Source organism: Nonomuraea sp. NPDC059007 (assembly GCF_042740555.1).
Lineage (GTDB): Bacteria > Actinomycetota > Actinomycetes > Streptosporangiales > Streptosporangiaceae > Nonomuraea.
In genome coordinates this window covers 261,009-372,830 of sequence record NZ_JBHYJD010000008.1, presented here as the reverse complement: position 1 = coordinate 372,830, position 111,822 = coordinate 261,009, and the positions used below count along the sequence as shown (strand labels likewise).

104 protein-coding genes, 2 pseudogenes and 1 riboswitch (1 of these 107 cut by a window edge) are annotated in these 111,822 nt (G+C 72.3%); of the genes and pseudogenes, 59 read left to right on the top strand and 47 right to left on the bottom strand.

Annotation, left to right across the window (positions count from 1 at the left end; all coding sequences use genetic code 11):
* The 4 genes in view from ACFWY5_RS16405 to ACFWY5_RS16390 are tightly spaced (each overlapping or abutting the next) and all read left to right on the top strand, a layout consistent with a single transcriptional unit that may run on beyond the window.
* Positions 1-3,293: the 3' portion of a hypothetical protein gene (locus tag ACFWY5_RS16405; protein ID WP_379632651.1), read on the top strand. 1,192 nt of this gene lie to the left of the window's left edge; only the last 3,293 of its 4,485 coding nucleotides appear in the window; its start codon lies off the left edge, out of view; its stop codon occupies positions 3,291-3,293.
* Positions 3,290-4,372: an AAA family ATPase gene (locus ACFWY5_RS16400; RefSeq protein ID WP_379632649.1), complete on the top strand. Its 1,083-nt coding sequence runs from the start codon at positions 3,290-3,292 to the stop codon at positions 4,370-4,372. Before ACFWY5_RS16405 ends, ACFWY5_RS16400 begins: the two co-directional genes overlap by 4 nt.
* A complete protein-coding gene (locus tag ACFWY5_RS16395) occupies positions 4,369-7,833 on the top strand; it encodes a DUF5682 family protein (RefSeq protein WP_379632647.1) in 3,465 nt (1,154 codons plus the stop codon). Before ACFWY5_RS16400 ends, ACFWY5_RS16395 begins: the two co-directional genes overlap by 4 nt.
* Positions 7,830-9,512: a hypothetical protein gene (locus ACFWY5_RS16390; protein WP_379632645.1), complete on the top strand. Its 1,683-nt coding sequence runs from the start codon at positions 7,830-7,832 to the stop codon at positions 9,510-9,512. Before ACFWY5_RS16395 ends, ACFWY5_RS16390 begins: the two co-directional genes overlap by 4 nt.
* Here ACFWY5_RS16390 and ACFWY5_RS16385 read toward each other — a convergent pair.
* The 4 genes from ACFWY5_RS16385 to ACFWY5_RS16370 form a co-directional block, all read right to left on the bottom strand.
* A complete protein-coding gene (locus tag ACFWY5_RS16385; protein ID WP_379623219.1) occupies positions 9,509-10,240 on the bottom strand; it encodes a DNA polymerase beta superfamily protein in 732 nt (243 codons plus the stop codon). The two genes, ACFWY5_RS16390 and ACFWY5_RS16385, sit on opposite strands and share 4 nt — an antisense overlap.
* Positions 10,237-10,875: a DNA polymerase beta superfamily protein gene (locus tag ACFWY5_RS16380; protein WP_379623220.1), complete on the bottom strand. Its 639-nt coding sequence runs from the start codon at positions 10,873-10,875 to the stop codon at positions 10,237-10,239. Before ACFWY5_RS16380 ends, ACFWY5_RS16385 begins: the two co-directional genes overlap by 4 nt.
* A complete protein-coding gene (locus tag ACFWY5_RS16375; protein WP_379632642.1) occupies positions 10,872-13,397 on the bottom strand; it encodes an MXAN_6230/SCO0854 family RING domain-containing protein in 2,526 nt (841 codons plus the stop codon). Before ACFWY5_RS16375 ends, ACFWY5_RS16380 begins: the two co-directional genes overlap by 4 nt.
* 353 nt (positions 13,398-13,750) lie before the next feature.
* Positions 13,751-13,984, bottom strand: a complete 234-nt coding sequence (locus ACFWY5_RS16370; protein ID WP_379632640.1) for a DivIVA domain-containing protein — start codon at positions 13,982-13,984, stop codon at positions 13,751-13,753.
* 240 nt (positions 13,985-14,224) lie between these two features.
* On the opposite strand from ACFWY5_RS16370, the gene ACFWY5_RS16365 reads away from it, so the two are divergent.
* Both ACFWY5_RS16365 and ACFWY5_RS16360 read left to right on the top strand, forming a co-directional pair.
* The gene (locus ACFWY5_RS16365; protein ID WP_379632639.1) at positions 14,225-16,078 is read left to right on the top strand and encodes a propionyl-CoA synthetase; all 1,854 of its coding nucleotides are present in this window, start codon (positions 14,225-14,227) and stop codon (positions 16,076-16,078) included.
* A gap of 169 nt (positions 16,079-16,247) precedes the next feature.
* Positions 16,248-17,135 (top strand): DMT family transporter, encoded by an 888-nt coding sequence (locus tag ACFWY5_RS16360; protein WP_379632636.1) that lies wholly within the window; start codon positions 16,248-16,250, stop codon positions 17,133-17,135.
* A gap of 47 nt (positions 17,136-17,182) precedes the next feature.
* Here ACFWY5_RS16360 and ACFWY5_RS16355 read toward each other — a convergent pair whose 3' ends face one another.
* The 3 genes from ACFWY5_RS16355 to ACFWY5_RS16345 form a co-directional block, all read right to left on the bottom strand.
* Positions 17,183-17,962 carry an SDR family NAD(P)-dependent oxidoreductase gene (locus ACFWY5_RS16355; protein ID WP_379623230.1) on the bottom strand — a complete coding sequence of 260 codons (780 nt, stop codon included), beginning with the start codon at positions 17,960-17,962 and terminating at the stop codon, positions 17,183-17,185.
* A gap of 81 nt (positions 17,963-18,043) precedes the next feature.
* On the bottom strand, positions 18,044-19,213 hold the full coding sequence (locus ACFWY5_RS16350) for a sensor histidine kinase (protein WP_379623232.1): 1,170 nt from the start codon (positions 19,211-19,213) through the stop codon (positions 18,044-18,046).
* Positions 19,210-19,866 carry a response regulator transcription factor gene (locus ACFWY5_RS16345; protein ID WP_184963320.1) on the bottom strand — a complete coding sequence of 219 codons (657 nt, stop codon included), beginning with the start codon at positions 19,864-19,866 and terminating at the stop codon, positions 19,210-19,212. Before ACFWY5_RS16345 ends, ACFWY5_RS16350 begins: the two co-directional genes overlap by 4 nt.
* A 112-nt stretch (positions 19,867-19,978) precedes the next feature.
* Here ACFWY5_RS16345 and ACFWY5_RS16340 point away from each other — a divergent pair, with 112 nt between their 5' ends.
* The 4 genes from ACFWY5_RS16340 to ACFWY5_RS16325 are packed head-to-tail and all read left to right on the top strand — an operon-like array spanning position 19,979 to position 24,287.
* Positions 19,979-21,394 carry a hypothetical protein gene (locus ACFWY5_RS16340; protein ID WP_379632634.1) on the top strand — a complete coding sequence of 472 codons (1,416 nt, stop codon included), beginning with the start codon at positions 19,979-19,981 and terminating at the stop codon, positions 21,392-21,394.
* Positions 21,395-21,448: 54 nt separating this feature from the next.
* A complete protein-coding gene (locus tag ACFWY5_RS16335) occupies positions 21,449-22,330 on the top strand; it encodes a hypothetical protein (protein WP_379623236.1) in 882 nt (293 codons plus the stop codon).
* Positions 22,331-22,363: 33 nt separating this feature from the next.
* Positions 22,364-23,272 carry a hypothetical protein gene (locus tag ACFWY5_RS16330; RefSeq protein ID WP_379632632.1) on the top strand — a complete coding sequence of 303 codons (909 nt, stop codon included), beginning with the start codon at positions 22,364-22,366 and terminating at the stop codon, positions 23,270-23,272.
* 4 nt (positions 23,273-23,276) lie between these two features.
* Positions 23,277-24,287 carry a hypothetical protein gene (locus tag ACFWY5_RS16325; RefSeq protein ID WP_379632630.1) on the top strand — a complete coding sequence of 337 codons (1,011 nt, stop codon included), beginning with the start codon at positions 23,277-23,279 and terminating at the stop codon, positions 24,285-24,287.
* A gap of 4 nt (positions 24,288-24,291) precedes the next feature.
* On the opposite strand, the gene ACFWY5_RS16320 is transcribed toward ACFWY5_RS16325, so the two are convergent.
* Both ACFWY5_RS16320 and ACFWY5_RS16315 read right to left on the bottom strand, forming a co-directional pair.
* Positions 24,292-25,431, bottom strand: a complete 1,140-nt coding sequence (locus ACFWY5_RS16320) for a glycosyltransferase (RefSeq protein ID WP_379623242.1) — start codon at positions 25,429-25,431, stop codon at positions 24,292-24,294.
* Between the two features lie 4 nt (positions 25,432-25,435).
* Positions 25,436-26,251: a formylglycine-generating enzyme family protein gene (locus ACFWY5_RS16315; RefSeq protein ID WP_379632659.1), complete on the bottom strand. Its 816-nt coding sequence runs from the start codon at positions 26,249-26,251 to the stop codon at positions 25,436-25,438.
* 214 nt (positions 26,252-26,465) lie between these two features.
* On the opposite strand from ACFWY5_RS16315, the gene ACFWY5_RS16310 reads away from it, so the two are divergent.
* Both ACFWY5_RS16310 and ACFWY5_RS16305 read left to right on the top strand, forming a co-directional pair.
* Positions 26,466-27,413, top strand: a complete 948-nt coding sequence (locus tag ACFWY5_RS16310) for a Ppx/GppA family phosphatase (protein ID WP_379623246.1) — start codon at positions 26,466-26,468, stop codon at positions 27,411-27,413.
* Between the two features lie 38 nt (positions 27,414-27,451).
* Complete coding sequence (locus tag ACFWY5_RS16305; protein WP_379623248.1) at positions 27,452-27,574, top strand: hypothetical protein; 123 nt, start codon at positions 27,452-27,454, stop codon at positions 27,572-27,574.
* A 4-nt stretch (positions 27,575-27,578) separates the two neighbouring features.
* Here the strand turns inward: ACFWY5_RS16305 and ACFWY5_RS16300 are convergent, their stop codons facing one another.
* Positions 27,579-28,001 (bottom strand): ATP-binding protein, encoded by a 423-nt coding sequence (locus ACFWY5_RS16300; RefSeq protein WP_379623250.1) that lies wholly within the window; start codon positions 27,999-28,001, stop codon positions 27,579-27,581.
* Positions 28,002-28,039: 38 nt separating this feature from the next.
* Positions 28,040-28,585, bottom strand: a complete 546-nt coding sequence (locus ACFWY5_RS16295) for a TetR/AcrR family transcriptional regulator (protein WP_379623252.1) — start codon at positions 28,583-28,585, stop codon at positions 28,040-28,042.
* 88 nt (positions 28,586-28,673) lie between these two features.
* Between ACFWY5_RS16295 and ACFWY5_RS16290 the strand changes: the two genes are divergently transcribed.
* Entirely contained in the window at positions 28,674-30,230 is a 1,557-nt protein-coding gene (locus tag ACFWY5_RS16290) for an MDR family MFS transporter (RefSeq protein ID WP_379632628.1), read from the top strand.
* On the opposite strand, the gene ACFWY5_RS16285 is transcribed toward ACFWY5_RS16290, so the two are convergent.
* Positions 30,217-30,531 carry an STAS domain-containing protein gene (locus tag ACFWY5_RS16285; RefSeq protein WP_379623256.1) on the bottom strand — a complete coding sequence of 105 codons (315 nt, stop codon included), beginning with the start codon at positions 30,529-30,531 and terminating at the stop codon, positions 30,217-30,219. The genes ACFWY5_RS16290 and ACFWY5_RS16285 overlap by 14 nt on opposite strands.
* 66 nt (positions 30,532-30,597) lie before the next feature.
* Between ACFWY5_RS16285 and ACFWY5_RS16280 the strand changes: the two genes are divergently transcribed.
* Positions 30,598-31,533, top strand: a complete 936-nt coding sequence (locus ACFWY5_RS16280) for a GNAT family N-acetyltransferase (RefSeq protein WP_379623258.1) — start codon at positions 30,598-30,600, stop codon at positions 31,531-31,533.
* An 8-nt stretch (positions 31,534-31,541) separates the two neighbouring features.
* Here ACFWY5_RS16280 and ACFWY5_RS16275 read toward each other — a convergent pair whose 3' ends face one another.
* From ACFWY5_RS16275 to ACFWY5_RS16260, 4 genes are read right to left on the bottom strand one after another with little or no spacing between them, the layout of a single operon-like run.
* On the bottom strand, positions 31,542-32,819 hold the full coding sequence (locus tag ACFWY5_RS16275) for an AAA family ATPase (RefSeq protein ID WP_379623260.1): 1,278 nt from the start codon (positions 32,817-32,819) through the stop codon (positions 31,542-31,544).
* Positions 32,816-34,243, bottom strand: coding sequence for a hypothetical protein (locus ACFWY5_RS16270; RefSeq protein ID WP_379623262.1), 1,428 nt, complete (start codon positions 34,241-34,243; stop codon positions 32,816-32,818). Before ACFWY5_RS16270 ends, ACFWY5_RS16275 begins: the two co-directional genes overlap by 4 nt.
* Complete coding sequence (locus ACFWY5_RS16265) at positions 34,240-35,340, bottom strand: hypothetical protein (RefSeq protein WP_379623264.1); 1,101 nt, start codon at positions 35,338-35,340, stop codon at positions 34,240-34,242. The genes ACFWY5_RS16270 and ACFWY5_RS16265 overlap by 4 nt, the downstream gene beginning before the upstream one ends.
* Positions 35,337-36,140, bottom strand: a complete 804-nt coding sequence (locus ACFWY5_RS16260; RefSeq protein WP_379632626.1) for a hypothetical protein — start codon at positions 36,138-36,140, stop codon at positions 35,337-35,339. The genes ACFWY5_RS16265 and ACFWY5_RS16260 overlap by 4 nt, the downstream gene beginning before the upstream one ends.
* Before the next feature lie 110 nt (positions 36,141-36,250).
* Between ACFWY5_RS16260 and ACFWY5_RS16255 the strand changes: the two genes are divergently transcribed.
* On the top strand, positions 36,251-37,960 hold the full coding sequence (locus ACFWY5_RS16255; RefSeq protein WP_379632624.1) for a glycoside hydrolase family 3 protein: 1,710 nt from the start codon (positions 36,251-36,253) through the stop codon (positions 37,958-37,960).
* Here ACFWY5_RS16255 and ACFWY5_RS16250 read toward each other — a convergent pair whose 3' ends face one another.
* Positions 37,961-38,635, bottom strand: a complete 675-nt coding sequence (locus ACFWY5_RS16250) for a class I SAM-dependent methyltransferase (RefSeq protein ID WP_379623270.1) — start codon at positions 38,633-38,635, stop codon at positions 37,961-37,963.
* An 80-nt stretch (positions 38,636-38,715) separates the two neighbouring features.
* On the opposite strand from ACFWY5_RS16250, the gene ACFWY5_RS16245 reads away from it, so the two are divergent.
* Together ACFWY5_RS16245 and ACFWY5_RS16240 are read left to right on the top strand one after the other, a co-directional pair.
* A complete protein-coding gene (locus ACFWY5_RS16245; protein WP_379623272.1) occupies positions 38,716-39,135 on the top strand; it encodes a hypothetical protein in 420 nt (139 codons plus the stop codon).
* Positions 39,132-39,755: a TetR/AcrR family transcriptional regulator gene (locus ACFWY5_RS16240; protein WP_379623274.1), complete on the top strand. Its 624-nt coding sequence runs from the start codon at positions 39,132-39,134 to the stop codon at positions 39,753-39,755. Before ACFWY5_RS16245 ends, ACFWY5_RS16240 begins: the two co-directional genes overlap by 4 nt.
* 227 nt (positions 39,756-39,982) lie before the next feature.
* Here ACFWY5_RS16240 and ACFWY5_RS16235 read toward each other — a convergent pair whose 3' ends face one another.
* Together ACFWY5_RS16235 and ACFWY5_RS16230 are read right to left on the bottom strand one after the other, a co-directional pair.
* Positions 39,983-40,972, bottom strand: a complete 990-nt coding sequence (locus tag ACFWY5_RS16235) for a phosphotransferase family protein (RefSeq protein ID WP_379632622.1) — start codon at positions 40,970-40,972, stop codon at positions 39,983-39,985.
* Positions 40,969-42,150: an acyl-CoA dehydrogenase family protein gene (locus ACFWY5_RS16230; RefSeq protein WP_379632620.1), complete on the bottom strand. Its 1,182-nt coding sequence runs from the start codon at positions 42,148-42,150 to the stop codon at positions 40,969-40,971. The genes ACFWY5_RS16235 and ACFWY5_RS16230 overlap by 4 nt, the downstream gene beginning before the upstream one ends.
* 86 nt (positions 42,151-42,236) lie before the next feature.
* Between ACFWY5_RS16230 and ACFWY5_RS16225 the strand changes: the two genes are divergently transcribed.
* Positions 42,237-42,575 carry a DUF6285 domain-containing protein gene (locus tag ACFWY5_RS16225; RefSeq protein ID WP_379632618.1) on the top strand — a complete coding sequence of 113 codons (339 nt, stop codon included), beginning with the start codon at positions 42,237-42,239 and terminating at the stop codon, positions 42,573-42,575.
* A gap of 156 nt (positions 42,576-42,731) precedes the next feature.
* Here the strand turns inward: ACFWY5_RS16225 and mctP are convergent, their stop codons facing one another.
* The 4 genes from mctP to ACFWY5_RS16205 form a co-directional block, all read right to left on the bottom strand.
* The gene (mctP, locus tag ACFWY5_RS16220; protein WP_379632616.1) at positions 42,732-44,342 is read right to left on the bottom strand and encodes a monocarboxylate uptake permease MctP; all 1,611 of its coding nucleotides are present in this window, start codon (positions 44,340-44,342) and stop codon (positions 42,732-42,734) included.
* On the bottom strand, positions 44,339-44,539 hold the full coding sequence (locus tag ACFWY5_RS16215) for a DUF3311 domain-containing protein (RefSeq protein ID WP_379623284.1): 201 nt from the start codon (positions 44,537-44,539) through the stop codon (positions 44,339-44,341). The genes mctP and ACFWY5_RS16215 overlap by 4 nt, the downstream gene beginning before the upstream one ends.
* A gap of 217 nt (positions 44,540-44,756) precedes the next feature.
* Positions 44,757-45,368 carry a carboxymuconolactone decarboxylase family protein gene (locus tag ACFWY5_RS16210; RefSeq protein ID WP_379632614.1) on the bottom strand — a complete coding sequence of 204 codons (612 nt, stop codon included), beginning with the start codon at positions 45,366-45,368 and terminating at the stop codon, positions 44,757-44,759.
* Entirely contained in the window at positions 45,368-45,916 is a 549-nt protein-coding gene (locus ACFWY5_RS16205; protein ID WP_379632612.1) for a VOC family protein, read from the bottom strand. Before ACFWY5_RS16205 ends, ACFWY5_RS16210 begins: the two co-directional genes overlap by 1 nt.
* Before the next feature lie 80 nt (positions 45,917-45,996).
* Between ACFWY5_RS16205 and ACFWY5_RS16200 the strand changes: the two genes are divergently transcribed.
* Entirely contained in the window at positions 45,997-46,893 is an 897-nt protein-coding gene (locus ACFWY5_RS16200; protein ID WP_379632610.1) for an SDR family oxidoreductase, read from the top strand.
* Here the strand turns inward: ACFWY5_RS16200 and ACFWY5_RS16195 are convergent.
* The 3 genes from ACFWY5_RS16195 to ACFWY5_RS16185 all read right to left on the bottom strand — a co-directional run bounded on the left by ACFWY5_RS16195 (position 46,890) and on the right by ACFWY5_RS16185 (position 50,399).
* Positions 46,890-47,837 carry a helix-turn-helix transcriptional regulator gene (locus ACFWY5_RS16195; RefSeq protein WP_379623292.1) on the bottom strand — a complete coding sequence of 316 codons (948 nt, stop codon included), beginning with the start codon at positions 47,835-47,837 and terminating at the stop codon, positions 46,890-46,892. The genes ACFWY5_RS16200 and ACFWY5_RS16195 overlap by 4 nt on opposite strands.
* A 9-nt stretch (positions 47,838-47,846) precedes the next feature.
* Entirely contained in the window at positions 47,847-49,382 is a 1,536-nt protein-coding gene (locus tag ACFWY5_RS16190; RefSeq protein WP_379632608.1) for a CocE/NonD family hydrolase, read from the bottom strand.
* 141 nt (positions 49,383-49,523) lie between these two features.
* The gene (locus tag ACFWY5_RS16185) at positions 49,524-50,399 is read right to left on the bottom strand and encodes a DUF4394 domain-containing protein (protein ID WP_379632606.1); all 876 of its coding nucleotides are present in this window, start codon (positions 50,397-50,399) and stop codon (positions 49,524-49,526) included.
* A 109-nt stretch (positions 50,400-50,508) separates the two neighbouring features.
* Between ACFWY5_RS16185 and ACFWY5_RS16180 the strand changes: the two genes are divergently transcribed.
* On the top strand, positions 50,509-51,273 hold the full coding sequence (locus tag ACFWY5_RS16180; protein WP_379632604.1) for an SGNH/GDSL hydrolase family protein: 765 nt from the start codon (positions 50,509-50,511) through the stop codon (positions 51,271-51,273).
* On the opposite strand, the gene ACFWY5_RS16175 is transcribed toward ACFWY5_RS16180, so the two are convergent.
* Complete coding sequence (locus ACFWY5_RS16175) at positions 51,270-54,770, bottom strand: S8 family serine peptidase (RefSeq protein WP_379632602.1); 3,501 nt, start codon at positions 54,768-54,770, stop codon at positions 51,270-51,272. The genes ACFWY5_RS16180 and ACFWY5_RS16175 overlap by 4 nt on opposite strands.
* A 60-nt stretch (positions 54,771-54,830) precedes the next feature.
* Entirely contained in the window at positions 54,831-56,273 is a 1,443-nt protein-coding gene (locus ACFWY5_RS16170; RefSeq protein WP_379623182.1) for a glycosyltransferase family 39 protein, read from the bottom strand.
* A gap of 274 nt (positions 56,274-56,547) precedes the next feature.
* Between ACFWY5_RS16170 and ACFWY5_RS16165 the strand changes: the two genes are divergently transcribed.
* Both ACFWY5_RS16165 and ACFWY5_RS16160 read left to right on the top strand, forming a co-directional pair.
* Positions 56,548-58,674: an anthranilate synthase component I gene (locus tag ACFWY5_RS16165; RefSeq protein WP_379623180.1), complete on the top strand. Its 2,127-nt coding sequence runs from the start codon at positions 56,548-56,550 to the stop codon at positions 58,672-58,674.
* 294 nt (positions 58,675-58,968) lie between these two features.
* Complete coding sequence (locus ACFWY5_RS16160; protein WP_379632600.1) at positions 58,969-60,114, top strand: amidohydrolase family protein; 1,146 nt, start codon at positions 58,969-58,971, stop codon at positions 60,112-60,114.
* Between the two features lie 202 nt (positions 60,115-60,316).
* On the opposite strand, the gene ACFWY5_RS16155 is transcribed toward ACFWY5_RS16160, so the two are convergent.
* Both ACFWY5_RS16155 and ACFWY5_RS16150 read right to left on the bottom strand, forming a co-directional pair.
* A complete protein-coding gene (locus ACFWY5_RS16155; protein ID WP_379632598.1) occupies positions 60,317-60,769 on the bottom strand; it encodes a MarR family winged helix-turn-helix transcriptional regulator in 453 nt (150 codons plus the stop codon).
* A gap of 13 nt (positions 60,770-60,782) precedes the next feature.
* Positions 60,783-61,133 carry a DoxX family protein gene (locus ACFWY5_RS16150; protein ID WP_379632596.1) on the bottom strand — a complete coding sequence of 117 codons (351 nt, stop codon included), beginning with the start codon at positions 61,131-61,133 and terminating at the stop codon, positions 60,783-60,785.
* Positions 61,134-61,430: 297 nt separating this feature from the next.
* Between ACFWY5_RS16150 and ACFWY5_RS16145 the strand changes: the two genes are divergently transcribed.
* From ACFWY5_RS16145 to ACFWY5_RS16135, 3 genes are all read left to right on the top strand, one after another.
* Complete coding sequence (locus ACFWY5_RS16145) at positions 61,431-64,082, top strand: M4 family metallopeptidase (protein ID WP_379632594.1); 2,652 nt, start codon at positions 61,431-61,433, stop codon at positions 64,080-64,082.
* A 115-nt stretch (positions 64,083-64,197) separates the two neighbouring features.
* Complete coding sequence (gene thyX, locus ACFWY5_RS16140) at positions 64,198-64,980, top strand: FAD-dependent thymidylate synthase (protein ID WP_379623170.1); 783 nt, start codon at positions 64,198-64,200, stop codon at positions 64,978-64,980.
* 61 nt (positions 64,981-65,041) lie between these two features.
* Positions 65,042-66,136, top strand: a complete 1,095-nt coding sequence (locus ACFWY5_RS16135; protein WP_379623168.1) for a serine hydrolase domain-containing protein — start codon at positions 65,042-65,044, stop codon at positions 66,134-66,136.
* Between the two features lie 37 nt (positions 66,137-66,173).
* On the opposite strand, the gene ACFWY5_RS16130 is transcribed toward ACFWY5_RS16135, so the two are convergent.
* Positions 66,174-66,479: a hypothetical protein gene (locus ACFWY5_RS16130; protein ID WP_379623166.1), complete on the bottom strand. Its 306-nt coding sequence runs from the start codon at positions 66,477-66,479 to the stop codon at positions 66,174-66,176.
* 3 nt (positions 66,480-66,482) lie between these two features.
* Positions 66,483-67,562: a WD40/YVTN/BNR-like repeat-containing protein gene (locus tag ACFWY5_RS16125; RefSeq protein WP_379623164.1), complete on the bottom strand. Its 1,080-nt coding sequence runs from the start codon at positions 67,560-67,562 to the stop codon at positions 66,483-66,485.
* Between the two features lie 166 nt (positions 67,563-67,728).
* Here ACFWY5_RS16125 and ACFWY5_RS16120 point away from each other — a divergent pair, with 166 nt between their 5' ends.
* Complete coding sequence (locus ACFWY5_RS16120) at positions 67,729-68,505, top strand: helix-turn-helix domain-containing protein (protein ID WP_379632592.1); 777 nt, start codon at positions 67,729-67,731, stop codon at positions 68,503-68,505.
* 4 nt (positions 68,506-68,509) lie between these two features.
* On the opposite strand, the gene ACFWY5_RS16115 is transcribed toward ACFWY5_RS16120, so the two are convergent.
* Positions 68,510-69,628, bottom strand: coding sequence for a globin domain-containing protein (locus tag ACFWY5_RS16115; RefSeq protein ID WP_379623160.1), 1,119 nt, complete (start codon positions 69,626-69,628; stop codon positions 68,510-68,512).
* A 500-nt stretch (positions 69,629-70,128) separates the two neighbouring features.
* Here ACFWY5_RS16115 and ACFWY5_RS16110 point away from each other — a divergent pair, with 500 nt between their 5' ends.
* Entirely contained in the window at positions 70,129-70,749 is a 621-nt protein-coding gene (locus tag ACFWY5_RS16110; RefSeq protein WP_379632590.1) for a TetR/AcrR family transcriptional regulator, read from the top strand.
* Between the two features lie 67 nt (positions 70,750-70,816).
* Positions 70,817-71,047: pseudogene (locus ACFWY5_RS16105) on the top strand (FAD-dependent monooxygenase); the annotation flags it as partial.
* Here ACFWY5_RS16105 and ACFWY5_RS16100 read toward each other — a convergent pair.
* Complete coding sequence (locus ACFWY5_RS16100; protein ID WP_379632588.1) at positions 70,960-71,214, bottom strand: hypothetical protein; 255 nt, start codon at positions 71,212-71,214, stop codon at positions 70,960-70,962. The pseudogene ACFWY5_RS16105 and the gene ACFWY5_RS16100 sit on opposite strands and share 88 nt — an antisense overlap.
* 47 nt (positions 71,215-71,261) lie before the next feature.
* On the opposite strand from ACFWY5_RS16100, the gene ACFWY5_RS16095 reads away from it, so the two are divergent.
* Entirely contained in the window at positions 71,262-71,435 is a 174-nt protein-coding gene (locus ACFWY5_RS16095) for a hypothetical protein (protein WP_379632586.1), read from the top strand.
* Positions 71,436-71,466: 31 nt separating this feature from the next.
* Here the strand turns inward: ACFWY5_RS16095 and ACFWY5_RS16090 are convergent, their stop codons facing one another.
* Both ACFWY5_RS16090 and ACFWY5_RS16085 read right to left on the bottom strand, forming a co-directional pair.
* Positions 71,467-73,434, bottom strand: coding sequence for an ABC1 kinase family protein (locus tag ACFWY5_RS16090; protein ID WP_379632584.1), 1,968 nt, complete (start codon positions 73,432-73,434; stop codon positions 71,467-71,469).
* A gap of 2 nt (positions 73,435-73,436) precedes the next feature.
* The gene (locus ACFWY5_RS16085; protein ID WP_379623152.1) at positions 73,437-74,060 is read right to left on the bottom strand and encodes a PadR family transcriptional regulator; all 624 of its coding nucleotides are present in this window, start codon (positions 74,058-74,060) and stop codon (positions 73,437-73,439) included.
* A 347-nt stretch (positions 74,061-74,407) separates the two neighbouring features.
* On the opposite strand from ACFWY5_RS16085, the gene ACFWY5_RS16080 reads away from it, so the two are divergent.
* The 6 genes from ACFWY5_RS16080 (at position 74,408) to ACFWY5_RS16055 (ending at position 79,666) form a co-directional block, all read left to right on the top strand.
* Positions 74,408-75,865, top strand: coding sequence for an ATP-binding protein (locus tag ACFWY5_RS16080; protein ID WP_379632582.1), 1,458 nt, complete (start codon positions 74,408-74,410; stop codon positions 75,863-75,865).
* Positions 75,866-75,930: 65 nt separating this feature from the next.
* A complete protein-coding gene (locus ACFWY5_RS16075; RefSeq protein WP_379632580.1) occupies positions 75,931-76,335 on the top strand; it encodes a roadblock/LC7 domain-containing protein in 405 nt (134 codons plus the stop codon).
* Complete coding sequence (locus ACFWY5_RS16070) at positions 76,332-76,694, top strand: DUF742 domain-containing protein (RefSeq protein WP_379632578.1); 363 nt, start codon at positions 76,332-76,334, stop codon at positions 76,692-76,694. Before ACFWY5_RS16075 ends, ACFWY5_RS16070 begins: the two co-directional genes overlap by 4 nt.
* On the top strand, positions 76,672-77,298 hold the full coding sequence (locus ACFWY5_RS16065; protein WP_379623144.1) for an ATP/GTP-binding protein: 627 nt from the start codon (positions 76,672-76,674) through the stop codon (positions 77,296-77,298). Before ACFWY5_RS16070 ends, ACFWY5_RS16065 begins: the two co-directional genes overlap by 23 nt.
* A complete protein-coding gene (locus ACFWY5_RS16060; protein ID WP_379632575.1) occupies positions 77,295-78,461 on the top strand; it encodes a cytochrome P450 in 1,167 nt (388 codons plus the stop codon). Before ACFWY5_RS16065 ends, ACFWY5_RS16060 begins: the two co-directional genes overlap by 4 nt.
* Positions 78,461-79,666, top strand: a complete 1,206-nt coding sequence (locus ACFWY5_RS16055) for a cytochrome P450 (protein WP_379623140.1) — start codon at positions 78,461-78,463, stop codon at positions 79,664-79,666. Before ACFWY5_RS16060 ends, ACFWY5_RS16055 begins: the two co-directional genes overlap by 1 nt.
* On the opposite strand, the gene ACFWY5_RS16050 is transcribed toward ACFWY5_RS16055, so the two are convergent.
* The gene (locus ACFWY5_RS16050) at positions 79,663-80,145 is read right to left on the bottom strand and encodes a nuclear transport factor 2 family protein (protein ID WP_379632573.1); all 483 of its coding nucleotides are present in this window, start codon (positions 80,143-80,145) and stop codon (positions 79,663-79,665) included. The two genes, ACFWY5_RS16055 and ACFWY5_RS16050, sit on opposite strands and share 4 nt — an antisense overlap.
* A gap of 86 nt (positions 80,146-80,231) precedes the next feature.
* On the opposite strand from ACFWY5_RS16050, the gene ACFWY5_RS16045 reads away from it, so the two are divergent.
* From ACFWY5_RS16045 to ACFWY5_RS16030, 4 genes are all read left to right on the top strand, one after another.
* Positions 80,232-81,128, top strand: coding sequence for a LysR family transcriptional regulator (locus ACFWY5_RS16045; RefSeq protein ID WP_379632571.1), 897 nt, complete (start codon positions 80,232-80,234; stop codon positions 81,126-81,128).
* 129 nt (positions 81,129-81,257) lie between these two features.
* A complete protein-coding gene (locus ACFWY5_RS16040; RefSeq protein ID WP_379623134.1) occupies positions 81,258-81,941 on the top strand; it encodes a gamma-glutamyl-gamma-aminobutyrate hydrolase family protein in 684 nt (227 codons plus the stop codon).
* A 10-nt stretch (positions 81,942-81,951) separates the two neighbouring features.
* The gene (locus ACFWY5_RS16035) at positions 81,952-82,872 is read left to right on the top strand and encodes an alpha/beta hydrolase (protein WP_379632569.1); all 921 of its coding nucleotides are present in this window, start codon (positions 81,952-81,954) and stop codon (positions 82,870-82,872) included.
* Entirely contained in the window at positions 82,869-83,651 is a 783-nt protein-coding gene (locus ACFWY5_RS16030; protein WP_379623130.1) for an enoyl-CoA hydratase/isomerase family protein, read from the top strand. Before ACFWY5_RS16035 ends, ACFWY5_RS16030 begins: the two co-directional genes overlap by 4 nt.
* A 41-nt stretch (positions 83,652-83,692) precedes the next feature.
* Here the strand turns inward: ACFWY5_RS16030 and ACFWY5_RS16025 are convergent, their stop codons facing one another.
* Entirely contained in the window at positions 83,693-84,874 is a 1,182-nt protein-coding gene (locus ACFWY5_RS16025) for an acyl-CoA dehydrogenase family protein (RefSeq protein ID WP_379632567.1), read from the bottom strand.
* Positions 84,875-84,951: 77 nt separating this feature from the next.
* Complete coding sequence (locus ACFWY5_RS16020; RefSeq protein WP_379623126.1) at positions 84,952-85,542, bottom strand: class I SAM-dependent methyltransferase; 591 nt, start codon at positions 85,540-85,542, stop codon at positions 84,952-84,954.
* Positions 85,543-85,671: 129 nt separating this feature from the next.
* On the opposite strand from ACFWY5_RS16020, the gene ACFWY5_RS16015 reads away from it, so the two are divergent.
* Together ACFWY5_RS16015 and ACFWY5_RS16010 are read left to right on the top strand one after the other, a co-directional pair.
* Entirely contained in the window at positions 85,672-87,282 is a 1,611-nt protein-coding gene (locus ACFWY5_RS16015; RefSeq protein WP_379623124.1) for a histidine kinase, read from the top strand.
* Positions 87,279-87,956, top strand: coding sequence for a response regulator (locus ACFWY5_RS16010; RefSeq protein ID WP_379623122.1), 678 nt, complete (start codon positions 87,279-87,281; stop codon positions 87,954-87,956). Before ACFWY5_RS16015 ends, ACFWY5_RS16010 begins: the two co-directional genes overlap by 4 nt.
* On the opposite strand, the gene ACFWY5_RS16005 is transcribed toward ACFWY5_RS16010, so the two are convergent.
* Both ACFWY5_RS16005 and ACFWY5_RS16000 read right to left on the bottom strand, forming a co-directional pair.
* Positions 87,937-89,379 carry a glycerate kinase gene (locus ACFWY5_RS16005; protein WP_379632566.1) on the bottom strand — a complete coding sequence of 481 codons (1,443 nt, stop codon included), beginning with the start codon at positions 89,377-89,379 and terminating at the stop codon, positions 87,937-87,939. The genes ACFWY5_RS16010 and ACFWY5_RS16005 overlap by 20 nt on opposite strands.
* Before the next feature lie 9 nt (positions 89,380-89,388).
* Positions 89,389-90,786: an SLC13 family permease gene (locus ACFWY5_RS16000; RefSeq protein ID WP_379623118.1), complete on the bottom strand. Its 1,398-nt coding sequence runs from the start codon at positions 90,784-90,786 to the stop codon at positions 89,389-89,391.
* 81 nt (positions 90,787-90,867) lie between these two features.
* Here ACFWY5_RS16000 and ACFWY5_RS15995 point away from each other — a divergent pair, with 81 nt between their 5' ends.
* From ACFWY5_RS15995 to ACFWY5_RS15950, 10 genes are all read left to right on the top strand, one after another.
* Positions 90,868-91,455 carry a phosphoribosylanthranilate isomerase gene (locus ACFWY5_RS15995; RefSeq protein ID WP_379623116.1) on the top strand — a complete coding sequence of 196 codons (588 nt, stop codon included), beginning with the start codon at positions 90,868-90,870 and terminating at the stop codon, positions 91,453-91,455.
* 156 nt (positions 91,456-91,611) lie between these two features.
* Positions 91,612-92,193: a CDP-alcohol phosphatidyltransferase family protein gene (locus tag ACFWY5_RS15990; protein ID WP_184963195.1), complete on the top strand. Its 582-nt coding sequence runs from the start codon at positions 91,612-91,614 to the stop codon at positions 92,191-92,193.
* Between the two features lie 4 nt (positions 92,194-92,197).
* Positions 92,198-94,705, top strand: coding sequence for a sugar phosphate nucleotidyltransferase (locus tag ACFWY5_RS15985; protein WP_379623114.1), 2,508 nt, complete (start codon positions 92,198-92,200; stop codon positions 94,703-94,705).
* Positions 94,706-95,043: 338 nt separating this feature from the next.
* Positions 95,044-95,556: an FHA domain-containing protein gene (locus tag ACFWY5_RS15980; RefSeq protein ID WP_379623112.1), complete on the top strand. Its 513-nt coding sequence runs from the start codon at positions 95,044-95,046 to the stop codon at positions 95,554-95,556.
* Positions 95,553-96,206 (top strand): MerR family transcriptional regulator, encoded by a 654-nt coding sequence (locus ACFWY5_RS15975; RefSeq protein ID WP_379623110.1) that lies wholly within the window; start codon positions 95,553-95,555, stop codon positions 96,204-96,206. The genes ACFWY5_RS15980 and ACFWY5_RS15975 overlap by 4 nt, the downstream gene beginning before the upstream one ends.
* An 86-nt stretch (positions 96,207-96,292) precedes the next feature.
* Positions 96,293-96,763, top strand: a complete 471-nt coding sequence (locus ACFWY5_RS15970; protein ID WP_090771501.1) for a bifunctional nuclease family protein — start codon at positions 96,293-96,295, stop codon at positions 96,761-96,763.
* 147 nt (positions 96,764-96,910) lie between these two features.
* Complete coding sequence (locus ACFWY5_RS15965) at positions 96,911-97,528, top strand: MerR family transcriptional regulator (RefSeq protein WP_379623108.1); 618 nt, start codon at positions 96,911-96,913, stop codon at positions 97,526-97,528.
* Between the two features lie 59 nt (positions 97,529-97,587).
* Positions 97,588-97,682, top strand: a riboswitch (glycine riboswitch).
* 152 nt (positions 97,683-97,834) lie between these two features.
* Positions 97,835-100,663 (top strand): aminomethyl-transferring glycine dehydrogenase, encoded by a 2,829-nt coding sequence (gene gcvP / locus ACFWY5_RS15960; protein ID WP_379632564.1) that lies wholly within the window; start codon positions 97,835-97,837, stop codon positions 100,661-100,663.
* A gap of 192 nt (positions 100,664-100,855) precedes the next feature.
* Positions 100,856-102,013: an esterase-like activity of phytase family protein gene (locus ACFWY5_RS15955; protein ID WP_379632561.1), complete on the top strand. Its 1,158-nt coding sequence runs from the start codon at positions 100,856-100,858 to the stop codon at positions 102,011-102,013.
* Positions 102,014-102,184: 171 nt separating this feature from the next.
* Positions 102,185-102,982, top strand: a complete 798-nt coding sequence (locus ACFWY5_RS15950; RefSeq protein ID WP_379632559.1) for a tetratricopeptide repeat protein — start codon at positions 102,185-102,187, stop codon at positions 102,980-102,982.
* 128 nt (positions 102,983-103,110) lie between these two features.
* Here ACFWY5_RS15950 and ACFWY5_RS15945 read toward each other — a convergent pair whose 3' ends face one another.
* Positions 103,111-103,461: a hypothetical protein gene (locus tag ACFWY5_RS15945; RefSeq protein ID WP_379623100.1), complete on the bottom strand. Its 351-nt coding sequence runs from the start codon at positions 103,459-103,461 to the stop codon at positions 103,111-103,113.
* Positions 103,462-103,544: 83 nt separating this feature from the next.
* Here ACFWY5_RS15945 and ACFWY5_RS15940 point away from each other — a divergent pair, with 83 nt between their 5' ends.
* Entirely contained in the window at positions 103,545-104,135 is a 591-nt protein-coding gene (locus ACFWY5_RS15940) for an alpha/beta family hydrolase (RefSeq protein ID WP_379623098.1), read from the top strand.
* Position 104,136: 1 nt separating this feature from the next.
* Here the strand turns inward: ACFWY5_RS15940 and ACFWY5_RS15935 are convergent, their stop codons facing one another.
* Positions 104,137-104,328 (bottom strand): DUF5999 family protein, encoded by a 192-nt coding sequence (locus ACFWY5_RS15935; protein ID WP_184963175.1) that lies wholly within the window; start codon positions 104,326-104,328, stop codon positions 104,137-104,139.
* A gap of 212 nt (positions 104,329-104,540) precedes the next feature.
* Positions 104,541-105,101, bottom strand: coding sequence for a TetR/AcrR family transcriptional regulator C-terminal domain-containing protein (locus ACFWY5_RS15930; protein WP_379623095.1), 561 nt, complete (start codon positions 105,099-105,101; stop codon positions 104,541-104,543).
* Positions 105,102-105,207: 106 nt separating this feature from the next.
* Between ACFWY5_RS15930 and ACFWY5_RS15925 the strand changes: the two genes are divergently transcribed.
* Positions 105,208-105,606, top strand: a complete 399-nt coding sequence (locus tag ACFWY5_RS15925) for a hypothetical protein (RefSeq protein WP_379623093.1) — start codon at positions 105,208-105,210, stop codon at positions 105,604-105,606.
* Positions 105,607-105,640: 34 nt separating this feature from the next.
* Here the strand turns inward: ACFWY5_RS15925 and ACFWY5_RS15920 are convergent, their stop codons facing one another.
* Positions 105,641-106,705 (bottom strand): P1 family peptidase, encoded by a 1,065-nt coding sequence (locus ACFWY5_RS15920; protein WP_379623091.1) that lies wholly within the window; start codon positions 106,703-106,705, stop codon positions 105,641-105,643.
* Positions 106,706-106,850: 145 nt separating this feature from the next.
* Between ACFWY5_RS15920 and ACFWY5_RS15915 the strand changes: the two genes are divergently transcribed.
* Positions 106,851-107,657: an HAD family hydrolase gene (locus tag ACFWY5_RS15915; RefSeq protein WP_379623188.1), complete on the top strand. Its 807-nt coding sequence runs from the start codon at positions 106,851-106,853 to the stop codon at positions 107,655-107,657.
* Here ACFWY5_RS15915 and ACFWY5_RS15910 read toward each other — a convergent pair.
* On the bottom strand, positions 107,654-108,346 hold the full coding sequence (locus ACFWY5_RS15910; protein ID WP_379632556.1) for an alpha/beta fold hydrolase: 693 nt from the start codon (positions 108,344-108,346) through the stop codon (positions 107,654-107,656). The genes ACFWY5_RS15915 and ACFWY5_RS15910 overlap by 4 nt on opposite strands.
* A gap of 156 nt (positions 108,347-108,502) precedes the next feature.
* On the opposite strand from ACFWY5_RS15910, the gene ACFWY5_RS15905 reads away from it, so the two are divergent.
* From ACFWY5_RS15905 to ACFWY5_RS15895, 3 genes are read left to right on the top strand one after another with little or no spacing between them, the layout of a single operon-like run.
* The gene (locus ACFWY5_RS15905; protein ID WP_379632554.1) at positions 108,503-109,660 is read left to right on the top strand and encodes a sensor histidine kinase; all 1,158 of its coding nucleotides are present in this window, start codon (positions 108,503-108,505) and stop codon (positions 109,658-109,660) included.
* Entirely contained in the window at positions 109,657-110,352 is a 696-nt protein-coding gene (locus tag ACFWY5_RS15900) for a response regulator (RefSeq protein WP_379623085.1), read from the top strand. The genes ACFWY5_RS15905 and ACFWY5_RS15900 overlap by 4 nt, the downstream gene beginning before the upstream one ends.
* Positions 110,353-110,394: 42 nt before the next feature.
* The gene (locus ACFWY5_RS15895) at positions 110,395-111,099 is read left to right on the top strand and encodes an FkbM family methyltransferase (RefSeq protein WP_379623083.1); all 705 of its coding nucleotides are present in this window, start codon (positions 110,395-110,397) and stop codon (positions 111,097-111,099) included.
* Here ACFWY5_RS15895 and ACFWY5_RS15890 read toward each other — a convergent pair.
* Positions 111,080-111,322, bottom strand: coding sequence for a response regulator transcription factor (locus ACFWY5_RS15890; protein ID WP_379632552.1), 243 nt, complete (start codon positions 111,320-111,322; stop codon positions 111,080-111,082). The genes ACFWY5_RS15895 and ACFWY5_RS15890 overlap by 20 nt on opposite strands.
* Here ACFWY5_RS15890 and ACFWY5_RS15885 point away from each other — a divergent pair.
* Together ACFWY5_RS15885 and ACFWY5_RS15880 are read left to right on the top strand one after the other, a co-directional pair.
* A complete protein-coding gene (locus ACFWY5_RS15885; RefSeq protein ID WP_379632550.1) occupies positions 111,284-111,535 on the top strand; it encodes a hypothetical protein in 252 nt (83 codons plus the stop codon). The genes ACFWY5_RS15890 and ACFWY5_RS15885 overlap by 39 nt on opposite strands.
* 72 nt (positions 111,536-111,607) lie before the next feature.
* A pseudogene (locus ACFWY5_RS15880) lies at positions 111,608-111,822 on the top strand (serine/threonine protein kinase); the annotation flags it as partial.

Below are 111,822 nucleotides of genomic sequence, written 5' to 3'. Positions count from 1 at the left end.
ACGGGCGGGTCCGCGACCTGGCCGCCGTCGCCGCCGACCCGCGCTTCGCGCCCCTGCTGGAGCAGGCCGTGGGCAACCACCGCGAGGTCGAGGAACTGATCGAGATCCCGGTGCTGCGGCCGATGGTCCACGCCTGGCTGCTCGACAGGACCCGGCGGGCGGCTTCCGGCGGGCTGCTGGACGCGCGCTCCGCGCTCGACGCCCTGGAGAACGCGCTCACCGGTCCCGTGCTGGCCGCCTTCGACGGGCTGCGCGAGGCGATCGAGGGCGTCGACTTCGCGGTGCCGCTGTGCCGTACGCTGCGGGCGGGCGTCTACGACGAGCTGGGCTGGGAGGCGTTCGACGCCGCCCTGGAAGAGCTCGGCGACGACGCGCGCGTCAGCGCGAGCTGGCCCGTGCTCACCGTCTTCACCGCCGCCAAGGCGATCGCCCTCGGACCGGGCGGCCGGGTCGCCGAGCACGACCTGCGGGTGCCCGCCGGCACGCCCCACCTCGACGTCCTCTACGCCGGCGGCGCCTTCCGCGTCGCCTGGGGCACCAACGAGTCGCGCTCGTTCTACTGGTCGTCGGCGCCCTCGGAGATCCACGAGAAGGACGGCTGGCACTACTTCCACGAGCACCGGGCCGGGCTCGGCTACGCCTTCCTCACTCCCTCGGGCGGGCGCGTCACCGGCCGCAAGGCCCTGCACCCCGGCGACCGGCGGCCCGAACTCGACGAGACCGGCCGCATGTTCTCCGACGGCGCCACGTTCTGGATCCAGCCCGACGCGTGGCGGCCGGTGCTGCGCGAGCTCGACCCGGCCGCGGGACAGCTCGGGCGGGCCAGCCTGCCGGCGTTCCTGGAGGACGCGCCGCCGCCGCCCGATGCGCGGTGGCAACTGGACGGCTGCTCGCTGGCCCCGCTGCCCGAGGGCCTGGAGCGTACGCCGCTCGGCGCCGCGGACGGCATGATCGGCTTCCGCGTCCACTCGGCGGGCGGCCACTACACCTACGCGCGCGCCGACGGCCGCGGCGGCAGCGCGAAGCTGACGGCCACGCCCTGGGGACTGCTCGACCTGCCCGGACGCACCGAGCCCCTGCTGCTCACCGGCACCGGTACCACGGTCGTCCTCACCGAGGCCGACGGGACGCTCCATTGGGACGTCACCACCGGCCGCGACCGGTGGAGCACCGCCAAGGGCAGTTCGGACGGCACCGCCCTGGTGCCGTTCCAGGCGTTCTGGCACCATCTGGCGCCGCGCGATCCCGGCGGCTCCGCCGTACTGCGGGATCTGACGGAGGCCGGCGCGCGGGCGCTCATGGACGGCGGCGCGCCACCCGTCACGCACGAGCGGCTGCGGCGCGGCGTGGCCGGGCTGGTGCGGCAGGCGAACGAACTGGCCACCCGCCGCGACGAACTGCTCATCAGCGCGGGCGCCACCGCCGGGCTCGTCCCCGGCCTCGACGAGGAGGAGCTCGCCAAGGCGCTGGCCGACCTGGTCAACGCCCAGGGCATGCTCACCTACCAGGCCGGGCGGCAGATCGCCTTCACGGTCGCGTTCCTGTCCGGCGAGGTCCCGCCCGAGGCGGTCAAGGGCGGCATGCCCGGCAGCTTCCAGGACTGGACCGACCTGATCGGCCGCCTCGGCGGCCTGGCCGTGCGCGCGATCTCGCCCGCCACGCCCGCGCCGCGCAGGGCCGCGATCCTCGCCCTGCTGGAGCTGTGGTCGGGTTCGCGGCTGGCCGAGCCCGGCCTGCGCCGCGGCGTCGCCGACGTGGCCGGCCCCACCGGCCACCTGTCCGCCGAAGGCGCCCACCTCACGCTCGACCTCACCCCCGACTACTCGGGCATCTACCAGGCGCGGCGCCGCAGGTTCATCGAGTACGGCACCGCCCCCCGCGCCGGCGAGGTGCTGGACGTCTCGGCCGAGCTGCCCACCGGCTGGGCCACGCCGCGCACGCTCGCCGCCTTCGTCGACCGGCTGCGGACGCAGGGCCCCGCCGCGCACGATCCCGAGGCCGTCGAGCTCCTGTGCGCCGAGACCGGTCTCGGCCGGCCCGCCGCCGCGCTGCTGCTGGCCGGGCTGCCCGGCCTGGACAGCTGGGGCCGCGACTTCCTCGACGCCGAGAGCCGTGAGGTACTCGGGCTGAAGCCCGCCGAGGCCGTCATCGCCCGCGACGAGCTCAAGGCGCTCACCCGGCAAGAACGGCGTGACCTGCTCGACGAAGCCGTCCCCGCCGACCCCTGGGACCAGAAGGCGCTCGCGCGCGGCCTCGCCGACGCGTGGACCGCCCGCTTCGGTCGCCGGACGCGGGTGCCGGAGGACGCCGTGACCGCCGCCAGGACCCTGCCGCTGCGGCTGCCCGCGGTCATGGCGCTCGGCGCGCTGACCGACCCGTCCTCGGTCGCCGAGCTGAACCGGGACCACGACACCTGGCTGGCCGGGAACCGCTACCACGAGGTGGTCGAGCCCGTCGCCCTGAACGACCTGCTCGCCGACCTCGTGCTGGCGCTGCCGTGGGCGTATGCCACGCTGCCGGGCGGCCATCCCGCCCGCGCGGGCCTGCCGGCCGCCCTCGACCTGGTACGGCGCCGCCTGAACCACCCGGGGCTGCTCCTGCGCGGCGGCCCGATGGAGGCGGAGGGTTTCACCGGCGAGCCGTACCGGGGAAAGCTGGACGAGGAGGTCGCGGCCGTCGACGACGGCCTGACCATCGTCGTCACCCACGGCCGGACGTTCTTCCGCCCCGCCCTTCTCGGCGGCGACGCCCGCTCCCGGCTGCAGCTGTCGCTGGAGACGCCCTGGGACACCACGACGCCGGCGGCCCGGATCGTCGCGCTGCTGCGCTCGGACGGCTACACCCGGATGGCCGAACGGGCCCTGCTGCTGGAGGCGGGCCGCTGGGAGGCCGATCCCAGAGCGAGCGCACCGGGCGTGCTCGCCGCGGCGGCCGACGAGCTCGGCCTGGACGAGGACGCCGCCGTGCTCTACCTGCAACTGCTCACGCTCCTCGAACCCACCGACCGCAACGTCCGCACCTGGAACGACTGGACGCCCGCCCGCCACAAGAAGGCCGCCGCCGTCCTGTCGGAACGCGGGCTGGTCATGGCCGCCAAGCGCGAACGCGCGGGCCGCGGGTTCTTCCTGCCCGGCGGCTGGACCAAGGGCAAGGCGCCCGATCTGCCCGCCGAGACGTGGAAGCTGGAGGCGCTGTATCCGCTCACGCTCGGCCGCCGCCTGCCGGAGACGTCGCTGCCCGAGCTGTTCGAGCGGGCGTGGCGGCGCGTGCGCGAGGGGGAGGGCCCCCGATGAGCCTTCAGGCGCAGGTCGAGCCCGCCGAGGTCCGCCACGCGGAGGAGCTGGAGCAACTGGCCGCCCGCCCCGGTCCCCGCCCGCCCGGCTGGCGGCTGACGCCCTCGGCCGTCGTGGACTTCGTCATGGGCGACGGCCGGCGGGTCGCGCGCAAGTTCGTCGGCGAGCGGGCGCTGGTCGAGCGGGCCGTGGTCACGCTCGCCGGAGAACGCGGCCTGCTGCTCGTCGGCGAACCGGGCACCGCCAAGTCGATGCTGTCGGAACTGCTGGCCGCCGCCGTCAGCGGCGCCAGCGAGCGGGTCGTCCAGGGCACCGCGGGCACCACCGAGGAACACCTGCGCTACGGCTGGAACTACCGCCTGCTGCTGGCGGAAGGGGTCAGCGGGCAGGCGCTCGTGCCCTCCCCGATCCTGGCCGCGATGCGCGCGGGAGCCGTGGCGAGGGTCGAGGAGATCACCCGCTGCCTGCCCGAGGTGCAGGACGCGCTGGTGTCGGTGCTGTCCGAGCGCCGCATGGCCGTGCCCGAGCTCGCCGCCACCGAGTACGCCGCCCAGGGCTTCAACGTGATCGCCACCGCGAACCTGCGCGACCGGGGCGTCTCCGAGATGAGCGCGGCCCTGAAGCGGCGCTTCAACTTCGAGGTCGTGCCGCCCATCGGGACCCTCGCCGACGAGGTCGCCCTCGTCCGCACCCAGGCCACCGCCGCCCTCGCCCGCGCCGGGGCCACGCTGGAGGTCGACGACGCGGTCATGGAGGCGCTGGTGACGACCTTCCGCGACCTGCGGCTCGGCACCGCGGAGGAGGGCTGGCCGGTGGAGCGGCCGGCCGCGGTGATGAGCACCGCCGAGGCGGTGGCGGTCGCCGGGTCGATGGGACTGCAGGCCGCCTACCTGCCCGTTCCCGACCCGCTTTCGTTGCTGCCCGGGTATCTGCTGGGCGTCGTGCGCAAGGACGATCCTGACGATCAGGGCAAGCTGCTGGCGTACTGGGACACGACGGTGCGGCGGCGGGCCGAGAGCGGGCCGCGGTTGTGGCGGCGGCTGTACGAGCTGCGCGACGCGCTGTCCGGTGGGTCGTGAAAGAACTCGAGGAGCTGGCCGGGGGGCGGGCGCCTTACCTGATCGGGGTCCGTCACCATTCGCCGGTGCTGGCGGCGGCCATGCCGTACCTGCTGGAGGCGGCGCGGCCGCGGGCGGTGCTGGTCGAGCTGCCCGGGGAACTGCAGGAGTGGCTGGGCTGGCTCGGCTCGCCCGCCACCACGGCGCCCGTGGCGCTGGCCGTCGCCTCGCAGGAGGGGGAACGGCTGGGTTTCTACCCGTTCGCTGACTTCTCGCCGGAACTGGCCGCGGTGCGGTGGGCGGTCGGGCGCGGGGTGCCGGTGCACGCCATCGACCTGCTCACCGAGCTGCCCGGCGACAGCCCGGCAGGGGAGCTGGTGCCCGCCCTGATGCGGCGGATGGACGTGGACGACCACGAGGAGCTGTGGGACCGCCTCGTGGAGACGCCCTCCCACGGGGCCGAACCCGGGAGGATCCGCCGCGCCGCCCTGGCCGTCGGCTGGGCCCTGCGGCAGGACGCCGGCACGATCTCCGAGCGGGATCTGGCGAGGGAGGCGTGGATGCGGCGCCGTATCGCCGACATCGGGCCGGAGGGCGCGGCGGTGGTCGTCGGCGCCTTCCACGCCCCCGCGCTGACCGCCCCCGCCGCCGCCGTTCCCGAGACCGTGCGGGAGGAGGTGGTGACCGCGCTCGTTCCCTACGGCTTCGAGCTGCTGGACTCGCGCTCCGGCTACCCCGCCGGCATCAAGGACCCGGAATGGCGCCAGGCCGTCTACCTGGCCGAGGGCGACCCCGCCGCCGTCGAGCGGGCCGCCGCGGAGACGATCGCCCGGATCTGCGCGGAACTGCGGCGCGACGGCCACGTGGCGGGCGTCCCCGACGCCAAGGCCGCGTACGGCATGGCCCGCGACCTGGCCGCCCTCCGCGACCTGCCCGCCCCCGGACGCCGCGAGCTGGTCGAAGCCCTCCAGAGCACGCTGGCCCAAGGCGAACCCCTGGGCCGCGCCCGCGCCGTGGCCCGAGCCGCCGAACGGGTCCTCATCGGCGCCCGCCGCGGCCAGATCGACCCCGCGGCCCCCCGCTCCGGCCTGCTCACCCACGTCGAGGAGCTCGTCGCCGGCCTGGGGCTGCCGGGACCCGGGCAGCCGGAGGCCGTCCTGCGCCTCGACCCCCACCGCTCGCCCCTCGACCAGCGCCGCCACCTGGCGCTCAGCCGCCTGTCCGCGCTGGACGTCGGCTACGCGGAGGAACGCCCCATGACCGGCGTCGGCGGCGCCGACACCCTGGGCCGTTCGTGGACCGTACGCTGGCGGCCCCTGACAGAGGCGACGCTGGAGCGCGCCGCCGTCTACGGCACCACCCTCGCCCCCGCCGCCGAGGGCCGCCTGCGCCGCGCCGCCCTGACCGAACGCCTCCCCGGCGTCCTGGAGAAGGCCGCCGCATGCGGCCTGCCGGAGCTGACCGCCGAGCTGCTGGGCCGTCTCGGCACGGAGTTCGTCCCCGTGGCCGGACCCGCTGACCTGGTGGCCTGCCACCGCCTCCTCTGCCGCCTCGCCGCCCTCCCCACGCCGCCGCCCGGCTGCCGGGAGGCGGCCGAACTCGTCCTGACCGCGGCCGTCGCCTCCGTCGAAGGCCTGTCCGGGATGACGCGTCACGAGGAGGCGGCGCTGCTGGGCGAACTGGTCCGGCTCGCACCCGCCCGGGGCCGCCTGACGTGGGTGTTGCGCCGCATGGCCGCCGACGGCACCCCTCTGGCCCAGGGCGCCGCCGCCGCGGCCCTGCTCGTCGCGGGCGCGGACACCCCCGCCTCGCTGTCGGTACGCCTCGCCACCTGGGCCGAATCCGCCTCCCCTGAGCCACCACCGGCCCCGCGCCCGCCCGTAGACCAGGCGCCCTACCCGCCCGCTGACCGGTCGCCCCTTCCGCCCGCTGACCGGCCATCCCGCTCGCCCGCCGAGACCGGGGCCGGGGCGGTCGGGGCGGTCGGGGCGGTCGAGGGGGTGGCCGGGGCCGGGGTGATGGCGGCGGGGCGGGTGGCCGGGGTGGTGCTGGTGGCGGGGGCGATGCTGGAGGCGTCGGCCGAGCTGCTGGCGCCGCTGGCCGAACGGGTCGAGATCTGGGACGACGCCGGGTTCCTCGCCCGGCTGCCCGCGCTCCGTGACGGGTTCGAGGCGTTGTCTCCCGCCTCCCGCCAGCGCCTGCTCGACAGCCTCGGGCTGGACGCCGACCTGACCCTCCACGCCCCGGCCGGGGAACTCGCCGCCTGGGCCGCGGCCGACGAGGCGGGGCGGCTGGCCGTACTGGAGCTGGATCCCGCGGCCCTGGACGGCGCGGACGGCGAGGCCGCGGACGGCGCGCGCCCCGTGGTGGTCGCGCGGGACGGGGAGGGGGACGCGCGGCGGATCGGGCGCGCCGACCGGTGGCGGATGGTGCTGGGGCGTGCGGCCGACCGGCTGGACCCCGCGGCCAGGGCGGTCGCGCGGGCGCTGGACGACCTGTACGGGGCGGGAACGGGAGAGGGGGCCGGCGCGGGTGGGGACGGGCGGCCGTATCCCTCCGCCCGGGAGTGGGTGGAGGAGCTGGAGGCGCTGTTCGGGGCCCGGGTACGCGAGGAGGTCGTGGGACGGGCGGCGGCGCGCGGGCGCGTGGACGCGCTCCTGGCCCTGGACCCGGAGCGGGTCAGCGCGGACGTCGGCCTGCTCGAAGGCATGCTGGCCCTGGCCGGGGCGCTTCCCGAGGCGCGGCTGGCCAGGTTGCGCCCGCTGGTGGCGCGGATGGTGGCCGAGCTGACCGAGAAGCTGGCCCGGCGCATGCGGCCCGCGCTCACCGGCCTGACCACGCCGCGGCCCACCTCGCGGCCGGGCGGCCCCATCGACCTGCGCCGTACCCTGCGGCGCAACCTCCACACCGCCCGGCTCACCGAACGCGGGCCGGAGGTCGTGGTGGAGCGGCCGGTGTTCAGGACCCGGGCCCGGCGTGGCGCCGACTGGCACCTGCACCTGTGCGTGGACGTGTCGGGCTCCATGGAACGCTCGACCATCTACGCCGCGCTGGCCGCCGCCGTGCTGCACGGGGTTCCGGCGTTGAGCGTACGCTTCATCACGTTCTCCACCGAGGTCGCGGACCTGTCCGACCGGGTGGCCGACCCGCTGTCGCTGCTGCTGGAGGTGTCCGTGGGCGGCGGCACCGACATCGGCACGGCCCTGCGCTACACCCGCGAACGCCTCACCGTCCCCCGCCGCAGCATCGTCGCCGTGGTGAGCGACTTCGACGAGGGGGTGTCGGTGGGCCGCCTGCTGGCCGAGGTACGCGCGCTGGCCGGCACCGGAGCCCACACCCTCGGCCTGGCCGCCCTGGACGACCAGGGCAAACCCATCTACAACCGAGCCGTCGCCGAGCAGGTGGCGGCCGCCGGGATGCCGGTGGCGGCGCTGTCCCCGTCCGAACTGGCCGGCTGGATCGCCGAGAGGGTGCGCGGATGAGGCCTCAGGTGATGCCCGCGGTCCTGGCCGACGCCCTCGCCGCCGCCCCCGCCCGCGTCACCAGGCGCCTGGACGCCGCGCCGGGCGCGGCGGAGGACTGGCAGTGGCAGCCCGAGGGCGCCGAACTGCACGTCAGCACCGGCCAGGAGACGGTACGGCTGCCGCTCGCGGGCGTGCTCACCGACCTCGCCCAGATCACCTGCACCTGCCTGCTCACCCCACGCTGCCTGCACGCCCTCTCGGTCCTCAGCGCCCTGCCCCTGGCCGGCACGTCCCCGGCACAGAGCGAGGAGCCCGACCCCGGCACCTCGTCGTCCCAGAGCGACGAGCCCGGCTCCGGCATTCCGCCGTCCCAGGGCGTCGAGCGCCCCGGCGCCCCGCCGGAGCCGAGCCCTTCGGAGCGCGGCCGAGCGCGTCCGCCGGGCGGCGGACCGGCCGCGATGGCGTGGGAGGCCGGGGCCGAGGTGCTCGCCGCCGGAGTGGCGCACGCGGGCGCGGCGGCCAGGGAACGGCTGCTGCGGGCGGCCCACGCCTGTGCCGAGGCGAGCCTGTACGACCTGGCCCGGCCGGCCACCGCCGTGGCCCAGGGCGTTCACGACGTGCGGGCCAAGCGGCCGGAGTTCGAGCTGGCAGGCTACGCGCGGGACCTGGCCGAACTGCTCGGCACGGCCTGGCGGGACACCGGACCGGGCGGCCAGAGCGCCAGGCGCCGCTACGAGGCGCTGCCGCCGATGATCCTCCAGGGGTTGTTCAGCGAGCCCGTCGTCACGGCCTCCGGCTACGCGGGCGTGGTGACCTGGCTGGCCGACGAGGCGGGACGGTTGTTCAGCGTCGCCGACGTCGCGCCGGGCGGCGTGGAGCGGGTGGGAGCCGCCTACCGGGGGGCGGTCCGTTTCGGCGGGCTGGCGCTGTCGCCCGAACGGCTGGGCCGCAGCCGCGTCTTCGCGCAGAACGCCGCCGCCAGCGCCGACGGCAGGCTGAGCAGTACGAAGGAGACCAAGGCCGCGATCCATGGCGAATGCGCATGGACCGGCCTCCTGTGGACGGAACCCCCGGCCGGCCAGCTGGCCAGGGCGCTGCGCGGCGAGCGCGACGGCCTGATGTTCCTGCGGGCCGAACTGGCGGGCCGCGACCTGCGCACCGGCGCGGGCACCCTGACCGCCGTCGGCGCCACTCCCGACGCCGAAGCCAACCTCCGCAAACTCGCCCAGCGCCAGGAGCGCGACGTCATCGTCCGTGTCGTGCCCGACCAGCCGGGCGTGGTCACCGTCCTGGCCGCAGACCGGCACGACCTGCCCTTCGCCGACCTGCCCGGCCCGTCGGGCCCGCCGCTCCCGCCCAAGCCCGGCGGGCGCGCCACCCCCCTCACCCCGCTCCACCGCGTCCTGCACCGGATGGCCATGGGCGGACGGGCGACCGCGGGCCCCGCGGCGGCCGCCACGATCGCCGCCACCGCCGCCCGCCTGCGCCGCGATCAGCTGCCCACCGCCGCCGCCCTCCTGGAGCGCCTGGCCCGCCAGGCCGCCGCCGTCCGGCGTACCGTGACGGGCGAGTCGCTGCCGGAACCGCCCGGCGAACTGGCCCGCGCCTGGTCGGCCGCCATGACCTACGCCGGCCGGGCCGAGGAGGAACTCACCCTCCGCCTCTGGCGAGCGGCGACCGAGCCGGGGCCCGGTTAGGCGAGGCGGTGGCGGATCACCAGGTCGTTCAGGGCGTCGTGGGCGGTGGCGGCCTCGGGAAGGGAGGAGGCGGCCTGGGCCTCCCGCAGGGCCGCGGTCATCCGGGCCACGTCCGCCGCCACACCGTCGATCACCGGCGCCGCCCCGTGCTCGGCCTCCCGCTTCGCCTCCACCAGCTCCGGCAGGTACGCCGGGCCGTACCCGGACAGCAGGGTGAGGTCGGCCACCAGCTCGCCCGTGCGCATCAGATGGGTGCCGGTCGCCAGCACCCGGAACGTGTACAGCAGCGGCTTGAGCTCGCCGGTCTTGTCGAACAGGCGCCACTGGGTACGGGCGAAGCCGAGATAGTGGTGGGCGTGGTGGCGGGTCAGGCAGCCGGGCGCGAGCGCGGTCAGCTCCGCGTGCGCCGGCGAGGTGGCCACGACCAGCGGCGACAGCAACTGCTCCAGCACGTAGCCGTTGCGGTTGAGCAGCAGCCGGCAGAACTTGGCCAGGTCGTGCGTCACCAGGTCCACCTCGACCGACTCGCGCGTCCAGGTGCGGTCGAGCGTCTCCGGGCCGGTGCGCAGGCCGACGACCTCGCGCAGCGGCAGCACGTGCGCGCCGCGCAGGTCCACGTCGGAGTCGCGTGAGGGGAAGCCGTACAGGTGCGCGCCGCTCACGGTCGCGAACACCAGCGGGTACGGCTGCTCGCCCGGGATCTCGGGCAGCCAGCCGGGCAGGTTCACAGGTGGGTCCTTCTGACGTCCAGCAGGAACGCCTCGACGGCGGCGCGGTCCGGAGCCGCCGGCAGGACGCTCACCGCGGACTCCAGCTCGGCCGCCAGGCCCGCCCGCCACGCGGCCACCTCCTCCCAGGAGACCTCACCGCGCTTGACGGCCAGCAGCCGCTCGCGCTCCGGGCCGGCGTCGATCTCGAGGTCGCCGTGCCGGACGAGATGAAGGCCGCAGCGCATGAGACGGATCATGTGCATGGCCTGCTTCCACTTGGGCGCGGCCGGGTTCAGGCGGCGGAACTGGGCGTCGGCGTACCCGCAGAAGGTCTGGCGGGCACGCTCGGACAGGAACGCGCGGCGCAGCCCGAGCAGCCGCTCGCCGAGCGGGGTGCTCAGCTCGACCAGCGGCGACCACAGGCACTCCAGCACGGTCGGGTTGGCCTCCAGGGCCAGGCGGCAGAAGCGCTCCACCTCCCAGGAGAACTGCTCGGGCAGCGGCCCGTCCCGATGGGTGGGCGGCTTGTCCAGACGCCAGAACGCCTGCGTCGGCGCCACGAACACGCCCCTGCGGTCGGTGTCGGAGGCGTCGGTGTCCAGGCCGTAGGCGCGCGAGCCCACGACGACGGACAGGATCAGGTCGTCGTTCACGGCGCCAGCCCGCTCAGCAGGTCGGCGGCCTCCAGGCGGCGTCCGCCGCAGCGGTCCGGGTATAGGGCGTAGACGCCGGCGTCGGCGGGCAGGTCGACGTCACCGCGGACCAGCATCGCGAGCTCGGCGCCGTCCGGGCGGACCTCGGGCGCGCCGGCGCGGGCGGACAGTCGGGCGGCGAAGGAGGCGACCGGCTCGCCGGGGCGGCGCTCGTAACGGACGACCACGCCGTCGCGGCGGCGCACCAGCACCTCCTGGGCGCGTCCAGCCGCGTGCCAGCACGCCAGCTCCCACATGGTCACCCGCTCCTCGAACGCCTCGCCCAGCGCCCGGCCGAGCGCCGCCAGTTCGTCGCCGCTGCCGGCCACCTGATGACCGTATCCGGCGGCCGACAGGTTGAGGTCCGCCCACACCGAGGTACGCGACCACAGGTCGGCCACCAGCGGGACCAGGATCTTCGCCGGCCCGGACAGGTCGAAGCGCTGCCGCACCGCCAGCGGGTCGAACAACGCCTCCTCCGGCTGCCGCATGAACCCGGCGAAGCCGCGTACCAGCTCGTCGAAGGGCACGTCGTTGTAGCTGAACACGACCGGCACCAGGTACCGCCCGCGCAGCGCCCGCACGTCCACGTCGATGAACTCCGACGCGCCGAGCGGCTCCGGCGCCGAGGTCAGGTCGCCCGAGTGCGTCAGCGCCTTGCCCAGCCGCAGGTTCGTGTAGTCGCACAGGCCGGCGAAGCGCCAGCTCTCGTCGAAGACCGCCACCGACAGGTCGAGGTCGACGCGGGTTCCCGGCGGCTCCGCCCAGTGCAGGAAGAAACGCAGCCGGGCGTCGTCCGGGATCGGCTGCCTGCTGCCGCGCGTCAGCCGTACCAGCGCCTTGGACGCGGTGCGCTCCGACGTCGGCGCGACCAGGTCGGCCAACGTCTCGTCCAGCAGCGCGCGGCGCACCCCGGGCAGCGCGGACGCGCGCCGCAGGAGCTCGGCCGTGAGCACGTCCTCGGCGCCGAGCACCACCTCGTCGGCCAGCGGCGGCCGCTCGTCGGGCAGCGTCCAGAAGCGCGCGGTGCCGCCCCTCGGCAGGAACAACCGGCGGCCTCCCGGAGCCGCCCGCAGCTGCCCGAGCGCGGACACGAGCACGCCCGGCGCCACCCGCCGCACCGCGTCCTGAAGCACCGTCCCGGGACCCAGCAGCGTCTCCGGCGACAGCCGCAGCATCTGCGACAGGCGGCGCACCAGCTCACCCGGCCGCGCGGCGAGCAGCCCGGCCGCCTCCTCATACCGCTTGGCCGCCAGCGCCGGCTCCACCCGCCCGTTGAACGTCGTCGCCCGCAGCCGCCCCGCGCGCACCCGCACGGCTTCGGGGTGGCCCGCCGCCCGCGCCAGCAGGGCCCGCCCGAACGCCGTCCCGCCGTCGAGCGCCGTCCCGCGCAGCGCCGCGAACGCCATCGCCGCCACCGGGAACCTGCGCGCGTGCTCGTGCGGGTGCAGCACCTCGCCCATCCGCACCCACAGCCGGGCGTGCCGCCGCAGATCCTCCAGCAGGTACGGCACCGCCATCCGATCCAGGCAGCCCAGCACGACCCGCCGCATCCCCCTGCCCAGCGCCAGGCGCTCGGGCGCGATGCGCAGCCCGGGATCGCCGCCCATCAGCTCGAACAGCAGCCGCAGCACGTCGGTGGCGGTCTCCAGGCGCGCCTCCAGCAGGCCGGTGGCGCCGTGCCGGGCGGCCACGGCCAGGGCCACCGCCCTGGTCTCCTTGACCGGGATCGCCTCCGGCAGCCAGGCCGCCGACTCGGGCCAGCACGCCTCCAGCAGGGTGCGCAGCTCCGCCCGCTCGTGCGGGGGCATGGGAGTGCGCCGTTCCAGGAGGGAACCGGTCAGCTCACGGGCGGCGGCCTGCGGGTCCTCGCACAATCCCAGCACCGCGACCGGCCTGGTGAGAGTGGTGCGCGGAGCCGTACGGGCCGATCCGGCCGGACGCAGGAACGGATCGTCGGGCGCGATCCGCCGGTGGCAGATGGGGCAGGCGCTGAAGTCGGAGCCGTCCCAGCACAGGCGGCACACGAGGTGCGCGCACGGCGAGACGGGATGGACGGTCCCGCGCTCTCCGCACAGCACGCACGGCTGCTCGGCCGCCTGGGTGAGCAGGCTGAACACGCGGCGCACGTAGAAGTCCCGCGTGTCCTGAGGCACGCTGTCCGGAAATTTCCGGAAGAGCGGGATGTGTTCCGCACCCGCGCCCACCTCGTTCCGCGCCCAGTGCAGCACCCTGCGGCCGACCTTCGCCAGTTCTGCCGCGTCCAGCCCGCACAGCGCGTCCCGCAGCGGCCCCGACAGCAGGAACCCGAGCTGCACCAGCTCGGCCTCCAGCGCCGCGACCCCGCCGGGAACGTCCGCCGCGACCAGCCGCATCCCCTTGCGCAGCTTGCCCACCGGCGGCACCGCCCGCGGGTCGGCCAGCATGGGCGCGAGGGCGACCAGCCGCCGTGCGCGCAGCAGTACCTCGGCGATCGCGTGCACTCCTGGCCTCCCCCTGAAGACGCGTGCGGGAGGCCGTGCCGGGCACGGCCTCCCGGGGCGGAGAGCGGGCACGCTGTTCATAAGAAGTGATGAGAAGGAAGCACACCCTGAGCCGCCCAGGCGCCACACGCTACCCGGATGACCACGGCCATGTCCTCCCCATATTCGCGGGTCCGGCTGGGACGAGGTCACGGACGCCGGGAAGGAGCCGGCCCCTGTCCATGCGCGACGGGCTGCTGGCGGGGGTGGGAGCCGGGGATGCGGGCGGTGTCGGCCCAGGTGGCCCCAGCCTGCAGTGCGTGGTGGGCGTTGGTGGGATGCCGCATGGTACGCGCGACGCGCTTTCGGTGTTGTCAGGAGAGGCGGGTGAGCACGTCTCGTAGGGCCTCGTCCACCTGGCGGCGGTGGTAGCCGCGCAGGGCGATGCGGAGTTCGGTGGCGCGGATCTCGTCGGGGGTGACGCGTTCGGCGTCCGAGGCGGTGCCGTCCAGCGTCTTGTTGATCCGGGTGAACAAGTCATTGACGGTGCTTGCTTTGTAGCCCCGTAAAACCACGTCGAAGGTGTACATGGCGATCAAGTGTGGCATGCCCGCCTCATCTGACGCCTGTCGCAGTTCTCACCACTTAGGGGGCTCAGGGGCGAGGCCGTTGCGGTGCTTTGGGTGCGCGCCCGAGGGGCGTGGAAGGCGTGGAGGGCGGCTGGGGGCGGCGGGGGGTGGGTGGGGTGGCGGAGCCGTAAGAGATCGAGGGCTTGTGGGGGGAACGCGAGCGCAAAACGGCGGCCGGGAGGGTTGATTGGGTGGTGGCGGGGCTGGTGGGATCGGGGGGTGGGTTTCGATGAGGTGTATCGGTGGAGCATTGAGCGGCCCGAGCGGTTCTGGGCCGAGGCGGCGCGGGGGATCGAGTGGGACGTGGAGCCTGCGCGGGTCTATGTCGATGGGCGGTGGTTCGGGGATGGGTGGCTGAACACGTGCCACAACGCGCTTGACCGGCACGTCGCCGCCGGACGGGGGGAGCAGGCGGCGCTCATCTACGACAGTCCGGTCACCGGGGCCAAGCGGACCTATACCTACCTTGAGCTGCTGGATGAGGTGGCGCGGACGGCGGGGATGCTGGCCGGGCTCGGGGTCGGGCGCGGGGACACCGTGGTGATCTACATGCCCATGGTGCCCGAGGCCGTCGTCGCCATGCTGGCCTGCGCCCGGCTGGGGGCGGTGCACTCGGTGGTGTTCGGCGGGTTCGCGGCGCCTGAGCTGGCGGTGCGGATCGACCATGCGCGGCCCAAGGTGGTGATGTCGGCCTCGTGCGGGATTGAGCCGTCCCGCCTGGTGGAGTACAAGCCGCTGCTCGATGCCGCACTCGATCAGGCTGAGCATCGGCCCGATCACTGTGTGATCCTGCGGCGACCGCAGTGCCGCGCGGAGCTGGAACCGGGGCGTGATCTTGACTGGGCCGAGGTGGTCAGCGCCGCCGTGCCCACCGGTTGTGTCAGTGTGCGGGCCACCGATCCGCTCTACGTTCTCTACACCTCGGGCACCACCGGTGTCCCCAAGGGCGTCGTGCGCGACAACGGCGGGCACGCGGTCGCGCTGCACTGGAGCATGAGCGCCGTCTACGGCGTCGCGCCGGGCGAGGTCTTCTGGGCGGCCTCCGACGTGGGATGGGTGGTCGGGCACTCCTACATCGTGTACGCGCCGCTGCTGGCCGGCTGCACGACCATCCTCTACGAGGGCAAACCGGTCGGAACCCCGGATCCCGGGGCGTTCTGGCGGGTGGTGGCCGAGCATGGGGTGCGCGTGCTGTTCACGGCGCCGACGGCGATCCGGGCCATCAAGAAGGAGGACCCGGCGGGGGAGCAGGCCGCCAAAACCGATCTGTCCGGCCTGCGGCATCTCTTCCTGGCCGGGGAACGCCTCGACCCCGACACCTACCACTGGGCCACCGGCCTGCTCGGCATCCCCGTCATCGACCACTGGTGGCAGACCGAGACTGGCTGGCCCATCGCCGCCAACTGCGTCGGCATCGAACAGCTCCCCCTCAAGCCCGGCTCGCCCACCAAGCCGGTCCCCGGATACGACGTGCGCATCCTGGACTCCGCCGGCGCCGACTGCCCGCCCGGCACGGAAGGCGCCGTCGCGATCCGCCTGCCGTTGCCGCCCGGCTGCCTGCCGACGCTGTACAAGGACGACCGGCGCTTCACCGAGTCGTACCTGACCCGCTACCCCGGCCACTACCTGACCGGCGACGGCGGCTACATCGACGCCGACGGTTACCTCTACGTCATGGGCCGCATCGACGACGTCATCAACGTGGCCGGGCACCGCCTGTCCACCGGCGCCATGGAAGAAGTCATCGCGGCCCACCCCGACGTGGCCGAATGCGCGGTGATCGGCGTCGACGACCCGTTGAAGGGCCAGCTGCCCATGGGGTTCGTCGTCCTGAAGGCCGGTGCCGACCGTGACCCCGCCGATCTCGAACGCGAACTCGTCACCATGATCCGCGACCGCATCGGCCCCGTCGCCGCCTTCCGCCGCGCCCTGGTGGTCACCCGCCTCCCGAAGACCCGCTCGGGCAAGATCCTCCGGGCGACCATGCGCGACATCGCCGCCGGACGGCCGTACCGCACTCCCTCCACCATCGAGGACCCCACCGCCCTCCAGGAGATCACCGACGCCCTGTAACCCCCGCCTGTGCCGCCCTCGACCCGTGTGTCTTGGGAGCAACGCTTCGGGCGCGGAGCCGTGGGGCTGCGGCGGCGTGGGGTTGTGGGGCCGCGAGAGTGTCGGGGGTGCTGGGGTGGGTGGGGATAGTTTGATGAAGGGTTAAATGTCGTGGCCCTAGGGTCGGGGTATGGAGCACAGCGTTGAGGTGAGGACCGACCGGCGGGCGTTGGCGGCGGTCGGGGTGACCGTGGTGTTGTGGGCGTCGGCGTTCGTGGCGATTCGGGCCGCCGTACAGGATTATTCGCCCGGCGCGCTCGCCCTCGGACGGTTGCTGGCCGGATCGCTCGCCCTTGGTGTGATCCTGCTGGTGCGCCGCGAAGGGCTGCCCTCGCGTAAGGCCTGGCCCGGGATCGTGGTGTCGGGGGTGTTGTGGTTCGGGGTGTACATGGTGGCCCTGAACTGGGGTGAGCAGCAGGTCGACGCCGGTACCGCTTCCATGGTGCTGGGGATCGGGCCGGTGCTGATGGCGTTGCTCGGCGGGTGGGTGCTCAAGGAGGGCTTCCCGGGGCGGCTGCTGGCGGGGCTGGCGGTGTCGTTCGCGGGCGCGGTCGTGGTCGGGGTGTCGATGTCGGAGGGCGGGGCGTCGTCGGTGCTGGGGGTCGGGCTGTGCGTGCTGGCCGCGGTGTCGTGGGCGGTGGCGATCATGGCGCAGAAACCGGCGCTGAAGTACGCCTCGGCGCTCCAGGTGACGACGTACGGGTGCGTCGTGGGCACGATCGCCTGTCTGCCCTTCGCGGGGCAACTGGTCACCGAGGCGGCGCGGGCCCCGCTGTCGGCCACGCTCAACCTGGTGTACCTGGGCGTCTTCCCGACCGCCGTCGCCTTCACCACCTGGGCCTACGCCCTCGCCAGGACGACGGCGGGCAAGATGGGCGCCACCACGTACGCGGTCCCGGCGCTGGTCGTGGCCATGGCGTGGGTGGCCCTGGGTGAGGTGCCGGGGTGGCTGACGTTCGCCGGCGGCCTCCTGTGCCTGGCCGGCGTCGCCGTCACCCGCTCCAGAGCCGGCCGCTGACAAGATCGACGATCCGCGCGGAGAAAGCCCTGAGAGCGGAAGGCCTCCTAACGGCGTGCTCCGGTCTTGGTCGCCAGCAGGCGGGTCAGGGTGGGTGAGGCCCAGGCGGCCCCCAGCATGAGGCGCATCATCACCGGCAACGACGTACGGCCCCGCCCCCGGCGCACCGCGTTGACCAGGGCGCGCGCCACCTGCTCAGGACTGACGGTCGGGATGATGCCGGCGATGCCCGGGATGCGCTCCTCCGAGCCGGGGTTGTTGGCGAAGTAGTCGCTGGAGACCTTGCCGGGGATGATTTCGGTCACCCCCACCCCGGTGCCGTGCAGGTCGGCGCGGAGGGCGGCGACCAGGCCGCGCAGTCCCCACCGGGCCGCGGTGTAGCCGAACGCGCCGGGCCAGGCGATGCGGGAGGCGGGGGAGTTGACGACGACGATGCGGCCGCTGCCCCGCCGTACCATGTCATGGGCGAAGGCGGCGCTCACGTAGCCGGCGGCGAGGAACGGCACCGCGGCCAGCTCCCTGAACTGCTCCGGCGAGGTCTCGTCGGCGAACAGCCACAGCCCGGCGCCCGCGTTGTTCACGATGACGTCGGGCACGCCGACCGTGGCCTTCACGTGCTCGGCCATGGCGGTGACGGCGGCCGGATCGCCCAGGTCCGCGGGGAAGACGTGTGACTTGCCCAGCTCCGTGGCCAGCGCGTGGAGCTTGACCTCGTTCCTGGAGGTCAGGACCAGCCTGGCCCCGGCGCGGGCGAACTCCCTGGCGGTCTCCGCCCCGATGCCCGACGACGCGCCCGTCACCAGTACGACCTTGCCCCGCAGTTCCACCGCATCTCCCGAAAAATCGCCCAATATGTACCAATATGGACCAATATCGCGCCAGGGTATCGGTCATCCGAAAACCCGGCGTCACCCGGAGGCGTGGTCCAGCGGCAGCTCGACGGTGATCGTCAGCCCGCCCTCTTCCCGGGGCCGCGCGGTGACGGTCCCCCCGTGGGCCTCCGCGATCACGCGCACGATCGACAGTCCCAGCCCGCTGCCCCGATCGGACCGCAGCCGGTCCCCGTGCAGCCGCCGGAACGGCTCGAAGATGGCCTCCAGCTCGTACGGCGGCACCGGCAGCCCGGTGTTGGCCACCACCAGCTCCACCTGCTCGGCCCGGCCCCGCGTCGTCACCCACACCTCGCCCTGCGGGTGGTTGTGGCGGACCGCGTTCTCCACGAGGTTCTGCACGAGCCGCTCGACCAGCACCGCCTCGCCGCTGGTCGGCGCCGCGTCCAGCAGCCGGTGGATGCTCACCTCGGCCTTGGCGGCCTCGACGGCCACCTGGTCGAGCACGTGCTCGGCCACGTCCATCAGGTCGAACGGCCGCCGGTCCAGCAGCGCCCGCTCGCCCTCGGCCAGCGCGAGCAACCCGTCGATGAGCCGCTCGTGCCGGGTGTTGACCAGCAGCAGCGACTCGCCGAGCCGCTTGACGTCTTCGGTGGCGTCGGGACGGCGCACGGCCACGTCGACGAGGGTCCTGTTGATGGTCAGCGGGGTGCGCAGCTCGTGGGAGGCGTTGGCGACGAAGCGCCGCTGGCCGTCGAAGGAGCGGGCCAGGCGGCCGAGCATGGTGTCGAAGGTCCCGGCCAGTTCGGCGACCTCGTCGCGCGGGCCCTCGTAGCCGATGCGCTCGGTGAAGTCGTGGCTCTGGGCGACGCGGCGGGCGTTCTCGGCCATCGCCTTCACCGGGCGCACCGCCCAGGAGGCGGCCCGCCAGCCGACCAGGAACGCCAGGCCGGTCCCCGCGGCCACGGAGGCCAGGCCGATCAGGCGGAGGTTGGCGAGCGTGTCGCGCCGGTAGACCGCCTGGATCTGCATCGCCCGGATGCGGGCGATCTCGTAGGTGTCGGAGAAGCGGGGGTACTCGCCGTAGCCGTACTGCGGGACGTTGACCGCGATGTGGGTCGGCGTCATGAGGCCGGTGCGGTAGGCGAGGCTGTGCTGCACGACGAAGTAGACGGCGGCCAGCACGACGGCGCCCAGCACCAGGAACACCGCCGCGCAGGCGAGGGAGAAGCGCAGGCGCACGCTCATGGGATGCGGTACCCCGCTCCCGGCACGGTCTCGATGACCTGCGGCTCGCCGAGCTTCTTGCGCAGCTTCATCATCGTGGTCCGCACGGTGTTGGTGAACGGGTCGATGTGCTCGTCCCACACCTTCTCCAGCAGGTCCTCGGCCGACACGACGGCGCCCTTGGCCCGGAGCAGCTCGGCCAGGACGCCGAACTCCTTGCGCGCCAGCGGCACGTACCGTCCGTCGCGGAAGACCTGGCGGTGCGCCCAGTCGAGCCGCACGCCCGCGCGGTCCAGCATGGGCGGGTCGGCGGGACGGGCCCGGCGGCCCAGGGCGTGCACCCTCGCCACCAGTTCCTCGAACGCGAACGGCTTCGGCAGGTAGTCGTCGGCCCCCAGCGACAGCCCCGCCACCCGCGCCCGGATGTCGCTCGCGGCCGTGAGCATGAGGACGCGCACCAGCGCCCCGTCGGCGACGACCCGCTTGCACACCTCGTCCCCGTGCACGAGCGGCAGGTCACGGTCGAGGACGAGCACGTCGTAGGCGTTCACCGACAGGCGCTCCAGCGCCGACTCCCCGTCGTAGGCGACGTCCACGGCCAGCGCCTCGGCGCGCAGCCCCTCCGCGATCGAGTCGGCGAGCATGCGCTCGTCCTCGGCGATCAGCACTCGCACTCTTCCCCCAAACGATCTTAAACTCCCGTAAGTCTGGTGATTGTCACATAACCTCCGCGTAACCAGATCGCGTGACGCCGAGGCTACATCCGGGGCGGTGGGCTACCCGCCCGTGACCACCCTGACTTCGACGCACCGGTTGTTCCTGGCCGTTCTCTCTCTGGCCGCGGCGCTGCGCGTGCTCGTCACGCTGGCCTACGACACCGCCCAGCTGTACTGGTACGACTCCTTCACCTACCTCGGCACAGCTCTCCACATGCGCCCGCAGGGTGCCTTCCACCCGGCCGGGTACTCGTGGTTCCTGTGGTTGCTGCGCCCCTTCCACAGCGTCGACCTGGTCGCCGCCGTCCAGCACACCATGGGCCTCGGCATCGCCACGATGATCTACCTGCTCCTGCGCCGCCGCGGCCTGCCCGGCTGGGCCGCGACGCTCGCCGCCGTGCCCGTCCTGTTCGACACCGGGTTCCTGCGCCTGGAGCACGCCGTGCTCTCCGACCTTCAGGTGATCTTCCTGACGATCGGCGCGATCACCGTCCTGCTGTGGCGCGAGCGCGTGGCGCCCGGCGCCGCCGCCGCGGCCGGCCTCATGCTCGCCCTGGCCGGGCTGACCCGCACGGCCGCCGTCCCCCTGATCGGGCTGGCGCTGCTCTTCCTCCTCGTACGGCGGACGCCATGGCGCACCACCGCAGCCATGGCCGCGGTCGCCCTGGTGCCCCTGGTGCTGTACGCCGGTTGGTACGCCCAGCACCACGGCCGCTTCGCCCTCAGCGGCTCCGACGGCGTGGCCCTGTGGGCCAGGACGATGACCTTCGCCGACTGCGCCAGGATCCGCCCGCCGGCCGACCTGGCCCCGCTCTGCCCGAACACCGTCCGCCTGGACGCCGCCTCCGAGTACGTCTGGGATCCCGGCGCCTCCCTGAACCTGCTCGGCGACCGCTTCGCCCACAACGACCGGGCCCGCCGCTTCGCCGTCGCCGCGATCACCGCCCAGCCCCTCGACTATCTCCGCGAGGTCGCCAAGGACACCTCGCTGGCCTTCGCCCGGACGCCGATCGCGCACCCGAAACGGGTCTCGGTACCCGACGGCGCCTTCCCCACCGGCGTCTGGAGCCTGCCCGACCACCCCCTCGTCGCTCAGGCCCGCGCCGCCTACGACCCCGGCATCCGCGCCCAGCGCTCCGTCGAACCCTTCGCCGGCCTCCTGGCCCGCTACCGCTGGCCCTGGCTCCTGCACGGCGGCCCCTTCTTCGCCGTGATCCTGCTGGCGGGCCTGTCCGGCGTGGCCCGCCTGCGCCGCCCGGCGCGCCACGCGGTCGTGGACGGCGCGCGGGCCGCGGCCGCCGCCCGCTCCGCCGGTGACGCGCTACTGCCGTGGGCGGCGCCCGTCTTCCTGCTGGTGGCGCCGGTCGCCGCGCTCGACTTCGACCACCGCTACGTGCTCCCCGCCATCCCGCTGGCCTGCGTCGCGGCGGCGCTGGCACTGAACGGCCTGCGTCGCTCCCTGCCAAAGGGCGGGAAATCGCCGTAGTATCCGGGCAAAACCAGCATTTGGGGGCGCCAGTTGCCGGTACAGCCTGTGAGTGTGGTCATCGACCCAGCGGTCTCCGCCGAGACGGCCGGACTCCTCCGTGCGAACGCTCACCTGCTGGCCAGGATCCGCTTAGGCTGGCGGCCCGAGCCCGTGGCGCGGGACCGCCCCCGCAGAAACCCGTCGAGCCTGCTCCTGCTGCTGGCCACGCCGCCCATGATCGCGCTGGTGGCCGTGCTGCTGGAGTCGCGCGTGGCCCCGGCGGGGTTCGTGGTGCTGGGCGCGTTCGTGGTGCTGGTCCTGGTCAGGATGGCCGCCATCAACGAGAGCCCGCCGGACGGCAGGGTCCACGAGCGGATCGTCTTCGAGCAGGCCCGCTTGAACGAGGGCCGCTACCTGCTGCCCGAGGACTTCGACACCGAGGCGCGGGCGATCCTGGCCCGCGCGCAAGAGGCCATCGGCACCGTCCTGCGCTCCCACGTCAACGCCGAGGGCCTGCTCGACGACATCCGCAACGCCGTCATGCTGCCCGCCCAGGAGTGGGAGATCGCCCGCCTGCTGGCCAAGCTCTCGTCACTGCGCACCGAGCACCGGGCGCTGCTCGGCCGGGGGGTGGCGCCGGAGGTGGCCGAGGTGGTCGCGCCGCTGGAACGTGCCCTCGACTCCAGCGAGGCCGCCGTCCTGGCGCGCGTCGAGGCCCTGGAGGGGTACGCCGGCCACGTGGCCGAGGCCGAGGCCGCCTACCATGCCCGCGGCCAGATCGAGGAGCTCAGGGCCAGGCTGCCCCGCTACGAGGAACTGCTGGCCGAGTCGGGGGCGGACGCGCTGGCCGTACCCGAGATAGAACGGCTCGCCGAGGACGCCGGTCACCTCGAACGGGCCTTACGGCGGAGCGTGACTTCCGCACACGAGGCGTTTCGCCATCTCGAAGGCTGACATTAGGACAGAACGTTACATAGGATCATTTGCGTGTCCGGGCGTCAGGCGAAAGTGGTTGTCGATCCAACCGTTCCCGACCAGGCGGCGGAGCTGTTACGGCAGCACCGCAAGCTTCTCGTCCGCATGCGCGGTGGCTGGGCGCCGCCGCACAAACGGCGCAGCGTGGCGGCGCGCATCACCTACAAGATCATTCTGATCGCGATGGCGTCCTCGGCGACCGTGGCCGCGCTGGCCTTCTTCCGCGCCGCGCACTACACCACGTTCGCGTTCATCATGACCGGCGTCTCCTTCCTCATCCTGGCCTCCCTGCTCAAGCCCAACCCGGACGCCGAGGTGGAGAAGCAGCTCGACTCCGAGCTCGACGTCTACGAGTGCGCCCGGCAGTACCAGGGCCGGTTCGTGCTGCGCGAGGACCTCGACGAGGCGGCCAGGGCGCTCATGCTGCGCGCGCACTGCGCGATCGACACCGTCACCGAGTCGCGGGTCAACGCCGAGGGGCTGCTGGACGGCGCGCGTAACGCGATCATGCTGCCCGCGCAGGAGTGGGAGATCGCCCGGCTGCTGGCCAAGTTGTCGGGGCTGCGTTCGGAGCACCGCGAGGTGATGTCCGAAGGCGTCACCCCGGAGGTGCTCGCGGTCTCCGAGCCGCTGGCCAGAGTGCTGGAGGGCAGCGAGCGGGCGGTGACCGAGCGCGTCGAGGCGCTGGAACGCTACGCCGGGCACGTGCGCGACGCCGAGCGCGCCTTCCGCGCCCGCAGCCAGATCGAACGGCTGACCGCCAAGCTGCCCCGCTACGAGGAACTGCTGGCCGAGTCGGGCGCCGACGGGCAGGCGGTGCCCGAGCTGACCGAGCTCGCCGATGACGCCGGCCGGCTGGAGCAGGCCCTGCGCGACAGTGTCAGCTCGGCGCACGAGGCGTTCCGGCATCTGGAAAGATAAGCCGATGGCCGATGTCATCGTAGATCCCGACGTGCCGGACCATCACGCTCATCTGTTACGGCGCCACGGGCCACTGCTGGCCAGGATCCGCCGCGGATGGGCGCCACCACGACGGACCGACGCGAGCCCGGCCCACAAGCAGAAGATGCAGCTCGGCCTGGCGGCGGCGCTCTCCATCGTGCTGGTCATCACCGTCATCAACTCCGGCTTCGACGGCTTCGGGTTCCTGCTCGGCGTCGTCACCGTGATCATCTTCATGACCGCGATCCTCCGGCGCGACATCGACCCCGCGGAAGACGAGCGCGAGGCCACCCTGCGGGAGGTCTACGAGCAGGCCCGCAGGCACGAAGGCCGCTTCATCCTCCTCGGCGACCTCGACGAGTCCTCCCAGCGGCTGCTGGGCAGGGCCGGCCGGGCGATCCAGGCCGTGCTCGCCTCCCGGGTCAACGCCGAGGGCCTGCTCGACGACGTGCGCAACGGGGTCATGCTGCCGGCCGAGGAATGGGAGATCGCCCGGCTCCTGGCCAAGCTTTCCTCCTTACGCGTCCAGCACCACAGGACGATCTCGACCGGTCTCGCGCCCGAGGTGGAGGCGGTCGCCGCGCCGCTGGCCAGAGCGCTCGACAGCAGCGAGGCGGCCGTCGTGGCCCGAGTGGAGGCGCTGGAACGCTACGCCAACCACGTGGCCGAGGCCGAGCGGGCCTTCCACGCCCACCACCAGATCGAGGAACTGCGGGGGCGGCTGCCCGAGTACGAGGAACTGGTGGCCGAGTCGGGGGCGGACGGCTTCGCCGTACCGGAGCTCGATCGGCTGGCGGACGACGCGGACCGGCTGGAGCAGGCGCTGAGGCGGAGCGTGCGCTCCGCCCACGAGGCCTTCCGCCACCTCGACCCGCACGACCGGCAGGAGGACCCCAGAAGCATCGGCCCCGGCGACACCCCGCACCTGGGCACCGGGCCGGGCGATCCTCGCGAGAGGGACACCAGATCCGGCGACACCTGGCCGGGCGGCTGAGGGCTCAGCCCCTGCCGGAGCCCGCGGCGGCCTGCAGCAGCACGTCGGCCAGCGCGTCGGCGGCGTCCACGCGGCCGAGCTTGCGTGCCGCCTCCGCCATCGCCGCCCGCAGCGCCGGGTCGGCCAGCATCGGCATCAGCTCCGCCAGCAGCATCTCGGCCGTCGGCCGCGGCTCGAGCAGCGCCCGCGCCGCCCCGGACGAGGCCAGGTAGGAGGCGTTCTTGCGCTGCTCGTCGCCGCCGGTCGGGATGAGCGGGACCAGGACCGACGGCTTGCCCACGGCGGTCAGCTCCGAGACCGTCCCCGCGCCGCTGCGCGCCACCACCACGTCGGCGGCGGCGAACAGGTCGGGCAGTTCCGCGCCCACGTAGGGCACGGGGTGGTAGCGGTCGGCCAGCCCGGGAGGCAGCGGCACGGCCCGCATGTGCTCGATCCACGCCGGGCCGCACTGGTGCACGATCTGCGCGTGCCGCAGCAGCACCGGCAGGCTCTCGGAGATCAGCGTGTTGATCTGCTTGCTGCCCTGGGCGCCGCCGGTCACGTAGATGAGCGGCACCTCGAAGGTGAGCCCGAAGTGGTCGTAGGCGGCGGCCCGGTCGCCGCGCAGCAGTTCGGGGCGGATCGGGTTGCCGGTCACGACCGCCTTGGTACGCGCGGACGCGGGCAGGTACTCCAGCGACGACTCGTGCGACAGCGCGATGCGGGTGGCCAGCCGGGACAGGATGCGGTTGGCCAGGCCCACCACGGTCGTCTGCTCGTGCATGACCAGCGGGCGGCGGATCAGCTTGGCCGCCACCCCGATCGGCACCGCGACGTAGCCGCCGGTCGACAGCACCACGTCGGGCAGGTACTTGGCGGCGTGCCCGACCGCCTGCGCGACGCCCACGGGGATGCGGAAGACGTCGGCGATGTTGGTGCCCAGCTCGCGCAGGTTGGGACGGCGGCGCAGCTTGCCCGTCGTGATCGCCTTGAACGGGATGCCGTGCTCGGCGGTGATCCTGGCCTCCAGGCCGTTCGCGGTGCCCACCCAGAGCACGTCGTGCGGCAACTGCCGCCGTTGCACCGCGGCCAGGGTGGTGAGGGCCGGGTACGTGTGACCGCCGGTGCCGCCGCCGGTGATCAGGAGTCGCAGGGTTCGTGCCATGCGATCAGAGTATTGCCGCACAGCGGAAACCGGTGTGCCCAGTCGAGGAGTCCGGCGTGTTCATCGTGCGCGCGGCGACCCGGTAGCGGTTGCAGTAGGAGTCGTGGCACATGTACGAACCCCCGCGAATGACCTTAGCGTCGCCGGCCTCCGGACCTGTGGGATTTTCCGCGAAATCCCGCCATGAGGTGCCCCACCAGTCGGCCGTCCACTCCCAGACGTTGCCGGAGACGTTGTAGAGCCCGTAACCGTTCGGCTGGAAGGACTTCACCGGCACGGTGCCTTTGCTGGGCGCACTGGGGAAGGGCCCCTCCCAGATGTTGCACCGGCGGCGTCCCTTGGGCGCGAGCTCGTCCCCCCACGGGTACTTCGCCCGTTCCAGCCCGCCGCGTGCCGCCTTCTCCCATTCGGCCTCGGTCGGCAGCCGCTTGCCGGCCCAGGTGGCGTAGGCGTGGGCGTCGTTCCACGACACGTGCACGACCGGATGGTTCTGCCGGTCGCCCACCGTCGACCCGGGGCCCTCCGGCGTCCGCCAGGCGGCCCCCTCGACACCCGCCCACCAGGGCGCCTGCGGCACCGAGGCGTCCATGATCCCGCCGGTGGCGAAGGGCCGGAACACGAACGACCACCCTATGGCCTCCGCCTCGGTGACGTACCCGGTCTCCTTCACGAACGTCGCGAACTGCGCGTTGGTCACACACGCCGGGTCGATGAGGAAGGCGTCGAGCCGCACCTCCCGCACGGGCCCCTCGCCGTCGCCCGGCCGCCCGTCGGCGTCGTCGCCGCCCATCAGGAACGCCCCGCCCGGCACCCGCGCCATCCCGCGCGGCGCCTGCCGCCTGGGCGTCACCTCCACCTGGTACGGCACCGCCTCAGCATCCCTGCTGGGCCCGCAGCACGACTCCACCTGCACCCCTTCGCCCGTCCCGGTTTCCTAGGCAGGGTAGCCCCCGCGTATGCCCGCATATCATCCGATCCCCGCGAGCAGACCCTCCGCTTCGCCGCAAGGCCCGTGGACCGGTAGCGTTCCTGCCATGCGACTCGGCGTTCTGGACATCGGCTCCAATACCGTCCATCTCCTCGTCGTGGACGCCCACCGCGGCGCGCGTCCCATCCCCGCCTACTCCCACAAGGAGGAGCTGCGCCTGTCGGAGCACCTGGAGAAGGGCAACACGCTCTCCTCCAAGGGCGTCGAACGGCTCGGCGCCTTCGTCGAGGAAGCGCTCCAGATCGCCGAGGACAAGGGCGTGGAGGACTTCCTGGCCTTCGCCACCTCCGCCGTCCGCGACGCCGCCAACGGCGAGCAGGTGCTCTCCGAGATCGACGCCCGCTGCGGCGTCGACATCCAGACGCTCACCGGCCAGGACGAGGCGAGGCTCACGTTCCTCGCCGTGCGCCGCTGGTTCGGCTGGTCGTCGGGCCGGCTGCTCGCCTTCGACATCGGCGGCGGCTCCCTGGAGCTGGCCGCGGGCGTGGACGAGGAGCCGGACGTGGCCGTCTCGCTCCCGCTGGGCGCCGGGCGGCTGACCCGCGACTGGTTCACCGCCGACCCGCCGCCCGTCGCCGAGGTGCGCAAGCTCCGCAGGCACGTACGCGCCGAGATCGCCCGCACGGTCGGCGACATCGTCCGCTACGGCCAGCCCGACCGCGCCGTGGCCACCTCCAAGACGTTCAAGCAGCTGGCCAGGCTGGCCGGCGGCGCCCCCTCCAGCGACGGCCCGTACGTCTCGCGCTCGCTGACCAGGGAGGCGCTGGCCGACTGGACGGTCAAGCTCACCACGATGGACGCCGCCACCCGCCGTCAGCTGCCGGGCGTCTCGGAGGGCCGGGCGATGCAGCTGGCCGCGGGCGCCATCGTGGCCGACGCCACCATGGACCTGTTCGAGGTGGAGCGCCTGGAGGTCTGCCCGTGGGCGCTGCGCGAGGGCGTCATCCTGCGCCGCCTCGACCTTCTCCCCAGCCGTGTGGTGCGCACCACATAAACGCATATCTTGCGCTAAATCGGGCAGGGCATGGTGCCATGTTGACGATGCTCGGCATGGCCGCCTCCCTGACGATCACCCTCCTGCTGTGCTTCCTGGCCGTTCTGCTCATCTCGGCGCTCACCCTCGTCGTCCTCGGCGTGCTGGCCAGACCCCGCTGAACGGTCAGAGGGACAGGCCGGCGGCGCCGGCCTCGAAACGCAGCCGCTTCTCCAGCGACACGACCGCGCCGTTCTCGCGCCGGTTGGTGAAACGCACGTCATCGGCCAGCGCGCGCATGATGAGCAGCCCCCGCCCGCTCTCCGCGCTCTCCTTGGGCTCGCGGACCTGGTGGGGGTCGAAGCCGCCGCCGGTGTCCACGACCCTGATCACGCACAGGTCGTCGTGGACGCCGGCGGTCACCATGTACTCGTCGCTCGGCGCGGCGTGCCGTACGACGTTGGTGCACGCCTCGCTCAGCATGAGCTCGATGTCGTCCCTGACCTGGGGGACGACGCCGAGCGATCGGAGGGTGCCGTCGAACATCTGGCGGATGAGCGGCACGCTCGCGGCATCCCTGGGCAGTCTCAGCGCGATGGTCGCCTCCATGGGCGCACCATGCCCGAAACCCCGCTGGTTATGCGTCCCTAAGACTCCAGCAGGCTGATCGCGACCTCCAGGGTCGCCTTCCTGCGCTCCTCCGGGCCGGCGTCCACGTCCTGGGTCAGCCACATGCCCGCGTGCAGGCTGAAGATCGCCAGCGTGCGCCTGATCCTCGTGGTCAGCGGGTCACCGGGCTCGACGAGCTCGGCGACCACCTCCAGCATCTTCTCCCGCATCCGCAGGATCTTCGGGTGGTCGCGCAGGGCCGTCTGGTTGCGTTCGAGGAAGCGCGCCAGCCCGGCCTGGCGCGGCTGGTCGAGGCTCTCGGCGTAGCGCACGATGAGCTCGCGCCGGGTCTCGGGCGTGCGGGGTTGCGCCCGCAGCCACTCCAGCAGTTCCTCGACCTCGGCGACACGGTCGTCGGCGAGGCTCGCGACGATGTCGTCCTTCGTCTTGAAGTGGTAGTAGAGCGCGGCCTTGGTGACGCCGAGCTCCTCGGCGATCTCCCGCAGGGAGGTCGCCTCGTAGCCCTGCTCGGTGAAGAGCCTGAGGGCGATCTGCTGGATCCGCGATCGGGTGTCTTCCCGCAATGTGCACCTATTTCGAGGGATGGGTACGTAGTCTAGTCTAAGCTTGCCGGTCGGCAAGTAAGTAAGATCCAAAACCGGGGGTGTAATCGTGGAAAGACGGCGCGAAGTCATGGTCGTCCTCCCTGGCCTGATGCTCGCGATGGTCCTGGCGATGCTCGACAACATGATCGTGGGTACGGCGATGCCGCGCATCGTCGGCGAGCTGGGCGGCGTCACCCATCTGTCCTGGGTCGTCACCGCCTACGTGCTGGGCACCACCGTCTCCACCCCGATCTGGGGGAAGATCGGGGACCTGTACGGACGCAAGACCATCTTCATGGTCTCCATCGTCATCTTCATGATCGGTTCGGTGCTGTGCGGCATGGCCGGATCGGAGCTGCTCGGCGGCCCCGAGGGCGGCATGATGGAGCTCATCGCCTTCCGCGCGATCCAGGGCCTGGGCGCCGGCGGCCTCATGGTCAACGTCATGGCCATCATCGGCGATCTCGTCCCGCCCCGCGAGCGCGGCCAGTACCAGGGCATCACCGCGGGCGTCATGTCACTGGCGATGATCGCCGGCCCGCTGGTCGGCGGCTTCATCACCGACCACCTCGACTGGCGCTGGGCCTTCTACGTGAACCTGCCCGTCGGCGGCCTCGCCCTCGCCTGGCTCGCGGTCAAGCTCAAGCTCCCCAAGCACGTCAACCAGGTGCGCATCGACTGGCTGGGCGCGATCCTGCTGTCGATCAGCATCACCGCGATGGTGCTCGTCACCGCCTGGGGCGGCGGCCAGTACGCCTGGAACTCCCCGCAGATCCTCGGCCTGGGCGCGCTGGCCGTCGTGACGCTGGCCGCGTTCATCCCGATCGAGCGCCGCGCCGCCGAGCCGATCATGCCGCTGCAGCTCTTCCGCAACCGCAACTTCACGCTGATCTCGGCCATCGGCTTCCTGCTGGGCTTCGCGATGTTCGGCGCGATCAACTTCCTGCCGCTCTACCAGCAGACCGTCCAGGGCGCCTCGGCCACCAACTCCGGCCTGCTCCTGCTGCCGATGATGGGCGCCGCGATGGTCGTCTCGATCTTCGTGGGCAAGGCCATCACCGCCACCGGCAAGTACAAGCTCTACCCGATCCTCGGCGGCGCCGGCATGGCGCTGGGCATGTGGCTGCTCTCGCTCATGGGCGTGCTCACCCCGGAATGGCAGACCGGCCTGTTCATCGGCGTGCTCGGTGTCGGCATGGGCTTCCTCATGCAGACCACGATGCTCATCGCCCAGAACAGCGTCGAGCAGCGCGACCTCGGCGTCGCCTCCAGCACCTCGACGTTCTTCCGCTCCATCGGCGGCTCGTTCGGCGTCTCGGTGTTCGGCGCGATCTTCAACAACCACCTGCTGTCCGGGATGACCGAGCGCCTCGGGGCGGAGGAGGGCGCGCGCCTGGCGGGTGGCGGGGGCCGCCTGGACCCGGCGACGCTGGCCGCCATGGCGCCGGCTCAGCGCGCCGGAGTGCTGGAGTCGCTGGCCGGGGCCACCTCCAACATCTTCTGGTGGGCCATCCCGTTCGCGGTCGTCGTACCGCTGCTGGCGCTGTTCATCAAGGAGATCCCGCTGCGCGGCGGCGCGCCCGAGCCCGCGCAGGAGCCCGAGGAGTCGCTCAAGGGAGCCTGAACAGCTGGTCGAGCGCGGTCACCTTGAGCAGCCGGCGCAGGTGCGGGCTGACCGCGACCAGCCGCAGCGCCGCGCCCTCCGACTCGGCCTGCTGGTGGAGCCGGACGAGCGCGGCCAGGCCGGAGGAGTCGATGAAGGAGATCCCGGCCAGGTCCAGGTCGAGACGGTGGTAGCCGGGCTCGAACACCAGCCCGGAGAGTTTTGCCGCAGTGTCGAAGGCGAGGTCGCCGGTCAGTGAGAGCCTGACGGTGCCCGGCGCGGGAGTGGCGACCTCGACGCGCAGCGGGGTCTTGTCGAGCACGCCCCCAGCCTACGACGAGGGAAAAATCGGAGGCGGAAAACCCGATAGATCGGGACAATATCCTGCATGAACACCCATCGGATCCGGCGCCCGCAGATCGAGGACGCCGCCGCCATCCACGACCTCGTCTCCGCCTGCGACCTGGCGGTGCTCGGCCGCGTCGACACCACGCTCGACGACATCGCCGACGAGCTGGTCGAGCCCGAGTTCGACCGCGACACCGACGGCTGGCTGGCGGAGGACTCCGATGGGCGCCCGGTCGGCTGGGCCTGGGCCTGCCGCAAGGGCGACAGCGACAACGTCGACGTGGAGGTCCTGGTACGGCCAGGCACCGAAGGCCTGTCCGCGGGCCTGTGGGCGCTGGTGCTCGGCAGGGCCAAGGAGATCGCCGCCGAGCTCGGCCACGGCGGCGCCACTGTCGACATCGGCGTCTACCGCGCCGACGAGGCCAAGCGGGCCGAGGCCGGCGCGAAGGGCTTCCAACCCGCCACCAGCTTCCACCGCATGCGCGTCGACTTCACCGCCCCGCCCGCGGCCCCGGAACCGCTGCCCGGCCTCACCCTGCACACCGGCGAGGACGAGGAGGTACGCCGCCAGGCCCACCTCGTCCACCAGGAAGGCTTCGCCGACCACTTCGGCTTCATCAAGGTCGGCTACGACGCCTGGTACCAGCGGCGCGAGGCCCAGAGCGTCAACGACTGGTCACAGCTCATCGTGGCCAGGATGGACGGCGAGCCCGCCGCCATGCTCCACGCCAACAACGCCTTCGTCCCCGACGAGGACTGCGGCTACGTCGGCACGCTCGCCACCCTGCCCGCCTACCGGGGCCGCGGCCTGGGCCGCCACCTGCTGCTCCAGGCGTTCGCCGCCGACGCCGCCCGGGGCAGGAAGGGCACCATCCTGCACGTCGACTCCAACAACACCACCCCGGCGCTCGGTCTCTACACCTCGGCCGGCATGAGCCCGGTCATGGTCATCGACGTGTGGCGCCGCCGGATCTGAGAACGCCGTCAGGCCCTGACCCGGTGCGCGGCCAGATGCTCCAGCACCGACTGGTTGGCCTCCCACCCGTCGGGGAACTTCACCGGCACGCCCAGCTGCACCGGCTCGGCCGACGGGTGGGCGTCCAGGAGTTCGGCGATGCCCGCCCGCGCCACCACCACGCACGCGTGCCGATGCCGTGAGGCCAGTACGCACAGCCGTCCCGACTCCAGGTGGAAGGCGGTCGCGTCACGCCGCCCCGACAGCGGGTGCAGCACGATCGTCACGTCGTACTCGCGGCCCTGCAGCCGGTTGGCGGTGTCCACGGTGATCTCCGGCGGCAGCCCCGCGTTCCTGATCGCCGCCACCTGGTCGCGGTGGGCCGCGCCGACCGCGATGCGCTCGGCCGTCACCGGCCGCTCGCCCTGCTCCGAGCTCGCCACCGCGCCCCGCTGCAGCAGCCGCGCCGCCAGCAGCGCCACCGCCCGCACGGCCTCGCCGTCGGTACGGACCGTGTGCCGGTCCGGCAGCTCCAGCAGCGACCACCCCGAGCGCGCCGCCTCCTCAAGCGCCCGGTCGTGCACGGTCCCGAGCCCGCCGGTGCTCAGCTCCAGCCGGCGCTCACCGGGGCCCGTGCCCGAGGTGAAGCCGGTGAACGGATAGAAGGCCCGCGAGACCACCGGCGCCGCCGAGGCCGGCAGCCGCCACGAGACCGGCAGCCGGTGCACCGGCAGGTCGCCGTTGTGGCGCAGCAGGACCGACACCGCGCTCTGCAGCGGATCCCATGACAGCCCCGACCAGCGGTCGGCCTCCACGATCGAGAACGGGTCGAGCTGGCCGGGATCGCCCACGAACAACGCCCGCTCGAACAGCCCGGCGATGCGCAGCAGCTTGTCCGAGCGCATCTGGTACGCCTCGTCCACGATCGCCCACGGCCAGGTGCGCCCGGAGATCCACGCCCATTTGTCGGAGGTGGCCAGGACGATGTCCGGGTCGCCCAGGTCCTGGATGCGGGTGCCGACGGTGACGCCGGGAAGTTCCAGCAGCCGGCGCGGCGCCACGTACCCGCCGGCCGACAGCCGCCCCACGGTCAGATCGGGGTGCTTGTCGCTGATGCGGGTGACCAGGTCGTCGACCTGCTCGTTGGTCTGCGCCACGATCATCAGCGGCTCGCCGGTCGCCGCGATGTGCGCCGCGGCCCGCACGACGAGCGTCGACTTGCCCGCGCCGGGCGGGGAGTCGACCACCACGCCGCGGTGCTTGGGCAGGTCGGCCAGGACGTTCCTGATGACCTCCTCGGGGCTCACTCCCACGCCTCCCTGGCGTCGTCGTCGTTCGGCACGTACTCCAGCGGCGGGCCGCCGTGCGTCCACGGGGTCGCCTCGGGCTCGGGCAGCGTCGCGGCGCCCTGGAAGTCGTCGGTCAGCGTGGTGTAGCAGACCCGCTCGCCGACCTCGGGGACCGAGCCGGGGGCGGGCGCCTTGCCCCGGCCCATCCCCTTGGTGATCTTCAGGGTGACCAGGCCGCCGGCCGCCTCGACCAGCTCGGCGCCCTGGCCCTTGCGCTGCGGGGTGCCGAGGGCGCTGCCGGGCGGCAGCCGTACCGGATCGTCGGTCTTGACCACCACGAGCGGGCGCAGCTTGCGCGAGCGGCCCTCGCCCTCGCAGTGGTCCGGCTCGGTCTGCACCACCTCGCCGGCGAACGCCTCGCCCGACAGCCGGTGGTCGGCCATGATCAGCGGGTCGTCGTAGGCGCGCTGCACGTCGTAGGAGGCCTGGGCGCGCTCCATGCGCGACAGGCGGGAGGCGGCGGCGACCGCGCCGTCGCGGCGGGCCTGCGGCGGGCCGCCCTCGGCGAGCTGGGTGGCGAAGCCGCTGTAGGAGCCGCGGTCCAGCTCCCACCGCTGCGCCACGCTCGCGCCCTCGGGCAGCGCCCGCAGCAGGTCGAGCGCCTGCCACATCAGCCGCCACGTGGGCTCCAGCTGGGTGCGCAGCGCCTCGGTGATGCGCTCGGCCGAGCCGTTCTCGATCGCGGGCGCGAGCACCTCGGAGTCGAAGCCGGGGTCGGTGGCGGGCCCGGCGGGCGGCCAGACCAGCGGGTCCTCGGCCTCGTCGGAGGGGCGCCCCTCGACCCACGCCATCAGGGCGGCCAGGTTGGCGTCCTCCAGCGCGCTCTGCCCGCTGGCCCAGTGGCGCCCCAGCTCCTCGGTCACGGCCAGCGTCAGCGACGAGCCCGGGTAGGCGGCGCGCTCGGCCAGATAGGTCAGCCAGCGGCCCAGCAGCGGCACGCCCTCCGGCACCGGGTACGGGCCGTCGGTGCGGCGAAAGCGGGTCGAACGGCCCAGCAGCGCGGTGAACGCCACGCCCACGCGGTTGGGCAGCAGCACCTGCGGCGCGTCGAGCGCGCGCTCGTAGGGGTCGGCGTTCTTGCGCTCGACCGTCTCGGTGTCGGCCAGGAAGCTCTCCAGGTACGGCAGCAGCAGCCCGGCCAGCTCCGCGGTGAAGGCGAAGCGCAGGTCGCGGTTGCGCGGCTGGGCCACCACGAGCAACTGGGGCGCCTGCCGGTCGGTGCCGAACATGGCGGCCAGGGGCGCGGCGGCCTCGCCGGACAGCTTCAGCGGGATGAACACCATCGGCCGCTCGGACAGATGGCAGTGCCGTACGGTCGCGATCGGCTGCGCCCGGCCCTCCTGCAGGGCGCGCAGCTTGGCCAGGCTCGTCAGGAGACTCATGCGAGGCAGTCCTGGCGCAGCCGCTCGGCGCCGCGCAGCAGGCGGGCGATCTCCTCCTGCCCCTCGCGCGGGGCCCGGGTGCCGTCGGCCAGGCCGAGCGCCTCCTCGACGCTGGCCACGCCGCCCAGTTCGTCGCGGACGTTGCGGCCCAGCAGGTCGGAGGCGCCCTCCTCGCGGGCCTCGTCCCGGCAGAAGAAGCACAGGTCGCAGGTGGACAGGCAGTCGGGCGCGTAGCGGGCGGCGACCCCGCGCAGCGCGTCGGCCAGGTCTGCGGCGCGGCGCAAAGGCAGGCCGTCCTCGCCCGGCTCCAGGTCGAAGGTGAGCTCCTCCGGCAGTTCCTCCAGCAGCCGGTCGAGCGTGGTCATCCTGGTCAGCTGCCTGCGCAGCACCGCGAGCTGCCTGCGCACGTCCACCAGCTTCGCGACCGGGCGGTTGGCGAAGTTCTCCGGGCAGACCAGGACCACGTCGTGGGAGACGGCCAGCGGGTCGTGGCCGAGCTCCTCCAGCATCGTGCGCAGCGCCAGCACGTACACGGCCGCCTGCCGCGCGGCCGCCGCCACCGCGGCCGGGTCGGCCTGGCCGTCCACGATCGCGAACGACTTGATCTCCACGACGTGGAAGCGGCCCTCCAGCTGGAAGGCGACCACGTCCGGCTCCAGATAGGCGGTGTGGCCGGCGATGTCCAGGCTCAGCAGCGGGTGGTCGTAGAGCGTGCCCGCGTCGTGCTCGCCCCTGGCCGCCCGGTCGAACAGCGCGCGGGTGTGGGCGTGACGCAGGTGCGCGCCCACGTTCTCCACGTCGTGGTAGGCGACCTCGGCGATCGGCAACTCCAGCAGTTCGCGCAGCATACGCAGCAGCTCGGCGCAGCCGTCGGACTTGACCAGCGCCTCGAACTGGTTGCCGCGGGTGATCGCGAACGGCGACTGCCCGAACGGCGCGGGAAAGCCCAGATGCCGCGCGGCCGCGTCCTTGTCCACCCCCGCGCCGTCCATGAGCGCCCGGCGCGCGCAACCCGGATTCGCGGCCAGCGCCGCGATGGCCCGGGCGTCGTGCGGCTTCGGCGGTGTCGTCCCCCGCAGCGCGTCGATCCGTCTCACGCCGTGATCCCTTCCTTGCCGAGGGCGCCGACGTTGGCGGCGCTCAGGAGCGCGGCGCCGAACAGCCGCGCGGGGTCGTCCAGTTGCTCGCGCGCGCGGGCCGCCAGCCCGGCCCGGTCGCGCGTGTCCCGATCCAGGTGTACGGCCAGCTCCTCCAGCGCCATCTCGGCCACGCGGCCGGGATCGACGTCCTTGCCCAGCTCGACCAGTTCGCCGCCGGGGATGTTGCGCCCCATCCTGGCCACCAGGCGCAGCGACTCCGGTGACGGGCCCGCGCTGCGCTGGACGTGCAGGGCCACCGCCGCCGCGCAGGTCAGGAAGTCGACCCTCGGGCTCAGCGGGCCCACCACCCGCCGCTCCAGCGGCCAGGTGCTCAGCGTGAGCAGGCCGCGGGCGGGGGAGAGGCGGTCGGTCAGGGCGGCGCACAGATAGTACGGCCGGCCGTACGGGCTGGAGCGGAAGGAACGTTCCTCGTCGCGGCGGATGCTGGTGAGCTGCGCGGAACGCAGCCCGCCGGAGAAGAACGCCTCGCTGACGGCCACGATCAGCCGGGGCTGGGCGGGGGCGCCGAGCGCGTCGAGCGCCTGGTGCACCCGTTCGCGCACGGTCGTGGTGCCGGCCCGCTTGCCGCCCGGGGTCTGGACGGGGGAGCTGACCAGGGAGTCCCAGGTGCGTTCCGCGGCGCGCAGGTCGGCGCGCAGGGCCCGGGCGGTGACCGCGTCACGGGCGCGCATGGCACGGCGCACCCCGGCGCGGAGCTCGTCGATGCGCCTCTCCAGCTGGTCCAGCCGGTCACTCATGGCGCGAGGGTAGCAGGAGTTCCAGTATTTCCCAGTAATTTCGGCACGCGGCGGCGTGGCGCATGGCGCGAACCTCTGGTAGAGAAAGTGATGATACGTATAATCACGCCATGACCTACCAGGACCCCTCACTCCCCACCGCGGCTCGGGTCGACGACCTCGTGGCCAGGATGACCCTGCCGGAGAAGGCGGGGCTGCTGTTCCACACCATCGCCTGGTTCGCGCCGCCGCCGGGGGCCGAGACCGCCGAGAGCATGATCGACGGCAGGCACATGAACCACTTCAACGTGCTCGGCGGCGGCTCGCCGCGCGAGATGGCCGAGTGGCACAACGCGCTGCAGGAGCGGGCCGCCGCCACCCGGCTGGGCATCCCGGTGACGCTCTCCACCGACCCGCGCCACTCCTTCTCCGGCAACCCGGGCGCGTCGATGATGGCCGGGGCGTTCTCGCAGTGGCCGGAGCCGCCGGGGCTGGCGGCGATCGGCTCCGCGGAGCTGGTCCGGAAATTCGCCGACATGGCGCGGCAGGAGTACCTGGCCGTCGGCATCCGCGTCGCCCTCCACCCCCAGATCGACCTGGTCACCGAGCCCCGCTGGTCACGCGCCAACGGCACCTTCGGCCAGGACGCCGAGCTCACCTCCCGCCTCGTGCGCGCCTACATCCTCGGCTTCCAGGGCGAGCGCCTCGGCCCCGGCAGCGTCGCCTGCATGACCAAGCACTTCCCCGGCGGCGGGCCGCAGAAGGACGGCGAGGACCCCCACTTCGCCCACGGCCGCGAGCAGGTCTACCCCGGCGGCCGGTTCGAGCACCACCTGAAGCCCTTCGAGGCCGCCTTCGCCGCCGGAACCTCGCAGATCATGCCCTACTACGGCATGCCTGTCGGCACCGAGCACGAGGAGGTCGGCTTCGGCTTCAACAAGGGCGTCATCACCGGCCTGCTGCGCGAGCGCTACGCCTTCGACGGCATCGTCTGCACCGACTGGGGCCTGATCACCGACGCCTTCATCATGGGCCAGGAGATGCCCGCCCGCGCCTGGGGCGTGGAGCACCTCACCCCCGCCGAGCGCGTGCTGAAGGCGATCGAGGCCGGCGTCGACCAGTTCGGCGGCGAGGCCTGCCCGGACCTGATCACCGAACTGGTCGAGGCCGGGCGGATCAGTATGGAACGGCTGGACGTGTCGGTGCGGCGGGTGCTGCGGGAGAAGTTCACGCTCGGGCTGTTCGACGCGCCCTTCGCCGACCCTGACGTGGCCGAGGAGGTCGTCGGGCGGGCCGACTTCGCGCGGGCCGGGTTCGAGGCGCAGACGGCCTCGCTCACCCTGCTGAAGAACGGCCCGCTGCCGCTGGCCGAGGGCGTGCGCCTGTACGTGGAGGGCGTCGACGCCGACCTGGCCGCCGGTTACGGCAAGGTCGTCGCCACGCCGGAGGAGGCCGACGTGGCCGTGGTACGGCTGGCCGCGCCGTACGAGCCGCGGCCGGGCGCCTTCGAGGCCTTCTTCCACTCCGGCAGCCTCGCCTTCCCCGCCGCCGAGATCGACCGGATCACCCGTATGCAGCGCACGGTGCCCACCGTCGTGGACGTCTACCTGGAGCGGCCCGCGGTCTTCCCCGAGATCGCCGAGGGCGCCGCCGCCGTGGTCGCCGACTACGGGGCGAGCGACCGGGCGCTGCTGGAGGTGCTGTTCGGGCGGGCCGAGCCGAAGGGGCGGCTGCCGTACGAGCTGCCGCGGTCGATGGCGGCCGTCGAGGCGAGCCCGTCCGACGTCCCGGGCGGCACCGCCGACCCGCTCCACCCCTTCGGGCACGGCCTGCGCTACTGATCAGTCGCGTACGGCCAGCACCCAGCTGTGGTCGTCGGTCAGGAACCGATCCAGCCGCAGCCCGGCCCGCTCCAGTTCGGCCCGGAGGTCGTCGTCGGTCAGGCGCCGCGACCAGAACGACTGGGTCCACACCCGCTCGTCCTGCGTGTACCGCATCGTGGAGGCGACCACCCCGGGCCGCACCGGCTCCAGCGCCGCGAGGGTGATGCTGAGGTTGCCCGTGGTGCGCCCCCGGCCGACCTCCCACGCGTCGTGCTGCTCGGCCGGGGTCCACTGGATGAGGACGGCGCCGCCGGGGCGTACGTGCCGTGCGCACGCCGACAGCAGGTCGTGGCGCGCGCCGTCGTCGGCGGTGTTGACCAGGTAGGAGGCGAGCAGTACCGCGTCGAACTCGCGCTCCAGCCGCAGTTCCTGCGCCCGCGCCCGCACGGTCCGCGCGCCGCGCACGTGCGCGAGCATCTCCGCCGACTCGTCCACGGCCACGACGTCGTGACCGAGCGCGAGCAGGGGATGGGTGAGCCGCCCGACCCCCGAGCCGATCTCGAGGATCGACGCGCCGGGCGCGAGCGCGCCGCTGACGATCTCGGGCTCGCCGTTCGGCTCGATGAGGAGATAGAACTCAACAGGGGATCCGTCAGGTGTGATCGAACCAGGACCAGTGCCACTGTTAGCCATGTATCCACGCTAAAGCCTGTACTCCCGGCCGTCTGTCCCAAGATCGAGACATTGCCTGGATTCCACGGGACGATGAAGACGTGGGACGTCACCTGGCCGCCACCGCGGTGGGCCTGCTCGCGCTGCCCGCCGTCTACTACCTGACCGAGGCCGGCGCGCGGGCGCTGCGCGCCGGCTACACCGGCTTCGGCCCGAGTCCGGCCGGATTCGGCTACCTGAGTGCCGTGGCCGCGCTGGCCGGGCTGCTGACCGGATGGCAGCGGCTGTCCCCGCTGGCCGCGATCATCTGCGGGCTGCCGCTCGTCGCGCTCGGCGCCCTGTTCGCCACGCGGCTCGACCTCGCGCTGCTGGTCGCGGCGGGGCTGCCCCGCTGGGGCGCGCTGCCGGGCGAGCCGCCGGGCACCCTGGCCGGGGTCACCGGCCTCTACACGGTCGTCGGCGCCCTGCTGGTGACCTCGGCGCTGCTGCGCGGACGGGAGCGATCTATCCTTGCCGGGTGAGGGGACGCAGCCCGGACCGGCGCAGGGCGCTGCTCGACGCCGCCGACCGGGTGATCGAGCGTGACGGGCACGAGGTGTCGATGGCCGCGATCGCCGCGGAGGCCGGGATCACCAAGCCCATCCTCTACCGCCACTTCGGCGACAAGAGCGGCCTCTACCAGGCGCTGGCCGACCGCCACGTGCGCACCGTCATCGACCGGCTGCGCCCGCAGTTCACCGAGGGCGGCGGCGACCTGCGCTCGCGCGCCCGCGCCGCGATCGCCGTCTACCTCGACCTGATCGGCGCCAACCACAACCTCTACCGCTTCCTGTTCCACCGGGCCAGCGCCGAGGACAGCAAGATCCGCAGCCACATGACCACGCTGGTCAGAGGTCTCGGCGAGGAGCTCGCGCAGGTGCTGGTGGCCGAGGGCGTCACTCCCGATCCGGTACGCGCCCAGGTGCTCGGCCACGCCTTCATCGGCATGGTCCAGACGACCGCCGACTGGTGGCTCGACCACCCCGGCGTCGACCCCGGCGAGGTCGTCGACGGCCTGGCCGAGGTGATCGTGGCCGCGCTCGTCCCGCGCCCGGTCAGCCCCCGAACCGCGGCAGCTTCCCGTGGGCGCGCGCGTACCTGAGCGCCCAGGCGAACAACCCCAGCGTCAGCCCGAGACAGACGACGTCGAGCCCGGCTCGTGCTCGACGAGCCGACCGCCAACCTCGACCCCGACGCGGGCGACCGCGTCAGAGGGCTGCTCGGCGACCTGGCCCGCACGAACGGCAGCGCCATGCTGATCACCCCCACAACCTGCGCGAGGTGGCGCGCATGTGCGACCGGATCCACTTCATGGCCGGCGGCCGGATTTCAGGGGGTGCCGAGCAGTTCCAGCAGGTCCCACTCGGTCTCGCACACCCGCCGCCCGATCGCCGCCAGCTCCACCGAACGCGCGCCGCCGGCCAGGTGCCGCATCGTCTGCATGACGCAGATGACGCCCCACTTCAGCACCCCGAACGCCTCCCACCACCGCAGCGCCTCCCGGTCCACCGCGTACCCCGAGGCCTCCTCGTAGGCGTGGACCAGCTCGTCGTAGGTGCCGAAGCCGCCCACCGGCGCCTTCTGCCCGAACCGCCACGCCTTCACGCACAGCCAGCCGAGGTCCTCGACCGGGTCGCCGGCGTGGGCCAGTTCCCAGTCGAGCACCGCCCGCACGCCCTCGGGCCCCACGATCAGGTTCCCGTTGCGGAAGTCGCCGTGCACGACCGTCCGCCGCGCGCCGTCCGGCCGGGTCGCCCCCAGCCTGCGCAGGGCCAGCTCGAACACCGGATGCGGCTGCCCGGTCAGATCCAGCACCTCGCGCCACTGGGTCAGCGGATCCGCGTCCTGCTCCCCGGGCAGGGCGCCGAGCGGCATCCGGTGCACCGCCGCCAGCGCCCGCCCGCACTGCGCGGCCAGCAGCGGCCGGGCGTGCCGGTAGGCGTCGTCGCGCAGGATCTTGCGCGGGATCGTCTCCCCGTCCACCCGCGCCATGAGGATGTAGGAGTCCCCGGAGGCGACGATCTCCGGGACCGGCACGCCCGCCTCGGCGGCGGCGCGCATCAGGACCGCCTCGGCCGCCAAGCCGCCGCCGGTCTCCGGGGTCGCGCCGGTGTTCGGGGAGGCGCCGGGGTTCAGGGGCGTGCCGGGGGAGTCCAGGCGCAGGATGAGGGCCCGCTCGCCGCCGGGCGTGTCCACGTCGAGCGACCAGGTCTCGCGTGAGGCGCCGCCGGGCAGCCGCGCGCTCGACAGCACCGCCGCCCCCGCGCCCAGCGCGTCCCGCACGATGTCCGCCACCCGGTCGCCGGTGTGCGCGTTCATCGCAGGCCGAACTCCCACGAACCGCCGCTCGTGTACGCGCCCAGGACCCGCCTGCCGACCGAGTCGATGTGCACCTCGTCGGGGCCGTCGTAGATGCGTCCGGCGCGGGCGTGCCGGTACATCCGGTCCAGGGGCGTGTCGGGGGTCAGGCCCGCCGCGCCGTACACCTGGATGGCCCGGTCGATCACGTTGTGCAGCATGCGCGCCCCCACCACCTTGATCGCCCCGATCTCGACGCGCGCGTCCGAACCGGCGTCCACCGTCTGCGCCGCGTGCAGGGTGAGCAGCCGCGCGGACTGGATCTCGGTGTAGGAGTCGAAGACGTGCTGGCGCATGAGCTGCTTCCTGGCCAGCGGCTCCCCGAACGCCGTGCGCCCGTGCAGGCGGTGGCACATCAGGTCGAAGGCCCGCTGCGCCTGCCCGAGCCAGCGCATGCAGTGGAAGATCCGGCCTGGCCCGAGGCGCTTCTGGGCGATGACGAAGCCGTGGCCGCGCTCGCCGAGCAGGTTGGCGGCCGGGACGCGGACGTCCTCGTAGCGCACCTCGCAGTGGGCGCCGCCGAGACCGAGCACGGGCGTCTCGCGGACGATCGTGTAGCCGGGTGTGCCGGTCGGCACCAGGATCATGGAGAAGGCCAGGTGGGGCGGGGCCTCCGGCTCGGTGCGGCACATCACGGTGGTGTAGGCGGCGCGGGAGGCGCCGGTGGTGAACCACTTGTGGCCGTTGATGACCCATTCGCCGCCGTCGAGCACCGCTTCGGTCTGGATCTGGGTGGGGTCGCTGCTGGAGATCTCCGGCTCGGTCATCGCGAAGCTCGGCCAGATGTCGCCACGCACGAGCGGCTCCAGGTAGCGCTCACGCTGGCCGCTCGAGGCGTGCTCGTGCAGCATCAGGGAGTCCTGCAGCGTGAACGTCCCGAGCGCGAGCTGGCCGAACTCGCTGCGCCCCTGCACCTCGTTGACGTAGACGTAGTCGAGGAACGGCAGGCCGCCGCCGCCCAGCTCACGCGGATGGCCGAGCGCCCACAGGCCCTCCTTCTTGGCCTCCTCCTGCAGCTCGCGCAGGGTGGCGGCGTCGCCGTCGCACAGGGCGGGCTCGGCGGGCTCGACCCGCTCGGTCATGAACGCGTGGACGGCGTCGCGAACCGGCCGGACGCTGTCGGGTACGGCGAAGCTCATGAAAGGATCACACCGTCTATCCGTTGCCCGGTCAACGGATAAGCGGTCACTTTCCAACGTCTTCGGCGGAGCGGAGAGGAGGCGCCATGGCGGCGCCGCACGACGTGCCCGACGCGGCCCAGCTGGTCGCGGCGGTCAGGCAGTTCCTGGAGGCCGACGTGTTGCCGGCGGTCGAGGGACGGGTGCGCTTCCACACGCGGGTGGCCATCAACGTGCTCGGCATGGTGGAGCGGGAGATCGAGCTGGGCCCGGCCCAGGCCGCCGAGCACGCGGAACGGCTGGCCGGGCTCGGCGTGGGCAGTGACGCGGAACTGGCCGCCCGGATCAGGGAGGGCCGCGCCGACGACCCGGAGCTGCTCGCCGCCCTGACCGCGGCCGTGCGCGCCAAGCTCGACGTCGCCAACCCCGGTTACGCGGCCCCGTGACGCCGTCCCGCGGTCCGGGCGGGTGGCGAGGCGCAGATCACCGCCCGCCCGAACCGGGGCACGTACCGTCTGCACGGGGGCGACGGACGGGGCGTGCCCATTTGTCCACGGTGTTCCCGCGGAGGTTGCATCAACGTTGCCCCTCCGCGCCGGCCGCTAGTGCGGTGCGGACACGTCCAGGTCCTTGACCCGGGGGTCGCCCTCGTCGGCGAAGTACTCGTCGCGCCGCGTGCCGTCCTCGCCGTCGGCCACCTTCGCGGCCCGCAGGGCCACGGTGACGACGGCGGCCACCAGGAGGTTGACGGCCAGGGCGATGACGCCGGCGTAGACGGTCGTCTTCGTGTCGAAGCCGAGCTCGCCCAGCGAGAACGCCGAGCCGCCGAAGTGCAGCTTGCCGGAGGCGGGGTTCGGGATGGTGTAGAGCATCCACATGCCGGCCGCAAGGCCCAGGGCCCAGCCGGCGATGAGGCCGCCCTTGTGGAACCACCGGGTGTACAGGCCCAGGGCCACCGAAGGCAGCGTCTGCAGGATGATCACACCGCCGATGAGCTGCAGGTCGATGGAGAACTGCGGGTCCAGCAGCAGGATGCACAGCACCGCGCCGACCTTGACCACGAGCGAGACGAGCTTGGAGACCGTGGCCTCCTGCTTGTCGGTGGCGTTCTTGTTGAAGTACTCGCGGTAGATGTTGCGGGTGAACAGGTTCGCCGCGGCGATGGACATGATCGCGGCGGGCACGAGCGCGCCGATGGCGATCGCGGCGTAGGCGACGCCTGCGAACCAGTCGGGGAACATGTTGTCGAACAGCACCGGGACGACCGTGTTGCCGATCGGCTTGCCGTTCTCGCCGATGACGGGCTTGGTGCCGGCGGCGATCGCCATGTAGCCGAGCAGGGCGATGAGGCCGAGCAGGAAGCTGTAGGCGGGCAGCGCGGACATGTTGCGCTTGATGACGGTGCGGTTCTTGGCGGCCAGCACGCCGGTGAGGCTGTGCGGGTAGAGGAACAGCGCCAGCGCCGAGCCGAAGGCCAGCGTGATGTACTGCAGCTGGTTGCCCGCGTTCAGCAGCAGGCCGTCACCCGGGGCGGGGGACTTGTCGAACTTGGCCGCGGCCGCGTCGAAGATGTTGCCCCAGCCGCCCAGCTTGATCGGGATGTAGATGACCGCGGCCAGGATCACGATGTAGATCAGCGAGTCCTTGACGAAGGCGATCAGCGCGGGGGCGCGCAGGCCCGACTGGTAGGTGTAGGCCGCCAGGATGGCGAAGGCCACGATGATCGGCCAGTGGCCGGTGACGCCCATCGACTGCAGCACGGCCTCGATGCCGACGAGCTGCAGCGCGATGTAGGGCATGGTCGCGACCAGCCCGGTGACGGCCACGACCAGCGCCAGCGTCGGTGAGCCGAAGCGCGAGCGCACGAAGTCGGCCGGGGTGACGAAGCCGTGCACGTGCGAGACCGACCACAGCCGGGTCAGCACGAGGAAGACCAGCGGATAGATCACGATGGTGTACGGCACCGCGTAGAAGCCCAGCGCGCCCGCGCCGAACACCAGGGCGGGCACCGCCACGAAGGTGTAGGCGGTGTAGAGGTCGCCGCCGACCAGGAACCAGGTGATCCAGGTCCCGAAGTTGCGCCCGCCGAGGCCCCACTCGTCGAGGCTCTCGATGTCCTTCGGCTTGCGCCAGCGGGCGGCCACGAAGCCCATGCCGCTGACCAGGGCGAACAGCGCGATGAAGACGACCAGTTCGGTCGTGTGCCCGCTCACTTGGTCATCCTGTAGACGACCACGGTGCAGGCGACGCCGACGAGGATGAAGGCGAGCTGCAGCCAGTAGAACAGCGGGAAGCCCATCAGCCGGGGTTCGTCGGCGTTGAACAGGAACGTGCACAACGGCAGCACGATCGGCACGATCAGCAGCCAGTTCCACGGGCTTTTGTCGGTGCGAGGTGGCGGCTCGGCCATGACCCCTCCGGTATGACAGTGGTTCGCGAGTGAGGGGACACTAGCGTCACAACCCAGACCGCCCAATGACTGAAATATCACGTTTTGGCCTATTTATAGACCATTGGGGGGATGGCGGGGGCGCGTCATCCGACGTGACATTAGTGAGGTTCGGCCGGGAAGCCGGGCGCGGATCGGCGAACGGTCGGCTCTTCGCGACGAACGGTCGGACGGACGGTCAGGCGAGCTCGTCGGCGATGTCCCGGGTGCCGTACCCCTCGGGCGCGGGCACCTCGGTGATCGGGTCGTCGCGGTCGTCGAACTCCACCCGCAGCGCTCTGGCCATCGTGGCGTGCATCTCGTACATGCAGGTGATGTAGGTGAGCTCGAGGATCTGCTCGTCCGGCAGGTGCTTCCTGAGCACGGCGAAGACCTCGTCGTGCACCCGGCCGCCGTCCAGCACGAGCGCGTCGGTGTAGGCGAGCACGGCCCGCTCCAGCTCGCCGAAGACGGTGCTCACCTGCCAGGAGGCGACCGCCTGGATCTTCTCCTCCGGCACGCCGATCGCGCGCATCTGCTTGCAGTGCTGCGAGTAGACGAACTGCGACTGCCGGGCCCATCCGGCGCGGGTCTGGCCCAGCTCGCGCAGCATCGGGTCGAGCGCGGACTCCCGGTAGAGCTGGAAGCCCTTCACGCAGTGGCGCAGGATCGCCGGGTCGAGCGCGAAGACCTCCCACCAGTCGCCGGGCGAACCCGTGGCGGTGCCGTCGCCGGTCAGCAGGCGGTCGTAGAAGAACGCGGTGAGCGGGTCGGCGACCTCCTCGCGCGGGACCCGGCGCAGGCGCGGCATCAGGCGGTCCGGTCGGCGGCGGTCTTCGGCTCGTGCCGCACGTCCTCCTCGCGGCCCAGCTCCCGCAGCCAGCAGGCGAACTCGATGAGGACGCCGTCGGGGTCCTTGAAGTAGATCGAACGCACGAACACGCCCTCGTGCGGGGCGGGGGCGACGCCGAACTCGCTGTCGTCGTGGTTGAGCAGCACGCCCACGTCCACGCCCTTGGCGATCAGCCGGTCGCGGTACTCCTCGATCTTGTCCGGCGGCACGTCGAAGGCGATGTGGTTCATGGAGCCGACCGCCGACAGCAGCTCGCCCCGGTCCGGCAGCCCCTTGGGCGCCGAGACCCCGGGCACCGCCTCCGGCGCGTCGGGGAACCAGAAGAAGGCCAGCGCGTTGCCGCCGCCGGCGTCGAAGAAGAAGTGCTGGCCCCAGCCCATCGGCAGCTCGATCGTCTTGATCAGCGGCATGCCCAGGACGCCGGAGTAGAAGTCGACGGTCTGCTTCATGTCCGAGCAGACCAGTGCCAGATGGTTGACTCCGCGCAGTTCGAACTCTTCGTTCATGGTAACTCCTTACTTATCACGCGAGAATCCTTGAGAAAACATGACATGAGGTGTCCTCTTTTCGGCCGAGAGTGGTCCTCATGAACATCGCACTGGTGGCAGGGGCCACACGAGGCACGGGCCGGGGCATCGCCGTACAGCTCGGCGCCGCCGGTTACACCGTCTACTGCACCGGCCGCTCCAGCGGATCGCGGCGCTCGGAGATGAACCGGCCGGAGACCATCGAGGAGACCGCCGCGCTCGTCACCGCCGCCGGCGGCACCGGCATCCCGGTCCGGGTCGACCACCTCGACCAGGAGCAGGTCAAAGCACTGGTGGAGCGGATCGAACGCGACCACGGACAGCTCGACGTCCTGGTCAACGACGTGTGGGGCGGCGACCGGCTCACCGAGTGGAACGTCCCGGTCTGGGAGCACAACCTGGACAACGGGCTGCGCCTGCTGCGGCTGGCGATCGACACCCACATCATCACCAGCCACTACGCGCTGCCGCTGCTGTCCAGGAAGCCCGGCGGCCTGGTCGTCGAGGTGACCGACGGGACCAAGAAGTACAACGACGACCACTACCGGCTCTCGCTCTTCTACGACCAGGCCAAGACCGCGGTCGTCCGGCTGGCGTACGCGCTCTCGCACGACCTGCGCGAGCACGGCTGCGCCGCCGTGGCGCTCACGCCCGGATTCCTGCGCTCGGAGGCGATGCTGGAGAACTTCGAGGTGACCGAGGAGACCTGGCGCGACTACATCCCGAAGAACGCCACCTGGGCGGTGTCGGAGACGCCGGCCTTCGTCGGGCGGGCCGTCGCGGCCCTGGCCCAGGACCCGGACAAGATGCGCTGGACCGGTCAGTCACTCGACAGCGGCGGCCTGGCCCAGGTCTACGGCTTCACCGACCTCGACGGCAGCCGGCCGGACGTGTGGCGTTACATCGAAGAGGTGGAGGACGGCGGCAAGAAGGCCGACGCGTCCGAGTACCGCTAGACATCAGGGGTGTACAGGCGGGCCGTCCGCAGGACGGCCTCGCGCACCATCGCGCGCAGCTCCGGCGGCGCCAGCACCTCCGCCTCCGGCCCGAACCGCAACACCTGCGAGTACGCGACCGTCATCGACTCCACGGCCAGCTCGACCGTACCGTCCTCGCCCAGCGAGGCGAGCGCGTCCTCCAGCGCGGCCGGGTCGGCGATGTGCCGGAGCATGCGCACCCCGGACGGGCTGAGCCGCAGCGTGACGGTGGCGCGCAGCAGGGAGCGAGCGAAGCGGGCCGACTGCCGCCGCCAGTACGCCGCCAGGTCGAACTCCGGATCCCGGGTGAAGCCCTCCTCCCGGGCCACGACCGCCTCCACCCGGTCCACGCGGAAGGTCAGGAAGTCCCCCGTGTGCGCCACCAGGTACCAGACGCCCGCCTTGAGCACCAGCCCGTACGGACGCACCGTGCGCTGCCTGCCCTTGTACGCCAGCCCGACCACCCGATCGCTCCACACCGCCCTGGCCAGCGGCGCCAGCGCGGCCGGCGGCGGCTCCTCACCGGCGAACCAGCCCGGCGCGTCCAGATGGAAGCGCTGCGCCGCCGTCGAGGGCGCGTCCCGCAGCCCGGGTGACAGCGCGGCCGCCGCCTTCAGCCGGGCGGTGGCCGCCACGTCCTGCAGCCCCATCTCGCGCAGCGCCCCCGGCACGCCCGACAGGAACAGCGCCTCCGCCTCGGCCCGGTCGAGCCCGGTCAGCCGGGTGCGGTAGCCCTCCAGCAGCCGGTAGCCGCCGCGCCGCCCCCGGTCGGCGTAGACCGGGACGCCCGCCTCGCTCAGCGCCAGCACGTCGCGGTGGACGGTCCGCTCGGAGACCTCCAGTTCCTCGGCCAGTTCGGCCGCCGTCATCCCGCCCCGCCCTTGCAGCAGCAGGATCACCGACATCAAACGGGACGCGCGCACGATCCGACTCTAAGGGGCGGTCACTTCGGGCAGGAGGACGGCAGAGGGATGGCCGGGGGAGTGGAGGACCTCCACGTCGGCCGGCAGCATGGGCCCGCCGTCCGCGATCGGATCGCCGGTGCCCGGATTGCGGGCGATCGTCGGGTACGCCCCGGCCGCCACGTGGACGCGGATACGGTGGCCGCGCTTGAAGCGGTGCCCGATCGGCCACAGGTCCACCTCGACCCGCCGGATGTCCTCCGGGCCGCCGAGCGTGCGCCGTACCCCCTCGCAGATGTTCATGGACGCGCCCGACGGGTGCACGTCGCAGACCCGCACCACCACGTCGGTGCAGGGCGCGCTGGAGCGCACCGACAGCTCGGCCCCCACGGGACCGATCATCTCGGTGTCGGCGCGCAGCGGCGCGGAGGTGTAGACGAGCACGTCGCGGCGGGCCTCCAGGCGGCGCTGGTCGCGCGGGCGGGAGTCGGCCAGCAGCACCGGGCCGCCGATGACGGGCGTGGGATGGGCGGGGTGGTAGCGGAAGCGGCCGGCGCCGTCCTCGCCGGGCGCGGCCGGATCCAGCCCGAACCCGGACCGCAGGTGCCAGCGGCGCATCCGCATCCCCGGAACAGGCCAGTCCGGATAGTCGCGCCACTCGCCGGCGCCGGTCACGTGCAGCCGCACCGGGTCGGCCCGCAACCGCGAGAAGTCACCCAGCAGGTGGGCGCGGAACCAGGTCAGCGCCTCGGCGACGGAGGGGCGGCCGTGGCGCATGTCCACGTGGTACCAGGGCCCGATGGTCAGGTACGGCCGCCGCCCGGCCCTGCGCATCGTCAGATAGTCCTTGATCTGCCAGGGCAGGAACACGTCGTACCAGCCGCCGAGCATCGTGACGGCGGCGCCGACGTCGGCCACGTCGGGGGAGAAGTCGCGCTTGGCCCAGTACGGCGCGGCGGGATCGCCGTGATGGGCGAGCAGATCCTGGTAGAAGGCCAGCGGATGCCCGGCCGAGACCAGGTCGAGCTCGCCCATCGGCCGCCCGGACAGCACCGCGCGGCGGGTCAGCCGGGGCGCGGTCAGCACGGCGGTGCCGCCGAAGCGGCGTGACATCGCGTCGGTCAGCGTCGTCCAGCTCAGCGCCGACTCCAGCGCGAACGCCCCGCCCACGTAGGCGGCGTCGCGGAACTGGGAGGCGGTGATCTGCGTGGCCATCGCCCGCAGGTCGGGACCGGCGTAGGGGGCGATGGCCCACTGGGTGTAGCCGAGGTAGGAGGGGCCGAAGGTGGCGAAGCTGCCGCCGTACCAGGGCTGCTCGCGCATCCAGGCCACGGTGGCCAGGCCGTCGTCGTGCTCGTCGCCGAGCGGGTCGAGCAGCCCGCCGGAGCCGAATCCGCCCCGGCAGGACTGCATGACGACCTGGAAGCCCTGCCGGGCGAAGCCGCGGCCGAACATCCATCCGAAGGCGCCCCTTCGGCCGTACGGCGAGCGGATGAGCACGACCGGCGCGCGCGGCGCCCCCACGGGCGCGTAGTGGTCGGTCAGCAGCCGGACGCCGTCGGGCATGGGGACGGGCAGGTCTCTGGTGACACGTATTGGATATTTCCCCCGCATACCTCAACGGGTAACAGACGCGCGGGCGGGCGGACAAGGGGAATTCGCGCCCGTGGGCGGGGCGTGTCACGGCCAGAGGCGGGCTCGGGGGCGTCAGCGCTGGTCGAGCGGCAGAGCGATGTCCACGACCTGGCGGCGCGACGGGAACGTTCCCACCTGGACGGCCGCACCGGTCAGGGGGTCGACGGTGTAGAAACGGGAGGACCCGCTCACGGTCAGCGCCGCGAAGGCGGTGTTGGCCGAGGCGGCGCCCTTGCGCAGCGTGGTGTAGATGTCGAAGCCGGCCGCTGAGCCCGCGTCCACGCCGAGCTTGCCGGTCGGGGCGAGGTTGCCGGCGTTGGCCGGCGACTGCACCGCGATCTGGTCGGCGGTCGTGTCCACGTCGAACAGCGTCGTGGCCGTCGTCGCGTCCAGGTCGTTGTTGGTGTACGCGGCGCCGCTCACGCCGAGGGCGGTGACGCCGGTCGTGGCGGGCGGGACGGGCGGGTTGGTGAGCTTGCCGTCGGTCGCGGTGGTGCCGGCGGCCGGGGCGCCCATAGGGTCGTCGATGTTGTGCCGCAGGTTCTGGCCGGTGTCGCTGATCACGCGCAGCCGGTTGGCGGCGGGGTTGAAGTCGACGCCGAAGTTCTTGCCGTCCAGTGCGACGCTGAGCTGGGAGACCTTGGTCGCCTTGGCCGCGCCGGACAGCGTGTAGACGCCGCCCTGGTCGCCGACGGCGTACAGCTTGCCGTCCTGCACGCGGTAGTCGATGCCGACCACCTTCGCGTCGCCCTTCAGCCCGTTGACCTTGCCGATGTCGGTGACGGAGCCGGGACGGTCGGCGCGGAAGGCGACCAGCCTGCCGTCGGCCGTCAGCCCGGCGACCTGCAGGGCCCCGTCGCGCCGGGGGGAGGCGTCGGCGAGCGCGGGCGCGGCCAGGCCGGCGCCCGCGCAGGCCACGATGGCGGCGAGGGCCAGTGTCGTGCGCATGAGGTGTGCTCCTTCTTGTCGGGACTTTTCCTCCTTCTTCGTCCGGGGGCGCCCGCCGGATTGACCTACGGTCGCGTAGGGCATGACATTCGCGGCAAACTATCCCGTCATGGGACGAATTTCGTCATACGTCGCCCTAGGGGACAGCTTCACAGAGGGACTCGAAGACCCGGCCGCCACGGGCTTCCGCGGCTGGGCCGACCGGCTCGCCGAGCACATCGAGGCCGACCGGCCCGGCCTGCGCTACGCCAACCTCGCGGTACGCGGCCGGATCATCGACGAGATCGTGCGCGAGCAGGTGCCGCAGGCGGTCGCCATGGGCGCCGACCTGGTCTCGCTCTGCGCGGGCGGCAACGACATCCTGCGGCCCGGCAGCGGGCCCGCGATCGTCGCCAGGCGGCTGGAACAAGGGGTGCGCACGCTCACCGAGGCCGGAGCCAAGGTGATGCTCTTCACCGGCTTCGACCTGCGGCACGTGCCCGTCATGCGGCTGGCGCACAGCAAGATCGAGGTCTACAACCTGCACATCCACGACATCGCCCGGCGCTACGACGCCCACCTGGTCGACCTGTGGCCCATGGCCGTGCTGCGCGACCCGCGCGCCTGGGACTCCGACCGGCTCCACCTCAACGGCGACGGCCACCGCCGCGTGGCGCTGGCCGCCGCCGAAGTGCTCGGGGTGCCGGTCGAGCAGGACTGGCGCGAGCCGTACCCGCCGCGGCGCCCGCCCGTCTGGACGGACGCCCGGCGGGAGGACCTGCGCTGGGCCAGGCAGTTCCTCGCACCGTGGATCAACCGCCGCCTGCACGGCCGCTCCTCCGGCGACGGCGTCAGCCCCAAGCGGCCGGGGCTGACGCCGGTACGGCCCGGCTAGTTCTTGTCGGGACGCTCGGAGACGCGGACGGCGTTGACGATCGGCTGGCCGTCACGCCGGGCGAAGCGCACGTTCAGCTGGCCGTCGGTGACCTTCACGGTGTACGAGCGGTTCGCCGCCGTGTAGGTGCCCACCTCCAGGGCCAGGTCGAGCGCGGGTACGGCGAGCTGGCCCTCGACGATCACGTCGAAGACCCGGGAGCCCGGACGCTTCGAGGTGATCTCGGCGAAGCCCAGTTCGACGGTGTAGGTGCCGTTCGGCACGTTGTCGAAGCGGTACTCCAGCAGGTTCTCGCGGGCGGTGCGGAACAGCGCCTGCTCCGTGGTGCCCGCGATGGTCCTGCGGGTGTCGGCCGTGCGGTTCTGGTTGGCCACCCAGCCATGGCCGCCCTGGGTGTACTTGCGGTCGGCGGTCCACACATCGCCCTGGGCGTCGACGACCTGCCTGGAGGCGCCGGTGTCGAGCGCCACCTGGTGCTTGGGCACCACGACGTTCACCGTGATCTCCAGGATCGGCTGGCGGCCGCTGTTGGACTTCACCGTGAGCTTGCCCGCCTGAACCGTGCCCGGCTGCACGCCCTGGCTGCTGACCGTGACCTTCACCGCGGCCTTCTCGCCCTTGGCGAGGCGGCCGGCGGTCGGCGCGGCGGTGAGCCAGGCGGCGTCGCTGGTTACGGTGTAGTCGGCGGGCGCGCCGAGGTTGGTCAGCTCGAACGAGCGGCTGCGGGTGACGCCCGTGGGCATGACCACGGCCAGCTCGCCGACCGAGGCGCTGACCGCGCCGGTGATCAGCGCCGTGTCCACCCGGGTGAACGCCAGCGGAGCGACCGTGACGTCCTGGGAGAACGTGCCGTAGTGCTCCCTGGAGACCTCCACCTTGTGGTCGCCGGCCGGCACCTGGCCGTAGAACGTGCCGTCGGCGCCCGTGGTGAAGGTGGCCGCCTGGCCCACCTTCACCGTCGCGCCGGCGATCGCCTTGCCGTCGTTGGCGTCGGTGACCGTGCCCGTGACCAGCCCGTGGCGGGTGGCCGCGACCGTCACGCTTTGGCCGGTGGAGACCGCGGCGGTGTTGAACGAGTACAGCAGCGCGTCGGTGCCGGGTCCGTTCTCCACGCCGATCGTGGCGCTGTTGCCCTGCTCGCGGGCGCCCTCGACGTCCTTGTAGCGGTAGGAAACCGTGCCGTTCTCGCCCAGGAGCATCGACACCGAGATCCGCATCGTGGCGTCGGAGTAGAACTTCACGTTGCGCCACTCCACCACGTAGACGCGGTTGGGCGCGGCGCCCTGCGTGGCGGTGTAGATGCCCGACTCGGCGTCGGCCACGAGGTCGTCGAAGTAGGCGTAGACCGCGTTGTTCGGCGTGCCCGTGGTCGGCAGCGTGCCGTTCGAGCCGGTGGTGACCTTCTCGTTGGCGAAGGAGGCGTAGCCGTTCGTGGTGATCCACGCCTTCGTCTGCGCGGCGCCGTAGAACGGGAAGGTGAACGGCAGCGTCACCTGCTGCGCCTCGTCGTCGCCGGTCAGCGCCAGCTTCTCGGTCCCTTCCACGTACGGCAGCGCCTTGCTCTCACAGGTGTAGCCGAACCCGTCGCCCCGCAGCGGCAGGTCGACGTCCTTGACCACGTCCCCCGCCACCGTCACCTGGACGGTCGTCGAGGCCGTCGCGCAGCGCGAGCGCGGTGTAACGGTCACGTCGTAGGTGCCGTGAGGGATCGTGAACCGGTAACGGCCGTCGGCGCCGGTGACCGCCTGGACCGGCGTACCGGCGACGGAGAGCGTCGCGCCGGACTCGGGCGCGCCCGCGATCGAGACGAGGCCGGAGACCGTGCCGCTGTCCTTTCGCGTCATCGTGACGTCCGTGGTGGCCGTCTGCCCGGCCGCCACGGTGGCGCTCGCGGTGCCGGAGGTGTAGCCGAACCTGGACGCGCTCACCTGGTAGTCGCCGGGCAGCAGGCGCGGCACCGCGTAGGTGCCGTCCGCGCCGGTGAAGACCGTACGGCTCAGCGGCCCGGTCAGGCTGACCTCGGCATGGGCGACCGGAGCGCCACCGGCGGTGACGGTGCCCCTGAGGTCGCCGAGCCCGTCGCGGGGCGCCGACTGGACGGCGGCGAAGGAGTCGAGCCTGCCCTCGCCCCAGACGTTGTTGTCGGTCGGCGTGCCGCCGCAGCTGGTGTCGTTGACGTCGATCGCCGTGCTGTCCAGCAGCGGCCGCGTGGCGTCCACGTTGCCCTGCAGGCTCGGCGCCGCCGACCACAGCAGCGCCACCGTCGCGGCCACGTGCGGCGTGGCCATCGAGGTGCCGGTGAAGGCCGCGTAGCCGCCGCCGGGCACCGAGGAGCGCACGTTCACCGCGGGGGCGGCGATGTTCGGCTTGATCTCGCCGTTCTCGCCGGCGCCCTTGCTGGAACGGGCGTACAGGACGTTGTTGATGTCGAGGCCGCCGACGCTGTAGCTGATCACGTACTGGCCGGGGGAACTGCTGGTGGTGCAGGCCGGGCCGGCGTTGCCGTTGGCGAAGGCGGGGAAGATGCCGGCGGCGATCCACGACTGCACGATCGTCTTGTACCAGGGGTCGAAGCCCGCTCCGCCCCAGGAGTTGTTGACGATGTCGGGCGCCAGGTCGGTCCGCTCGTTCTCGCCGTTGAGGTCGGTCGGGGCGGCCATCCACTGGCCGGACTTGATGAGCGACTCGTCGGTGCAGGTGTCGGTCTCGCAGCCCTTGGCGGCGATCCAGCGCGCGGCCGGCGCCACGCCGATGCCGTTGGCGCCGACCATGGTGCCCGTCACGTGGGTGCCGTGGTCGTTGTTGTCGCACGGGGCCGCGCTCGGGCACACGCCCGCCGGGTCGAACCAGTTGTAGTTGTGGTCGTAGGAGCCGTCGGGGCCCCGGCCCCGGTACTGCGCGGCGATCTCCGGGTGGGTGAAGTCGGCGCCGGTGTCGATGTGGCCGACGACGATGCCCTCGCCCTTGCTGCCGAGCTCGCTCCACACGCGGGGCGCGCCGACCCGGTCGATGTTCCACTCGACGGCGGCCTTGACCCTGGCCTCCGCCCTGCCCTGCTCCGGCTTCGGCACCGCGAACGTGCGTACCGGGAGGATGCTCTCGACCTCCGCCAGGTCCGCGATCGCGGTGGCGAGCTTGGCGCCCGCGCCGGTGACGCGCACGGCGTTGACGATCCAGTAGGGGGCGAAGTCGGCGTTCTGCGCGGTCAGCAGTTTGCGCAGCTCCGCCTGGGAGGACGCGGCGTGCCCCTTCTTGGTCTTGAAGACCTCGGCGGCCTTCGCGTCCTTGGAGGTGGCCCGGCGGGCCGCGGATAAGTTGGCCTCGCCCTTCATCTTGACCCAGAAGGTCGCCTTGTCATCGGCCTTCAGGTCGTCCATCACGGACTTGTCGATCTTGTCGGGTTGGGGTGCGGCCAGGGCCACGGACTGGGGGAGCAGGAGGCACAGGGCGGCTGCGGCCCCCGTGAGAGCCGCTCGCCAGGCGATCTTGACAACCATGTGCAGAGCGTGATTCGACACAGTCAAGTTGGCAAGAGTCAAAGTGGTAATTCGGGTTTTCTAGCTGTAATGCTGGAAGTTGCGCCAGCCGTCGCGCCACGGGATCTTCAGGCCCCGGCAGACGAAGATCACCATGCCCTGGATCTCGTTGTCCAGGCCGAGGCCGTTGTCGATCTCGCCGGCCTCGTCGCACGTGGTGAACTGCTTGTTCATGGCCCACCTGATCACGTCGACCGCGATGACCACGGTGCCGGTCTCGGGGGGCGGGCCGTATTCGAACAACTGGTTGTGCGCGCTATAGACACGCGGCAGGCCCGCGCGGTCGGCCGCGCCCGCGTTGCCGTAGTTGCCCATCAGAAGGATCACCCGCGAGCGCTCCTCCGGCGACAGCTTGTCGAACACCGACCGTAGCTGCGTGGCGAAGCTCGGCCAGCCCAGCGACTCGCGGACCACCTGGTTGGCCTCCGGGATCACCGTCTGCGCCACCTCTTTGGCGGGCAGGATCGGCAGCGCGATGAACAGGTTGCCCGCCGCCACTAGCGCCAGCCCCGCCGTGCCCACCACCCGCCAGCGCGGGCGCGCGGCCTCCAGGCCCACGCAGCCCGCCGCGAACAGCAACACCATCAGCCCGGTGATGTAGTCGGGCCGGCCGCCGGAAATCACCGTCAGCAGCCCGGTCACCGGATAGGCCACCGCCAGCGCCCGCACCCGCCGGTCGCGCCACAACCGCACGAACCCGAACGCCGACACCACCGCCGCCGCCGGGCCGAGCAGCAGCACCTGCATCGGAAGGAACAACGCGCGCATCTCCGCGCCCTTGTCGGCGCTCAGCGCCGCCGCCATCTTCAGCTGCGGCCAGCCGTTCGTGACCTGATAGAGAAGATTCGGTACGGCCAGCAGCACCGCGATCAGCGCACCCGCCCACAACCACGGGCTGAGCAGCACCCGGCGCGGCCCCACCGCGAGCAGGCCGGCGGCCAGGCCGATGACCAGCAGCGCGATCAGATGCTTGTTGTAGGTGGCCACCCCGATCACCGCGCCGGCGGCCAGCCACCAGCGGGGCTCGCCGCGCAGCAGCACCTTGAGGATGAACAGGATGGCCGCCGCCCACAGCGGCAGGTCGACGCTGAGCGTCAGCAGCGAGTGGCCGACGATCAGGACGAATCCCGCGGTCGCCACCCCCAGGCTGGCCAGAATCTGCGCGAACCGGCCACCGCCGAGCTCGCGGACGATGAGTGCCACCAGCACCAGCAGCACCGCCGCGCACACGGCGGCGGGGACGCGGATGGCGGTCAGCGTGTCGCCGAACACCCCGATGGCGGCACGCGCCAGCATCGGGGTGAGCGGAGGTTGGTCGACGTAGCCCCAAGCCGGATGCTCGGCGAGCATGCGGAAGTACAGCTCGTCGCGGTGATAGTCGTAGGCCCCGCTTAAAGCCACCAGGATCGCGGCCGTGCCGAGAGCGATCGCGGTGACGGGCCGCCAGGCGAAGGCGCGCTCCATACTCGCTGAAGTTAGGTGCTTGACTCGGGCTTGTCACCACGTGCGAGCCCCTAACCCGCCCTTACGCGAACCGCTGCCGTGTCAGGGGGCACGCCATGGTCACGACCTCGGCCGGGCGTGTTAGCATCCCTGCATGCGAATCGGCTTGCAGAGCCAGTGGTGGCGCCCCTTCTAGGCGGCGCGTACTTCGCATTCCTCAACGACGGCCGCCCCGGAAGGCGGCCTTTGTTGTCTCGCCTCCGGGGCTCATTGGGTTAGCAAGGGGCAGGCAGCAATGGAGACGAGCGGATATACGACCGCCGGTGGCGTCCATGTCGAGCGGGAGACACGTGAGGTCGCCGAGGAGGCGCTCGAAGAGATCGTGAGCGCGCTCGGAGAACGGCGCGGCGGCGCGTTCTCCTCGGGCATGGACTACCCGGGCCGCTACAGCCGGTGGGCCTTCGGCTATGTCGACCCGTGCGTCGAGCTCGTCGCCAGAGGGCGGCGCATCAGCGCGACGGCGCTGAACGAGCGCGGCCGGGTCGTGCTGCCCGTGCTCGCGACCTGCCTGCTGGCCGCGGGCAAGCCGGTGGCCCAGCCCACCGCCGACCGCGTCGAGGTGCACGTTGCCGAGAGCGACGAACTGCTGCCCGAGGAGATGCGCAGCCGCCGCCCGACCGTCTTCACCGCCATCCGCGAGGTCATCGCCGCCTTCGCCGGAGACGACGCCCACCTCGGCCTGTACGGCGCCTTCGGCTACGACCTGGCCTTCCAGTTCGAGCCGATCCGGCACGAGCTGACCCGCCCCGACGATCAGCGCGACCTGGTGCTGCACCTGCCCGACCGGCTCGTGGTGATCGACCGCCAGCGCGAGACCAGCGTCGAGCACCGCTACGAGTTCACCGTCGACGGCGTGTCCACCCGCGGCATGGAGCGCACCGGCGCCTCGGTGCCGCAGGTGGTCCCCGGCCAGATCCCGCCCAACCCCGAGAAGGGCTCCTACGCCAAGGTCGTGGCCGCGGCCAAGGAGAAGTTCAAGCGCGGCGACCTGTTCGAGGTCGTGCCCGGCCAGGTCTTCCACTCCGTCTGCACCGACCCGCCCGCCTTCTACCGCACCCTCCACCGGTCCAACCCCGCCCCGTACGAGTTCATCATCAGCCTCGGCGAGGGCGAGCACCTCGTCGGCGCCTCACCCGAGATGTACGTGCGCGTCAGCGGCGACCGCGTGGAGACCTGCCCCATCTCCGGCACCATCGCCCGCGGCTCCAACCCCGTCGAGGACGCCGAGGCCATCCGCACCCTGCTGTCCTCCGTCAAGGAGGAGAGCGAGCTGACCATGTGCACCGACGTCGACCGCAACGACAAGTCGCGCATCTGCGTGCCCGGCACCGTCAAGGTCATCGGACGCCGCCAGATCGAGCTCTACTCCCGCCTGATCCACACCGTCGACCACATCGAGGGCCGCCTGCGCCCCGAGTTCGACGCCCTCGACGCCTTCCTCACCCACATGTGGGCCGTCACCGTCACCGGCGCGCCCAAGACCTGGGCGATGCAGTTCATCGAGGACCACGAGGCCACCACGCGCAGATGGTACGGCGGGGCCATCGGCTTCATCGGCTTCGACGGGTCCATGAACACCGGGCTCACCCTGCGTACCGCCCAGATCAAGCACGGCGTGGCCACCGTGCGGGCCGGAGCCACGTTGCTGTTCGACTCCGACCCCGAGTCGGAGGAGCGCGAGACCGAACTCAAGGCCAGCGCGCTGCTCGGCGCCCTGGACGCGGTCAACCGCCCCGAATCCGTCCCCGTGACCCCCGCTCCCGAACAGCCGGGGCTCGGCATGAAGGTCCTGCTCGTCGACCACGAGGACTCCTTCGTCAACACCCTCGCCGACTACTTCCGCCAGCAGGGCGCCGAGGTCACCACGCTGCGGCACGGCTTCCCCGCCGAGATGATCGACACGATCGCCCCCGACCTCGTCGTCCTGTCTCCCGGGCCGGGGTGGCCCTCCGACTTCGGGATGTCCGCGCTCATCGACGAGCTGTACTCCAGGAACCTGCCGGTATTCGGCGTGTGCCTGGGACTGCAGGCCATGGTCGAGCACGCCGGGGGGACGCTCGAACTGCTGGGCTACCCGGAGCACGGCAAGCGCGGGCAGGTCTCGCGCCTGGGCGAGAGCGCGTTGCTGGAGGGCCTGCCCGAGACGTTCACGGCCGCCCGCTACCACTCGCTGCACGCCAAGCGCCCCGGCGTGGTCTCCTTCACCCCGACCGCCCTGACCCCCGACGGCAACGTCATGGCCATCGAGGACCCTGCCAACCGGCGCTACGGCGTCCAGTTCCACCCGGAGTCCATCCTCACGGCAGAGGGTGACGCCGGCGCCAAAATCATCGCCAACGTCCTCCGCCTGACCCGCCGCTGACCCGTGGGTGGGCAGGCGCCCCTTCCGGACCCCTGCCCACCCACCCCCACCCCCGCACGCGCGTGTCTCCATCCCCTGCGCGGGTTCCCCACGCACCTCACGCCCGTCCCTGCCCCGCTTCACCCCGGTTCCTCCGGCGTGCCCTTCCCGCCTCGACCGTCCGCCCACGGGCTCTGCCCTCGGTGAACATGGGACCGGCGTTACGGGGCGCATCGGGGCATCCCCGGGCGGTGCCGCCGGGACAAGTGCGCAATCGCGGCGTGTGGTCCGGCGCGAACGCCTAGGCTCGCCCGCATGCTCCCCGTAGACCTTCCCGACGCGGTACGCGAGGCGCTGCTGGCGCCCCTGGTGGACCACCACTGCCACGGAGTGAGGCGCGACGAGCTCAGCAGGGCGCAGTTCGAGCTGTTCATCACCGAAGGCAGCACTCCCGCGCCCCCCGGCACCACCCACTTCGACACCCCCGTCGGCGCCGCGATCCGCCGGTGGTGCGCGCCGGTGCTCGACCTGGAACCCCACGCCCCACCCGCCGTCTACCTGGCCAGGCGCGCCGAGCTGGGCGCGGGCGAGGTCAACAGGAGGCTGCTGGAGGCGGCCGGCATCGTGGCGTTCCTGGTGGACACGGGTCTGGAGGCCCCCGAACTCCTGTCCGCCGCCGAGATGGGACGCCACGGCGGCGCCGCGGCCGACGAGATCGTCCGCCTGGAACAGATCGAACAGGACGTTGCCGAAACCGCCCAGATCGCCGTCGACTACATGGACAGCCTCGCCGAGGAGCTGGCCGCCCGCGCCGCCCGAGCCGTAGGCCTGAAGTCCATCGTCGCCTACCGCTGCGGCCTCGACTTCGACCCCGCCCGCCCGAGCAGAGGCTCGGTCATCGCCGCCGCCAACCGCCGGCTGTCCGACCCGAAGCAGCGCCTGACCGACCCGATCCTGCTGCGCCACCTGCTCTGGACCGCCGTGGACGTGGCCCGCGAGCGCGGCCTGCCCCTGCAGTTCCACACCGGGTACGGCGACACCGACCTCGACCTGGACCGGGCCGACCCGGCCCTGCTGACCGGCTTCATCCGCTCCCTGCAGCCGATCGGCGTCCCGGTCATCCTGCTCCACTGCTACCCCTACCACCGCCAGGCCGCCTACCTGGCCGCCGTGTTCCCGCACGTCTACGTGGACGTCGGCCTGGCCCTCACCTACACCGCCGCCGGCTCAGCCAGGGTGATGGCCGAACTGCTGGAGCTGGTGCCGTTCCACAAGCAGATGTTCTCCTCCGACTGTTACGGCGTCGCCGAGACCTGCCACCTGGGCGCCCTCTACTTCCGCCACGGCCTGGCCCGCACCCTGCGCGCCCGCCTGGACAACGGCGAGTGGAACCCCACCGACTGCGCCCGCATCGCCCACATGATCGGCTCCGGCAACGCCCGCCGCGTCTACCGCCTCTGACGCCCCCCGAACAGCTCCAAGGACCTCACGGAGCGCCACCGGGCGACCCGTCACGCGGGTGCCGCTTGGATGCGCGGACAGGCGCGGCGGGCTGCAGTGGCCGAGATGGTCCGATGCGGCGAACCGGCAGCGCGTCAGCCGCGAGCAGCGACGCCCTGGCCAGGTGAGGTCCGGGTGGGCGGCCAGGTGTGTGGGGTGGGGATTAGGTGGGGTCGAGGCAGGCGCCCAGGTTGGTGCCTACGGTTTGCATGGCTTCGGCCAGCGCGTTGACCTGGTCTCGGGTCAGGTGGTCGAACAGGACCTCGCGCAGCGCCTTCGCGTGGGCCGGGGCGATCTCGGCGATCAGGGCGCGGCCGGTGTCGGTGAGTTCGGCTACCGTGGCCCGGCCGTCGGTCTCGTCGGGGCGCAGCCGCACGTACCCCCGCTCCACCAGTTTGCTGATCCGGTGGCTCAACCGGCTGATGGACACGTTGGAGGTGGCGGCCAGGTCGGACAGCCGCTTCGGGGCCGATTCCAGCGAGCACAGGAACCCGTACTCGATGTGCACCAGCCCATGCGCGCGGAACGTACGCTCCACCTGCGGAATGCCGAGCAGGAACACGGCCATGAGCCCGTGCCAGGCGCGCTGCTCGTCGGCGTCGAGGCCCTCGATCAAAGAACTCCCAGCGTCAGAACCGTCCGATGGCGATGACGACCGCCACCGCCAGCAGTACCAGGTTAACGGCGAAGTTCTCCTTGCGCCGCACGTGTACGCCCGCCGCGACGACCATCGTGAGCGCCAGCCCGACGGCGGCCAGCGGCGTGAGGACGGGCGCGATGCCGGTGGCCCAGGGGAGGACGAGGCCGAGCGCGCCGAGGAACTCGACGAGGCCGACGAGCCGGAGCTGTTCCTGGGTGAAGTCGTCCACGTACGGCATGCGCTCCCTCACCCGCTCCTTCGCCACGACCATCTTGCTGACGCCGGAGGCGGCGAAGGCGAGGGCGAGCAGGATCTGGAGGATCCAGAGAACCACGTCCATTGGTTGCCCCTTCAAGTTATTACGGTGAGCCAGACTGTAGACCTGAAAACTTGAAGGGACAACCTTTCGGCGGGATTGCGGCCATGCCCGAGTCCGTGTCGTGACCGTCCCGATCACCGGGCTACCGCCCCGCGGCCCGCGACGGCCGCGGGGCCGTAACTCCTCCGCACACATCTACGCGAAGCCTATGAAAAGCGAAATTTCCTGACTGATGATATTGAATCGTGACCCGCCGGTCAGTCAGGGCAAGGTGATGATCAAGACGCCAGAACCCCTTACGCAACACCTGGAGGTGTCGTGTCCTGGCGTCCCATCACATCATCGGCTCTTGCCCTCTCGCTCGCGTTAGCCATCCCCCTCGCCGGCCAGGGCCCGGCCCACGCCGCCGACCCGCCGGCCGTCGAGCCCCGCGCCGGCACCGACGCCCCCGCCGAGGTGAGCGGCCTGGCCGAAGCGGCGGCCGGAGGCGACCTCGCGACCGCGGCCAAGAACCACCTGAAGAACGCCCGCTACCACCTCGACCCCGCCGACCTCACCCCGATCCAGACCGTCACCGACGGCCAGGACACCACGGTCAGGTTCGCCCAGAAGCACCGCGGCCTGCCGGTCCTCGGCGGCCAGTACCTCGTGCACTTCCGCGGCAGCGGCGCCGCCCGGCAGGTCACCGGCGCCGGCGGGCGCTTCCTCACCGAGCTGAGCGTGGACACCACGCCCCGGCTGACCGCCGAGACGGCCGGCCGGATCGCGCTGACCCGCTTCGTCACCGACCCGCTCGCCCGCCGCACCGTCAAGACGGGCCAGGGCAGCCTCGTCGTCGTCCCGCGCGGCGCCAAGGGCCGCCTGGCCTGGAAGCTGCCGATGACCGGCCTCGACCGGGCCAAGAAGAAGCTCCTCGCCTTCGACGCCTACATCGACGCCCACTCCGGCCAGCCGCTCCAGGCCATCAGCCGGATCCAGATGGAGGGCCCCGCCACCGGTTCCGGAACCGCCTCGGACGGCCGCGCCGTACCCCTGAACCTCTACCAGCGCGCCGACGGCGTCTACGAGACCCGCGACCGCGCGCGCCCGATGTGGAACGGCACGACCGGCGAGATCCTCACCTACGACGCGAACAAGGGCGACCTGTTCGACTACCTCGTGCCCGGCGTCCCGCCCGGCGCCAAGCTGGCCGAGTCGCCCACGCCCGTCTTCGGGCCCGGCCACACCGAGAGCGGCGCGGCCGACGCCCACTGGGGCACCGGCAAGGTCTACGAGTACTACCGCGGGCTCGGCCGGGAAGGGCTCGACGGCAAGGGCGGCTCGATGCTGTCCGTCGTCAATGTCACCTTCTTCGGCCAGCCGTTCGAGAACGCCCTGTGGGACGGCACCAAGATGGTGTACGGCGGAGGCGGCCCCACCTACCACTCCCTCGCCGCCGGCCTCGACGTCGTCGGCCACGAGATGACCCACGGCGTCATCACCAACAGCGCGAACCTCGCCTACTTCGGCCAGTCGGGCGCCATGAACGAGGGCCTGGCCGACTACTTCGGCAACGCCATCGAGGTCGACGCGCTCGGCGTCCCGATGAGCCACCCCGACGCGAGCCTGGTCGGCGACCGGCTGTGCAAGACGCTGCCGCCCATGGAGTGCGCCATCCGCGACCTCGACGACGGCCGCTCGGCCGCCAAGGACTGGATCGGCGTCGGCGTCAGCCTCGACGGCGGCGGCGTCCACCTGAACTCCACGATCTTCTCCGGCGCGCTCTGGGACATCCGCGAGAAGCTCGGAGCGAAGGCCGACAAGGTCGTCTACAAGGCGCTGACGGAGTACATGACGCCCATCGACGACTTCGCCGACGGCCGCCGCGCCGTCGAGTCGGCCGCCCGCGCGCTCGGGGTGTCACCGCACGACCGGGTGACGATCGCCCTGGCCTTCGAGCGCCACGGCATCCGGCGCGGCTGGGAGCGGGGCATCCGCACCGACAGCCGCGTGCTGGTCGACAACATCAGCGACGGCGGCTCCCGCGCCGGCGTGGCCGGCGACCGGTACGTGGTCGGCAACTCCTCGCCCGACGCGGCCGAGCCGACCTCGATCCTCACCGGCCGCCTCCGGGGCGGCAAGCCGGTCAAGCTCTCGCAGAACACCTCCTGGAACTTCGTCCCCGTCATCGACGGCCGGCGGGCGGTGTGGGGGGCGTTCGACGCCGACGCCGGCACGTACCGGATCCTCACCCGGCCGCTGGACGCCGGCGCGCCCGAGCAGGTGGCCGCCGAGGTGTCCACGCCCCTCGGGACGGTGACGGCCTCCGGCGAGGCCATCGCCTGGGACGCGCTGGACACGACCACGTTCGAGACGGAGGTGTGGCTGAAGAAGGGCACGGCGCCACCGGTCAACCTCACCGCGGCCGCCGGCGTGCTCGGCGTCCAGCCCGAGCTCAAGGGCGGCAAGCTGTCCTACCTGCGGGTCTGGAGAGTGGGCGAGAAGACGCACACCGCGCCCGTCGTGTACGACGTCGCCACCGGCACCGAGACGCCGCTGCCCGAGGTGCCCTCCACGGGCCAGGAGCCGTCGTCCTCGGGCATGCCCGTGCTCACCTCCAAGCACGTCGTGTGGTACGCCGACACCGACGCCGACGACGTCTACGGCCTGGTGCGGGCCAACCACGACGGCACCGGCCTGACCTGGCTGGTGCCCGACGGGCCGAAGGCGCTGCTGCCCAGCACCATCGACGCCAATGACGACATCGTCACCGTCGGCGTCAACCCGCACGGCGACGGCACGCTCACCAACGCGAACCTGCCCAAGTTGTTCCAGCTGCCCGTCGCGGGCGGGCCGCTGACCCGTTTCTCCTGCAACAGGGGCGACCAGTTCGCCAACGTCTCCGGTGACGGCACGCTCACGGCCTGGATCGACGGCTCCGCGGGAGACACCGATCTGGTCTACCGCGAGCGGCCCGCCGGCCGCTGCTGACGCCCTTCCGGCCGCCCGCCGTACCCCGTCACTCCGAGGTACGGCGGGCAAGTCGCGAACCGACCCCCGGACCTGGTTTGCTAGGGCCGTCACATCGCCAAGCCGGGGGGCTGCCATGCACGCCGTTGAACCAGAGGTCTTTATCGTCGCCCGTCCCGAACTCGACTACGACGAGCTGGCCCGCTACCTCGGCGAGGTGGGCGGCACGGCGTGGCTGGAACGGCTGGACCGCGGCGACCTCGACGCCCAGAACCTCGCCGAGTTCGCCGGGCGGCTGTGCTACCGCTCCTTCGAGCCCGGCCTCAACCCCAACGTGGTACGCATCCGCAAGGACCAGACCCAGTACCTGCAGAACATCCTGGCCAGCGCCCACGGCTCGGTCCTCGAGCACGTCAGCTTCAGCTTCGTGCTCCACAACGTCAGCCGCGTGCTCACGCACGAACTCGTCCGCCACCGGCCCGGCGTGGCCATCTCGCAGGAGTCGCTGCGCTTCGTCCGGCTGACCGAGCTGCCCTTCTGGTTCCCCGACTGGGCCCGCGAGGACCCCGAGCTGATGAAGCGGGCCGGTGCGGTGCTGGAGCAGCTTGAGGAGTTCCAGGGGTGGATGGCCGGGCACTTCGGCCTCGACGAGGAGGGCGTGCCGTTCTCGGAGAAGAAGCACCGCACCTCCTTCATGCGGCGCTTCGCCCCCGAGGGCGTGGCCACCGGCCTGGTGTGGACGGCCAACGTGCGCACGCTGCGCCACACCATCGAGGCGCGCACCGCGGTCGGCGCGGAGGAGGAGATCCGCCTGCTCTTCCAGCGCATCGGCGAGCTGATGAAGAAGGAGGCGCCGGCGCTGTTCGGCGACTACGTGGTCGAGGACGGCGCCTGGGTCCCCGGCTGGCGCAAGGTCTGACCCCTGCACCTCCGGCGGAGTAAGGGTTTACGTCAGCGGGCGGCGCACCAACAATGAGCGTGTGCGCCGACTGCTGATCATCCTCGGAGTTCTGGTGCTGGTCGCCGCCGCTGCCTACGGTGGCCTGTGGGCCAGCACCGGCCGTTCGCAACTGGCCAGGGCCTTCTTCTGGGGCGACTCGGACGTCGGTGACTGGCAGCGTTTCCCCTTCCGCAAGGTGTCCACGGGCACCCCGGCGCCGCTGCCCAAGCAGCCGCAGGCGATCCCCGGCCTGGACGAGCAGGCGCTGGCGGCGGGCCAGACCACCGCGTTCGTCGTGGTGCGCGACGGCAAGCTGCTGTACGAGGGCTACTTCAACGGCACCCGCCGCGACTCCACGCTGACCTCGATGTCGGTGGCCAAGTCGGTGCTGTCGCTGCTGGTGGGCGTGGCCGTGGGCGAGGGGAAGATCCGGTCGGTGGACGACCCGATCACCACGTACGTGCCGGAGCTGCGCGAGCGCGACCCGCGCTTCGAGAAGATCACGCTGCGGCACCTGATGGCCATGCGCTCCGGGCTGCGCTACGACGACGAGGGCACGCCGTTCAGCGACGACACCAGCACCTACTACAGCCCGGACCTGCGCGGTCTGGCCATCGACGACTCCGGCGTGGAGGGCGATCCCGGCCAGGGCTTCCGCTACAACAACTTCAACCCGCTGCTGGTCGGGCTGGCGCTGGAGCGTACGACGAAGGTGCCGGTCGCCACCTACCTGGAGCAGAAGCTCTGGCGCCCGCTCGGGATGGAGGCCGACGGCTCGTGGAGCCTGGACTCCTCCGACGGCTTCGAGAAGATGGAGAGCGGCGTCAACGGCCGCGCCGTCGACTTCGCCAAGCTCGGCATGCTCGTGGCCGAGCAGGGCAGGTGGAACGGCCAGCAGCTCGTGCCCGCCGAATGGATCAACGAGCCCAACACGCCGGTGGTGGCCCCGAACGGCTGGGCCGACGGCTACCAGCTCTTCTGGTGGGCCCGCGGCGAGGCCAGGATCGCCTCCGGCCGCTACGGGCAGGTCATCTACGTGGTGCCGGACAAGAAGCTGGTGATGGTGCGCTTCGGCGTGGACACCGGCGGGCGCGCCTGGCCCGCGTTCATGGAGACGCTGGCCGAGAAGCTCTGAGGACCGGGCGCCCACGTGAGCGCGGGCGCCGCGGCCGTCAGAGGGCGGGCAGGACGTAGACCTCGGCGCCCGGTGGGAGTTCGCAGTCGAGCCGGCCGACGCCGTGGCCGTTCTCGCCGCACACGATCATGTTGATGTGGCGGCGGATGCTGCCGTACTCGTCGCGCAGCCGTTCCTCCAGCGACGGGTGGACGCGGCGCAGGGTGTCGAGCGCCGAGCCGAGCGTCGGCGGGGTCTGCGGGTCGGCGCCCACGGCGAAGACCTTCACCTCGCTCTGCCCGCTGACCCACCGCTGGAAGGCACTGGGGAGCACGAACACCACCATGGTGACGGGCCTGGCCATCGCCTAGAGCACCGCCGCCCGGACGGTCTGGACATCCGGCAGGTGGCCGGCGATCTGCGACCAGCTCTCGCCGCCGTCGCGCGAGCCGTACACGCAGCCGTCGCGGGTGCCGAAGAAGACGCCCGCCTCCGACGCGGTCATCGCGTCGCGCAGGACGGTGGAGTAGACGGGCGGTTCGGGCAGGCCCTCGGCGAGCGGGCGCCAGGTGTCGCCGGCGTCGTCGCTGCGGTAGACGCGGTAGCGGTGCTCGACCGGGGTGCGGTCCATGTCGGCCTGCAGCGGCAGCACGTAGACGGTGTCGGGCCGCGCCGGGTCCACCACGATCGGGAAGCCGAAGTCGGAGGGCAGCGGCGAGCCGATGTCCTTCCAGGACGAGCCGAAGTCGTCGCTGCGGTAGACGCCGAAGTGGTGCTGCAGGAACAGGCGTTCCGGGCGCGCGGGGTGGAAGGTCACCTTGTGCACGCACTGCCCGAACTCCGGGTACTGCTGGCCTTCCGGCATGAACGGCGCGCGGATGCCCTGGTTGGCCGCCTCCCACGTGGCGCCGCCGTCGGTGGAGCGGTAGAAGCCGCCGGTGGAGATGGCGACGCCGAGGATCTTCGGGTCGGTCGGGTGGTTCAGGATCGTGTGCAGGCACAGCCCGCCGCCGCCGGGCTGCCACTGCTCGCGGTGCGGGTGGCGCCACAGGCCCTCGACGAGTTCGTAGGTGACGCCGCCGTCCTCCGAGCGGAACAGCGCGCCCGGCTCCACCCCGGCCCAGACCACGTCGGGTTCGCTGGGGGAGGGCAGCAGCTGCCAGACCCGCTCCAGCGTGGCGCCGCTGTCCTCGGGAAAGGCGATCGGCGCGCGGTCGGCCTCCTGCCAGGTCTCGCCGAGGTCGTCGGAGTACATGACCGACGGGCCGAAGTGGCCGTACTCGATGCCGGCGAGCAGGCGGGGCGTGGCGCCGCGGGTGTCGATCGCCACGGCGGGCACGGCGACCGTCGAGAAGTGGATCGGGCCGACCTCGAACGGGCCGCCGTCGCCGGATCGCGCGAGGAACAGGCCCTTGCGGGTGCCGATCGCGAGTATGGCCTCACTCATGTCGGAGCTCCCATCGTTCGCATGTTCGCTTCTCGGCCATCGTGTCACGGCATGGCAGGTACCGCCGGTGACTGTGGGATTTGTACCGAAGGTCGTTCGATTACCCGTCAGGTAATCGTGATACTTCCCCACCCTCGGTAGATTCCGGGCTATGGAAGCGCTTGCTATGCATGAAGAGTCCTTTGGTGACCTGCTGAGATCCTGGCGCCAGCGGCGCCGCGTCAGCCAGCTCGACCTCGCCATCGAGGCCGAGGTGTCGGCCCGGCACGTCAGCTTCCTGGAGACCGGCCGGGCCCGGCCGAGCCGCGAGATGGTGATGAAACTCGCCGAGGAGCTGGAGGTGCCGCTGCGGCACCGCAACCGGCTGCTGGTCGCGGCCGGGTTCGCGCCGGTCTTCCGCGAGCGCGACGTCACCGCCCCCGAGATGGACGCGGTACGGCGGGCCCTGGACAAGATCCTCGCCGGGCACCAGCCGTACCCGGCGGTCGTCGTCGACGCGACGTGGAACCTCGTGGCCGCCAACGAGGCCGCCGGGATGTTCATGGACGGCGTGCCCGACCACCTGCTGAAGGACCCGATCAACATCATGCGGCTGTCGCTGCACCCGGAGGCGATGGGCGGGCGCCTGCTCAACCTGCCCGAGGTACGTGCCCACCTGCTGCACCGGCTGCGCCGCCAGGCGGAGACCAGCGGCGACGGCCGCCTGGCGGAACTGCACGACGAACTGGCCGCCTACACCTACCCGGGCGTCGAGCTGAACGTCGCCGTCGTGCCCAGCCCGGCCGACATCCTGCTGCCGCTGAGGGTGCGGCACGGGGAGCGCGTGCTGTCGATGTTCACCACGATCGCGACGTTCGGCACGCCCGTGGAGGTGACGGTGTCGGAACTGGCCATCGAGACGTTCTGGCCCAACGACGAGGAGACCGCGGCGTTCTTCCGTTAGGCGCTCACCGCTCCGACCGGACGATGTCGCGGTGGATGCGTGACAGCGGGACGCCGTCGATCTGCAGGCGGCGCACGGTCTCGTTGACCATCGCGGGCGGGCCGCAGACGTAGACGTCGTGCTCGGACCAGGTGTGGAAGCGCTGCGTCACCTCCGGCAGGTGGCCGCGCATGCCGTCCCACGACGGCTGGTCGGAGACCACGGGCAGCACGCGCAGCCACGGGAACGACGACTCCATCCTGATCAGATCCGGCAGGTCATAGAGCTCTTCGGCGGTACGCGCGCCGTACAGCAGATGGATGTTGGGACGCCGGCCCGAGGCGATGACGTGCTCGATGATCGCCTTGATCGGCGCCAGCCCGGTGCCGCCGGCCACGCACAGCATGTCGCGCGCGCCGCGCTCCTCGGCCGCCATCGTGCCCATGGGCGGGCCGAGCATGACGGTGTCGCCGATGCGCGTGTGCCGGATCAGCGTGGTCGACACCCAGCCGCCGGGCACCGCGCGTACGTGCAGGCGCAGGGTGTTGTCGGCGCGCGGGGCGTTGGCGATGGAGAAGGTCCGCCAGACGCGCGGCCAGCGCGCCGTCTGGACGTTCACGTACTGTCCCGCCGTGTACGGCAGGCGTTGCGTCGGCCGGAGCGTGAGGACGGCGATGTCCTGGGCCCGGCGTTCGTGGTCGATCACCTCGGCCAGCCACCACGCGGGCGAGACCCCGGCGTCGGCGGAAGCCGATTCGATCATGAGGTTGGCGGCGGCGGTGTAGGCGGCGACCCAGGCCGCCTCGATCTCGTCGTCCCACACGTCGGCGGCGAAACGCCTGATCGTGGCCAGGAGCGCGTTGCCGACGGCGGTGTAGTGCTCGGCCATCACGCCGTACTTGCGGTGGTCGCGGCCGAGCTGGCCGAGATAGGAGGCCAGGCTGTCGGGACTGTCCAGGCTCCACACGATGCGGGTGAGAGCGGTGAAGAGCCGGTCACGCTGGATGTCCATGGCCGGAGGGAACATCCCTCGCAGGTGCGGGCTCTCGGCGAACAACCGGCCGTAGAAGTAGGCGGCGGCTTTGTCGGCCACCGGTTCGACGACGGAGAAACTTTCCTTGACCAGGCGCGGATTCAACGTCATTTAACTGACCCCACTTTTCGGCCGGAATCTCATTCCGGTCGTGATGTTCACCTCCCTGACGGCTCCGGGTGACGAGCGCTCGACGGGCCCCGGCTCGGCCGATCGCTCGCTTTGGAGTCTTACACCACTACGTTGGGGCCACAACCGTTTCACCTCAATATGGTGCGAACCACAACTATCCGTAACTGTAACGTTATTTTCCGCATTCATCTGGTTATGGCAGCGGACTTTGAAAGTGAAAGTTAATCGGATTCGCATTCATGCCCCTTTCCCCCCGTCTTCGGCGCCCCCATTGCGCCACCCTCCGGGCCCGCCGCCGCACACCGCCCAGCGAACGCGGCCCCGTCTCCTGTCCTGGCCGCGCCGCCTCGCCCCGTCCTGTCTGCCTGGCTGGGATGCGGGCCGTACCTGGTGGCGCCGGTTTTCTATCAAGTGATTGACAGGAGGGGGTTCGCGGGGGTTTTCTATCAAGTGATTGAACATGCGAGGAGGCGGGGCGTGTGGGGGTGAAGCGGGCCAAGGACGGGCCGCGGGCTGTGGAGCGGCGGGAGCGGCTGGTCGCGGCCGGGTACCGGGCGATGCTGCAGTCAGGGCTGGAGGGTGCGCGGACGCGGGACATCGCCGCCGAGGCCGGGATCACCGTGGCCACGCTGCATTACTACTTTCCTACCAAGAACGACCTGGTCAAGGCCGTTCTGGAGCACACGATCCGGGAGCGGATGCTGGCGCCGCTCGGGCTGGACGCCGACTGGGAGGACGGGCCGGCGGCGCTGCGGGCCATGGTGGACGGGCTGGCGCGGCAGGCGGAGGCGGAGCCGGGGCGGTTCCGGCTGCTCAGCGAGATGACATGGGCGGCGCGGGAGGACGCGGACCTGCGGGCCATGCTCGCCGCCTGGCATGACGACTGGCACCGTACCGTCGCCGGGTGGCTGCGCGGTGGTCAGGGCGACGGGCGGGTGCGGCGCGACCTCGACCCTGAGGCCGCCGCGGCGCTGATCGTGTACTGCGTGCTCGGCCTGGTGATGCGGCCGCCGCTGCCCGCCGGGACGGGTGAGAGGGCCGGTGCGGAACTTGAGCGCTTGCTGGCCGGGATCGGGATCGAACAAGCGGGTCGTGGGTGAGGGCCCGGGATCCGAGGTGTGGGTCGTGGCCCAGGCATCTGATGGTCGGAATTCGAGGAGCGGGCTCATGAGTGAGGAACGTACGCAGGTTCTGGTGGCCGGGGGCAGCCTGGTGGGGCTGTCGGCCGCGCTGTTCCTGGCGCGGCACGGGGCGGACGTGATGGTGGTGGAACGGCATCCGGGCACCTCGATCCATCCGCGTACCCCCGGCTACAACGCGCGGACGATGGAGTACTTCCGGGCGGCCGGGGTGGAGAAGGCGGTCCGGGCGGCGGGGCCGTGGGAGCTGGCCGGGTCCGGGCTGCTGTGGGCGGAGAGCCTGGCCAGTCCCAACCAGTTCTGGCTGTCGCCGCCGAACGCGCGGGGCGCCGACGAGGGGTTCGCGGACGTGAGCCCGCACGAGACATGCAGCGCCAGCCGATCGCCGACCACCCGCACCATGCCGGAGAACCCCGGGTTGTTCACCTGGCAGATCGCGAACCCCTTGCCGTCCAGCCGCCGCGGACACCGAGGTGCCCCCGGAGACCCTCGCCGATCCGGAAGGTCGCGCCGCCGAGGCGTTCGGCATCACGGGTTCCGGGGCGGTGCTGATCCGGCCGGACGGGTTCGTGGCCTGGCGGGCGGCCGAGGCGGTGGCGGATCCCGGGGCGGCGCTCCGCGAGGCCTGGCACCGGCTGGCCCACTGAGAACACGTGCGGCAGGGACCGGAAAGGGGCGCTAGCCGGATCTCGGGTTGAAGACCAGGGCCAGCGACCGCAGCGCCAGGATGAACCCGATCAGCAAGAACGCGCCCCCGACCACCGCCAGCAACCGGATGTTCGGCGTGATCATCGGCCCGATGTCCGCCGTGATCAGCATGATCGCGCCCAGCGTCGCGCTCCCCGCCAGCACCGCGATCACGATCTGCTGCACCAGCCCGGTCAGGAACCGCCGGTCCCCGTCGTCGGCCAGCGGCCGTACGTTGAACGAGAGCCTGCCCTGCTCCAGATCCTCGACGACGTGGTTGACGCGCCGCGGCAGCCGCTGGAGGATCGGCAGGTAGCCGGCCAGCCGTTCCTCCAGATCGGCCCTGACCTTGCCGGGCTCGACGGCCTCGCGCATCAGCGCGCGGCCCTGTTCGCGGGCGGCCCCGACCATGTCGACGTCGGGGCTGATCAGCGCGAGGGTCCCGTCGAGCGCGGCCAGCGCGCGGAAGGCGGCCGCGATCTGCGGCGGTACGGCGAAGCCGTTGTCGTGGACCACCCTCAGCAGGCTGCCGAACATGCCGCTCGACCCGCCGCGCCCGGTCCCGGTCCGGTAGCGGACCATGAGCTGCCCGATCTGCCGCTCCAGGTCACGTTCGGCCAGGCCACGCGGACGGTCGAGCAGTTCGATCAGGGCGTCGGTGGCGGCGATCGCGTCGTCCCTGTCGACGGCCAGCAGCAGCATGCCGAGCGCCCGCCTGGTGGAGTCGTCGAGCCGGCCGACGGAGCCGAAGTCGAGCAGGCCGAGCCCGCCGTCCTCGTCGACCAGGACGTTGCCGGGATGCAGGTCGGCGTGGAAGACACCGGTGCGTACCTGCTGCCTGAGCACCTCGCTGAGCAGCTGGTGCGCGATCTGGGCGCGGCGTTCGCGGCCCAGGGCGGCCAGCACGGGGCCGGCGGCGCCGACGGGGGTGCCGCGCAGGCGGGTCATGACGAGCAGCGTGCCGCTGGAGTGTTCCTCGACGACGTCGGGCACCGCGATGCCGCCGTCGAGCGTGGCCGACACGGTGCGCAGGTTGTCGAGTTCGACGGTGTAGTCGAGCTCCTCGTCCAGCGAGGCGGCGAACCCCTTCGCCAGCGTGAACACCCGCAGCGAGCGCCCCCACGGCGTGCTGCGCTCCAGCCTGCGGCTGAGCCTGAGGATGATCTCCATGTCGGAGGCGACCTGGGCGCGGGCGCGCGGCCGCTGCACCTTGAGCACGACCTCGCGGCCGTCGAGCAGCCGCGCCGCGTGCACCTGGGCGACGGAGGCGGCGGCCATCGGCTCGGGGTCGACGGAGGCGAACACCTCGCCCACCGGCCGGCCGAGCGCCGCCCTGATGGCCGTCTCGATCTCGGGCCACGGCTCGGGCTCCGCCCGGGTCTGCAGGGTCGCGAGCTGGTCGGCGAACTGCCCGGGGATCAGGTCGCGGCGGGTGGAGAGCATCTGCCCGAGCTTGACGAAGGTGACGCCGCCCTCGTTGAGCGCCGCCTTCAGGGAGCGGGCGAGTTTCGTGTCGCCGTGGTAGGGGTCGGCTCTGCGCCTGCCGCGCAGGTAGCCGCCGAGGCCGTGCCGTACCGCGATCTTCATGATCTGCGCGTAGCGGCGGGCCCGGCGGCGGCGGGCCCGCCAGCCCTTGAGCAGGTCGAGCGGGGACGGCAGCGTGCCGGTGGGGACGACCACCTCCAGCACCACGAGGCCGGTGAGGCCGAGGACGAACACCCACGCGACCACCAGGCCGAGGACGAGGTACGCGGCCGGCATCGAGACCATGATCCGGCCGTCGGCGACGATCCCGGCGAACTCGGAGAAGGAGGTGACGGCCGAGCCGATGGCGCTGGTCACGAACAGGCCGACGACGATCGTGCGGGGCCAGCCGACCGGGATGCCGAGCGCGCGCCTGGCCACGACGGCGGCCAGCCAGGCGGTGACGGCCAGGGTGAGGGGAGTGAGGAGGTCCATGCTCAGGAACGCCCCTCGTCGTCTTCGTCTTCCTTGGCCTTGTCGTCCTCGCCGGCCTTCCGCAGGGCCGCCATCATGCGGGACTCCTCCTGGTCGATCCAGCGCATGGTCGACTTCGTGAAGTGCTTGCCGTAGCGGAACAGGAGCTCGGGCGCGCCCAGGGAGGCGGCCTGTTCCGCCTCGGGCAGCTGGTCACCCGGCAGCACCGCGTCGATCACCTTCTCGAACTGGGAGAAGATGTTCTTGCGTTCCTCCAGGAGGCGGCCGACGAGGTCGGGGCTGCCGCCGCCGGCGAAGAAGAGTTTGACGAGGTTCTCGTCCCTGATCTGGACGGGCGAGGACAGCGACTCCAGCCAGGCGCGCAGCGCGGAGCGGCCGGAGTCGGTGATCTCCCAGCGCTGGCGTGAGCGCGGTCCCTCGGCCTCCCCGTCCGGCCGGATGAGCCCCTGCTCGGCCAGATGGCGGAGCTGGGGGTAGAGCTGGCCGTTGCTGATGCCCCAGAACGCCTCCATCGAGCGCTTCGCGGCCCGCAGGATCTCGTAGCCGGACTGCGCCTTCAACGACAGGAAGCCGAGGATCGCCCACGCGGTGGGCGTCAGATCGGGCAGCTGATCATCTTGTGCCATGCGGCCAGCATAATGCGTCTGGCAGACATATGGCGGAGGGCGCTGACCTGCCCTCTCCTCCGATCGGCGCTCGCCCGGTGCGCGCGCTCACGTATCTGCCAGACATATTAGGGGCGCTGGGGCCGGGGTGCGCGCCGGTCAGGCCCGAAAACGCCCCTAAAGGCTGATAAATCAGCCAAAACCGGGATAAAACCAACTTTTGCCATATATCTGACAGATAACGCGGGATGGATTGACTGATCGTGTGAAGTCGGAATAATCGGATCTTGGTGTGTGAGTTCCTCCGCCGCCACAAGCGACACCCCGCAGGACGGCCACGCCTCCCATCCACCCATGCAAAGGTTGTCATGGCTTCCCCTCGCTCGCCCCAGCAGGCGCAGTGGCTCTGGCCCGTCACCCTGGCCCTCCCGATCCTCGCCGCGCTGCTGGCCTTCGCCGCCGCGACCGGCGCCGCCGCCTGGTTACCCGTAGCCGCGGGCGTGCTGGCGCTGATCTGCGCCGTGGCCGTGGCCGCCGTCCGGTACGAGCACGGAGCCACGGTCCAGGCCCTGGAGCAGCGGGAGCGGGCCAGTAAGCAGCGCGAGGCCGAGTTCCAGCACCACGTCCAGCAGCGCAACCTCCAGTGGAACAACCACCTGGCCGCGCGCGCCGCCGCCCTCGACGAGGCGGTCAAGCACCTGGTCACCGAGCGCATCCCGGCGGTGGGGAACGACACCCCGGTGCCCCCGCCGTACCAGAACGGGGCCCTGGACGAGGAGGTGGCCGCCCGGCTGGAGGACGTGCTCGACGCCGTGGCCGGCTCCGCCAAGCAGGACAGCGAGCGGCAGGAGTCGCTGCGGCTGGCCGTCGTGGCCCTGGCGCGCCGGGTGCAGACCTCCGCGCACCGCATCCAGGAGACCGTCTCGCTCATGGCCGAGCGGCACCCCGGCAACCCGGACGTCCTCGAGGCCAGCATGCAGGTCGACCACGCCGCCGCCCAGCAGGGCCGCCACGCGCAGAGCCTGGCCGTGCTGTGCGGCGACTGGCCGGGCCAGCAGTGGCCCAAGCCGCTCGCGCTCGTCGACGTGGTACGCGCCGCCGCCTCGCGCATCGTCGCCTACAAGCGCGTCGAGGTCTCCGGCGACCCCGACACCGCCGCCGCGGCCAAGGTCGTCGAGCCGCTCATCCACCTCGTCGCCGAACTGCTGGCCAACGCCACCCAGTCCTCGCCCCCCGCCACCACGGTGCTGGTGGCCATCCGCAACGTCCAGCGCGGCGCGGTCATCGAGATCGACGACGGCGGCGTCGGCATGGACGAGCACCACCTGGAGCAGGCCCGCGAGGTCGTCTCCGGCCGCCGTAGCGTCGGCGTCGGCGAGGTCGGCGAGATCCCGCAGACGGGACTGGCCGTCATCGGGCACTACGTGCGCCGCCACGGCTTCCTGGCCGACCTGCTGCCCTCGCCCTACGGCGGCGTGCGCGCCGTGGTACTGGTGCCGACCGACGTGGTCGAGACGCTGGAACCGGTGTCCGCGCCGCCGGTCAGGGCGGCCCGGCCCGCCGTACCGGAGGAAAGGGCGCCGCACGCCGCCCCCCAGGATCCCGAGCTGCCCCGCCGCCGCTCCAAGCGCGGCGAGGCCGCGCCCCCGGCAGAGGGTACGGCGGGCGGCCTGTTCACCGCGGCGGAAGGCCCGGTCGAGGAAGGCGTGCCCGCGGACCAGCCCGCGCCGGCGCACACCGAGACGACGCCCGAGCAGGCGGGCGCCTGGATGGCGGCCTTCTTCGACCACAACGCCGACACCGAGCCCGGCGACGACGGCGAATGATGGATGGACGGCGAACGACGGATGGACGGCGAACGACGGATGGACGGCGGATGACGGATGGACGAATGACGGAGGAACGGATGCAGCAGGACCAGGACTGGATGATCGGCGAGGTCGTCTGGGTCCCCGGTGTCAGGCACGTCGTCGTCCTCAGCTCCGACGGGCTGCTGAAGGCCCGCTCCGCCGGAACCCCGCGCGACGTCGCCGACCGCCTGTCGGCGGCCTGCTCGGGCCTGCAGTCGCTGGCGCAGAGCGTCGGCAGGGAGTTCGGCATGGACGGCGGCGCGGTCAAGGAGCTGATGGTCGGCTTCGAGGGCGGCTACCTGTTCGCGCGCTCGGCGGGCACCGGCTCCCACCTGGTGGTGATCACCGAGCCGGTGGTGGACCCGCGCCTGATCGCCCAGCAGATGCAGGCCCAGGTCATCAAGATCGGAGAACGGAACTTCAGCACCCCGGCCCGCAGGGCATGACGGACCCGGGCGACTACAAGGACCAGGCGGTCCGCCCGTACGTGCTGACCCAGGGCAGGGCCCGCCCCACGCGCAACACGATCGGCCTGGACACGCTGCTCGTGGTCACCGAGGCGGGCAAGCCGCTGCCGGTCTCGGCCAGCCGCCAGGAACGCGACCTGGTGCGCATGTGCCGCAGGCTGCTGTCGCTGGCCGAGGCGGCGGCCTACCTGGAGCTGCCGCTCAGCGTCGCCTCGATCCTCGCCTCCGACCTGGTCGACTCCGGCCACCTGACCGCCCGCTCGCGTATCCCCGAAGTCGCCCGGCCGTCACAGAACATGCTCAAGGAGGTGCTGGATGGCCTCCGCAGGCTCCGCTGACCGCTACCTTCCCGACACGGTCCAGGAATCGGTGAAGATCCTCGTGGTCGGCGACTTCGGCGTCGGAAAGACCACCATGATCGGCTCGGTCAGCGAGATCGAGCCGCTGCGCACCGAGGAGACGATGACGCAGGCCAGCGTCGGCGTCGACGACCTGGCCGGGCTGGAGGCCAAGGCCACCACCACGGTCGCCATGGACTTCGGCCGCATCACGCTGAGCCCGCTCACCGCGCTCTACCTGTTCGGCACGCCGGGCCAGCAGCGCTTCTGGGACCTGTGGGCGGGGCTGTCGGAAGGGGCCGTGGGTGCGCTGGTGCTCATCGACACGCGGCGCCTCGAAGGCAGCTTCGAGGTGCTCGACCAGCTCGAACTCCGCGGCGACATGCCGTTCGCGGTGGCGGTGAACCTGTTCCCCGACTCGGTCAGGCACAGCAGGAAGGCGCTGCGCGAGGCGCTCGACCTGGCCCCGGACACGCCGATCGTCGAGTGCGACGCCAGGAACCGGGCCTCCTCCCTCGACTGCCTCATCACGCTGGTCGAGCACGCCGTACAGAAAGAGCAGGCGGGCCAGAAGGCGCCCGCCGTACAGAAAGAGAAGGCATGACCACCCCGCTCACGGCCACGACCGACTACGAGGAACTGCGGGCGCAGTGGGGTGACGTGGCCTGGGTCGAGCTGGAGCCCGGGGTGGGCGCCTGGCTCGTCATGGGCTACCAGGAGATCCTCACCATCACCCGCCAGGAGAAGCTCTACAGCCGCGACGCCCGCAACTGGCGGCTGTTCCAGGAGGGTGTGGTGCCGCCGGACTCGGGGCTCGGGCCGATGATGTTCTGGCGGCCGAACGTGATCGGCGCCGACGGCGGCGAGCACCGCAGGCTGCGCCGTCCGCTGGACGACGGCGTGGCCGCGATCGACCAGCGGCGCATGCGCCGCTCGGTGGAGGGCATGTGCGCGGACCTGATCGCCGGCTTCCGCGACAAGGGCAGCGCGGACCTGGTGGGGGAGTACGCGGCGGTCATCCCCATGCTGGCCATCGCCGACCTGTTCGGCCTGGACGTCACCCAGGGGCACGAGCTGCTGGCGGCGCTGCGGGCGCTGTTCGGCAGCGCCGAGGACTCCCAGGCCGGCAACAAGAAGTTCGAGGAGATCCTCGGCGGCATCATGAACGCCCGCCAGCAGGACCCCGCCGAGGACCTCACCAGCCGCTTCCTGCGTCACCACGACCTGAACGGCGACGCCGAGGTGCTGCAGTCGATGGTGGTGATGATCTCCGCCGCCCAGGAGACCACGACCACGTGGATCTCCCAGACGCTGCGCCTGGTGCTCACCGATCCGCGCTTCGCCGGCCGCATGCGCGGCGGGCGGCTCGGCGTCGACGACGCGCTCGACGAGGTCCTGTGGCGCGACCCGCCGATGACGAACATGCCGGCCAGGTACGCGCTGCGCGACACCGAACTCGGCGGCCGGCGCATCGCCCGCGGCGACGCCCTGGTCCTGGGTCTGGCCGCGGCCAACGCCGACCCGAGCGCGCACACCGGCGAAGCGGTGATCGAACTCGGCAACCGGGCCCACCTGGCGTGGAGCGCGGGCCCGCACGCCTGCCCCGCCCCGGTCCCGGCGCGCCTGATCACCCGCACCGCGGTCGAGACGGCCCTGCACCTGCTGCCCGACGTCCGCCTCGCGGTGGCGCCGGACGAGCTCACCCCGCACCCCTCGCCGTGGACCCGCTGCCCCGCGGCGCTCCCGGTCCTGTTTGGAGATCACTGATGGACATCATCACGCTCGACCCGGCCGGAACCGACCACCACGGCGAGGCGGCCAGGCTGCGCGAGGCGGGACCGGTCGTGCGGGTGGAGCTGCCCGGCGGCGTCCAGGCCTGGGCCGTCACCCACCACGAACTGCTGGCCGAACTGGTCGCCGACCGCAGGGTGAGCAAGGACTGGCGCAACTGGAACGCCATCCGGCGCGGCGAGATCCCCGACGACTGGCCGCTGATCGGCATGGTCAAGGTCACCAACATGGTCACCGCCGACGGGCGCGAGCACCACCGGCTGCGCAAGTTCGTCACCCAGACGCTGACGCCGCGCCGCGTGCAGGGCATGCGGCCGAGGCTGGAGCAGATCGTGGACGGGCTCCTGGACGACCTGCCCGGCCACGCCGCCCCCGACGGCACCGTGGACCTGCGCCCGCACTACGCCTACCCGGTGCCCATGCGGATGATCTGCGAGCTGGTCGGAGTGCCCGAGCACGAGCGCGACGAGCTGCGCACGCTGGTGGACAGCATCTTCCGCTCGACCACCTCCCCCGAGGAGGTGCTGCGCACCCAGCGCGACATCTACCTGCTGCTGGGCCGCCTGGTGGCGGACAAGCACGCCGCACCGGGCGAGGACCTGACCAGCGCGCTGATCGCCGCGCAGGTGGACGACCCGGAACGGCTGACCGACGAGGAACTGGCCGGGACCATCTGGCTCATGCTGGCCGCCGGGCACGAGACGACGCTGAGCCTCATCGTCAACGCCGTACGGGCGCTGCTGACCCACCCCGACCAGCTCTCCCTGGCCCTGAAGGGCGACGAGGCCACCTGGGCCGCGGTGGTGGAGGAGACGCTGCGCTGGGACGCGCCCATCGGCAACTTCATGGCCCGCTACCCCCTGGAGGACCTCACGGTGGCGGGTGTGACGATCCCCGCGGGCGAGGCCGTTCTCGCCCCCTACAGCGCCGTGGGCCGCGACGCGGCGCAGCACGGCGCGGACGCCGCCCGCTTCGACATCACCCGCGAGCAGCGCCGCCACCTGGCCTTCGGCGGCGGGCCGCACGTGTGCCTGGGCGCCGCGCTGGCCCGCCTGGAGGCCGCGGTGGCCCTGCCCGCCCTGTTCGCCCGCTATCCGGACATGTCGCTGGACGCCGCGCGCATCCCCCCGGTCCCCTCCCTGTTCTCCAACTCCGCCGCCACCCTCCCGGTCCGCCTCTAGCCGAAGATCGCGGGCGGGTCGCCGGTGTACCAGACGTTGTCGATGACCACCCGGCTCATCACCCAGCGCCCGTCCTCGCGTACCAGCTCCACGTCGTAGAGGTTCTTCAGCAGCGCGTGCACGCTCCGGTCGGCGCTGAGCAGGTGCTGGGCCTCGACCATCGCGGTCAGGCGGGCCGTGCCGCCGGTGATCTGGACGCGCGGGTTGGTGACCTGGTGCGTGGTCACCACCCGGCCCGCGAACCCGCCCAGGATGGTCGAGACGATCGTGTCCCTGCCCGACATCACGGGCGGCGCGGCCCCCCACTTCGCGGCGGCAGGGCCGAAGTCGAGTTCGGCGTCCCCGGCGAAGGCCGAGGCGAACAGCTCCGCGTCCCCCAGGTCCTGGCCCAGCGCGAACCGGTACAGGGTGTCGGTGATCTCCGGCAGGTCGCGCGGGTCCGCGCCGTCCGCGAGCGCGCGGTCAGTAGTGACGTACATGTGATTCATCCTTGTTTCGTCCGTTCTCGTCATCAATGCGAGTCTGTGCAAGGATCATGAAGCGTGGTTTAACGGTCCGGGGTGGCATGGTGGAGAGATACGAGCTGGAAGCCTTCCTGACGCTGGCCGAGGAACTGCACTTCGGCCGCGCCGCCGAGCGGCTGCACGTGTCCACAGCCCGGGTCAGCCAGACGATCAAGAAGCTGGAGCGGAAGGTCGGGGTGCCGCTGTTCGACCGCAGCAGCCGGCGCGTCGAGCTGTCGGCGGTGGGACGGCAGCTGCACGAGGAGATCCGGCCCGCCTGGGAGCTGATCGGCGCGGCTGTGGAACGCGCCATCGAGACCGGCAAGGGCATCACCGGCACGCTCACCGTCGCCTTCGTGGGCCCGGGCGGCGGGCAGCTCGTCGTGGGGGCGGCCGAGGAGTTCCGCGCCAGGCAGCCGGGGTGCGCGGTGGACATCAGGGAGGCGCAGCTCGGCGACGTCGTGCCCTGGCTGCGCGAGGGCGTGGCCGACCTGGCGCTGACCGGCTTCCCCATGGACGCGGCCGGGGTGGTGGCCGGGCCGGTGCTGGTGCGCGAGGCGCGGATGCTGGCGGTGCCCGCCGGGCATCCGTTCGCCCGCAGGAGGCGGGTGTCGGTCGAGGATCTGGCCAGGGTGCCCGTGCTGCGGCTGCCCGAGTCGGTGCCGGAGTCGCACCGGGCCGACCGCACGCCCCGCCGTACGCCGGCCGGCCGGGCCATCGCTCCGGGCCCGGTGGCGGCGACCCTGCACGAGATCCTCACGCTCGTGGGGGCCGGGCGCGGCGTGTTCCCGGTCGGCGCGCAGACCCGCCGCTACCACCCCCGCCCCGACGTGGCCTACGTGCCGTTCGGCGACGCGGCTCCGGTGGAGTGGGGCCTCATGTGGCGGTCCGGGGGAGGGAGCGCCCGGGTCCTCGCCTTCGCCCGCGCCGCCGGAGACCTCCTGTCCGCCCACCGCTAGCCGAAAGCGGATCGGCACCTGAGATTCGGGCGGGGATAGAAGTGACAGAACGGGATCTCCGGGAGAGCCGACATAACCGAAATGGTCTGCGCCATGATGGGCTTGAGGCCCCAACTCCCTGGAGATCGCATGTCTCGACCCCTGATCGGTATCACCGCCTACTTCGAGGCCGCCCGCTGGGGCGACTGGGTCAGGGAGGCCGTGCTGTCTCCGCCCTCGTATGCCAAAGCCGTCACCCGCGCCGGTGGCGCCCCCGTGATCCTGCCGCCGCTCGGCCTGCACGCCGTCGAGGACTACGTACGCGGGCTGAAGGGCATCGTGCTGGCCGGTGGCGTCGAGGTCGGTGCGCAGGCCTACGGCGAGGACGACGACGCCAGGGTGGCGGAGCCGCAGTCCCACCGCGACCGGTTCGAGCTGGCGCTGGCCCGCGCCGCCGTCCAGGCCGACGTGCCCATCCTGGCCGTCGCCCGCGGCATGCACGTGCTCAACGTCGCCCAGGGCGGCACGCTCATCCCCTGGCTGCCCGACGTGCTCGACCACGAACGGCACGGCGAACAGGGCCCGCACGTGATCCAGGTGAGCGTGTCGAGCAAGCTCGGCAAGGCCGTGGGCGACAAGGTCGAGGTCGTGGCCCCGCACACCCAGTCGGTACGCAGGCTCGGCTCGGGCCTGCTGGCCGTCGCCTGGGCCGACGACCAGATCGTCGAGGGCATCGAGCTTCAGGGGCACCGGTTCGGCGTGGGCGTGCAGTGGCACCCGGAACGCGCCGAGGAGATCAAGCTCTTCGATGCGCTCGTGGAGGCGGCCCGCTAGGCTTCGGATCATGCCGCTGCATCCCCAGGCGCGGGACTTCGTCGCGCGCTTCCCGTCGGATCTGGGCGTCGACCCGGACACGCTCGATCTGGGCGCCATCCAGCGGATGCGCGCGGAGGACGGCCTGGCCGCCGAGCGCGGGCCGATCACGCACCTGCCGTTCGTGCGCGACGAGACGGCCGAGGGCGTGCCCATCAGGATCTACCGCTCCGACCGCGGCGAGGACGCCCTGCCGGTCGTGGTCTACTTCCACGGCGGCGGCTTCGTCTTCGGCAGCGTCAAGCGCAACGACGCCGTGGGCCGCGACCTGGCCATCCGCACCGGCGCCGTCGTGGTCTCCGTCGACTACCGGCTCGCTCCGGAAAACGTCTTCCCCGACGCGGCCGACGACGCCTGGGCCGTGGTGCGCGACGTCTTCGCCCGGCCCGCCTTCTACCAGAGCAACGGCCGCGTGGCCGTCATCGGTGACAGCGCCGGGGGCAACCTCGCCGCCGTGGCCGCCTGGCAGGCCCGTGACGCCGGGCTGAGCCTGGCCCACCAGGTGCTGGTCTACCCGGTCATGGACGCGGCGATGGACACGCCGAGCTACAAGGAGTTCGCCGAGGGCTTCGGGCTCGACGCCGGGGAGATGGCCTGGTTCTTCGCCCAGTACGCGCCGGGCGCCGACCCGGCCGACCCGCGCCTGTCACCGCTGCGGCTGGACTCCTGCGAGGGGCTGGCGCCCGCGACCGTCGTGACCGCCGGGTGCGACGTGCTGCGCGACGAGGGCGAGCGCTACGCCGAGCGCCTGGCCAAGGCCGGGGTCGCGGTGGAGTCACGCAGGTTCGACGGCGCCGTGCACAGCTTCTTCGGCCTGCCGGGGCTGTTCGACCAGGCGATCGAGGCCCGCGAGTACGTGGCGGAGCGGCTGCGCGAGGACCTGGCCCCGTGACCTACGCCTACGACAAGCTCAAGACCGACATGCCCGCCGACGGCGTGCTGCGCGTGACCATCAGCGAGCCGCGCCGCCTCAACGCCGTCGACATGGCCGGCCACCGCGAACTGGCCGAGATCTGGCGCGACATCGACCGCGACGACGCGGTCCGCGCGGTCGTGGTCAGGGGAGAGGGCGGCGCGTTCTCCGCCGGGGGCGACCTGTCGATGATCGAGGAGATGACGCTCGACCACGCCACCCGGCTGCGCGTGTTCGGCGAGGCCCGCGACATCGTCTACAACGTCCTCAACTGCTCCAAGCCGGTCGTCTCCGCCATCCAGGGCCCGGCGGTCGGCGCGGGGCTGGCCGTGGCGCTGCTGGCCGACATCTCCGTCGCCGGGCGCACCGCCCGCATCATCGACGGCCACACCCGCCTCGGCGTCGCGGCGGGCGACCACGCGGCCATCATCTGGCCGCTGCTGTGCGGCATGGCCAAGGCCAAATACCACCTGCTGCTGTGCGAGCCGGTCTCCGGCGCGGACGCCGAGCGGATGGGCCTGGTCAGCCTGTGCGTGGACGACGACCAGGTCCACGACAAGGCCATGGAGATCGCGGTACGGCTGGCCGCCGGCGCCCAGGAGGCGATCCGGCTGACCAAGTACTCGCTCAACAACTGGCTGCGCATGGCCGGACCGGCCTTCGACGCCTCGCTGGCCATGGAGTTCCTCGGCTTCACCGGCCCCGACGTGCGGGAGGGTGTCCAGGCCCTGCGCGAGAAGCGGCCGCCGAGCTTCTAGCCCGCCAACCGGCTCAGCGCCATGTTCCTCGCCGCGCCGCCTCAGAAGCTGCGGGGCAGGCCGAGGACCTGGGTGGCCAGGTAGTTCAGGAGGAGTTCCTCGGTCACCGGCGCCACCTTGCCGATCCGGGCGTCGGTGAGCAGGCGGGCCACCGGGTACTCCAGCGAGTACGCCATGCCGCCGTGCGTCTGGAAGGCCGCGTCGGCCGCCTCCCACGCGGCCTGGGAGGCGGTCAGCTTGGCGATGTTGGCCTCGGTCCCGCAGGGCAGCCCGCGGTCGAACGACCACGCCGCCTTGTACAACATCAGCCGGGCCAGCTCGATCTTGGCCTTGACCCGGGCCAGCGGGAACGCGATCGCCTGGTTCGCGCCGATCGCCCGGCCGAACACCTCGCGCTCCTTCGCGTACCCGACCCCGACGCGCAGCGCCACCTCGGCCCCGCCCAGCGCGGAGGCGGCCAGCAGGATCCGCTCGGGGTTGAGGATGTCCCACAGCACCAGCGCGCCCTGGTCCACCTGGCCCACGACACTGCTCGCCGGCACCCGCAGGTCGTCCAGGAACACCATGTTCGACGGCGTCGTGTTCGCGCCCATCTTGGGGATCGGCCGGTAGCTGAGCTGCCCGGCGGCCACCGCCTCCGGCACGTTCACCAGCAGCACGGTCAGGCCGTTGGTGCGCGGCTTGGCCTCGGCCGCCGGGATCGTCCGCGTCACCAGCAGCATCCAGGTCGCCCGCTGCACGCCGGTGATCCAGATCTTCTGGCCCCTGACCACGAACTCGTCGCCGTCGCGGCGGGCCGAGGTGGTGATGGCCAGGGAGTTCGACCCGGCGTCCGGCTCGGTCAGCGCGAAGCAGGTCTCGATCTCGCCCGTGGCCATCTTGGGCAGAAGCGCGGCCTTCTGCTCGCCGGTGCCGTGCCGGGCGATGGTCAGCGCGCCGAAGCCGGGCGTCAGCACGTACGTGAACGCCGAGCCCCCCGCCGATCCCGACGCCGACAGCGTCTCGGTCGCGACCGCGAGCTCCAGCAGCCCCTGACCGCCGCCCCCATACTCCTCGGGTACGGCCAGCCCCAGCCACCCGCCCTTGGCCAGCTCCGCCCAGACCTCCTCGGGCCACCGCTTCTCGGCCTCGCAGCGCTGCCAGTAGTCCATGTCGTATCGGGCGCAGATGTCGCCGACGCCGCGCTGGACGGCCAGCGCGCTCTCCGGAAGCGTGAAATCCATCGGCCCATCGTAGAAGGAAGTTCTGGTCAGGGTCGAGCCGCGCGGATCACCGTCGACCCGCGCGGTCAGGCTCAGGCTCAGGGGCGGGGGCGGCGCGCGTGGAAGACGAAGGCGGGCGGCGCGTTGCGCCACACCGTACGGCCCGGCACGACCTCTTCGAACCGCTCGTCCAGCAGGTTGCGGAAGCGGCGGGCGGCGCTGAGCGGAATGGCGTGGATGTAGGAGAACGTGGTGAACGCCCCGCCCGCGCCCAGCGCCGTGCACACCGCGCCGAGCAGCTGCTGCTGCAGGCTCTCCGGGAAGGCGGCCCAGGGCAGGCCGCTGACGACCACGTCCGCGCGGTTCAGGCGGCGCTCGGCCAGCAGTTCCGGTAGCCGGGCGGCGTCGTCGCGTACCACGTCCACCAGCGGGTAGCGCTGGGCGAGCAGCCCGGCCAGCGAGTCGTTCAACTCGACGGCCATATGGTGCCCGCGCCCGCACAACCGGCGCTGGATCTCGGCCGTGAAGGGACCGGTGCCGGGGCCGAGCTCGACCACGACCGGTTCTCCGCGTTCCGGGATCGGGGCCGAGACCGCCTCGGCCAGCCGCCTGGAACTGGGTGCGAGCGCGCCGATGCTGGCGGGCGAGCGCAGGAACTGGCCCAGAAAGAGAGCGGTGTCGTTAGACATGTGAGGAAACCTACGGCATAGATCGGGGCTCGCTCCTCGGTCCAACGGACAGAGTTCCGGCCACTTGGAGGAGGCCCGGTCCTCCGCCAGGAGGACCCGGCGGCCGGCCCGCGGGGATAGCGTTTGTCCATGTCTTGGCGATGGCGGGGAGTGCCGCTCGATCTCCTCCTGGCCGCCTCCGGCATCGGCCTGGACCTGCTCATCTCGGGCAAGGCTCCCGCCTGGGAGGCGCGGCCCGCCCTGTCGGTGATCCTGTTCGCGGTGCTGGCCGGGGCGCCGATGGGGTTCGTGCGCCACCGGCCGGTCGCCGTCGTCCTCTACCTCGCGGCCTTCCTCGTCTACACCGACCAGATCGGCTCCTTCACCTCCAACACGGCGCAGGTGCTGCTGTGCGCGGCCCTCGGCGCCGCCGCCTACCGCACCCGCTGGCCCTGGATGGTGGCGGCCGTGGCGGCGGGCGCGCTGGCCTGCGCGTTCAACATCGCCGACCCGGGCGTGGCGTTCACGTCCAGCGCGTGGATGTACTCGGTGGGGCTCGCGCTGTTTCCCGCGCTGCTCGGCGCGTATCTCCAGCGGCCGGCCGTACGGCTGGAAGAGCGCGCCATCGCGCCCGACCTGCTGCTCGCGGCGGGCGGCGTCGCCTACGCGGTGCTCAGCACGTGGACGAGCTGGCACGCCGCCGAGCAGCCGATCTGGGTCACCGGGCTGCTCGCGGTGGCCGGCGGGCTGTCGCTCGGTGTCGCGCGGCGGCTGCCCGGCCTGGTCTTCCTGCTCCAGGGGCTCCTGCTGCTGGCCGCCGACAGCTACCTGCCGCAGGTGGTCAACACCTGCATGCTGCTGGTGCTCATCTCCATCGGCGTGTTCGCGATGCGGGTCTCCTCCTGGCTGTGGACCGCCGCGGTCTACCTCGCCGCGTGCATCCTGGGCTCGATCGCCGTCGTCGAGCCCGGCGTCGAGACCACGCCGGTCCGCGTCGTGGTGCTGATGGCGCTGGTCGTCACGCCGGTGGCGATCGGCCGCTATCTCGGCGCGAACCAGGCCGCGCGCTCGGCCGAACAACTGCGCGCCCGCGAGTCGGCCCGCCTGGCCGTCGCCCAGGTACGCGCCGACCAGCTCGCCGAGCGCGAACGCATCGCCCGCGAGGTCCACGACATCGTCGCCCACCACGTCGGCGCCATGGTGCTGCGGGCCGGAGCCGCCCACTACGCCGCGCCCGAGGGCCCGATCGCCGACGCGCTCGCCGACATCCGCCAGACCGGCCACCAGGCGCTGGAGGACCTGCGCGGCCTGCTTCACCTGCTGCGCGACCCCGACAGCCCGCCCGACCTCCTCGCCGACCCCGGCGACGTGGTCAGGGAGTCGGCCGAGCGGATGAGCGCCGCCGGCCTCGTGGTCGCGCTCGACGTCGACCCCGCCATGGAGGAGGCGCCGCTGGTCACCCGCGCCTCCGCCGCCCGCATCGTCCAGGAAGGCTTGACGAACGTGCTCAAACACGCAGGACCCGGCACCGAGGTGAGCGTCAGCGTCACCCCGGCCCGCACCGCGGGCGGCCTGTCGGTCGAGGTACGCAACGGCCCGCCGGTCACCACCCGCGAGCCGCTGCCCTCCTCCGGCCAGGGGCTGGCCGGGATGCGTGAGCGGGTGCGCGCCCTCGGCGGCGCCCTGACCGCCGGCCCCGACGGCCGCGGCGGCTGGCTGCTGAGCGCCACCCTGCCCGGCGCCCGGGGGAGCGCCGCGTGATCCGCGTGCTGGTCGCCGACGACCAGGCCCTGGTACGGGCGGGCGTACGCATGCTGCTGCAGGCGGCGGGCGGCATGGAGGTGGTCGGCGAGGCCGAGGACGGAGCCGAGGCCGTGCGCCTGGCCGCCCACCTCACGCCCGACGTCATCCTCATGGACCTGCGCATGCCCCGCGTCGACGGACTGGAGGCGGCCAGGCGCATCCTGGCGGCAACCCCGTCGGCCAGGATCGTCGTGCTGACCACCTTCGCCGAGGACGCCAACGTCTACGCCGCGCTGCGCGCCGGGGCGCTCGGCTTCCTGGTCAAGGACGACGAGCCCGAGCGCATGGTCGACGCCGTGCGCAGGGCCGCGATCGGCGAGCAGCTGCTGGCGCCGTCCGTGCTGCGCCGGGTGGTGGAGCGGGCGCTGGCCGCCGAGGACGTACGCGCCGAGGCCGCGCCGGCGGCCCACCTGACCGACCGGGAACTGGACGTGCTGACCCTGCTCGGCTCCGGGTTGTCCAACAGCGAGATCGCCGAGCTCCTGCACGTGGGCGTGACCACGGTCAAGACCCACGTGGGGGCGGTGATGGAGAAGCTGGGGCTGCGCAACCGCATCCAGGCGGCGGTGGTCGCCCATCGGATGGGGCTGGTGGACGCCCACTTCCGCCCCATCACGCGACCCGCCCCCTGATCAGCTCCGTCAGCGGGGGAACACCGGGGATCCTCGGCACCGTCGCGATCCCGCGCTCGGCCGGCCTCGGCTTCGCCGGGATCCCGCGTTCGGCGGGCTTCGGCTTGGCCGGGATCGAGCGCTCGGCGGGCTTCGGCTTTGTCGTGACCCGGCCTCCGGGGACATGGCCCGCCGACGCCTCGTCGGCCGCGGGCGGGACGGCCGGGCGGCCCGTTCCCGGCGACGACCCGTTCCCCGAGGAACCCGGGAGCACGGCCCTCATGATCTCGGACGAGCCGCCGGCCCGCTGGAGCCGGGCGCCCACCATGACCATGCGCAGCGCCCGCTCGGCCGCCGCCACCAGGAACTCCTCGCCGCCGTCGATCGCCTCGGCCAGCCGCATGGGCCCCGGCACGATGCTCTCGAAGGCGTCGATGCCCGCCTCGTGCACCTGGCTGGCCCCGGCGCCGATGGTTCCGGCCAGGGCGAGGACGGGCTTGCCGTACCTCTTGGCCCGGCGCGCCACCTCGGCCGGGATCTTCCCCGACGGCGTCTGCGCGTCGATCGCCCCCTCCGCGGTGATCACCAGGTCGGCGGCGGCGATCTTCGCGTCGAGGTCCACGTGGTCGAGCAGCACCTCGAAGCGCGGCAGCAACCGCCCGCCCACCGCCGCGAGACCCGCGCCCAGACCGCCGGATGCCCCGCTGCCCGGCGCGGTCCGCAGCCCGCCGGCGCCGAGGTCGCGCTCCAGTACCCCGGCCCAATGCTCCATCGCGGCGGCCAGTTCCTCGACCCGCTCGGGCGTGGCCCCCTTCTGCGGCCCGAACACCCGCGCCACGCCGCGCGGGCCGCACAGCACGTTGCACGGGTTGCAGGCCACGAGCAGTTCCACGCCCGCCAGCCGGGGGTCCAGCCCGGAGACGTCGATCCGGTCCAGCCGGGCCAGCGCCGCGCCGCCCGCCGGCAGCGCCCGCCCCTCCGCGTCGAGCAGCCGCGCCCCCAGAGCCGTCAGGGCGCCCGCGCCGCCGTCGGAGGTACCGGAGTCGCCGCAGCCGACCAGCACCCGCCGCACCCCGTGATCGAGCGCGGCGGCGATCAGCTGGCCCACTCCGTACGTCGTGGTCAGCCCCGGATCGCGCAGCTCACGCGGCACCAGCCGCAGCCCCGCGGTCGCCGCCATCTCCACCACCGCCGTCCCACCGGGCAGCAGCGCGAGGTGCGAGTCCACCGGCGCGCCGACCGGCCCCGTCGTCGTGTACGGCACCAGCCGCCCGCCCAGCGCCTCGGCCAGCGCGGCGGCCGAGCCCTCGCCTCCGTCCACCAGGGGCAGTGTCTCGGTCCTGGCCAGCGGCAGAACCCGGCGTACCCCGCGGGCGATGGCCTCGGCGACCATCCCCGCGCTCAGGGACTCCTTGAAACCACTCGGGGCGATGAGAATACGCATGATCATCCTTCAGTAGGGCAGGCCGAGAAGCGGCCACACCATGAGTGCGAAAAGCAGAACGAGCCCGGCGGTCAGCGGCGCGAGCACAGCCGACAGGGCCAGCAGGTGGCGGGAGCCGTACGTGGGGACCTCCTCGATGCGGTGGAAGAGCGCGACGGGCTTGGCGGAGGCGGGCAGGGTGTGGCAGAACCCCGCGGCGGCCGTCGAGGCGAACGCGGCCGCGGCGGGGGAGACCCCGAGACCGGCGGCGGCGGTGATGACGAGCGGGACGAGCACGCTGGAGCGCGCCGAGCGCGACTGCAGCAGCAGGTGCGCCAGCGTGCTCACGCCGACCACCGCGGCCAGGAACTGCCAGGCCGGCACCCGCACCCCGAACAACCCGCCGGCCAGCCAGCCGGCCGCCCCCGACGTGGTCATGGCCACGCCCATGGCCATGGTGGCGGCCATGAACATGAGCATCGCCCAGGGCACGGTGGCCAGCGCCTTGTTCATGGTGATCGTCCCGGCCTTCGGTGTGGCGGTGAGCACCGCGCCGACGAACGCGACGACCGCGGGCGAGACCCCGTGCAGCGGCTCGGCGCACCACAGCGCCACCACCACGCACAGCAGCACGGCCGAACGGCGCTGCGGCCCGTCCAGCGGCCCGCTGACGGGCACGCCGGTGGCCTCGCCGACCGCTTCGGCGTCCACGCTCACCGGCTCGCGCCGGTCGGCCCGCCGGGTGATCATGAGCAGCACGATCTCGGCGCACAGGTGCGAGGACACGACGGCCAGCGGCAGCCCGAGCAGCAGCCAGTGCGCGAACCCGATCCGCTCGCCCGTGGCCTGGAACAACATCTCGACCGTGATGAGATGCGCGCCCGCCCCGATGAGGGAGGCGACCGCCGAGAGCAGGATGACCGCGGGAAAGACCAGCGCCAGCGCCACCACGACCCGGCGCCGGCCCTCCAGCACCTTGGCCAGCGCCAGGAACACCGGCACCGCCAGCGCCGCCCGCCCCGACGTGGCCGGGACCGCGAACGCGCTCACCACCAGCGCCGCCGTGGTCAGGTGCACCAGCCGCCGTACGGTCGAGGCCCGGGAGACCAGCCAGGCGGTCGCCCGCGCGGCCAGCCCCGAGGCCGACACCCCGGCGGCGATCACGAAGGCGCAGATGAGCAGCCACACGGTCGGCTCACCGAGCGCCCCGAAGAAGTCGTCGGCGGGCAGTACCCCCGACACCACCAGCGCCAGCCCGGCCCCAAGGGCGACGAGCGTGTCGTCCACCTTGGCGATCATCCACAGAACGGTCGCCACCGCGAACACGCCCAGCGTGATCTTCCCCTGCGTGCCGAGGCCCGGCGTGAAGATCACGACGGCGGTCACGGCAAGGGCGCTGAGGAGGAGGGCGGAGATCGTTCTTGTCACGACCACGATCGTCGCGGAGCGTGATTACCCGTTCATGAGGCGTTCATGAGCGCTCTCTCACGATTGCCGTAGCCTGGAGGGGTGTACGTCAAGATCTGCGGCCTGAGCGAAGAAGAGCACGTCCGCACCGCCGTCGAGGCCGGCGCCGACGCCATCGGCCTCGTGCTCACCCACAGCCCGCGCCGCGTCACGCCCGAGCGCGCGGCCGAGCTCGCCGCCCTGGTCCCCCCGCACGTCCTGACCGTGGGCGTCTTCAAGGGCGAGGACCCGGACACGGTCAGAGCCGCGGCGCTGACGGCGGGCGTGCGCGCGATCCAGCTCCACGGCGTCCACCCGCACTCCGACTTCACCGCGCTGAAGGACCTGGGCCTCACGCTGGTACGGGCCGTGGCCGCCGACGCCGACCTGCGCTGCGGGGCCTACGACGAGGACCTGCTGCTGGTCGACGCGCCCCGGGCGGGCGCGGGCGAGCCGTGGGACTGGTCCGCCGTCCGCGGTCGTCCGACGGGCCGCTGGCTGCTGGCGGGCGGCCTCACGCCGGAGAACGTGCGCGCGGCGGTGGCCGCCGCCGCGCCGTGGGGCGTGGACGTCTCCAGCGGCGTGGAGGTCGCGCGCGGCGTCAAGGACTCTGCCCTCATCCGGGCCTTCCTCACCTCCGCCCGCCGGTAACCCACCCCCCCAGGTACGGCTCCCGCGATGCCTGTCCGCCATACCGGCCGCGCGAGGCCGGGGCGGGGAGGGGACGGTGGGGGGGAAATGACGGAGTCCGGGGACGCCCAGCAGGTGATCGCGTGGGAGGACAACCCAACGCAGTAGGGTCGCAGCGTGAGCGAAACTTCCGCCGAGGACCGGATCTGGACAGTTCCGAACCTGCTGAGCTTCCTGCGCCTGCTTGGCGTCCCTGTGTTCCTCTGGCTGGTTCTGGGGCCCAAGGCGGACGGCTGGGCCATCGCGCTGCTGATGGTGGCCGGGTTCACCGACTGGCTCGACGGCAAGATCGCCCGCGCGTTCAACCAGACCAGCCGCCTCGGCCGGATCATCGACCCCGCCGCCGACAAGCTCTACGTGTTCGCCACGATCATCGGCCTGCTGTTGCGCGAGGTCATCCCCTGGTGGCTGGTGGTGCTCATCCTCGGTCGTGAACTCTTCGTCGCGAGTTTCGCCCCCGTCCTTCGCAAACACGGCTACAGGGCACTCCAGGTGCATTTTCTGGGCAAAGCCGCCATGTTCAACCTGATGTACGCCTTCCCGCTCCTCTTCCTCGCCTCCCACACTGGGTGGTATGCGGAAATTGCCCGGATTACCGGCTGGGCCTTCGCGATCTGGGGAACGGGCCTGTACTGGTGGGCGGGGCTGTTGTATGTGGTACAGGTGCGCCAGCTCATAAAGGCCGACAAGAAGGAGTGATCGGGTGAAGGCGGTCGTGATGGCGGGCGGGGAGGGTACTCGGCTGCGACCGATGACCGCCAACCAGCCCAAACCTCTCCTGCCGGTGGTCAACCGCCCGATCATGGAGCACGTGCTCCGGCTGCTCAAACGGCACGGCCTCACCGAGACCGTCGTGACCGTGCAGTTTCTCGCCGCGCTCGTGCGCAACTACTTCGGCGACGGCGACGAGCTCGGCATGAGCCTCAACTACGCCACCGAGGACCTCCCGCTCGGCACCGCCGGCAGCGTCAAGAACGCCGCGGACAAGCTCAGGGACGACCGCTTCCTGGTCATCTCCGGCGACGCCCTAACGGATATCGATTTATCGGACATGATCCGTTTCCATCGTGAGAATGCGGCGCTCGTCACCATCGGCTTGAAACGCGTGCCCAACCCGCTCGAGTTCGGGATCATCATCGTCGATGAGCACGGCCGCATCCAGCGCTTTCTCGAAAAACCCACCTGGGGCCAGGTCTTCTCCGACACCGTCAACACCGGCGTCTACGTCATGGAGCCCGAGGTCCTCGACGAGGTCGCCGACGGCGAGGTGGTCGACTGGTCGGCCGACGTCTTCCCCCGCCTGCTCAAGCGCGGCGCCCCGCTCTTCGGCTACGTCGCCGAGGGCTACTGGGAGGACGTCGGCACCCACGAGAGCTACCTCAAGGCCCAGGCCGACGCCCTGGCGGGACGCGTCCAGCTCGACATCGGCGGCTTCGAACGCTCCCCGGGCGTCTGGGTCGCCGAATCGGCCACCGTGGACCCCGACGCGGTCCTGAAGGGCCCCCTGCTCATCGGCGAGTACGCCAAGATCGAGGCCGGCGCCGAACTGCGCGAGTTCACCGTCGTCGGCAACAACGCGCTGGTCCGCGAGGGCGCCTTCCTGCACCGCGCCGTCCTGCACGACAACGTCTACCTCGGCCCCGGCGCCCACCTGCGCGGCTGCGTGATCGGCAAGGGCACCGACCTCATGACCGGCGCCCGCGTCGAGGAGAACGCCGTCATCGGCGACGACTGCGTCATCGAGGCCGAGGCCTACGTCTCCAGCGGCGTACGCGTCTACCCCTTCAAGACCATCGAGGCCGGCGCCGTCGTCAACACCAGCGTCATCTGGGAGTCGCGCGGCCAGCGCAGCCTGTTCGGCCCCCGCGGCGTCAGCGGCCTGGTCAACGTCGAGATCACCCCCGAGCTGTGCGTACGGCTGGCCAGCGCCTACGCCACGACGCTCAAGAAGGGCGAGCGGGTGGTCACCGCCCGGGACTCCTCGCTGGCGGCCAGAGCGCTCAAGCGGGCCGTCATCGGCGCCCTGACCGCCAGCGCCATCAACGTCCTGGACCTGGAGGCCGCCCCGCTGCCCGTGGCGCGCTTCCACACCTCCCGCGAGGCGGCCGCCGGCGGCATCGCCCTGCGGACCACCGCGGGCGACCCCCAGAGCGTCGACATCGTCTTCATGGACCAGCGCGGATCCGACCTGCCCCCCGCCGCCCAGCGCAAGCTGGAGCGCGTCTACTCCCGGCAGGAGTTCCGCCGCGCGTTCCCCGGCGAGATCGCCGAGCTGCGCTACCCGGCCAGGGCCGTCGAGGACTACGCCCACGAGCTGCTGGCCTGCGTGGACATGACCGGCGTACGCGACATGAAGGTCGTCGTCGACTGCGCCGGAGGCACCGCCACGCTGGTCCTGCCGACGCTGCTCGGCCGCGTCGGGGTCGAGGTGCTGACCGTCAACGCCCGCCTGGACGAGGCCTCGCCCACCGAGACCCTCGCCGAGCGCCGCCGCGACCTGCAGCGCCTGGCCGAGCTGGTCAGCTCCTCACGGGCCGCCTTCGGCGTGCGCTTCGACCCCATGGGCGAGCGCATCGCCCTGGTGGACGAGCTGGGCCAGCTCATCGGCGAGGAACGCGCCCTGCTCGTCGTGCTCGACCTCGTCGCCGCCGAGCGCCGCCGCGGGCGCGTCGCCCTGCCCGTCACCACCACCCGCGTCGCCGAGCAGGTCTGCCGCTTCCACGGCGTCCAGGTCGAATGGACCTCCACCGCCACCGACGCGCTCACCTCCGCCGCCGCGGCCGAGGACCTGGTCTTCGCCGGGGACGGCCGGGGCGGCTTCATCGTGCCCGAGTTCAGCCCCGCCGTGGACGGCCTGGCCGCCTTCATGCGCCTGCTCGGCCTGGTCGCCCGCACGCGCCTGTCGCTCAGCCAGATCGACGCCCGCATCCCCGAGGCGAGCCTGCTCAAACGCAGCGTCCCCACGCCGTGGGCGGCCAAGGGCGCGGTGATGCGCTCGGTCATCGAGGCCGCGGAGGCGGCGGGCGAGGGCTTCCGCGTCGACACCACCGACGGCGTACGGCTGGCCGCCGATGACGGCGGCTGGGCGCTCATCCTCCCGGCCGCCACCGAGCCCGTCACGGACGTCTGGGCCGAGGCCGCCGACGCCGACTCGGCGCAGGCGCTCCTGGAACGCTGGGCCCGCATCGTCGAACAGGCCTCGGGAGCGTGAGACCGGATCATCGGAACGTGGCGTACCGGATCATCGAAGGGGATTCCGGAGTGTGACACGCCGGATCTTCGAGTGGATCATTGGGCCGGCATCTGGGAGGATGACCTGCCGGATTGCCCGGCAGGCAACAGGAACGTGACAGAAAGGCAGCGCGGCGGCATGGACCTTGAGGCAGACTCGGCGGTAACTTTGTCACCGTCCAAACCTGTCGTCAGGCGTCCGTCTTGACCTTCGTCGCTGATCAGCGTAAGTTGCGGCATTCGCAAACTTGAAGAGCGAAGCGAGGCGCGCCCCGAGCACCGTTGCCGCGACTTCGCGGTAGGAGGCCGAGCCGATCGATGCCGAGCGTCTACTGCACGCAGTGCGGGCACGCCAACCCCGAGGATGCCCGTTTCTGCTCCCGCTGTGGGTCACCGCTGACCAGACCCGAGGTCGCCGGGGACACCACTTCGACCATCTCGGTCGCGGGAATCGAGGCGTACGAGGCGGAGACCGGTGAGTTCATGCTCGCCGAGCGGGCCCTGGTGGAGCAGCTGCCTCCGGGCACCGCGCTGCTCACGGTCACCAGGGGTCCCAACGTCGGCAGCCGCTTCCGGCTCGACAAGGACCTCACCACGACCGGGCGCCACCCCGAGAGCGACATCTTCCTCGACGACATCACCGTCTCGCGCCGGCACGTGGAGTTCTACCGCCACCACGGCGGCCAGTTCTCCGTGCGCGACGTGGGCAGCCTCAACGGCACCTACGTCAACCGCGAGCGCATCGAGGAGGTGCCGCTGCACTCCGGCGACGAGGTGCAGATCGGCAAGTTCCGGCTGGTCTTCCTGATGCGGACCGCCGTCGCGGGATGACCTCTCAGGCGGCCCGCTCGCACATGAGCATCGGGGAGGTGCTCGGCCTGCTGCACGCCGAGTTCCCCGACGTGACGATCTCCAAGATCCGTTTTCTGGAGGGGGAGGGGCTCATCGAGCCCGAGCGCAGCCCGTCCGGCTATCGCAAGTTCACGCATCTGCACGTGGAGCAGCTGCGTTTCATCCTGCGCGAGCAGCGTGATCACTATCTCCCGCTGCGCGTGATCAAGGACAAGATGGCCGAGTCGTTCGGGCGGCCGCACGCCGTACAGGAGACCTCGGAGGTACGGCTCAGCCGCGCCGAGCTCCTGGAGGCGGCGGGGCTGAGCGAGGAGACGCTCACCGAGCTGGAGGACTACGGCCTGCTGGCCCCCGTCGCGCGCCGCTACGACGAGGACGCGCTCCAGGTGGCGCGCAGCGTCGGCGCCCTGGCCAGGTTCGGCCTGCACGCCCGGCACCTGCGGGCGGTCAAGGCGGCGGCCGAGCGTGAGGCGGGGCTGGTGGAGCAGACCGTCGCGCCCATACTCAAACGCCGCAGGCCCGGCGCGATCGGGGAGGCCGACGAGGTGGGCAGGGAGCTGTCCGCACTTCTTCTCGACCTGCACGCGGCCCTGCTGCGCGCGGGCGTACGGAGTGTCCTGGGCCGATGAAGAGGCCACCGGCGCACCCCCAGGTGTCCGCCGGGTGTTACGTTGAATTGCATAAGAGCGGTCAGGTGTCGGATACGGAGCAGCCCGTGTTGCAGATGGAGGTAGTGGGCGTTCGCGTTGAAATGCCCACAAATCAGCCGATCGTCTTGCTCAAGGAGGCACACGGAGAGCGGTTCCTGCCGATCTGGATTGGGATGACCGAGGCGACCGCCATCGCGCTGGCCCAGGCCGAGGAGCCGCCGCCGCGACCCCTCACGCACGACCTGTTCCGCGACGTGCTCAGCGCGCTCGGCGTCGGCCTGCGCGCGGTCAACATCGTCGCGCTGCGTGACGGCATCTTCTTCGCCGATCTGGTCTTCTCCAACGGCGTCGAAGTGAGCGCCAGGCCGTCCGACTCCATCGCGCTCGCCCTGCGCACCGGTGCCCGGATCTTCGCCAGCGAGGAGGTCGTGCAGGAAGCCGGTGTGATCATTCCTGACGACCAGGAGGACGAGGTGGAGAAGTTCAGGGAGTTCCTTGACACGATCACGCCCGAGGACTTCGGCAGGGCGGGGTAGGTATTTCAGTGAATTTACGCTTCACGACGCGCCGAGCCGGATCGTTGACTGCGCTTGGTCACGGTCCTACGGTGCAAGTGAAACCCGTGGTCGCGCGTTGCGAACCCCCAGATCAGGCCGCGGGATGAGAGAAAGCCGGAGGTCCGCGTGGCGGTCAGCAGCGGCGAGGGAAAGACGGCCGGCCAGGAAGATCCGGTGCGGCGCGAGAGCGCGCGGCAGCGTGCCGGAGAGCAGGGCCTGCTCTTCGACGACGCCCCCGCGACACTTCCGGGTGACATCGGCTACCGGGGCCCGACGGCCTGCTCGGCGGCCGGCATCACCTACAGGCAGCTGGACTACTGGGCCAGAACCGGCCTGGTCGAGCCCACGATAAGGGCCGCCCAGGGCTCCGGCTCGCAGCGCCTGTACAGCTTCCGCGACATCCTGGTGCTCAAGGTCGTCAAGCGGCTGCTGGACACCGGAGTCTCGCTCCAGCAGATCCGCACCGCCGTACAGCATCTGCGTGATCGAGGCGTCGCCGACCTCGCGCAGATCACGCTCATGAGCGACGGCGTCAGCGTCTACGAGTGCACCTCCGCCGACGAGGTCATCGACCTGTTGCAGGGCGGTCAGGGCGTGTTCGGGATCGCGCTGGGCAAAGTCTGGCGGGAAGTCGAGGGGTCGCTCGCGGAGCTGCCGGGGGAACGAGCCGCGGCCGGTGACGACCCGGCCGACCACCCCGCGGACGAGCTGGCGCAGCGGCGGCGCGCGCGCAAGATCGGATAGCTGAGCGTGCCGGAACGCCTGACGCGGTCCGGCGTAGTAATCTAGGTCCCGAAGGCTGACGACCCCGTGCGGGAGAGTCCCCGACCCTGAGTCGGGGCGCCGAAGGAGCAACCCTCCCCGGAATCTCTCAGGCAACCGGTACCGCTCGGGTGAGGCAACTCTGGAAAGCAGGCACGCCAGCCAGGCGCGCCTCACCGACGGTGCAAGCCCCGCCCGCGGGGTGAAGCTCTCAGGTCCCATGACAGAGGGGGAGACCCGGCCACCGCGCCCCGGCGCCGGTCTCCATCGCCTCGGGAGGGCACCCTCATGACCGACCTGACAGCACCTCCGTTCTCCACCCGCCACATCGGGCCCTCGGCCGACGAGCAGCAGCGGATGCTGGAGGCCGTCGGCTTCGAGTCGGTCTCCGACCTGGTGGCGGTGGCGGTGCCCGAGGCCATCAGGGCCAAGGACCAGCTGAAGCTGCCCCCGGCGGCCAGTGAGAGCGAGGTCATCGCCGAGCTGCGCGAGCTGGCCGGCCGCAACCGCGTACTCACCTCGATGATCGGCCTGGGCTACCACGACACGATCACGCCCGCGGTGATCCGCCGCAACCTGCTGGAAAACCCCGGCTGGTACACCGCGTACACGCCCTACCAGCCCGAGATCTCGCAGGGCCGCCTCGAGGCGCTGCTCAACTTCCAGACGGTGGTCTCCGACCTCACCGGCCTCGACGTGGCCGGCGCCTCCCTCCTGGACGAGGGTACGGCCGCCGCCGAGGCGATGACCCTGGCCCGCCGGGCCGGCAAGTCCAAGAGCCCCGTGTTCGTCGTCGACGCCGACGCCCTCCCCCAGACCAAGGCCGTGCTGGCCACCCGCGCCGAGCCGCTGGGCATCGAGCTCGTCTACTCCGACCTCGACGGCGAGCTGCCCGAGTGTTTCGGGGTGCTGGTGCAGTACCCGGGCGCCTCCGGCCGCGTGCGCGACTTCCGCGCGCTGGCCGAGCGCGCGCACGGCGCCGGCGCCCTCGTGGTCGCCGCCGCCGACCTGCTCGCCCTCACGCTCATCGCCGCGCCCGGCACGCTCGGCGCCGACATCGCGATCGGCTCCTCCCAGCGCTTCGGCGTGCCGTTCGGGTTCGGCGGGCCGCACGCCGCGTACATGTCCGTGCGCGAGGGGCTGCAGCGGCAGATGCCCGGCCGCCTGGTCGGGGTCTCGGTGGACGCCGACGGCGCGCCCGCCTACCGCCTGGCCCTGCAGACCCGCGAGCAGCACATCCGCCGGGAGAAGGCCACCTCCAACATCTGTACCGCCCAGGTGCTGCTGGCCGTCATCGCCGGCATGTACGCGGTCTACCACGGGCCGGAGGGCCTGCGGCGGATCGCCCGCCGTACCCACGCCCACGCCGTGACGCTCGCCGAGGTGCTGCGCGCGGGCCGCGTGGAGGTCGTGCACGGCGAGTTCTTCGACACCGTGACCGCCCGCGTGCCCGGCAGGGCCGCGCAGGTCGTCGCCGAGGCCGCCGCCCGCGGCGTCAACCTCTGGCAGATCGACGCCGACCACGTCTCGGTCTCCTGCGACGAGAAGACCGAGCTCGCCCACCTGGAGCAGGTCGCCGCCGCCTTCGGCGTCTCCGCGGGGCTCAGCGACCTGGCCGGTGACGACGCGCTGCCCGCCGCGCTCGCCCGCGAGGACGACTACCTCTCCCACCCGGTCTTCCACAGCCACCGCTCCGAGACCGCGATGCTGCGCTACCTGCGCAAGCTGCAGGACAAGGACATCGCCCTCGACCGTTCGATGATCCCGCTGGGCTCGTGCACGATGAAGCTCAACGCGACCACCGAGATGGAGCCGATCACCTGGCCCGAGTTCGCGGCCGTCCATCCCTACGCCCCGGCCGAGCAGACCGAGGGCTACCTGGAGCTGATCGGCACGCTGGAGTCCTGGCTGGCCGAGGTGACCGGCTACGACGCCGTCTCCATCCAGCCCAACGCCGGCTCGCAGGGCGAGTTCGCCGGACTGCTGGCCATCCGCGCCTACCACCAGGCGGGCGGCGACACGGCCCGCGAGGTCTGCCTCATCCCGTCCTCCGCCCACGGCACCAACGCCGCCAGCGCCGTCATGGCCGGCATGCGCGTCGTCGTGGTCGCCTGCGACGACGAGGGCAACATCGACCTCGCCGACCTCGACGCCAAGATCGCCAAGCACCGCGACGCGCTGGCCGCGATCATGGTCACCTACCCGTCCACGCACGGCGTGTACGAGGAGACCATCACCGAGATCTGCGCCAAGGTCCACGAGGCCGGCGGCCAGGTCTACGTCGACGGCGCCAACCTCAACGCCCTCGTCGGCCTGGCCAAGCCCGGCGAGTTCGGCGCCGACGTCTCCCACCTCAACCTGCACAAGACCTTCTGCATCCCGCACGGCGGCGGTGGTCCCGGCGTCGGCCCGGTCGCCGTCCGCGCGCACCTGGCCGCCTACCTGCCCGGTCACGCGCTGCGTCCCGGCTCGCCGGTCGGCGCGGTCTCGGCCGCCCCGTACGGCTCCGCCGGCATCCTGCCCATCTCCTGGGCCTACATCAGGATGATGGGCGGCGAGGGCCTCAAGGCCGCCACCGAGCAGGCCATTCTGTCGGCCAACTACCTGGCCCGCCGCCTGGCCCCGCACTACCCGGTCCTCTACACCGGCCGTGGCGGCCTGGTCGCCCACGAGTGCATCATCGACCTGCGCCAGATCACCAAGGAGACCGGCGTCACCGTCGACGACGTGGCCAAGCGCCTCATCGACTACGGCTTCCACGCGCCCACGATGTCCTTCCCGGTGGCCGGCACGCTGATGATCGAGCCGACCGAGAGCGAGGACCTGGCCGAGCTCGACCGCTTCGCCGACGCCATGGCCGCCATCCGCGGCGAGATCGCCAAGGTGGCCTCGGGCGCCTACGACAAGGACGACAACCCGCTGCGCAACGCCCCGCACACCGCCGAGGCGGCCACCTCCGACACCTGGGCGCACCCCTACACCCGCGCCGAGGCCGCCTACCCGGTCAGCTCGCTGCGCGACGGCAAGTACTGGGTGCCGGTGCGCCGCATCGACCAGGCCTACGGTGACCGCAACCTGGTCTGCGCCTGCCCGCCGCTGGAGGCCTACGAGGACTGAGGTTGACGAAGGCCCCCGAAGGCCCCGGGAAGCGCTTTGTGCCTTCCCGGGGCCTTCGACGGTCCGGGCTCGGGAGCCGACGGTAAAGGCTGCCGGAGCGGCGGCATGTCCTCATGACTTTCCTCTTGATCCACGCTCTCATGTGCTTGCTCAGGCCCCGACGGGGCCCGTTTCCAAGCCGTGGAGAAGTGAATGATCCTTCGGGGAAGATCGGTGAAGGCCGCCCTGGCTCTGGCGCTGGCGGTCAGCGCGCAACTCGTGGCCACCCCGCCGTCGAGCGCCGCCTCCGCCCCGCAGCAGGGGCTCAGAATCACCCGTTTTCTCGGTGAGCAGCGCCTTCCGCACAAGATGGAGTTCGAGGGCACGGTCGTCGGCGGCCTGTCCGGCATCGACCGCGACCCGCGGACCGGCACCTGGTACTTCATCTCCGACGACCGCTGGCGCTACAACCCCGCCCGCTTCTACACCGGTGCCCTCGACATCGACCGGCGCACCGGCGCGTTCACCGGAGTACGGCTGACCGGCGCCACCACGCTCCTGCGCCCGGACGGAACCCCCTACCCCGGGTACGGCAAGCCCGAGTCCGCCGACCCGGAGACGATCCGCTTCGACCGGTGGAGCCGCAATCTGCTCTGGGGTCACGAGGGCGACCGGCCGGACGCCCGCAACCCCGGCATCCCGCTCTCCGACCTGTTCGTCCGCTGGGCCGGGCGCGACGGGCGGCACCTGGGTGAGCTCCCGCTGCCCGGCAACCTGAAGGTCACCGGCACGGACAGCGGCCCGCGGCGCAACTTCGGGTTCGAGGGGCTGACGTTCGCGCCGACCACGATCGCCGCCATCGTGGAGGGCCCCCGTTACGAGGACGGCGAGCCGCCCACCGTCGAGTCCGGCGCCCCGGCCCGGATCACCGTGTGGGGCCGCGACGGCCGGCTGCGCGGGCAGTACGCCTACCCGATCGACCCGCTGCCCGCCGCCCCGATCCCGCCGGACGGCGCCACCGACAGCGGCGTGTCGGAGATCCTGGCCCTCGACGACCACCGCTATCTGGCCCTGGAGCGCTCCTGGATCGAGGGCGTGAACTACAAGGTCAAGCTCTACGAGATCGACCTGCGCCGGGCCACCGACGTCCAGGACAGGAACAGCCTGGCGACCGGGCGCCCCTACCGGCCCGTCTCCAAGCGGCTCGTCATGGACCTGGAGAACGTCAGGGCGCCGGTCCAGAACCTGGAGAGCCTGGCCTGGGGGCCGCGCCTGGCCACCGGCGAGTGCACGCTGGTGATCGGCAGCGACGACAACTTCGACCAGCGGGAGGTCACCCAGTTCCTGGCGTTCGGCGCCCGGGGCTGCTGAGGTCCTCATGTCTGCCGTCGTGGCGTCTGTCATGGGCCGCCCTGGGTGTTCGTCACGGCGGCAGGCAACAAGAGCGTGTCCATCAGGGATAGATGAGGACAGGCCGAGTTGCGAGACGTGATCGCCCCGAGTCGTTAGGCTCGGGGCGATCAACGTTCAGAAGGAGCCTCCTTGACACCCCCAGACGTCGACGCGTCCCCGCTGGAACACGCCAGGAGGCTGGCCGAGGGCGGTGATCTCGATGCGGCGGCGGCCATCCTGTCCGAGCTGGCCGCCGACCCCGCGGGGCCCGACCGGGCGCAGGCCGCGGTGGGGCTGGCGGTCGTGCTGGAGCAACGGGGCGACGCCGAGGGCGCGCGGGCGGCCGCCCGGGTGGCGCTGTCGACCGGCCATCCCGAGTACGGCGCGCAGGCCGCCTGCCACCTTGCCCAGGGCTTCGAGCGCGAGAACCGGCCGGAGCAGGCCAGAGGCGCCTGGCAGGCCGTGCTCGGCATGGGCGCCCCCGAGTACGTGGCGCTGGCGCGGCTGGGGCTGGCCAGGCTGGCCGTACAGCGGGACGACCTGGAGGCGGCGGAGGAGGAGCTGCGCGCGGCGATCGGCGCCGGAGACCCGCACCTCGGCGCGCGGGCCGCCCAGCAGCTCGGCGACCTGCTGCTGCTCCAGGGCGAGCCGGGCGAGGCCGCGGACGTGCTCATGGCCGCGCTGCACGACGCGCCGGCCGGGGAGGTGGCCAGGCTGCGGGTCCAGCTCGGGATCGCCCACCTGGAGCTGGCGTGCGCGGAGTTCGCGGGCGCGGTGGAGGACGGCGACGAGCCGGGCACGAGCGCGCTGGCCATCGAACTGCTGGCGCGCACGCTGCCGCTGCGCGGGCGCGCCGAGGACGCCGACCGGGTCTGGAGCTACGGACTCAACCACACCGACCAGGCACTGGCCGAAGAGGTCCGCCTGCGCCTCGACCGCGACGGCTGACCGCCCGGCCCCCGCCGGGCACAGCGCCGCCCCCGCCGGGCGTACCTGCTCCCGGCGGGGCGTACCTGCTCCCGGCGGGTCTACCGCGGGCCACGGAGCCCTCGTACCCGTGGCAGAGCGGTGTGCGGTCAGCGGCCGCGCATGATGGCGACGGCCGCCACCACGTTCACCATGATGATCGCCAGCCATGCCATGACCAGGCCGGCCGGACCGGCCGCCGAGGCGGCGATGGCCGTGAGCGGGATGCCGAGGGCCAGCGAGCCGAGCGCGATGGGGATCAGCGATGAGCTGCTCGATTTGTGGTTCTTGCCGGGTCTGGGGCGGTGGGTGTCGAGTTCGGCGCGCACCCGGGCGGCGATCGTGGCGTCCAGCCGCTCCACGAACGATTCCACCAACGCCTGCTCGTATTCGGGACCGAGATCGCGCCGGGCGTCGAGAGTCGCCTGCAGCTCGTCGCGGAGAGGACGCATGTCTGCCATACCGAGATTGTCCCCTCCCGGCGGCGCGCCGTCATCCCACCTGAGAGCCAGGTCGCGCCTCCTCCCCGAGTACCGTTGTCGCCATGGAGATCACCACTGCGCGCGGTCCCGCGCGGGTCGACCTCGACGAGGTCCGGCGGCCGAAGCTGCTGCTGGTGCTGACGCACGGTTCCGCGGGCACGGTGGACGCGCCCGACCTGCTGGCGGTGCGCGAGCACGCGCTGGCCGCGGGCGTGAGCGTGGCCAGGGTGACGCAGCCGTTCCGGCTGGCGGGGGCCAGGGCGCCGGGCTCGCCGGAGCGGCAGGACGAGGCGTGGGAGGTCGTCGTGGCGGCGCTGGTCGCGCGTTTTCCCGGCCTGCCGCTGGTGCAGGGCGGGCGGAGCAACGGGGCCCGGGTGGCCTGCCGTACGGCGCGGCGGGCGGGCGCGGCGGCCGTGGTGGCGCTGGCGTTTCCGCTGCATCCGCCGGGGCGGCCGGAACGTTCCAGGGCGGGGGAGCTGCGCGAGGCGGGCGTCGACGTGCTCGTGGTCAACGGGGACCGGGACCCGTTCGGGGTGCCGGACCCGGCAGACGCCGCTGAGCTGGTCGTCCTGCCGGGGGAGGGACATGATCTGAAGAAGGACCCCGGGAAGGTGGGCGAGATCGTCGCCCGCTGGATCGTGCGTTACGCGTAGGTCAGGCGGCGCCCACGGCGGGACGGTGCGGTGCGATGACGATGCCGCCGGGCAGGAGCTCCCCGGTGTCCTCGAACAGGACGACGCCGTTGCAGAGGAGGCTCCACCCCTGCTCGGGGTGGCAGGCGAGGGTTCGTGCTGCCTCGCGGTCGGGCGCCTCGGCAGACGGGCAGACCGGGTCGTGCGGGCACATCGGCGTGCCTCCGATATCTCGTGAATGGCTCCCATGTCGCACTGAGCTGACGGGGAGCGGCTCGGCTTGTTCGTTTCTAGCAAGTGTGCGACGTGGGTCACACAAACCGACATAGCCCGTTCGGGCGGTTAGTGGAGGGTGCCCCGGGTGAGTCTGTGACCTACGACACAGCGTGTCTTAAGCAGGATAACGGTCCAAGCGCGACACGCCGACTAAATTTGCAGTCCTTTGATGAGTGCGTCGAGGCCGCGCTCGAAGTCGGCGTCGGCTCGCTCGTCGCGGCGGGTCCAGGTGTCGACCTCCGGATCGGCCCAGCCGGACTGCTGGACCTCGACCGCGACGCTGCCGAAGACGAAGGCGCGCATGGTGCGTACGGCCTCGGCGGCGGCGGGCAGGCCGGCGTCGGCGAGTTGCTCGGTCTGGTCTCTGATCGAGACCGTGGTGGCGCCCTTGGGCGGCTTGGTCAGGGCGAGGGCGAGCACGCCGGGGTGGTCGCGCAGCGCCTCGCGCCCGGCCCTGCACCAGGCCTTGGCCGTCTCCTGCCAGCTCGAACCCGCCTCGACCCGGACGGCGGTGACGTGCTCGGCCAGGGCGTCCATCAGCGCGTCCTTGCCGCGGGGCAGGTGGTGGTAGATGGCCATGGCCTCCACCTCCAGCGCGTCGCCGAGGCGGCGCATGGTGAGCCTGCGCAGGCCCTGGCTGTCGGCGATGTGCAGCGCGGCGTCGATGATGCGCTCGCGGGACAGGGGTACGGGCGGTCGCTTCGCGGGCATGTTAGAAATCTACTATGTAAAGGCGCCGGGCCGGGTCCGATTACGGCCCGTGTCCCGCGACGGCGTACGCTACGCCTGATACGCAGCGTTGAGAAAGGCAGAGTCGATGGCGTTTTTCCGTCCCCGGGTGAGCCGCGAGGCCGAGGTGCGCTACCACGCGGACATCGAGATCTCCAAGACCTTCCCGGAGCTGCTGGCCAAGGCCCGCGAGGCCGAGCTGACCGTGCGTGAGCTGCGGGCCGCCGACGTCGACGACATCGAGCTGCTGGCCGCGGGCCGGGCCTTCGACAAGGCGCTGACCGAGGCGCTGCGCGGCGCGGAGGCGGGCCAGCGGGCCACGTTCGGCGTCAAGGCCTACGACGACCGCATCGCCCGCCGCAAGGCCAAGGCCACGCCCGCCGGCGCCGAGTGGAGCGCCGAGGTGGAGCGCCTGCGCACGCTGCGCGAGGAGAACCGCATGTGGGGCATGCCGCGCGTGCCGCGGGCCATCCCGGCCACATTCTGACCAGCCCTGGCTGGGGTACGGCGGCGCCGTACCCTCAGCGGGAGAGCAGTTCCGTCAGACGGTCGAGCGGCAGGGCGGGGGAGCGGTGGCCGTCGCGGCCGATGCTCTCCTCGGCGCCGGTCAGCGCGTTGAGCACCGCCTCCTCCACCGCCTCGACGACGGCCGTGTAGAAGGGGTCCATGCGGCCCCACGGCACGAACCGCAGCGTCTCGTAGTCGTCACCGGCGGCGAACCCGCTGGCCAGCGCCCCTTCGTTGGCGGTGGAGAAGGCCAGGAAGATGTCGCCGGAGAAGTGGCTGCCGGTGGTGCCGGTCCTGGCCAGGCCCATCGGCACCCGGCGCGCCAGCGCCTTGCACTGGCCGGGCAGCAGCGGCGCGTCCGTGGCCACCACGACAATCACCGAGCCCGCGCCGGCCCGTGCCCGCGCGTGCTCCTCCATGGGGTTGTCGTCGAGAAGGTCCTGCCCGACGCGCACCCCGGCCACGGTCAGCTCGGACCGTCTGCCGAAGTTGGCCTGGACGAAAGCGCCGACCGTGTAGGTGTCGGCGGCGTGCTCGACCAGGCGCGAAGCGGTTCCCGAGCCGCCCTTGAAGCCGTAGCAGTTCATGCCGGTGCCGCCGCCGGTGTTGCCTTCGGCGACCGGCCCGCCCGCGGCCGACTCGATGGCCTGGGCGGCGTGCTCGGGGCGGACGTGGGGGCCGTTGATGTCGTTGAGGTAGCCGTCCCAGGTCTCGGCCACGACCGGCAGCAGCCACTCGGCGCCGAGCGCGGGGTGGGCGGCGACGACCCAGTCGATGACGCCGCGGTGCACGGTGCCGACGGCGTGGGTGTTGGTGATCGCGACGGGCAGCGTCAGCGCGCCGCTCTCCTCGATCCACGTCACGCCGGTCATCTCGCCGTTGCCGTTGAGGGAGTAGACGCCGGCCGCGCACGGCACGCCGACCCCGTCGCGGCCTCTGGGCAGGATGGCGGTGACCCCGGTGCGGGCCGCGCCCTCGGTCAGCGTGACGTAGCCGACCTGGACACCGGGTACGTCGGTGATGGCGTTGGCGGGACCGGGGCGGCCCTGCAGGGCGATGGGAAGCTCACGAGCGCGCACCCGGCCATCCTACGGAAGGCGATCACCGGGAGAACAGGGGCGCGATCCGGCTGAGCGCTGGGACTGGGCCGGTGCCTTCATTGACAGGTGATCGTCTCCGTGCGGACGATGGTTCACGATCCAGGCCCTATGGAGGTGAACCGTTCTGACGGGATTTCCCCGCCTCATCGCCACCGACCTCGACGGCACGGTCGTGCGTGCGGACGGCACGGTGTCCGCGCGCGTGGTGGCCGCCTTCGCCGCGGCGGAACGGCTGGGCGCGCGCGTCGTCTTCGTCACCGGCCGCCCGCCGCGGCTGATCCACGAGATCGCCCCCGCCTTCGGCCACCACGGCGTGGCCATCTGCTCCAACGGCGCGCTCGTCTACGACCTGGGCGCCCGCCGGGTCGTCGAGGAGCACGCCATCCCGCCCGAGGTGCTGGGGGAGGCCGCCGCCCGCCTGCGCGCCGCCGCTCCCGGCATCGGCATCGCGGTCGAGTACGCCGCCACGCTGGCCGCCGACGAGCTGTACGAGCCGTGGGACTGGGATCGCGGCATCACGCTGGTGCGGATGGCCGACCACGAGCTGTTCGGCAGGCCGGGCCCCAAGCTGCTGGGCCGTCACCCGACGCTGCCGGCCGACGAGCTGCTCGCGCTGGCCGCGCCCGAGCTGGCCCCGATCGTCACCGTCTACCACTCCAACGGATCACGCCTGGTCGAGGCGATCGCCGCCGGGGTGAGCAAGGCCTCGGCCCTGATGTCCTACGCCGCGGGGCTGGGCATCGGGGCCGATGAGGTGGTCGCGTTCGGTGACATGCCGAACGACCTGCCCATGCTGGCCTGGGCGGGCACGTCGTACGGCATGGCCAACGGGCACGCCGACGTGCTGGCGGCCGTGGACCATGTGATCGGCTCCATCGACGAGGACGGCGTCGCCCTGGAGCTGGAACGCCTGGCGGCGGCCGTGGGCTAACCCCGCGGGGTCTCGGCCCAGCCGGCGGCGAGGCGGGTGAACAGCTCGGGTTGTTCGAGGTTCCAGAGGTGCCCGGCGCCCGGGATCACGCGCAGTTCCGCCTGGGGGAGTCCGGCGGCCAGGACCTCGGCGGGCGCGATGTTGGCCTTGTCCTTCTCGCCGACGAGTACCAGGGCGGGCGCCTTGATCTCGGCGAGCCTGGGCCGCAGGTCGAGCTCGCCCAGTTCGCGCAGCCCGGTGAGCAGCGCCGCCTTGCCCGCCGTCCGCAGGTCCTCGGCCGCGGTCGCGGTGTGCTCGGGGCGGCCGCCGGAGTACATGCCCTTCATCATCGACACGATCATCGCGGTGGGCAGCAGCCCCATCACGGTGCGCTGGAGGCCGTCGCCGCCGGTCGGGGCCGCGACGCCGCCGGACAGGACGAGGCTCGCGACCTTCTCCGGTTCTGCCAGGGCCGTCAGGAGGGCGACGCTCACCGATCCGGAGATCCCGACGAGGTGGACCTGTTCCTCGGCGGCCAGCAGCTCGCGGACCGAGCGCACGGCGGCGTCCAGGGAGAACGGGCCGGGGCTGGAGTGGTGGCCCGGCAGGTCGGGGGTGAGCACCCGGTGCCGCCGGGACAGTTCGGCGACCTGGGGTGACCAGGCCCGCCGGCTGGAGCCGAAGGCATGGAGGAGGACAAGGGTCGACATGGGGCCCCAAACCGGTAGAAAGGCTGTTGGACCGGGAGGATAGCCCAGTTAATGGCGTTGGGCGACGTACCGGTCAGAGGGGGCGGCGGCCACCGTCGATGATCACGTAGGGTTCTGGGAGTGCTGAGTATCCTCCGGAGCGCGCATCGTGCCCGGGTGCCGGCCTCACCGGCCGACCCGGGCCGCCCCCAGGTACCGCGGCGCCCGTACTTCGTCGCCGCGGGGCTGGTGGCCCTGTTCAACGGGTGGGCGTTCGCGGACATGCTCGGGGCGGGCCTGCCGGGGCTGCTGATCGGGGCACTGTACGCGCTGCCCGTCGCCGTGTCCTGGTACCGGCCGCTGACCGCCTGGTGGATCATGCTGGCGCTGCTGGCCGGGATGACGGTCCTCAGAGTCGGCGACTGGTCGCCCTGGCTGGTGTCGGAGACGCTGGCGCAGGCGCCGGTGGTGTTCACGGTGGCGCTGGTGTCCAGGCGGCGGGTCACGGCCGCGGTGTTCCTGATCACGCTCGGGACGGGCGTGCTGTCCGAGCTCTGGCTCCCGGACGTGTCGCCGTACGTCGTGGAGGCCATGAGGAGCTGGGGCCTGATGCTGCTGGCCGTGACGGTCATCGGGCTCTATCTCAGGATGCGGCGGCTGAGCACCCTGCGGATCGCCGAGGAGTACGGCAAGCGGCGGCTGCTGGAGGAGCGCGCGCGGATCGCCCGGGAGCTGCACGATCTGGTGGCGCACCACATGTCCGTCATCGCGGTCCGGGCGGCCACGGCCCCCTACCGGATCAAGGACGCGGCGTCGGGGGAGGTCTGGCACGAGTTCCGCGACATCAACGCCGCGGCGAGCGCGTCATTGGCCGAGATGCGGCAGTTGCTCGGCGTCCTGCGGAGCGAAGGGGACGACGACCCGCCGACCGCGCCGCAGCCTGGGCTGCGGGACCTGGCCGAGCTGGCGGAGTCCGCCCGCCGGGCGGGCACGCCGGTACGCCTGGACCTGCCCGAACGCGCCCCGGACCTGGGTGCAGCCCTGTCACTCACGGTGTACCGGATCGTGCAGGAGGCGCTGAGCAACGTGATCAAGCACACGGGCGGCGCCCCGGCCAGGGTCGCGATCGGCCTGGACGACGGCGACGTCGTGGTCGAGGTCGTCAACGAGGCCGGGACGCGAAACGAGGCCGGGTCGCGATCGGGGGCCGGGTCCGGGTACGGGCTGGTGGGCATGCGCGAGCGGGTGAGCCTCGCCGGCGGGGAACTGTCCGCCGGCGCGACGGCCGACGGGCGGTACGCGGTGCGGGCCGTCCTGCCACGGGAGGGAAGATGATCTCCGTTCTGGTCGCGGACGATCAGGCGATGGTCAGGGCGGGTTTCGCGGCGCTGCTGTCGGCCCAGCCCGGCATCCAGGTCGTGGGCGAGGCCGCGGACGGGCTCGAGGCGGTGGCCCTGGCCAGGCGGACGCGTCCTGACGTGGCGCTCATGGACGTCCGGATGCCGCATCTCGACGGACTGGAGGCCACCCGGCGGGTGATCGCGGGCGTGCCCGGCACCCGAGTCGTGATCTTGACCACGTTCGACGTCGACGACTACGTGTACACGGCCCTGCGCGCCGGGGCCAGCGGCTTCCTGCTGAAGGACGCGCCACCGGCCGACCTGATCAGCGCGGTGCGCGTGGTGGCCGCGGGGGAGGCGCTGCTGGCGCCGTCGGTGACGCGCCGGCTCATCGCGGAGTTCGCGAGCAGGCAGCCGATCGACGAGCGCGAGGCGCTGCGGCTGAACGCGCTCACCCCGCGCGAACTCGACGTGCTCAGGCTGATCGCCGACGGCCGGTCCAACGCCGACATTGCGCGCGGCCTGACCATCGCCGAGGAGACCGTCAAGTCCCACGTGGGCCGCATCCTGGGCAAACTCCACCTGCGCGACCGGGCGCAGGCGGTGGTGCTGGCCTACGAGAGCGGCCTGGTGGTGGCGGGCCGTCACTCCACAGAGGTACGGCGCGGCCGCCGGTCACGCTCCTGAGGGGGATCCGGGCGCACCGGTTCGCCACCTACCGTCCGCCGCATGATCAGATCGATGACCGCGGCCCTGGTGGCACGCGCCCTGTCCCGTGAGCCGGAACTGCGCGGGCTGTCGCGGCTCGTGGGCCGCGGCGACGTGTGCCTGGACATCGGCGCCGCCTACGGCATGTACACCTTTCCCCTCGCCCGGCTGGTGGGGCGCACCGGGCAGGTGCACAGCTTCGAGCCGTTGCGCCTGCCGTACCGGATCCTGGAGTCGGCGCGACGGGCCGCGGGCGCCCACCACGTGATCACGAGCAACGCCGCGATCGGCGCCGGGTCCGGGCTGCAGAAGTTGCGCCTGCCCTATCGGTTCGGGCTGCCCGTCCACGGCTGGGCCCACCTGCGGACCGGGGAGAAGAATCCGCACGAGCGCGGCGGCAGGACGCTGGACGTGCCCGTGTACACCATCGACCAGGTGTGCGAGACCCGCGGGATCCCGCGGGTGGACTTCATGAAGGTGGACGTGGAGGGGTTTGAGCCGGTGGTCCTGGAGGGCGGGACGCGCACGATCGAGCGCCACCGGCCCCATCTCCTGCTGGAGATCGAGGACCGCCACCTCGGCAAGTACGGCCTGGCCGCGAGCGACGTGGCCGAGCCGCTGCTCAGGATGGGTTACCGGATGTACGTCTGGCGCGGCGGATGGCGGGAGAGCACCGAGATCACCCGCCGCCGGCGCAACTACCTGTTCAGCCGCCGCCTGTCCTGAGCCGCCCGGCTCCGGCGCGGACCAGGCCGTGGTCGAAGGCGAAGACCGCCGCGTGCACCCGATCGCGCAGGCCCAGCTTGTCCAGGACGCGTTTGACGTGCGTTTTGGTGGTGGTCTCGCCGATGTGCAGGCGGGCGGAGATCTCCGCGTTCGACATCCCGCGCCCGAGCAGCAGCAGGACCTCGTGCTCGCGGGCGGTCAGCCGGGCCAGGCAGCGCCGCACCCGCTCCGGCGGCTCGGGCGGCGCGGCGCGGGCGACGACGCCGAGGCCGGGCAGTTGTGGGACCGGCTCACCCCGGCGCAGCCGGCGCAGGTGGGGGTGCTGGGCGACAACGTGCGGTTCACGGTGTGGGCAACGCTCGCCGCCGTGACCGCCTTCCTCACCGGCCGGGTCCTGCCGCTGCCGGCGTACACCGGAGAACAGGAACCCCGCTGATCACCGAAACCCCGGTATCTCACCCCCATTTATCCCTAATATCGGGACTTTCCGGGGTGGCAGGAGGCGGGGATGTCGGGGGCGGAATCCGCAGGGCTCCTCGCGGGCCGCTACAGGCTGCTGTCCCAGCTCGGCCAGGGCGGCATGGGGATCGTCTGGCTGGCGCTGGACGAACTGCTGCGCCAGGAGGTCGCCGTCAAGGAAGTACGGCTGCCGCCGGACCTCGACGCCGCCGCACGGGCCGAGCTGGGCGAACGCACGCTCCGCGAGGCGCGGGCGGCGGCGCG

Bases quoted from the DNA above. Each gene is read 5' to 3' on its own strand.
- ACFWY5_RS16400 (WP_379632649.1), top strand. From the start codon at position 3,290: ATGAGCCTTCAGGCGCAGGTCGAGCCCGCCGAGGTCCGCCACGCGGAG.
- ACFWY5_RS16390 (WP_379632645.1), top strand. From the start codon at position 7,830: ATGAGGCCTCAGGTGATGCCCGCGGTCCTGGCCGACGCCCTCGCCGCC.
- ACFWY5_RS16370 (WP_379632640.1), bottom strand. From the start codon at position 13,984: ATGCCACACTTGATCGCCATGTACACCTTCGACGTGGTTTTACGGGGC.
- ACFWY5_RS16360 (WP_379632636.1), top strand. From the start codon at position 16,248: ATGGAGCACAGCGTTGAGGTGAGGACCGACCGGCGGGCGTTGGCGGCG.
- ACFWY5_RS16350 (WP_379623232.1), bottom strand. From the start codon at position 19,213: ATGAGCGTGCGCCTGCGCTTCTCCCTCGCCTGCGCGGCGGTGTTCCTG.
- ACFWY5_RS16325 (WP_379632630.1), top strand. From the start codon at position 23,277: ATGGCCGATGTCATCGTAGATCCCGACGTGCCGGACCATCACGCTCAT.
- ACFWY5_RS16320 (WP_379623242.1), bottom strand. From the start codon at position 25,431: ATGGCACGAACCCTGCGACTCCTGATCACCGGCGGCGGCACCGGCGGT.
- ACFWY5_RS16315 (WP_379632659.1), bottom strand. From the start codon at position 26,251: ATGGCGCGGGTGCCGGGCGGGGCGTTCCTGATGGGCGGCGACGACGCC.
- ACFWY5_RS16310 (WP_379623246.1), top strand. From the start codon at position 26,466: ATGCGACTCGGCGTTCTGGACATCGGCTCCAATACCGTCCATCTCCTC.
- ACFWY5_RS16305 (WP_379623248.1), top strand. From the start codon at position 27,452: ATGTTGACGATGCTCGGCATGGCCGCCTCCCTGACGATCACCCTCCTG.
- ACFWY5_RS16300 (WP_379623250.1), bottom strand. From the start codon at position 28,001: ATGGAGGCGACCATCGCGCTGAGACTGCCCAGGGATGCCGCGAGCGTG.
- ACFWY5_RS16280 (WP_379623258.1), top strand. From the start codon at position 30,598: ATGAACACCCATCGGATCCGGCGCCCGCAGATCGAGGACGCCGCCGCC.
- ACFWY5_RS16270 (WP_379623262.1), bottom strand. From the start codon at position 34,243: ATGAGTCTCCTGACGAGCCTGGCCAAGCTGCGCGCCCTGCAGGAGGGC.
- ACFWY5_RS16260 (WP_379632626.1), bottom strand. From the start codon at position 36,140: ATGAGTGACCGGCTGGACCAGCTGGAGAGGCGCATCGACGAGCTCCGC.
- ACFWY5_RS16255 (WP_379632624.1), top strand. From the start codon at position 36,251: ATGACCTACCAGGACCCCTCACTCCCCACCGCGGCTCGGGTCGACGAC.
- ACFWY5_RS16250 (WP_379623270.1), bottom strand. From the start codon at position 38,635: ATGGCTAACAGTGGCACTGGTCCTGGTTCGATCACACCTGACGGATCC.
- ACFWY5_RS16235 (WP_379632622.1), bottom strand. From the start codon at position 40,972: ATGAACGCGCACACCGGCGACCGGGTGGCGGACATCGTGCGGGACGCG.
- ACFWY5_RS16230 (WP_379632620.1), bottom strand. From the start codon at position 42,150: ATGAGCTTCGCCGTACCCGACAGCGTCCGGCCGGTTCGCGACGCCGTC.
- ACFWY5_RS16225 (WP_379632618.1), top strand. From the start codon at position 42,237: ATGGCGGCGCCGCACGACGTGCCCGACGCGGCCCAGCTGGTCGCGGCG.
- ACFWY5_RS16215 (WP_379623284.1), bottom strand. From the start codon at position 44,539: ATGGCCGAGCCGCCACCTCGCACCGACAAAAGCCCGTGGAACTGGCTG.
- ACFWY5_RS16210 (WP_379632614.1), bottom strand. From the start codon at position 45,368: ATGCCGCGCCTGCGCCGGGTCCCGCGCGAGGAGGTCGCCGACCCGCTC.
- ACFWY5_RS16205 (WP_379632612.1), bottom strand. From the start codon at position 45,916: ATGAACGAAGAGTTCGAACTGCGCGGAGTCAACCATCTGGCACTGGTC.
- ACFWY5_RS16200 (WP_379632610.1), top strand. From the start codon at position 45,997: ATGAACATCGCACTGGTGGCAGGGGCCACACGAGGCACGGGCCGGGGC.
- ACFWY5_RS16190 (WP_379632608.1), bottom strand. From the start codon at position 49,382: ATGCCCGACGGCGTCCGGCTGCTGACCGACCACTACGCGCCCGTGGGG.
- ACFWY5_RS16185 (WP_379632606.1), bottom strand. From the start codon at position 50,399: ATGCGCACGACACTGGCCCTCGCCGCCATCGTGGCCTGCGCGGGCGCC.
- ACFWY5_RS16180 (WP_379632604.1), top strand. From the start codon at position 50,509: ATGGGACGAATTTCGTCATACGTCGCCCTAGGGGACAGCTTCACAGAG.
- ACFWY5_RS16175 (WP_379632602.1), bottom strand. From the start codon at position 54,770: ATGGTTGTCAAGATCGCCTGGCGAGCGGCTCTCACGGGGGCCGCAGCC.
- ACFWY5_RS16170 (WP_379623182.1), bottom strand. From the start codon at position 56,273: ATGGAGCGCGCCTTCGCCTGGCGGCCCGTCACCGCGATCGCTCTCGGC.
- ACFWY5_RS16165 (WP_379623180.1), top strand. From the start codon at position 56,548: ATGGAGACGAGCGGATATACGACCGCCGGTGGCGTCCATGTCGAGCGG.
- ACFWY5_RS16160 (WP_379632600.1), top strand. From the start codon at position 58,969: ATGCTCCCCGTAGACCTTCCCGACGCGGTACGCGAGGCGCTGCTGGCG.
- ACFWY5_RS16150 (WP_379632596.1), bottom strand. From the start codon at position 61,133: ATGGACGTGGTTCTCTGGATCCTCCAGATCCTGCTCGCCCTCGCCTTC.
- thyX (WP_379623170.1), top strand. From the start codon at position 64,198: ATGCACGCCGTTGAACCAGAGGTCTTTATCGTCGCCCGTCCCGAACTC.
- ACFWY5_RS16130 (WP_379623166.1), bottom strand. From the start codon at position 66,479: ATGGCCAGGCCCGTCACCATGGTGGTGTTCGTGCTCCCCAGTGCCTTC.
- ACFWY5_RS16125 (WP_379623164.1), bottom strand. From the start codon at position 67,562: ATGAGTGAGGCCATACTCGCGATCGGCACCCGCAAGGGCCTGTTCCTC.
- ACFWY5_RS16120 (WP_379632592.1), top strand. From the start codon at position 67,729: ATGCATGAAGAGTCCTTTGGTGACCTGCTGAGATCCTGGCGCCAGCGG.
- ACFWY5_RS16115 (WP_379623160.1), bottom strand. From the start codon at position 69,628: ATGACGTTGAATCCGCGCCTGGTCAAGGAAAGTTTCTCCGTCGTCGAA.
- ACFWY5_RS16090 (WP_379632584.1), bottom strand. From the start codon at position 73,434: ATGGACCTCCTCACTCCCCTCACCCTGGCCGTCACCGCCTGGCTGGCC.
- ACFWY5_RS16085 (WP_379623152.1), bottom strand. From the start codon at position 74,060: ATGGCACAAGATGATCAGCTGCCCGATCTGACGCCCACCGCGTGGGCG.
- ACFWY5_RS16080 (WP_379632582.1), top strand. From the start codon at position 74,408: ATGGCTTCCCCTCGCTCGCCCCAGCAGGCGCAGTGGCTCTGGCCCGTC.
- ACFWY5_RS16075 (WP_379632580.1), top strand. From the start codon at position 75,931: ATGACGGAGGAACGGATGCAGCAGGACCAGGACTGGATGATCGGCGAG.
- ACFWY5_RS16070 (WP_379632578.1), top strand. From the start codon at position 76,332: ATGACGGACCCGGGCGACTACAAGGACCAGGCGGTCCGCCCGTACGTG.
- ACFWY5_RS16065 (WP_379623144.1), top strand. From the start codon at position 76,672: ATGGCCTCCGCAGGCTCCGCTGACCGCTACCTTCCCGACACGGTCCAG.
- ACFWY5_RS16060 (WP_379632575.1), top strand. From the start codon at position 77,295: ATGACCACCCCGCTCACGGCCACGACCGACTACGAGGAACTGCGGGCG.
- ACFWY5_RS16055 (WP_379623140.1), top strand. From the start codon at position 78,461: ATGGACATCATCACGCTCGACCCGGCCGGAACCGACCACCACGGCGAG.
- ACFWY5_RS16050 (WP_379632573.1), bottom strand. From the start codon at position 80,145: ATGTACGTCACTACTGACCGCGCGCTCGCGGACGGCGCGGACCCGCGC.
- ACFWY5_RS16045 (WP_379632571.1), top strand. From the start codon at position 80,232: ATGGTGGAGAGATACGAGCTGGAAGCCTTCCTGACGCTGGCCGAGGAA.
- ACFWY5_RS16040 (WP_379623134.1), top strand. From the start codon at position 81,258: ATGTCTCGACCCCTGATCGGTATCACCGCCTACTTCGAGGCCGCCCGC.
- ACFWY5_RS16035 (WP_379632569.1), top strand. From the start codon at position 81,952: ATGCCGCTGCATCCCCAGGCGCGGGACTTCGTCGCGCGCTTCCCGTCG.
- ACFWY5_RS16025 (WP_379632567.1), bottom strand. From the start codon at position 84,874: ATGGATTTCACGCTTCCGGAGAGCGCGCTGGCCGTCCAGCGCGGCGTC.
- ACFWY5_RS16020 (WP_379623126.1), bottom strand. From the start codon at position 85,542: ATGTCTAACGACACCGCTCTCTTTCTGGGCCAGTTCCTGCGCTCGCCC.
- ACFWY5_RS16015 (WP_379623124.1), top strand. From the start codon at position 85,672: ATGTCTTGGCGATGGCGGGGAGTGCCGCTCGATCTCCTCCTGGCCGCC.
- ACFWY5_RS16005 (WP_379632566.1), bottom strand. From the start codon at position 89,379: ATGCGTATTCTCATCGCCCCGAGTGGTTTCAAGGAGTCCCTGAGCGCG.
- ACFWY5_RS15980 (WP_379623112.1), top strand. From the start codon at position 95,044: ATGCCGAGCGTCTACTGCACGCAGTGCGGGCACGCCAACCCCGAGGAT.
- ACFWY5_RS15975 (WP_379623110.1), top strand. From the start codon at position 95,553: ATGACCTCTCAGGCGGCCCGCTCGCACATGAGCATCGGGGAGGTGCTC.
- gcvP (WP_379632564.1), top strand. From the start codon at position 97,835: ATGACCGACCTGACAGCACCTCCGTTCTCCACCCGCCACATCGGGCCC.
- ACFWY5_RS15955 (WP_379632561.1), top strand. From the start codon at position 100,856: ATGATCCTTCGGGGAAGATCGGTGAAGGCCGCCCTGGCTCTGGCGCTG.
- ACFWY5_RS15945 (WP_379623100.1), bottom strand. From the start codon at position 103,461: ATGGCAGACATGCGTCCTCTCCGCGACGAGCTGCAGGCGACTCTCGAC.
- ACFWY5_RS15940 (WP_379623098.1), top strand. From the start codon at position 103,545: ATGGAGATCACCACTGCGCGCGGTCCCGCGCGGGTCGACCTCGACGAG.
- ACFWY5_RS15935 (WP_184963175.1), bottom strand. From the start codon at position 104,328: ATGTGCCCGCACGACCCGGTCTGCCCGTCTGCCGAGGCGCCCGACCGC.
- ACFWY5_RS15930 (WP_379623095.1), bottom strand. From the start codon at position 105,101: ATGCCCGCGAAGCGACCGCCCGTACCCCTGTCCCGCGAGCGCATCATC.
- ACFWY5_RS15925 (WP_379623093.1), top strand. From the start codon at position 105,208: ATGGCGTTTTTCCGTCCCCGGGTGAGCCGCGAGGCCGAGGTGCGCTAC.
- ACFWY5_RS15910 (WP_379632556.1), bottom strand. From the start codon at position 108,346: ATGTCGACCCTTGTCCTCCTCCATGCCTTCGGCTCCAGCCGGCGGGCC.
- ACFWY5_RS15900 (WP_379623085.1), top strand. From the start codon at position 109,657: ATGATCTCCGTTCTGGTCGCGGACGATCAGGCGATGGTCAGGGCGGGT.
- ACFWY5_RS15895 (WP_379623083.1), top strand. From the start codon at position 110,395: ATGATCAGATCGATGACCGCGGCCCTGGTGGCACGCGCCCTGTCCCGT.